This window comes from Sulfitobacter litoralis (genome assembly GCF_900103185.1).
Lineage (GTDB): Bacteria > Pseudomonadota > Alphaproteobacteria > Rhodobacterales > Rhodobacteraceae > Sulfitobacter > Sulfitobacter litoralis.
Window position 1 is genome coordinate 1 of sequence record NZ_FNJD01000008.1, and the last position, 113,777, is coordinate 113,777.

Annotated in this window: 109 protein-coding genes (1 of these 109 running past the window's edge); 68 read left to right on the forward strand and 41 right to left on the reverse strand. The window is 58.6% G+C overall.

Annotation, left to right across the window (positions count from 1 at the left end):
• The coding region (locus BLQ98_RS08090) for an IS30 family transposase (RefSeq protein ID WP_141135312.1) at nt 1–263 on the forward strand (263 nt) is incomplete at its 5' end.
• 64 nt (nt 264–327) lie between these two features.
• On the opposite strand, the gene BLQ98_RS08095 is transcribed toward BLQ98_RS08090, so the two are convergent.
• The 5 genes from BLQ98_RS08095 to BLQ98_RS08115 form a co-directional block, all read right to left on the reverse strand.
• Complete coding sequence (locus BLQ98_RS08095; RefSeq protein WP_093732843.1) at nt 328–1,590, reverse strand: glycerate kinase type-2 family protein; 1,263 nt, start codon at nt 1,588–1,590, stop codon at nt 328–330.
• Between the two features lie 58 nt (nt 1,591–1,648).
• On the reverse strand, nt 1,649–2,626 hold the full coding sequence (locus BLQ98_RS08100; protein ID WP_093732844.1) for an NAD(P)H-dependent flavin oxidoreductase: 978 nt from the start codon (nt 2,624–2,626) through the stop codon (nt 1,649–1,651).
• A 101-nt stretch (nt 2,627–2,727) separates the two neighbouring features.
• Nucleotides 2,728–3,888, reverse strand: a complete 1,161-nt coding sequence (locus tag BLQ98_RS08105) for an acetyl-CoA C-acetyltransferase (protein ID WP_093732845.1) — start codon at nt 3,886–3,888, stop codon at nt 2,728–2,730.
• Nucleotides 3,889–3,912: 24 nt separating this feature from the next.
• Nucleotides 3,913–4,674 carry an SDR family NAD(P)-dependent oxidoreductase gene (locus BLQ98_RS08110; protein ID WP_093732846.1) on the reverse strand — a complete coding sequence of 254 codons (762 nt, stop codon included), beginning with the start codon at nt 4,672–4,674 and terminating at the stop codon, nt 3,913–3,915.
• 102 nt (nt 4,675–4,776) lie between these two features.
• Nucleotides 4,777–5,457, reverse strand: a complete 681-nt coding sequence (locus BLQ98_RS08115; RefSeq protein WP_093732847.1) for a DnaA N-terminal domain-containing protein — start codon at nt 5,455–5,457, stop codon at nt 4,777–4,779.
• A 504-nt stretch (nt 5,458–5,961) separates the two neighbouring features.
• Between BLQ98_RS08115 and BLQ98_RS08120 the strand changes: the two genes are divergently transcribed.
• The 4 genes from BLQ98_RS08120 (at nt 5,962) to BLQ98_RS08135 (ending at nt 9,135) form a co-directional block, all read left to right on the forward strand.
• Nucleotides 5,962–7,260, forward strand: coding sequence for an AAA family ATPase (locus BLQ98_RS08120; RefSeq protein WP_093732848.1), 1,299 nt, complete (start codon nt 5,962–5,964; stop codon nt 7,258–7,260).
• The gene (locus tag BLQ98_RS08125; RefSeq protein WP_093732849.1) at nt 7,260–8,447 is read left to right on the forward strand and encodes a ParB/RepB/Spo0J family partition protein; all 1,188 of its coding nucleotides are present in this window, start codon (nt 7,260–7,262) and stop codon (nt 8,445–8,447) included. Before BLQ98_RS08120 ends, BLQ98_RS08125 begins: the two co-directional genes overlap by 1 nt.
• Before the next feature lie 164 nt (nt 8,448–8,611).
• Entirely contained in the window at nt 8,612–8,833 is a 222-nt protein-coding gene (locus BLQ98_RS08130) for a type II toxin-antitoxin system CcdA family antitoxin (protein WP_093732850.1), read from the forward strand.
• A gap of 8 nt (nt 8,834–8,841) precedes the next feature.
• The gene (locus tag BLQ98_RS08135; RefSeq protein WP_093732851.1) at nt 8,842–9,135 is read left to right on the forward strand and encodes a CcdB family protein; all 294 of its coding nucleotides are present in this window, start codon (nt 8,842–8,844) and stop codon (nt 9,133–9,135) included.
• A 13-nt stretch (nt 9,136–9,148) separates the two neighbouring features.
• Here BLQ98_RS08135 and BLQ98_RS08140 read toward each other — a convergent pair whose 3' ends face one another.
• Together BLQ98_RS08140 and BLQ98_RS08145 are read right to left on the reverse strand one after the other, a co-directional pair.
• The gene (locus BLQ98_RS08140) at nt 9,149–9,784 is read right to left on the reverse strand and encodes a glutathione S-transferase family protein (protein ID WP_093732852.1); all 636 of its coding nucleotides are present in this window, start codon (nt 9,782–9,784) and stop codon (nt 9,149–9,151) included.
• Between the two features lie 98 nt (nt 9,785–9,882).
• A complete protein-coding gene (locus BLQ98_RS08145; RefSeq protein ID WP_093732853.1) occupies nt 9,883–11,571 on the reverse strand; it encodes a thiamine pyrophosphate-binding protein in 1,689 nt (562 codons plus the stop codon).
• Nucleotides 11,572–11,736: 165 nt separating this feature from the next.
• On the opposite strand from BLQ98_RS08145, the gene BLQ98_RS08150 reads away from it, so the two are divergent.
• From BLQ98_RS08150 to BLQ98_RS08205, 12 genes are all read left to right on the forward strand, one after another.
• On the forward strand, nt 11,737–13,398 hold the full coding sequence (locus BLQ98_RS08150; protein ID WP_093732970.1) for a hypothetical protein: 1,662 nt from the start codon (nt 11,737–11,739) through the stop codon (nt 13,396–13,398).
• A gap of 47 nt (nt 13,399–13,445) precedes the next feature.
• The gene (locus BLQ98_RS08155) at nt 13,446–18,308 is read left to right on the forward strand and encodes a cytochrome (RefSeq protein WP_093732854.1); all 4,863 of its coding nucleotides are present in this window, start codon (nt 13,446–13,448) and stop codon (nt 18,306–18,308) included.
• A 183-nt stretch (nt 18,309–18,491) separates the two neighbouring features.
• Nucleotides 18,492–19,493 carry a transferrin-binding protein-like solute binding protein gene (locus tag BLQ98_RS08160; RefSeq protein ID WP_093732855.1) on the forward strand — a complete coding sequence of 334 codons (1,002 nt, stop codon included), beginning with the start codon at nt 18,492–18,494 and terminating at the stop codon, nt 19,491–19,493.
• A gap of 163 nt (nt 19,494–19,656) precedes the next feature.
• A complete protein-coding gene (locus BLQ98_RS08165) occupies nt 19,657–20,937 on the forward strand; it encodes a surface lipoprotein assembly modifier (protein ID WP_093732856.1) in 1,281 nt (426 codons plus the stop codon).
• Between the two features lie 211 nt (nt 20,938–21,148).
• On the forward strand, nt 21,149–22,636 hold the full coding sequence (locus BLQ98_RS08170) for an aldehyde dehydrogenase family protein (RefSeq protein ID WP_093732857.1): 1,488 nt from the start codon (nt 21,149–21,151) through the stop codon (nt 22,634–22,636).
• Between the two features lie 32 nt (nt 22,637–22,668).
• Nucleotides 22,669–23,550, forward strand: a complete 882-nt coding sequence (locus BLQ98_RS08175; RefSeq protein WP_093732858.1) for an NAD(P)-dependent oxidoreductase — start codon at nt 22,669–22,671, stop codon at nt 23,548–23,550.
• 88 nt (nt 23,551–23,638) lie between these two features.
• Entirely contained in the window at nt 23,639–24,619 is a 981-nt protein-coding gene (locus BLQ98_RS08180; RefSeq protein WP_093732859.1) for a TRAP transporter substrate-binding protein, read from the forward strand.
• 52 nt (nt 24,620–24,671) lie between these two features.
• On the forward strand, nt 24,672–25,193 hold the full coding sequence (locus BLQ98_RS08185) for a TRAP transporter small permease (RefSeq protein WP_093732860.1): 522 nt from the start codon (nt 24,672–24,674) through the stop codon (nt 25,191–25,193).
• The gene (locus BLQ98_RS08190; RefSeq protein WP_093732861.1) at nt 25,186–26,469 is read left to right on the forward strand and encodes a TRAP transporter large permease; all 1,284 of its coding nucleotides are present in this window, start codon (nt 25,186–25,188) and stop codon (nt 26,467–26,469) included. Before BLQ98_RS08185 ends, BLQ98_RS08190 begins: the two co-directional genes overlap by 8 nt.
• 126 nt (nt 26,470–26,595) lie before the next feature.
• Entirely contained in the window at nt 26,596–27,267 is a 672-nt protein-coding gene (locus BLQ98_RS08195; protein ID WP_093732862.1) for a sigma-70 family RNA polymerase sigma factor, read from the forward strand.
• Nucleotides 27,268–27,310: 43 nt separating this feature from the next.
• Nucleotides 27,311–28,714: a flagellar hook-length control protein FliK gene (locus BLQ98_RS08200; RefSeq protein ID WP_244148394.1), complete on the forward strand. Its 1,404-nt coding sequence runs from the start codon at nt 27,311–27,313 to the stop codon at nt 28,712–28,714.
• Between the two features lie 13 nt (nt 28,715–28,727).
• Entirely contained in the window at nt 28,728–29,399 is a 672-nt protein-coding gene (locus BLQ98_RS08205; RefSeq protein ID WP_093732864.1) for a flagellar hook assembly protein FlgD, read from the forward strand.
• Between the two features lie 11 nt (nt 29,400–29,410).
• Here the strand turns inward: BLQ98_RS08205 and BLQ98_RS08210 are convergent, their stop codons facing one another.
• From BLQ98_RS08210 to BLQ98_RS08230, 5 genes are read right to left on the reverse strand one after another with little or no spacing between them, the layout of a single operon-like run.
• Nucleotides 29,411–29,866, reverse strand: a complete 456-nt coding sequence (locus BLQ98_RS08210; RefSeq protein ID WP_093732865.1) for a flagellar biosynthesis protein FlgH — start codon at nt 29,864–29,866, stop codon at nt 29,411–29,413.
• Between the two features lie 14 nt (nt 29,867–29,880).
• On the reverse strand, nt 29,881–30,618 hold the full coding sequence (locus BLQ98_RS08215; RefSeq protein ID WP_093732866.1) for a flagellar basal body L-ring protein FlgH: 738 nt from the start codon (nt 30,616–30,618) through the stop codon (nt 29,881–29,883).
• Nucleotides 30,615–31,295 (reverse strand): flagellar basal body P-ring formation chaperone FlgA, encoded by a 681-nt coding sequence (gene flgA, locus BLQ98_RS08220; protein WP_093732867.1) that lies wholly within the window; start codon nt 31,293–31,295, stop codon nt 30,615–30,617. The genes BLQ98_RS08215 and flgA overlap by 4 nt, the downstream gene beginning before the upstream one ends.
• Nucleotides 31,296–31,307: 12 nt before the next feature.
• On the reverse strand, nt 31,308–32,093 hold the full coding sequence (gene flgG / locus BLQ98_RS08225) for a flagellar basal-body rod protein FlgG (protein ID WP_093732868.1): 786 nt from the start codon (nt 32,091–32,093) through the stop codon (nt 31,308–31,310).
• 21 nt (nt 32,094–32,114) lie between these two features.
• Entirely contained in the window at nt 32,115–32,846 is a 732-nt protein-coding gene (locus BLQ98_RS08230) for a flagellar hook basal-body protein (protein WP_093732869.1), read from the reverse strand.
• A gap of 117 nt (nt 32,847–32,963) precedes the next feature.
• Here BLQ98_RS08230 and BLQ98_RS08235 point away from each other — a divergent pair, with 117 nt between their 5' ends.
• The 4 genes from BLQ98_RS08235 to BLQ98_RS08250 all read left to right on the forward strand — a co-directional run bounded on the left by BLQ98_RS08235 (nt 32,964) and on the right by BLQ98_RS08250 (nt 38,748).
• Nucleotides 32,964–34,781 (forward strand): tetratricopeptide repeat protein, encoded by a 1,818-nt coding sequence (locus BLQ98_RS08235; RefSeq protein WP_244148395.1) that lies wholly within the window; start codon nt 32,964–32,966, stop codon nt 34,779–34,781.
• 130 nt (nt 34,782–34,911) lie between these two features.
• Complete coding sequence (locus BLQ98_RS08240; RefSeq protein ID WP_093732870.1) at nt 34,912–36,213, forward strand: flagellar hook protein FlgE; 1,302 nt, start codon at nt 34,912–34,914, stop codon at nt 36,211–36,213.
• A 26-nt stretch (nt 36,214–36,239) separates the two neighbouring features.
• On the forward strand, nt 36,240–37,658 hold the full coding sequence (gene flgK, locus BLQ98_RS08245; RefSeq protein WP_093732871.1) for a flagellar hook-associated protein FlgK: 1,419 nt from the start codon (nt 36,240–36,242) through the stop codon (nt 37,656–37,658).
• 10 nt (nt 37,659–37,668) lie between these two features.
• Nucleotides 37,669–38,748, forward strand: coding sequence for a flagellin (locus tag BLQ98_RS08250; RefSeq protein WP_093732872.1), 1,080 nt, complete (start codon nt 37,669–37,671; stop codon nt 38,746–38,748).
• On the opposite strand, the gene BLQ98_RS08255 is transcribed toward BLQ98_RS08250, so the two are convergent.
• Complete coding sequence (locus BLQ98_RS08255; RefSeq protein WP_093732873.1) at nt 38,749–39,453, reverse strand: response regulator transcription factor; 705 nt, start codon at nt 39,451–39,453, stop codon at nt 38,749–38,751.
• 150 nt (nt 39,454–39,603) lie between these two features.
• Here BLQ98_RS08255 and BLQ98_RS08260 point away from each other — a divergent pair, with 150 nt between their 5' ends.
• The 4 genes from BLQ98_RS08260 to BLQ98_RS08275 all read left to right on the forward strand — a co-directional run bounded on the left by BLQ98_RS08260 (nt 39,604) and on the right by BLQ98_RS08275 (nt 42,613).
• On the forward strand, nt 39,604–40,785 hold the full coding sequence (locus BLQ98_RS08260) for a flagellar basal body P-ring protein FlgI (protein ID WP_093732874.1): 1,182 nt from the start codon (nt 39,604–39,606) through the stop codon (nt 40,783–40,785).
• Nucleotides 40,785–41,087, forward strand: a complete 303-nt coding sequence (locus BLQ98_RS08265; protein ID WP_093732875.1) for a hypothetical protein — start codon at nt 40,785–40,787, stop codon at nt 41,085–41,087. The genes BLQ98_RS08260 and BLQ98_RS08265 overlap by 1 nt, the downstream gene beginning before the upstream one ends.
• On the forward strand, nt 41,084–41,575 hold the full coding sequence (locus tag BLQ98_RS08270; RefSeq protein WP_093732876.1) for a flagellar biosynthesis protein FlgI: 492 nt from the start codon (nt 41,084–41,086) through the stop codon (nt 41,573–41,575). The genes BLQ98_RS08265 and BLQ98_RS08270 overlap by 4 nt, the downstream gene beginning before the upstream one ends.
• Nucleotides 41,576–41,707: 132 nt before the next feature.
• Nucleotides 41,708–42,613 carry a flagellin N-terminal helical domain-containing protein gene (locus BLQ98_RS08275; protein WP_093732877.1) on the forward strand — a complete coding sequence of 302 codons (906 nt, stop codon included), beginning with the start codon at nt 41,708–41,710 and terminating at the stop codon, nt 42,611–42,613.
• 99 nt (nt 42,614–42,712) lie between these two features.
• On the opposite strand, the gene BLQ98_RS08280 is transcribed toward BLQ98_RS08275, so the two are convergent.
• Entirely contained in the window at nt 42,713–44,104 is a 1,392-nt protein-coding gene (locus tag BLQ98_RS08280) for a FliI/YscN family ATPase (RefSeq protein WP_093732878.1), read from the reverse strand.
• 62 nt (nt 44,105–44,166) lie between these two features.
• Here BLQ98_RS08280 and BLQ98_RS08285 point away from each other — a divergent pair, with 62 nt between their 5' ends.
• From BLQ98_RS08285 to BLQ98_RS08320, 8 genes are read left to right on the forward strand one after another with little or no spacing between them, the layout of a single operon-like run.
• On the forward strand, nt 44,167–44,520 hold the full coding sequence (locus BLQ98_RS08285) for a flagellar basal body protein (RefSeq protein WP_093732879.1): 354 nt from the start codon (nt 44,167–44,169) through the stop codon (nt 44,518–44,520).
• Between the two features lie 15 nt (nt 44,521–44,535).
• On the forward strand, nt 44,536–44,946 hold the full coding sequence (gene flgC, locus BLQ98_RS08290; RefSeq protein ID WP_093732880.1) for a flagellar basal body rod protein FlgC: 411 nt from the start codon (nt 44,536–44,538) through the stop codon (nt 44,944–44,946).
• A gap of 9 nt (nt 44,947–44,955) precedes the next feature.
• Nucleotides 44,956–45,273 (forward strand): flagellar hook-basal body complex protein FliE, encoded by a 318-nt coding sequence (gene fliE / locus BLQ98_RS08295; protein ID WP_093732881.1) that lies wholly within the window; start codon nt 44,956–44,958, stop codon nt 45,271–45,273.
• A gap of 39 nt (nt 45,274–45,312) precedes the next feature.
• The gene (locus tag BLQ98_RS08300; protein ID WP_093732882.1) at nt 45,313–45,582 is read left to right on the forward strand and encodes a flagellar biosynthetic protein FliQ; all 270 of its coding nucleotides are present in this window, start codon (nt 45,313–45,315) and stop codon (nt 45,580–45,582) included.
• A gap of 7 nt (nt 45,583–45,589) precedes the next feature.
• A complete protein-coding gene (locus tag BLQ98_RS08305; RefSeq protein WP_272903483.1) occupies nt 45,590–46,372 on the forward strand; it encodes a lytic transglycosylase domain-containing protein in 783 nt (260 codons plus the stop codon).
• 2 nt (nt 46,373–46,374) lie between these two features.
• Nucleotides 46,375–48,465, forward strand: a complete 2,091-nt coding sequence (gene flhA / locus BLQ98_RS08310) for a flagellar biosynthesis protein FlhA (protein WP_093732883.1) — start codon at nt 46,375–46,377, stop codon at nt 48,463–48,465.
• A 6-nt stretch (nt 48,466–48,471) separates the two neighbouring features.
• Nucleotides 48,472–49,227, forward strand: a complete 756-nt coding sequence (locus tag BLQ98_RS08315; protein WP_093732884.1) for a flagellar biosynthetic protein FliR — start codon at nt 48,472–48,474, stop codon at nt 49,225–49,227.
• A 2-nt stretch (nt 49,228–49,229) separates the two neighbouring features.
• A complete protein-coding gene (locus tag BLQ98_RS08320) occupies nt 49,230–50,357 on the forward strand; it encodes an EscU/YscU/HrcU family type III secretion system export apparatus switch protein (RefSeq protein WP_093732885.1) in 1,128 nt (375 codons plus the stop codon).
• On the opposite strand, the gene BLQ98_RS08325 is transcribed toward BLQ98_RS08320, so the two are convergent.
• From BLQ98_RS08325 to BLQ98_RS08340, 4 genes are read right to left on the reverse strand one after another with little or no spacing between them, the layout of a single operon-like run.
• Nucleotides 50,354–51,016: a MotE family protein gene (locus BLQ98_RS08325; protein WP_093732886.1), complete on the reverse strand. Its 663-nt coding sequence runs from the start codon at nt 51,014–51,016 to the stop codon at nt 50,354–50,356. The genes BLQ98_RS08320 and BLQ98_RS08325 overlap by 4 nt on opposite strands.
• A 3-nt stretch (nt 51,017–51,019) precedes the next feature.
• Nucleotides 51,020–51,394 (reverse strand): flagellar motor switch protein, encoded by a 375-nt coding sequence (locus BLQ98_RS08330; protein ID WP_093732887.1) that lies wholly within the window; start codon nt 51,392–51,394, stop codon nt 51,020–51,022.
• Nucleotides 51,375–52,328, reverse strand: coding sequence for a flagellar motor switch protein FliM (locus BLQ98_RS08335; RefSeq protein ID WP_093732888.1), 954 nt, complete (start codon nt 52,326–52,328; stop codon nt 51,375–51,377). The genes BLQ98_RS08330 and BLQ98_RS08335 overlap by 20 nt, the downstream gene beginning before the upstream one ends.
• A gap of 9 nt (nt 52,329–52,337) precedes the next feature.
• On the reverse strand, nt 52,338–52,979 hold the full coding sequence (locus tag BLQ98_RS08340) for a flagellar basal body-associated FliL family protein (protein WP_093732889.1): 642 nt from the start codon (nt 52,977–52,979) through the stop codon (nt 52,338–52,340).
• 134 nt (nt 52,980–53,113) lie between these two features.
• Between BLQ98_RS08340 and fliF the strand changes: the two genes are divergently transcribed.
• The 5 genes from fliF to BLQ98_RS08365 all read left to right on the forward strand — a co-directional run bounded on the left by fliF (nt 53,114) and on the right by BLQ98_RS08365 (nt 57,736).
• Nucleotides 53,114–54,808: a flagellar basal-body MS-ring/collar protein FliF gene (gene fliF, locus BLQ98_RS08345; RefSeq protein WP_093732890.1), complete on the forward strand. Its 1,695-nt coding sequence runs from the start codon at nt 53,114–53,116 to the stop codon at nt 54,806–54,808.
• Nucleotides 54,805–55,446 (forward strand): FliH/SctL family protein, encoded by a 642-nt coding sequence (locus BLQ98_RS08350; RefSeq protein WP_093732891.1) that lies wholly within the window; start codon nt 54,805–54,807, stop codon nt 55,444–55,446. Before fliF ends, BLQ98_RS08350 begins: the two co-directional genes overlap by 4 nt.
• Entirely contained in the window at nt 55,446–55,790 is a 345-nt protein-coding gene (gene fliN, locus BLQ98_RS08355) for a flagellar motor switch protein FliN (protein ID WP_093732892.1), read from the forward strand. Before BLQ98_RS08350 ends, fliN begins: the two co-directional genes overlap by 1 nt.
• The gene (fliP, locus tag BLQ98_RS08360; protein ID WP_093732893.1) at nt 55,790–56,614 is read left to right on the forward strand and encodes a flagellar type III secretion system pore protein FliP; all 825 of its coding nucleotides are present in this window, start codon (nt 55,790–55,792) and stop codon (nt 56,612–56,614) included. Before fliN ends, fliP begins: the two co-directional genes overlap by 1 nt.
• Nucleotides 56,615–56,704: 90 nt before the next feature.
• The gene (locus tag BLQ98_RS08365; protein WP_093732894.1) at nt 56,705–57,736 is read left to right on the forward strand and encodes a flagellar motor switch protein FliG; all 1,032 of its coding nucleotides are present in this window, start codon (nt 56,705–56,707) and stop codon (nt 57,734–57,736) included.
• Here the strand turns inward: BLQ98_RS08365 and BLQ98_RS08370 are convergent, their stop codons facing one another.
• From BLQ98_RS08370 to BLQ98_RS08390, 5 genes are all read right to left on the reverse strand, one after another.
• The gene (locus tag BLQ98_RS08370; RefSeq protein WP_093732895.1) at nt 57,737–58,561 is read right to left on the reverse strand and encodes a DUF1217 domain-containing protein; all 825 of its coding nucleotides are present in this window, start codon (nt 58,559–58,561) and stop codon (nt 57,737–57,739) included.
• A 9-nt stretch (nt 58,562–58,570) separates the two neighbouring features.
• Nucleotides 58,571–58,990 carry a flagellar biosynthesis repressor FlbT gene (locus BLQ98_RS08375; RefSeq protein WP_093732896.1) on the reverse strand — a complete coding sequence of 140 codons (420 nt, stop codon included), beginning with the start codon at nt 58,988–58,990 and terminating at the stop codon, nt 58,571–58,573.
• Nucleotides 58,991–58,996: 6 nt separating this feature from the next.
• Nucleotides 58,997–59,398: a flagellar biosynthesis regulator FlaF gene (gene flaF, locus BLQ98_RS08380; RefSeq protein ID WP_093732897.1), complete on the reverse strand. Its 402-nt coding sequence runs from the start codon at nt 59,396–59,398 to the stop codon at nt 58,997–58,999.
• A gap of 160 nt (nt 59,399–59,558) precedes the next feature.
• Nucleotides 59,559–60,017 (reverse strand): hypothetical protein, encoded by a 459-nt coding sequence (locus BLQ98_RS08385; RefSeq protein WP_093732898.1) that lies wholly within the window; start codon nt 60,015–60,017, stop codon nt 59,559–59,561.
• Nucleotides 60,018–60,369: 352 nt separating this feature from the next.
• Nucleotides 60,370–61,050: a winged helix-turn-helix domain-containing protein gene (locus BLQ98_RS08390; protein ID WP_093732899.1), complete on the reverse strand. Its 681-nt coding sequence runs from the start codon at nt 61,048–61,050 to the stop codon at nt 60,370–60,372.
• 295 nt (nt 61,051–61,345) lie between these two features.
• Between BLQ98_RS08390 and BLQ98_RS08395 the strand changes: the two genes are divergently transcribed.
• The 3 genes from BLQ98_RS08395 to BLQ98_RS08405 all read left to right on the forward strand — a co-directional run bounded on the left by BLQ98_RS08395 (nt 61,346) and on the right by BLQ98_RS08405 (nt 63,552).
• The gene (locus BLQ98_RS08395; RefSeq protein ID WP_093732900.1) at nt 61,346–61,588 is read left to right on the forward strand and encodes a hypothetical protein; all 243 of its coding nucleotides are present in this window, start codon (nt 61,346–61,348) and stop codon (nt 61,586–61,588) included.
• Nucleotides 61,589–61,681: 93 nt separating this feature from the next.
• Nucleotides 61,682–62,245 carry a Ros/MucR family transcriptional regulator gene (locus BLQ98_RS08400; protein ID WP_237273781.1) on the forward strand — a complete coding sequence of 188 codons (564 nt, stop codon included), beginning with the start codon at nt 61,682–61,684 and terminating at the stop codon, nt 62,243–62,245.
• A 137-nt stretch (nt 62,246–62,382) separates the two neighbouring features.
• A complete protein-coding gene (locus BLQ98_RS08405) occupies nt 62,383–63,552 on the forward strand; it encodes a flagellar motor protein MotB (protein WP_093732902.1) in 1,170 nt (389 codons plus the stop codon).
• On the opposite strand, the gene BLQ98_RS08410 is transcribed toward BLQ98_RS08405, so the two are convergent.
• Nucleotides 63,553–64,080: a flagellar motor protein gene (locus BLQ98_RS08410; protein ID WP_237273780.1), complete on the reverse strand. Its 528-nt coding sequence runs from the start codon at nt 64,078–64,080 to the stop codon at nt 63,553–63,555.
• 183 nt (nt 64,081–64,263) lie between these two features.
• Here BLQ98_RS08410 and motA point away from each other — a divergent pair, with 183 nt between their 5' ends.
• Together motA and BLQ98_RS08420 are read left to right on the forward strand one after the other, a co-directional pair.
• Nucleotides 64,264–65,133, forward strand: a complete 870-nt coding sequence (gene motA / locus BLQ98_RS08415; protein WP_093732904.1) for a flagellar motor stator protein MotA — start codon at nt 64,264–64,266, stop codon at nt 65,131–65,133.
• Between the two features lie 3 nt (nt 65,134–65,136).
• Nucleotides 65,137–65,571 carry a flagellar motor protein gene (locus BLQ98_RS08420; RefSeq protein ID WP_093732905.1) on the forward strand — a complete coding sequence of 145 codons (435 nt, stop codon included), beginning with the start codon at nt 65,137–65,139 and terminating at the stop codon, nt 65,569–65,571.
• 4 nt (nt 65,572–65,575) lie between these two features.
• Here the strand turns inward: BLQ98_RS08420 and BLQ98_RS08425 are convergent, their stop codons facing one another.
• Nucleotides 65,576–68,845 carry an ATP-binding protein gene (locus tag BLQ98_RS08425; RefSeq protein WP_093732906.1) on the reverse strand — a complete coding sequence of 1,090 codons (3,270 nt, stop codon included), beginning with the start codon at nt 68,843–68,845 and terminating at the stop codon, nt 65,576–65,578.
• A 457-nt stretch (nt 68,846–69,302) separates the two neighbouring features.
• On the opposite strand from BLQ98_RS08425, the gene BLQ98_RS08430 reads away from it, so the two are divergent.
• On the forward strand, nt 69,303–70,283 hold the full coding sequence (locus BLQ98_RS08430; protein WP_093732907.1) for a hypothetical protein: 981 nt from the start codon (nt 69,303–69,305) through the stop codon (nt 70,281–70,283).
• Between the two features lie 10 nt (nt 70,284–70,293).
• On the opposite strand, the gene BLQ98_RS08435 is transcribed toward BLQ98_RS08430, so the two are convergent.
• The 8 genes from BLQ98_RS08435 to BLQ98_RS08470 all read right to left on the reverse strand — a co-directional run bounded on the left by BLQ98_RS08435 (nt 70,294) and on the right by BLQ98_RS08470 (nt 79,231).
• A complete protein-coding gene (locus BLQ98_RS08435) occupies nt 70,294–71,343 on the reverse strand; it encodes a DUF1513 domain-containing protein (protein WP_093732908.1) in 1,050 nt (349 codons plus the stop codon).
• A gap of 4 nt (nt 71,344–71,347) precedes the next feature.
• Nucleotides 71,348–72,364 (reverse strand): imelysin family protein, encoded by a 1,017-nt coding sequence (locus tag BLQ98_RS08440; protein ID WP_093732909.1) that lies wholly within the window; start codon nt 72,362–72,364, stop codon nt 71,348–71,350.
• Nucleotide 72,365: 1 nt separating this feature from the next.
• Nucleotides 72,366–73,862 carry a di-heme oxidoreductase family protein gene (locus BLQ98_RS08445; protein ID WP_093732910.1) on the reverse strand — a complete coding sequence of 499 codons (1,497 nt, stop codon included), beginning with the start codon at nt 73,860–73,862 and terminating at the stop codon, nt 72,366–72,368.
• A gap of 58 nt (nt 73,863–73,920) precedes the next feature.
• Nucleotides 73,921–74,895 carry a hypothetical protein gene (locus tag BLQ98_RS08450; protein ID WP_244148396.1) on the reverse strand — a complete coding sequence of 325 codons (975 nt, stop codon included), beginning with the start codon at nt 74,893–74,895 and terminating at the stop codon, nt 73,921–73,923.
• A gap of 68 nt (nt 74,896–74,963) precedes the next feature.
• Nucleotides 74,964–76,223, reverse strand: a complete 1,260-nt coding sequence (locus BLQ98_RS08455; protein ID WP_093732912.1) for an imelysin family protein — start codon at nt 76,221–76,223, stop codon at nt 74,964–74,966.
• A 201-nt stretch (nt 76,224–76,424) separates the two neighbouring features.
• Entirely contained in the window at nt 76,425–77,705 is a 1,281-nt protein-coding gene (locus tag BLQ98_RS08460) for a flavin-dependent oxidoreductase (protein WP_093732913.1), read from the reverse strand.
• A gap of 171 nt (nt 77,706–77,876) precedes the next feature.
• The gene (locus tag BLQ98_RS08465; protein WP_093732914.1) at nt 77,877–78,248 is read right to left on the reverse strand and encodes an Hpt domain-containing protein; all 372 of its coding nucleotides are present in this window, start codon (nt 78,246–78,248) and stop codon (nt 77,877–77,879) included.
• On the reverse strand, nt 78,248–79,231 hold the full coding sequence (locus tag BLQ98_RS08470) for a response regulator (RefSeq protein ID WP_093732915.1): 984 nt from the start codon (nt 79,229–79,231) through the stop codon (nt 78,248–78,250). The genes BLQ98_RS08465 and BLQ98_RS08470 overlap by 1 nt, the downstream gene beginning before the upstream one ends.
• 411 nt (nt 79,232–79,642) lie before the next feature.
• On the opposite strand from BLQ98_RS08470, the gene BLQ98_RS08475 reads away from it, so the two are divergent.
• The 7 genes from BLQ98_RS08475 (at nt 79,643) to BLQ98_RS08505 (ending at nt 89,168) form a co-directional block, all read left to right on the forward strand.
• A complete protein-coding gene (locus tag BLQ98_RS08475) occupies nt 79,643–80,116 on the forward strand; it encodes a MarR family winged helix-turn-helix transcriptional regulator (protein WP_093732916.1) in 474 nt (157 codons plus the stop codon).
• Nucleotides 80,113–81,381 carry a multidrug effflux MFS transporter gene (locus BLQ98_RS08480; protein WP_093732917.1) on the forward strand — a complete coding sequence of 423 codons (1,269 nt, stop codon included), beginning with the start codon at nt 80,113–80,115 and terminating at the stop codon, nt 81,379–81,381. The genes BLQ98_RS08475 and BLQ98_RS08480 overlap by 4 nt, the downstream gene beginning before the upstream one ends.
• 73 nt (nt 81,382–81,454) lie before the next feature.
• On the forward strand, nt 81,455–82,621 hold the full coding sequence (locus tag BLQ98_RS08485; RefSeq protein WP_093732918.1) for an efflux RND transporter periplasmic adaptor subunit: 1,167 nt from the start codon (nt 81,455–81,457) through the stop codon (nt 82,619–82,621).
• 21 nt (nt 82,622–82,642) lie between these two features.
• Nucleotides 82,643–85,756 carry an efflux RND transporter permease subunit gene (locus tag BLQ98_RS08490; protein ID WP_093732919.1) on the forward strand — a complete coding sequence of 1,038 codons (3,114 nt, stop codon included), beginning with the start codon at nt 82,643–82,645 and terminating at the stop codon, nt 85,754–85,756.
• A gap of 163 nt (nt 85,757–85,919) precedes the next feature.
• The gene (locus tag BLQ98_RS08495; RefSeq protein ID WP_093732920.1) at nt 85,920–86,378 is read left to right on the forward strand and encodes a (2Fe-2S)-binding protein; all 459 of its coding nucleotides are present in this window, start codon (nt 85,920–85,922) and stop codon (nt 86,376–86,378) included.
• Nucleotides 86,379–86,381: 3 nt separating this feature from the next.
• Nucleotides 86,382–88,559 carry a xanthine dehydrogenase family protein molybdopterin-binding subunit gene (locus BLQ98_RS08500; RefSeq protein WP_093732921.1) on the forward strand — a complete coding sequence of 726 codons (2,178 nt, stop codon included), beginning with the start codon at nt 86,382–86,384 and terminating at the stop codon, nt 88,557–88,559.
• A gap of 3 nt (nt 88,560–88,562) precedes the next feature.
• The gene (locus tag BLQ98_RS08505) at nt 88,563–89,168 is read left to right on the forward strand and encodes an Isoquinoline 1-oxidoreductase subunit (RefSeq protein WP_093732922.1); all 606 of its coding nucleotides are present in this window, start codon (nt 88,563–88,565) and stop codon (nt 89,166–89,168) included.
• Nucleotides 89,169–89,236: 68 nt separating this feature from the next.
• Here BLQ98_RS08505 and BLQ98_RS08510 read toward each other — a convergent pair whose 3' ends face one another.
• The 3 genes from BLQ98_RS08510 to BLQ98_RS08520 are packed head-to-tail and all read right to left on the reverse strand — an operon-like array spanning nt 89,237 to nt 91,742.
• The gene (locus BLQ98_RS08510) at nt 89,237–89,707 is read right to left on the reverse strand and encodes a MaoC family dehydratase (RefSeq protein ID WP_093732923.1); all 471 of its coding nucleotides are present in this window, start codon (nt 89,705–89,707) and stop codon (nt 89,237–89,239) included.
• A gap of 13 nt (nt 89,708–89,720) precedes the next feature.
• A complete protein-coding gene (locus BLQ98_RS08515) occupies nt 89,721–90,725 on the reverse strand; it encodes an NADP-dependent oxidoreductase (RefSeq protein WP_093732924.1) in 1,005 nt (334 codons plus the stop codon).
• Between the two features lie 18 nt (nt 90,726–90,743).
• Nucleotides 90,744–91,742: an NADPH:quinone oxidoreductase family protein gene (locus tag BLQ98_RS08520; RefSeq protein ID WP_093732925.1), complete on the reverse strand. Its 999-nt coding sequence runs from the start codon at nt 91,740–91,742 to the stop codon at nt 90,744–90,746.
• A gap of 125 nt (nt 91,743–91,867) precedes the next feature.
• Here BLQ98_RS08520 and BLQ98_RS08525 point away from each other — a divergent pair, with 125 nt between their 5' ends.
• From BLQ98_RS08525 to BLQ98_RS08605, 17 genes are all read left to right on the forward strand, one after another.
• Nucleotides 91,868–93,043, forward strand: a complete 1,176-nt coding sequence (locus BLQ98_RS08525; protein ID WP_093732926.1) for an acyl-CoA dehydrogenase family protein — start codon at nt 91,868–91,870, stop codon at nt 93,041–93,043.
• A 4-nt stretch (nt 93,044–93,047) separates the two neighbouring features.
• Nucleotides 93,048–94,163, forward strand: coding sequence for an acyl-CoA dehydrogenase family protein (locus tag BLQ98_RS08530; protein ID WP_244148397.1), 1,116 nt, complete (start codon nt 93,048–93,050; stop codon nt 94,161–94,163).
• Nucleotides 94,164–94,166: 3 nt separating this feature from the next.
• On the forward strand, nt 94,167–94,988 hold the full coding sequence (locus tag BLQ98_RS08535) for an SDR family oxidoreductase (RefSeq protein ID WP_093732928.1): 822 nt from the start codon (nt 94,167–94,169) through the stop codon (nt 94,986–94,988).
• A 9-nt stretch (nt 94,989–94,997) separates the two neighbouring features.
• Nucleotides 94,998–95,924: an SDR family NAD(P)-dependent oxidoreductase gene (locus BLQ98_RS08540; RefSeq protein ID WP_093732929.1), complete on the forward strand. Its 927-nt coding sequence runs from the start codon at nt 94,998–95,000 to the stop codon at nt 95,922–95,924.
• A 27-nt stretch (nt 95,925–95,951) separates the two neighbouring features.
• Nucleotides 95,952–97,148, forward strand: a complete 1,197-nt coding sequence (locus BLQ98_RS08545) for an acetyl-CoA C-acyltransferase (RefSeq protein ID WP_093732930.1) — start codon at nt 95,952–95,954, stop codon at nt 97,146–97,148.
• A 6-nt stretch (nt 97,149–97,154) separates the two neighbouring features.
• Complete coding sequence (locus tag BLQ98_RS08550; protein WP_093732931.1) at nt 97,155–97,802, forward strand: histidine phosphatase family protein; 648 nt, start codon at nt 97,155–97,157, stop codon at nt 97,800–97,802.
• A gap of 12 nt (nt 97,803–97,814) precedes the next feature.
• A complete protein-coding gene (locus BLQ98_RS08555; RefSeq protein ID WP_093732932.1) occupies nt 97,815–98,846 on the forward strand; it encodes a phosphotransferase family protein in 1,032 nt (343 codons plus the stop codon).
• Between the two features lies 1 nt (nt 98,847).
• Nucleotides 98,848–99,645 carry an IclR family transcriptional regulator gene (locus tag BLQ98_RS08560; RefSeq protein WP_093732933.1) on the forward strand — a complete coding sequence of 266 codons (798 nt, stop codon included), beginning with the start codon at nt 98,848–98,850 and terminating at the stop codon, nt 99,643–99,645.
• A gap of 460 nt (nt 99,646–100,105) precedes the next feature.
• Complete coding sequence (locus BLQ98_RS08565) at nt 100,106–101,353, forward strand: branched-chain amino acid ABC transporter substrate-binding protein (protein WP_093732934.1); 1,248 nt, start codon at nt 100,106–100,108, stop codon at nt 101,351–101,353.
• A gap of 78 nt (nt 101,354–101,431) precedes the next feature.
• Nucleotides 101,432–102,388 (forward strand): branched-chain amino acid ABC transporter permease, encoded by a 957-nt coding sequence (locus BLQ98_RS08570; protein WP_093732935.1) that lies wholly within the window; start codon nt 101,432–101,434, stop codon nt 102,386–102,388.
• The gene (locus BLQ98_RS08575; protein ID WP_093732936.1) at nt 102,385–103,725 is read left to right on the forward strand and encodes a branched-chain amino acid ABC transporter permease; all 1,341 of its coding nucleotides are present in this window, start codon (nt 102,385–102,387) and stop codon (nt 103,723–103,725) included. Before BLQ98_RS08570 ends, BLQ98_RS08575 begins: the two co-directional genes overlap by 4 nt.
• Complete coding sequence (locus BLQ98_RS08580; RefSeq protein WP_093732937.1) at nt 103,722–104,483, forward strand: ABC transporter ATP-binding protein; 762 nt, start codon at nt 103,722–103,724, stop codon at nt 104,481–104,483. The genes BLQ98_RS08575 and BLQ98_RS08580 overlap by 4 nt, the downstream gene beginning before the upstream one ends.
• Nucleotides 104,483–105,187, forward strand: a complete 705-nt coding sequence (locus BLQ98_RS08585) for an ABC transporter ATP-binding protein (protein WP_093732938.1) — start codon at nt 104,483–104,485, stop codon at nt 105,185–105,187. The genes BLQ98_RS08580 and BLQ98_RS08585 overlap by 1 nt, the downstream gene beginning before the upstream one ends.
• A 101-nt stretch (nt 105,188–105,288) precedes the next feature.
• Nucleotides 105,289–106,491, forward strand: coding sequence for a serine hydrolase domain-containing protein (locus tag BLQ98_RS08590; protein ID WP_244148398.1), 1,203 nt, complete (start codon nt 105,289–105,291; stop codon nt 106,489–106,491).
• Nucleotides 106,488–108,446: an acetoacetate--CoA ligase gene (locus BLQ98_RS08595; RefSeq protein WP_093732939.1), complete on the forward strand. Its 1,959-nt coding sequence runs from the start codon at nt 106,488–106,490 to the stop codon at nt 108,444–108,446. The genes BLQ98_RS08590 and BLQ98_RS08595 overlap by 4 nt, the downstream gene beginning before the upstream one ends.
• Nucleotides 108,447–108,452: 6 nt before the next feature.
• Nucleotides 108,453–109,331 carry an acyl-CoA thioesterase gene (locus BLQ98_RS08600; protein WP_093732940.1) on the forward strand — a complete coding sequence of 293 codons (879 nt, stop codon included), beginning with the start codon at nt 108,453–108,455 and terminating at the stop codon, nt 109,329–109,331.
• Nucleotides 109,328–110,383 (forward strand): amidohydrolase family protein, encoded by a 1,056-nt coding sequence (locus BLQ98_RS08605; RefSeq protein WP_093732941.1) that lies wholly within the window; start codon nt 109,328–109,330, stop codon nt 110,381–110,383. Before BLQ98_RS08600 ends, BLQ98_RS08605 begins: the two co-directional genes overlap by 4 nt.
• A gap of 21 nt (nt 110,384–110,404) precedes the next feature.
• On the opposite strand, the gene BLQ98_RS08610 is transcribed toward BLQ98_RS08605, so the two are convergent.
• The 5 genes in view from BLQ98_RS08610 to BLQ98_RS08630 are tightly spaced (at most 57 nt apart) and all read right to left on the reverse strand, a layout consistent with a single transcriptional unit that may run on beyond the window.
• Nucleotides 110,405–110,776 (reverse strand): VOC family protein, encoded by a 372-nt coding sequence (locus BLQ98_RS08610; RefSeq protein ID WP_093732942.1) that lies wholly within the window; start codon nt 110,774–110,776, stop codon nt 110,405–110,407.
• Nucleotides 110,773–111,564, reverse strand: coding sequence for an SDR family oxidoreductase (locus tag BLQ98_RS08615; RefSeq protein ID WP_093732943.1), 792 nt, complete (start codon nt 111,562–111,564; stop codon nt 110,773–110,775). The genes BLQ98_RS08610 and BLQ98_RS08615 overlap by 4 nt, the downstream gene beginning before the upstream one ends.
• Nucleotides 111,565–111,573: 9 nt before the next feature.
• A complete protein-coding gene (locus BLQ98_RS08620; protein ID WP_093732944.1) occupies nt 111,574–112,341 on the reverse strand; it encodes an SDR family NAD(P)-dependent oxidoreductase in 768 nt (255 codons plus the stop codon).
• Nucleotides 112,338–113,624: an acyl-CoA dehydrogenase family protein gene (locus tag BLQ98_RS08625; protein ID WP_093732974.1), complete on the reverse strand. Its 1,287-nt coding sequence runs from the start codon at nt 113,622–113,624 to the stop codon at nt 112,338–112,340. The genes BLQ98_RS08620 and BLQ98_RS08625 overlap by 4 nt, the downstream gene beginning before the upstream one ends.
• A 57-nt stretch (nt 113,625–113,681) precedes the next feature.
• Nucleotides 113,682–113,777, reverse strand: partial view of an enoyl-CoA hydratase-related protein gene (locus BLQ98_RS08630; RefSeq protein ID WP_093732945.1) — the 3' end only. Its footprint extends 684 nt past the window's final position; only the last 96 of its 780 coding nucleotides appear in the window; its start codon lies off the right edge, out of view; it ends in the stop codon at nt 113,682–113,684.

Consider the following 113,777-nt stretch of genomic DNA (forward strand, 5'->3'; position numbering starts at 1 on the left):
AGTTTAGGAATTGGCGCAAGCTGGAACCTGGAATCGGAACCGAGGCATGGTTCTGTGATCCGCAAGCCCCGTGGCAAAAGGGTTCCGTCGAAAACCTGAACAAGCGTGCGCGGCGCTACCTACCAAGAGATGCGCCTGTGGCCGCGCTCTCAAATCGAGATATGAAGTCGATTTGCGACCGCTTGAACGGCACGCCCAGAAAGTGTCTGGGATGGCGCACACCAACGGAAGCATTCAGGGAAGAACTCATGAAACTAAGATAGCGGTAACCGTCGCAACGACCCTTGAGAATCCATTCTTAAACGCTATCCAATCCACAATTGAATTCTAACCTGGGAATACAACCAGTGCACGGAAGTCGTTGACGTTCGTAAGCGTCGGTCCTGTTATGACCTGACCGCCAATACAATCAAAGAAACCATGCGCGTCATTTGCGGCAAGCGCCGCCTTCGCATCAACTCCTGCCGCCTGTGCACGGTCCAAACTGTCGGGTCCGATGATGGCCCCTGCGACCTCGGCCGCGCCGTCGACGCCGTCGGTATCGCAGGCCAACCCCCAGACGCCCGCCGCCCCGTCTAATGCCAACATCAAGGCGAGCGCGTATTCCGCATTCGGTCCGCCAACGCCCTCCCCGCGCCGTGTGACCGTTAGCTCCCCACCCGACAGGATTATCACCGGCGCATCGCCATGACGCAGACGCGCCTGTTCTTGCAGGGCCAAGGCGGCATGGGCACGGGCGACCTCGCGGGCCTCGCCCTCAATATCATTGCCCAGACGGATCACGCGATACCCCTCCGCCTCGGCCAAAGCCTCTGCCGCATCCAGCGATTGCTTGGGGGCCGCATAAATCCGGTTCATCACCCGCGACAACCGCGGATCACCGGGCGGCACGACCTGTGACCCCGCAGCCAGGGCCCGCGTGACCGAGGCCGGAACCGCCACGCCCCACTGCGTCAAAATCGCCTGCGCGTCCTGCGATGTGGTGGCATCGCCCACCGTCGGGCCGGACCCGATCATCGCCATATCATCCCCCGGCACATCCGAGATCATCAATGTGTGCATCATCGCCGGATAAGCCGCCGCCGCCAGCTGACCGCCTTTGACCTGCGACAGATGCTTGCGCACCACATTCATCTGCGTGATCGGCGCACCAGAGGCCAGCAACCCCGCGTTCACCGCTTGTTTTTCGGCCAGCGTAATCTCCCCCAAGGGCGCGGTCAGCAGCGCCGACGCCCCGCCCGAGATCAGCGCCAGCACAAAGTCCCCCTCCCCCAAGCCGCTCAACAGCTCTAACATCCGCGCGGTTGCCGCCTGTCCGGCTGCATCGGGCACGGGATGCGCGGCCTCGACAATCTCGATCCCCTGACAGGGGCGCGCATATCCATAGCGGGTGATCACCAAACCGTCACAAGGACCCCACGCCGCCTCGACGGCCTCTGCCATGCGCGCGCTTGCCTTGCCCGCGCCGATCACCACGACGCGGCCCGCCGGTTTGGGCGGCAGATGCGTGGCCAGCGATTGCATCGGGTCCGCCACCGCGACGGCCCGGTCGAACAATCGGCGCAATGTCGTCTGCGGTGTGTCGTGCATCGCTATCTCTGTCCTCGCATCAAAAAAGCCGCCCCCGAAGGGACGGCCTGTTTTACACTCACGCGGTCTGATCGAACAGACGTTTGCGGGCGGCGGCGTATTCTGTTGCCAGACGCTCTACCACCTCGGCGGCGGGGCGCACATCCTTGACGGCGCCAATCCCCTGCCCGGCCCCCCAAATCTCTTTCCAGCTTTTGGGCTTTTCGCGGTCAGCCCCAAAGTTCATGTTCGACGGGTCGGACCGTTCAAGGTTGTTCGGGTCCATCCCCTGCGCCTCGATCGAGGACTTCAGATAGTTGCCCCAAACCCCGGTGAACAAATCGGAATAGACGATATCCGACGCGCCCGAATCCGCGATCATCTGTTTATAACGGTCGTCAGCATTGGCTTCTTGCGTGGCGATAAACGCCGACCCGGCATAGCCACCATCCGCACCCATAGCCTGCGCCGCCAGAATGCTGTCGCCCTTGGCAATCGCACCGGACAAGAATACCGGCCCGTTAAACCATTCGCGAATTTCCTGAATCAGCGCCAGTGGCGACAACGCCCCGGCGTGGCCCCCTGCACCAGCCGCCACAGCGATCAGACCATCGGCCCCTTTTTCAATCGCTTTATGTGCAAAGCGGTTGTTGATGATGTCATGCAAGACCACACCACCCGCACCATGCGCCGCGTCGTTCAGCCATTCCTGTGCGCCCAAGGACGTGATCCACAGTGGCACCTCGTGCTTGACGCAAATCTCTACGTCGCGCTCGAGACGGGTGTTGGATTTATGCACAATCTGGTTCACCGCATAAGGGGCGGCGGGATTGTCGGGGTTGGCTTGGTTGTGACGGTCCAGCTCTTCCTTGATGCGCGTCAGCCAGCGGTCCAGCTCGATCGGCTCCCCTTCTGCTTCGCGTGCATTCAGCGCAGGAAAGCTACCCACGATACCGGCCTTGCACTGTGCAATCACCAGATCAGGGTTCGAGATAATGAACAGCGGGCTGCCAATCAGCGGGATACGCAAATTGTCGAAAAGGGCGGGTAGCGTCATCTTGTTCCTCCGGGACGTATTATTTTCCTGCAACTTGTCAGGATGTGCGGCCTTTGGAAATGACGGACGTTACGTCCCTCATCTCCTTCTTATGGTTGCGACTACAGCGCCTCGATAATCGTGACGTTGGCAATGCCGCCGCCTTCGCACATGGTCTGCAAACCGTATTTCTTGCCGCGCGCATGCAGGCTGTGCACCAGCGTCGTCATCAGCCGCGCCCCGGATGCGCCCAGCGGATGCCCAAGCGCAATCGCGCCGCCGTTCACATTCAACTTGGCCGGATCGGCACCAGTGTGTTTCGCCCAGGCCATCGGGATCGGCGCAAAGGCTTCGTTGACCTCGAACAAATCAATATCATCGATCTTCATACCTGCCCGTTCCAACGCGCGGTCGGTGGCAGGCAAAGGTTCCTCAAGCATGATCACAGGGTCGCCCGCCGTCACGGTCAGATTCACGATCCGCGCCTTTGGGGTCAGGTTGTATTTCTTCAGCGCCGCCTCGGACACGACCAACACCCCCGCCGCACCGTCGCAAATCTGCGACGCATTCGCGGCAGAGATCATCCCGTTAGGGTCCAACAGCTTCACGCCAGCGATCGACGCAAGCGAGGCATCATCACGGATACCTTCGTCACGCGTGTGCATCCCGCCGTCGATGGCCAGCGGAATGATCTCGGCGTCAAAGGCCCCGCCGTCTCGCGCGGCCGTGGCGCGACGATGGCTCTCCAGCGCGTAGGCGTCCAGTTCTTCGCGGGTGAACCCGTGCTTTTGCGCGACCATCTCTGCGCCGATAAACTGGCTGAAATTCTTGGTGCCGTAGCGCGCCTCGATCCGGTCGCTGAACGGGCCCTCGCCCAATCCCGCCTTGGCATAAAGCGACACGTTCGATCCCATCGGCACACGCGTCATGCTTTCGACACCCATGGCGACAACCACATCCTGCGTGCCCGACATCACCGCCTGCGCCGCGAATTGCACCGCTTGTTGCGAGCTGCCGCATTGCCGGTCAATGGTCACTGCAGGCACGGATTGCGGCAGGGTCGACGCCAGCACACAGTTGCGCCCGAAGGCAAAGGATTGCTCTCCGCCCTGACTGACGCAGCCGACGATCACGTCATCAATGACCGCGCCGTCGATCCCCGCGCGTGCGACCAGCGCGTTCAGTACCTCGGCCCCCAGATTAGCAGGGTGCCAGTCGCGCAGCGCGCCGCCACGACGTCCCCCTGCGGTGCGGGCTGTTTCTACGATATAGGCATGTGCCAATGTGCTTTCCTCCCTAAGTAGTCTCTATTTCGGCGCCATCCGGATTGCGCCATCAAGGCGGATCGTTTCACCGTTCAACATCGGGTTATCGATGATCGCGCCGACCATTTTGGCGTATTCGGACGGATCGCCCAAGCGGCTGGGAAAGGGCACCTGCGCGCCGAGCGAATCCTGCGCCTCTTGCGGCAGACTGGCCAGAAGCGGAGTCAGAAACAGCCCCGGCGCAATCGTCATCACGCGGATGCCATAGCGCGCCAGCTCGCGGGCGACGGGCAAGGTCATGCCCACAATCCCGCCCTTAGACGCGGCATAGGCCGCCTGCCCGATCTGCCCGTCGAACGCCGCGACCGAGGCCGTGTTGATGATCACGCCCCGCTCCTCGCCCACAGGCTCTGCCTTGTGCAGCGCGGCCGCGAATTTCGACAGCACGTTGAATGACCCCAGCAAGTTTACATTCACCACGTTTGCAAAGCTCGCCAACGGCAGCGCCGCGCCATCCCGGTCCACCACCTTCGCGGGCGGCCCGATGCCTGCACAGTTCACCAGAATTCGCGCCTTACCGTGCAGCCCTTCGGCCTTGGCAATCGCCGCCTCGACGGCGCTCTCGTCAGTCACATCAACACGCAGGAATTTGCCACCAATGGCGGCGGCTTTATCTTCGCCCAATTCGGCGTTCATATCAAAGATGGTCACCTTGGCCCCGGCCTGTGCCAGAAATTCAGCCGTGGCCCCGCCCAATCCTGATGCACCACCTGTGACGATGGCCGCTTGTCCGTTCAAATGCATGATATGCTCCCCTTCCCCATTTGCGGCGAATGTCGCCCGCGTTTTGGCGGATTACAATGGTAAAGCGTGGTGCAACGGGTGAGGCAAATCTGGCAGCCTGGTTCAGGCGATGATCACGACGTCAGAGACATCACTATCGACAGCTTGCAGTGCAGCCAGCACGCGGGTGGTCAGGTGGGTCTGGACATAGGCACCGTGAAAACGGCTCGGGGCTTGAAGCGTCACACGCCCCCCTGCCCGATCGTGCCGCGTGAGGTTATGCAGCCAGCTGCCATAGACACCCGCGTCTTCGGCATGCAGCACGGTCTGTGCCAACGCCCATTCGCTCCCGCCCTCAACCGGCGGTGTCGGCGCGGTGCCGCGTACCGGCAATGGCACAACGCGTGTAGGTTCGGGTGCCCCTTGCATCCGTAGATCAAAGTCGGGGCCAACATGCGGCCACTGCGGCCGCGTCATTTCAAGGATCGCATCAAGGTCGAGCCCGTACTCCGTCACCCGTCCGCGCGCGCCCTGTCGTTTGACCACGAGCCAGCCACACCCGCGCAGCTTTGCCATCTCGCGTTTGACGGTGCGCTCATCAACGGACCACAGCTGGGCGATCTCGCGCTGACCGACGGCCAGTTCGTTGCGGGCCCAGTTGTAGCGCGCCGTCACTAGTGTAATGAAGCGCAACACCAAACGGTGATCGTGTTTACCACCGGCAAGGGCATAGGCCCCCAAGGCAGTGATGATGTCGTATTTGCGCGCGGCGGCGTCGCGCCCCACGGGTTTGGGTGAAAGCATAGCTGCTCCGATCTGGCACGGTGTGAATGTGCAGCCTCAGTTCGATCTCTTTGTGGATCCTCGGGGCGTGGACAACGTCCTTTCCGCCTCTTCCCTGATTTGCGTCCGGAAACCCGATTCTGTCAAGGATTGGTTTTGCCCCGACCCTCTTTCTTTCCCATTCAAAATTGAAAGTTAAGGTATCACTGGTATAGAGGGACAGACAGGGCGTCCCCTAATACAGCGATTTTGTCCCCCAATATCTCGCGGTGCCGATCCTGCTGTCCCCCTATATTTCCGTGCTTGAGCTATAAAGCGGGTGCTATGTGGCGAATCGCGTCGTGGCCGTGTGGTATAAGGGATATTGCGACCCCGTTCATAGAATAAATGTCTTTCCATAAGATGCAAATTCAGCGTAAATCCAAATTGAGTAGTAATTAGCGTTCTCTTACGGGTTTTCCGGTGTCGCCACAGCGCGCGGCGTTGTGGTTCCCCGCGGGGAACGGGTAGGGAAAAGGACAGCTTATGTTTACCTATGCGGACCTGGCAAAGCTTCAGGCGCAGTCGCTCAAGATGCAGGGGCACATCCGGCATCAGACGTATTCGCCTGAGATGGAAAAGACCCTGCGCCGGTTCTCAAGCTGGGAGGTGGCGGAGCTGATCTTTAAGACCAACCCATCGACCCTGCGCGGCAGGCTGGCGGCAGACCCGTCCCTGCCCGAGGGGCAAGTCGAGGAAGAAGGCCGCCAGCGCTGGTATTCGCTGGAGGAAATCAACGAGCTGCGTCGCAAGCTCAAAATCAAGAACCGTTCGCTGATGCCGCCGCGGCCTGCGGGCAAACGGGCGGTGCGCGCCGCGATCGCGAACTTCAAGGGTGGCGCGGGCAAGTCTACCGTCGCGCTGCATTTCGCCCATGCCGCCGCACTGGACGGCTACCGCGTACTGGCCGTGGATTTTGATCCGCAGGCCACGCTCAGCCATTCGATGGGGCTGTCGGATGTGTCGGAAGAGGTCACCGTCTGGGGCATCATGGCTCGCGATCTTATCCGCGAGACAGAGCGGATGAATGCGGTTCAGGGCGGTGCCGAAAGCGGGGCCACCCTGCCCCAACGCAAACTGCCTGCCTCTGTCACCGGCATGGGGCTTAGCGAGTTGCGGGCGACCGATTTCATCAAGCCAACCAGCTGGCCGACGATTGATCTTGTCCCGAGCTGCGCCAATGCGGCCTTTGTCGAATTTGCCAGCGCGCAGTACCGGCACCTGAACCCTGAATGGTCGTTCTTTGCCGCGGTGTCGCGCTACCTTGATACGATCCCGCCCGACGCCTACGACCTGATCATCTTCGACTGCCCCCCTGCCATTGGGTATCAATCTATGAACGCGGTTTTTGCGGCGGATGTTTTGTACATTCCGTCGGGCCCGGGCTATTGGGAATATGACAGCACCACCAGCTTTATCGGCCAGCTTTCCGAGGCGCTGGAGGATCTCGGTCGCTTCCGCGGTCGGTTGCCGACGGGCACGGATCCGGTGAAGGCGTTTGCCGACATCAAGTTTCTATTGACCCGTTTCGAGCCTAATAACGATCTACACCGTGCGATGCAGTCAGCCTTTCATCAGGTTTTCAAGCCACATGTAGCAGAGCACCCGATTGAAATGACCCGCGCGGTCGAGCAGTCTGGCCGGTTCCTGTCGTCGATCTACGAGATGGATTATCGTCAGATGACCCGCGAGACTTGGCGCCGCGCACGGGCTTCCTTTGATCGGGCCTATGATGAATTCCGTACCACGCTGGTGGACGCGTGGGATAAGCTGGAGGATGAATAATGGTTAAGAAGCGGTCTGTTTTTGACATCAACTTCGAACTGGATGACGAGGAAGAAGCGGCGGGGTTCCCCGCGGGGAACGATAAGCCTGCGCCGCCGGTCGTGAAAGAATACAACATCCAAGGACACCCGCTGCAGAACAGCGATCCGGTTGTTTCTCCAGCCCCGAGCGCTGCGCCCACGTCGACCCCTGCCCCTGCCCCCGCCCCTGCGCGCCGTGGTCCGATGGCCAGTGCGATCTCGGAAACGTTGGAGGCGACCTCTGAGCGCGCCACGGCAGAGGCCGCTATCCGGGCCGAAAACGATGCCTTGGCGCATGAGCATGTACGGTTAAAACGGTTAGGGTTGATCACCGATTTGATCCAGACGTCGGATGTGCACACCAACAAGCTGACCCGAGACCGGTCGGCGAATGTCGATCCCGAGCTGGCAGAGCTGAAGCAGTCGATTCAATCGGTCGGTCTGTCGAACCCCATTCGTGTAGAGCAGACGGACAACGGCTATGAGCTCATTCAGGGCTTCCGACGTCTGACCGCCTTTCGCGAGCTTGCTGCTGAAACAGGCGACCCGCGCTATTCCCGCATCCCCGCAGCGCTGGTTCCCCGCGGGGAACCCTTGGCAGATCTTTACCGCAAAATGGTCGATGAGAACCTCGTGCGCAAAGACCTGTCCTTTGGCGAAATGGCGCGGCTGGCCCTGTTATATGCGCAAGATTCCGGCATCGATGTCAGCGATGCGGTCGGCACGCTATATGCCTCTGCATTGAAGCAGAAGAAGACCTATATCCGCCAGTTCGCGCGGGTCTTGGCAGATCTGGACGGTGCGTTGCGACACCCCGAGGTGATCCCGCGCGTGCTTGGGTTGGATGTGTATCGCTATCTGGATGCGAACGCCGGGCACGCTATGGCGCTGAAAAAGGCATTGATCAGGCAACCCGACCGCGACGGTGATGCCGAACTGGCGATCTTGCGTGCGGGTATTACGGCCAAGAAAACCGCCCCAAAGCCCGCGGGCCGCAGTTCAGCCAAGACGTCTTTACGCCTTGGGCTGCCGCAGGGCGAGATGCGGGTGATCGCGTCGGATGGAAAGGTCGAGATGCGCTTGCCGCGGGATTTCTCGGCTGTGAGCAAGGCGCGATTGCAGCGCGGTATCGAAGCATTCCTAGCGGCGCTCGATAAGGAAGACTGAATGTTTAACGGGGCAGGGCGGATCGTCTTGCCCCTTCTAATTTGCGACAGGTCGGGACTGATTGGCGAGATAGGCCCATATATGCGCGCCAACCGACGCCGCCTTGCCCGAATCCTCATCCTCACCTATACTCCTGACTTGTACGCATAACTCGAGGTGGTGCCATGGGCCGTGTCAAAGTAAATCTTACATTAGATGCCAGCGTCGCCGAAACGGCGCGCGCGCTTGGGCTGAACATGTCGCGGCTTGCCGAGGCTGCGATTTCAGAGGCCGCCAAGGCAGAACACAACCGTCGCTGGCGGATCGAAAACCAGCAGGCACTGGATGCCTATGCGCAAGAGGTGGAGGCCGAGGGCCTGCCGCTTGAACGCTTCCGCAGTTTTTAGGGCGCGTTATGGCGCAGTTTGATGTGTACCGGCTTGCGGGCGGGCAGCTTGTGGTGGATCTGCAGACCGACTTGATCGGCATCGACGCCTCGCGCGTGGTGGCACCGCTGCGCGAGGCGGGGCGATATGCTGCCTTTCCTGGTCTGACCCCGCAGGTAGAGATCGACGGCACCGTATGGATCGTGCGGGTGCAAGAGCTTGCCGCCGTGCCCGGCACCGCGCTGCGCGACAAGGTGACCTCGCTTGAGGCAGAGCGCGATGCGTTGAAACGGGCGTTGGATATCCTGATCGACGGGCTGTGACGGTGCCCGCGGCTTATGGTTCCCCGCGGGGAACTTCGCCCACGTCTTTTGGCACTTGGTAGCCCTTGACCACAGCGTCGCGTGACCGCAGCGCCTTATACCAGCGCAGCACATTCGGGAACTGCGTTAAATCTACACGCTGCCATTCATACCGCGCAATCCACGGCCAACAGGCCATATCCGCGATTGAATAGTCACCGCAGATATAGTCCTGCCCCTCAAGCTGCTTATCCAGCACGCCATACAGCCGCTGCACTTCGGTCGCATAGCGCGCTTCAGCGTAGGGGGCCTTGCCCGGGTTGAATTGTGAGAAGTGATGCGCCTGTCCGGCCATCGGGCCCAGACCGCCCATCTGCCACATCAGCCATTCATGCACCTTGGTACGCCAAATCGCATCTGATGGCAGGAATTTTTCATATTTATCAGCAAGATACCACATGATTGCGCCAGATTCCATTAAGGTCAGGCCATTGTCATGGTCCTTGATCGCGGGAATCTTGTTGTTGGGGCTAATGGCTAGAAAATTGGGGGCGAACTGTGCGTCGGCGGTGATGTCGATCGTATGCGCAATATAGTCCACACCCAACTCTTCGAGCAGAATGGAGACCTTACGGCCATTCGGGGTGGTCCAAGTATAGAGATCAATCATTGCTGGATCCTTTGGTCTGCGTTCCGGGGAAGGGTGCCCCGCCCAAGTTCAAACTGCGGGCGAGGCGCTGTATCAGTCTCTAATATGGCGGTTAAAGACTATTCGCTTTTCGCCGCATCGCGCAGTTTCGTAATCGTGGTGCGGGTCGAGATCTGTTCGGGGTTGGTTACCAATTCGATCAGTGCGGGACGGCCACTGGCGCGGGCCCGTTCAAAGGCGGCCGCAAAGTCTGAGGTCTTCGTCACGCGTTCTGCATGGGCCCCATAGCCTTCGGCCATTTTGCAGAAGTCCTGATTGATCAGCGTGGTGCCTGAAATGCGTTCGGGGTGATCACGTTCCTGGTGCATGCGGATGGTGCCATAAATGCCGTTGTTGAACAGCAGCACGATCGGCGTCGCACCGTATTGTGCGGCGGTGGCGAGTTCCTGACCGCTCATCATGAAACCGCCATCGCCGACGAAAGACAGCACCAGTTGATCCTTATGCGCCAGCGCCGCTGAGACGCCCGCGGGAACGGAATACCCCATCGCGCCGCAGGTCGAGCCCACGATGCGGCCCGGGCGGCCAAAGCGCAGATAGCGTTGCGCCCAGCCGGTGTGGTTGCCAGCGTCCAGCGTCACGATTGTGTCCTGGGGCAGGCTGTCGCGGATCTGGCAAAGGGCGACGCCCATGTCGAGCTCCCATTCCTCGCCATTGGGGCTGTCGGTGTCGGTCAGGTAATCGCCATGCAGCTTTGCGCACCAATCCTGCCAATCGTCGGCGCGGCCCAGATCAAGGTCACCAAGCGCCGATGCCGCGGCGGCGGGGCAGGCGGCAAACCCGAGGTCGGGGGAATACACCCGCCCGATTTCATCAGCGTCGGGATGCAGATGCACCAGACGCGTGTCGGGGTTGGGCGACTGTAGCGTGGTGTAGGTCTTGGTGGTCATTTCGCCAAGGCGAGCCCCGATGACGATCAGCAGGTCCGCCTCTTTTTGACGGGCAAACAGCGTCGGCGCGGTGGAGGTGCCAAAATCGCCGGCAAAGACGGGGGATAGGTTGTGCACGATGTCCTGCCGCCGGAAGGACGTCGCGACGGGGATGTTGTTGGTCTCGGCAAAGTGGGTGATCGCGGCGGCGGCGTCCTCGGACCAGCCGGAACCGCCAAGCAGGATCAGCGGGCGTTTGGCCTGTGCGATCTCTGCCGTCAGCGCGTCGACATTTGCTGGCGAAAGCTGCGCTTGGGTCGCGGTATAGGGGCGGGCATCTGCGACTTCGACGATATCGGTCAGCATGTCTTCGGGCAGGGCGATGACAACCGGACCGGGCCGGCCAGAGGTGGCGACGCGGAAGGCGCGGGCCATATATTCGGGCACGCGGGATGCATCATCAATCTGGGTCGCCCATTTGGCGATGGGGCCAAACATGGCGCGGTAGTCGACCTCCTGAAAGGCCTCCCGGTCGGTGGTGTCACGGGCGATCTGGCCCACGAGCAGGATCATCGGCGTGCTGTCTTGTTGCGCGATATGCACGCCGATGGCGGCATGGCAGGCACCGGGGCCGCGGGTGACCATGCAGATGCCGGGGGTGCCATGCAGCTTGCCGTAGGTTTCGGCCATATTTGCGGCACCAGCCTCGTGGCGGGCGTTGATCAGGGTAAAGCGGTCCTGCACATCATGCAGCGCGTCCAGCACCTCGAGGTAGCTTTCACCGGGCACGCAATAGGCCGTGTCGGCCCCGTGGATCAAAAGCTGGTCTACTAGGACCTGTCCGCCGGTTCGGCGTTTAAGGGGGGCGATCTGGGTCATTGGTCGGGCTCCGTCCATGTCATCTGGTATTTTTCGGTTGGCAAAGATGCACCACGCCGGGGCGGGTTTTGCAATGCCGTTGGGGAAACATGTGCGCACAATTAGAATTTGACGGATCGCGGCGCATCCCGCACACTCAACCTATGCGGAAATGGTGTGGTTGTTGTGGCAGATGGATCTCATAAGACCTTAGGCTTAAAGCTGAATGTCATCGGGCCGTTCGATCTGCGGTTGAGCGATGGGGCGGGTATTACAATCACGTCGAAGAAAGCGCGCGCGCTGCTGGCGCTGCTGGCCGTCGCCCCCGGTGGCAGGCGCGAACGACGGTGGTTGCAATACAAATTATGGAGCGAACGCGGAGAGCGTGAGGGCGCGGCGAGCCTGCGCCAGACGCTGTCTGCCTTGCGCCGTGCCTTGGCCCCGATGGACGAGGTGTTGCAGGCGGATCGTACCACGGTCACGCTGTCGCTGGACCAAGTGGACGTTGATGCGCTGGATCTAGGCGGGCTTGCCGATCGCCTAACGGGGCAGGAAGAGTTCCTTGAGGGGCTCGATGTCAAAGATCCGGAGTTTGACAACTGGCTGCGCGAGCAGCGCGGTTTCTGGGCCCGCCAAATAGACGCACATCAGGGCGGCGGCGCGGGTGAGGTGGCCCCGGTTGCCTCCCCGCTTGATGTGCCCTGCGTGACGTTGATGCCCTTTGCCAGTGCCGATCATCCGGCCCCCCAAGCGCAGGAGCTGGGGGAACAGGTGCTGGACCAGTTGGCGCGGCATCGCTGGATTTCATTTATGGATTGGACGGTGCACACTGCCCGCAGTGCCGCAGGGGCGGCGCGGCCCGCGACGGCCAACTATGCGGTGACGGGACAGCTGCGCACCGACGGGACGCAGCTGATCCTGACGGCAGAGTTGATGCATCTCACGACCGGCCAGTCGGTCAAACGCGCCCAGTTCACTGCCCTTGCGGCGGATCCGGCCGATATGGGGGCTGATCTTGCCGCCGTGGCCCGCGAACTGGCGATCGACGTGGCGGGGAACTTTAGCTGCGCGCTGGCGCAAGCCTACGAAGAGCGGTCCCAGTCGCGGGCAGCCCAAAGCGACGCGGCGCTGGTCTGGCAGGGGCGGTGGCATATCAACCGGCTCACGCCGGAAGATTTCGAAAAGGCGCGGATGATCTTCGAGGATATCACCACCCGCAATCCCGGCCACGTAGAGGCGCATATCTATCTTGCGCTGACCACGCTGTGGCGGGTCTGGACCTGTCGCGCCGATCCGCGTGATATTAAATTGGCGCGGCGGCAGGCGCAGCGGGCGATCAAACTGGATGTATCGGACGGGCGCGGCTATTGGATCGCGGGCTGTGCGGAGTGTTGGCTGGGCAACAAGTCGGCCGCGGTGCACTACACGGACGAGGCCATTCGCCTGTGTCCGTCTCTCGCCTTTGCCCATGACCAGCGCGGCACCAATCTGGCCTATGACGGGGACCCACTGGCAGCGATCAACGCGCTAGAGCGCGCGATCCGTCTGGCACCGCACCACCCGCAGCGCTTTTGCTTTGAAGGGGAATATGCGCTGGCCGCCCTTTTGGCGGGCGATTTATCCGCAGCCTTGCAGCATGCAGATCACGCGTTGTTGCTGCGTCCGGCCTATTGGTATTCCCATATGGTCAAAGTGTTGGCGCTTCACCGTATGGGCCGCCCTGATGCGGTGGCGCGGGCAAAACGCGCGTTGTACGAGTTCGAACCCCGTTTCAACCGCAGCTACATTAACTGGCTTCCTTTCTCCGACCGGTCGCAGAACGCGCGTATGATTGATGAGATGTTTTAGGTAGGGCGCGTCGTCGCTTGGGGGCCCTTGCACAAGGCATCCGTTCCATGACGAAATATGCAGATAACTTTGCGGGTATCCGACAGGCGCAGGCTGATGAACGGGCGCATCCCTCTGATCTGGGGACGCGGCATTTTTCGCTGGATGCGCTGAATGGCAGCTGGTTTGCGCAGCTGCGCAGCCGGATCACCCAAGCTCTGCTGAAACACGGCGGGTTGCGGTTGATGCAGCGGATCGGGCCGGTGGTGCGGTTGGGCCCCTATTATTTCGTCACCCGCCATGCCGAGATCGTTGCCGCACTGCACCGGCCTGATGTGTTTGGTGTGCCCTTTGGCCCCGAAATGGAAGAAATGGCGGGGCCGCCCGTATTTGCCTTGGGCGATGACGGGGGCACCCATGCCGCGCAGATGGCGATTTTGCGCGGTCCTTGGGCGGCGATTGATCCTGTGACCCATGTACGCCCCGTGGTGCGCCGCGTGACCGAGGCGTTGTTGGAGGATAGCGGCGGGCAGATCGACATGGCGCGTGATGTCTTCATGCGCGTCACGGCGGAGGCCTGCCTGAAGACCTTTGGCATCGCGGCCCCGAGTGCTGAAAATTTCGCGGCGTTTTCGGCGGCCTGTTCGTCGCTGATCTTTGCCGATCCTACCGGCACGCCTGCGGTGCGACGCCAAGCGATGATCGGGGCGAAACGGATTTGCGATCTGTTGGACATCAGCATTAACGCCTATGCCAATTTATCGGCCAGAGAACGCAAGACATCCGCACAGGCGGGGTTCCTGCAAGGGTTGATGGACGAGGTGGCGCAGGCAGGACCGGACGGGGCGGTCTGGACGCAGTCGGACAAGGACACGGTGCGCGTGATCTTGTTCGGGGTGATCACCGGCTTTGTCCCCACGACGGCGCTGGCGGCGGGCAAGATACTTGATCAGATGCGCCGCAAACCTGACCAGTTTCACCACGCAATGCGCTGTGCCGCGCGGGCCGAAGCCGCACCCGATGATGCGCACGCCCGTACCGCGTTGCGCGACATGCTGTTCGAGATCGCGCGCTTTAATCCGTCGTTGTTTCCCGGTCAGTTTCGGTTGCGCAAAGACGGTGTGGACACGCAAGGTCTGCCCGACGCACTGCGCCGCATCAAGCCCGGTGCGCCTGTCATCCTTGCCACCGCCGTGGGGCTGCATGATCCGCGGGTGGTGAAACATCCCAACCGTTTTGCCCCGGGGGAGGGGTTCTTGGGCAAGGACGGACAGGTTTTGCCGGATTTGTCATTCGGCTTGGGGATGCATCATTGTCTGGGTCACGACATGGCGCATGAAATCATCACCGAGGCGTTTCAGGTCATTCTGTCGCGTCCGGGTATCGCCTTTCTGCCCGAAAGGCCAAAGTTCTATGGCCCGTATCTGGGGCGTTTGCGGATGCGGTTTGATATGGTCGAAGGGCATCAGGCCCAGTCCACGATCGTTTCACCCCTACCGTTGAAACAAGGCGTTGATATTGACGCGTTGCGGGCTGCTCTGAAGGGGCTGCTTGACGAAGGGTCGGACCTGAAGCAGGGGTTGGATACGACCGGGATCGTGCATTTTGCCAGCCTGAACCTCGTCAATCTGGGGGCCGAAACGCGGCTGGACGCACGGCCCACGCATCTGCTGGCAGAGTTCAATACCGACGGCACGCAACGCGATGCGCTGGCGCGGCTGGCTCAGATGATCGACACGCCCTGCACAGTGCTTTTGCCCTATCTTGAGGGGGCACGCGGCGGCTTTGTGGCGGCATTGCGTGCCCATTTGCTGCACCCCGATACCAAGCCTTGGGGCACCATCGGGGTGAGTTTCAACGGGACAGAGCATATGCCCGTCCGGCAGATTGAGGCTGAAAAGGAGCTGTATGAGTGGGCGGAGCCTCTTGTCCGGCAGCTGTCGCAGGAGGGGACCACGGACCCGGTTGCTGTGATGACCGAAATCCGACAGGAGATGCGGAAAGACTCCGCGCGCGCCGCGCTTCTGTATCGTCCGTCACATCGCTATCCGCGGTTCTCGCGGCATAAGGATTTCCCGTTCTCCGGCTTTATCGCGAAATATGCGGGGCTGGGGCTGAAACCCTTGGCAGCTTTCGCGGTAATGGCGCTGCTGTTGCCTGTGGGGTTGGTGGCTTTTGGCGTGGTCACCTTGCTGCAGGCGGCGGATGTCTATGTCTCGCTGTGGATGGTGCCGCTGCTGTTGGCATTGACCGCAACGGGCATTGCGTTGGCATGGCTGCGACGGGTGGAGACGGACGAGACGCCGGATAACCGCTATGCGCCCCATGATCACGTTGCCGCCGTGCAGCAGATGGAGGATCTGCCGGGCTATGCGCAGAACCACATCGCATCTGTCAGTGCACTCAAGCCCGGCATGCTGCGGCGGTTGACCACAGCGCTGGCCTTTCACATCATCAAATACATGAAAATCCTGTGGTTCCGCCCCGGCTTTGTCACGGATTTCGCCACCATCCATTATGCGCGCTGGTATTGTCCTAAAGGCAGTCAAAAGCTGATCTTTCAGGGCAATTATGACGGCAGTTGGGAAAGCTATCTTGAGGATTTCATCACCAAGGTGCACCGCGGGCAAACGATGGCGTGGAACAATTGTGCGGGCTTTCCGCGCAGCCGGTGGTTCTTTCTGGATGGCGCACAAGACGGGGACAAGTTCAAACGATGGGTGCGCCGCCAGCAGGTGCAAACGCAGTTCTGGTACAGCCGTTTTCCGCAGCTCACCACGGGGATGATCCGCACGAATGCGCTGGTGCGCGATGGGCTGGCGCGGGCGTTGACCCATGATGAATGTCGCGCATGGGCCAATCTGTTCTATACCGCCCCGCGGCCAGCGGATGCGATCGAGACGGATCAGGTGCAGACGCTGTTGTTCAACGGGCTGGGACGGCATCCGCTGATGACCGCGCGGGTGATCCGTTTCGACACGGCGCAGGGCGGCAAGCGTTTCATCGGGCAGCTGCTGCAAGACGCGCGCAACGCCGAAGTGCCCGGTGCGCCCTGGGATGCGCGGCTGAGCTTTGGCGATGCCTATCCTGACTATCCCGCGCATTTTATCGCGTTGTCTTCGGCGGGGCTGTCGCAGCTTGGCTTTCCCGACACACCCTATGAAGGGCGCGGCACGCTGCCCCATGCCTTTGCCAGCGGCATGACGGCGCGGGCGCGGGTGTTGGGCGATGCAGGCACGCCCGCCGATCCGGCCCGTTGGCGGTGGAGCGATGGATCCGCCCACGCCTTGCTACTGTCCTATGCCCGCGATGCAGACGAACAAAAAGAGACGGATGTCACCGTGACGGTTATGGCCGGTCATTTTGGCGTGACGGTCCAAAACACTGTGCGGGCGGATGTGCAGCGGCGCGGGCTAGCGCATAGCGACGGGTTTGGCACGCGCGACGGGATCTCGCAGCCGATCATGCGGCACACGCAGGCCTTTGCCAAAGGCAAGGCCGCGCGGGACGACGTGGTCGGGGCAGGAGAGTTCATTCTCGGCTATCCGGATTCGCGCGGCTATCTGCCTTTGGCGATCACCGTGCCCGCCGATACGCCCGCCGCGGCGGGGCTGTCCTCGATACAAAATCCGGTGACAGATCTGGTGCCACAGTTCGGACGGTCCGAACTCGGGGATCAGCGCGATTTCGGGCGGGGCGGCAGCTTTCTCGCTGTGCGCCAGATCTTGCATAACGACAAAGCCTTGCAGACGTTTGTGTCCGACAAGGCATCAGTGCTTGAGGCGCGGCACGTGCCGCAAAAAGGCGTTGCGGATGCGATCAGGGAAGATGTGTCCTTTGATATCAAGACCGGGGGCATCGGGCAGGGGCCCGACGACAAGGATATCGTGACAAGCGATAGACGGGACTCGGATGTGGATGGGGATATGGATCAGCGGCCTTATGGCGAGGTGCCAATGAATCCGCGTACGCGCCAGATCTGGATCGAACAATGGATTACCGCCAAGATCATTGGCCGGTGGGCCGATGGCAGTTCGCTGGCGCGCAACCCGTCGGTGTCGCGCAGCGTGCGCAATCGCGCGCGGTATCACAGTCTGGTGCGCCGGTATGTCGGGTTGCGGATCAAGGCAATAACGGCAGCCCAGGGCCGCCGCCCCAGCACCGACGCTGAACTGGACGCGCTGCACCGCTTCTTTGCGCTTACGCGGACGCGCAGTGGTACTGGACGGCTGGGAGTAGATGCACCGTTTGGAATGGATGACACGATCTGGACCGCGCAGGGGTGGACCCTTTTCAACGACGCCTTGTCGGAGCTGGAGCGCGAGGTCGGCCCCCTTGGCATACCGCAGGACCTGCTGAAACCGGTAAGGCCCGACAATGATTTCCGCCACGGCGAGGATGACCCCTTGGGTCTGTATTGCCCGATCGGATCCCATATCCGCCGCGCCAATCCGCGCGACAGTTTCCGCCCCGGTCACGAGATCACGCTTGAGATCAACAACCGCCATCGGCTGTTGCGGCGCGGGCGTACCTATAGCAGCACCTTTGAGGCACCGCAGGATAGCGGTCTGGTCGACGCCGGATGGATACGCCACGACAGCAAAGTCGAACCCGCTGTCTATTCAGAGGAAGGCACGTTTTTCATGTGCTTCAACGCCAACATAGAGCGGCAGTTCGAGTTTGTGCAGCAGACGTGGCTCAATGCTGACGGGTTTCATGGCGGGCGCCACGGGCCGGACCCGTTGATTACGCCAAAGCAGCAGGGAGATGAATTTGTCATTCCGGGGTCCGAGGAGTCGCTGGCGCTGGATATGTGCCCGATGACGGGCGGCGGCGACACAGATGCTCCGGTAGATTTCACGCGGACGGTAGCGGGGGGCTACTTCTTTATGCCAAGCAAACAGGCTCTGCGGTATCTCACGCAACTATAGGTAACGCTTCCTATTCTTTTGGGCGCACAAAACCTTCGGATACACCGTTTTTTCACGATTTTTTCACGGAAGGGGTGTTGGAAAATTACGGTACATTCACGGTCCAATCTTAACCTTTCTTAACCTGTCACGGATTTTTGGCAGGCACCCGCCCGCTTGGGGCTATTTAGAAAGGGCATTAAGATGAAACTTTATATGAAACTTATGACCACAACGGCACTGGCGCTCAGCGTCGCGGCCTGCGGATCGTCGAAAGGGATCGACAAGGTTATCGACGTCACCGATATCACGAAAGAGGCGCAGGCCAAACGGACGTTTGCGACTGATAAGGACGGCAATCCGGTCGATGCAGGCGGTGCCATCGCAGCAGGCAAGACGCTGACCGCGCGTGCCGTCGGGGTGAGCCTGAAAAACCTGAACTACGAAACTGGCAAAACCAGCCTGAAATCCGGGGGCACCGCGTCTATCAAACGCAATGACGCAGGCGCGCTGACGGTGACCATCAATGGCGTAGAGAAAGCCTTTAAGCCAAGTGATATAACGGCCGAGGGTGATGGCTACGAAGTAGATGGGGCGGACGGATATTTCGGCGTCTACAGCTACACGGACCAGATCGCGGACTTTCTGACTGCCGGCAACGGCTATTCGCAGGTGATTGAAATCCAGCGTGACCTGAATGATCCCGATAACCCCGGTTTGCATGAAAACGCGTTTGCGGTCATCGGCACCGAGACCGCGGACGCGGATCTAAAGGCCTTGCCCAAAGCGGTTTATTCGGGTCGATCACGGGTGAATGTGATCCCGAATTCCGGTTTCGAATCCAACCAAGAAAGCCGGTATAAAGTACGCAGCGAAGTGGCGATGACGGCCGATTTCGGTGCGGGCGAAGTCTGGGGGACCATTGGCAACACAACGGTCCAAGACCCCGGAAGCGACGTACGTGATGCCATTGGCGGCACGATCAAGATGAACAAGACTAGCTTTGACAACAATGGCTTTGCTGGAACATTGACCGCTGACCAAACCTTTATCAACGAGCTGGAAGTCGACAGTGGCTCGGGCACCTATTCCGGTGCCTTCTATGGTCCCGAAGCTGAAGAAGTTGCTGGCGTGCTGACATTAGGCCTGACCGATGGCGATGAAAGCATGAACGGTAGCGGCTTCTTCACCGCCGATAAACAATAACGTCGGTTCAACGAGATAGAGAAGCGCCAACCAAATTACGGGTCCAGCTTCTCTTGGCGTGGGCATGACCTCAAGCCATGCCTGCGTCTCCCCATTATTTCATGTGGGAGACGCAGAGCAGAGATCAGGGTTCACGCCGATTTAACTGCTTGAGGGTTAAACCATGAAACATCTAATTTATGCCGCCCTGATGGGCGTTCTATTCGCGTTCCAGTCGTCTGGATCGGCGCAGGCCGCGACACCGCAAGACTATCTGAAACGGGGGGAGTATGACGCGGCGCGGTCCAGTCTGGCCAAGCTGGTGGCGAATGACCCCAACGGGCCGGTGCATCAGGCCTATCTGGAGGGGCAGATTTTGCTGCGAAAGAACCAGCCTGCGGCGGCGATTGAGTTGTTCCGCGATCTGGTGCGCATCGCGCCCGCCTATGAACCGGCCCGAAGGGAGCTGACCTTGCTGCTGGCCCATCGTGGCGATGTGACCGCCGCGCGATATCATGCAGAGCGGCTGGTGGCGGAAACCGCCGACGAACAGCTGCGGGCCGGGTTGCAGACCTACATCTTGAACAACACCTCGCGCAAACCCAGCGGCTTTGCGCTGCGTTTTGCGTTGCTGCCATCGTCGAACCAGACACGCGGCAGTGCCGAGCAGGAGATTTTGGTTGGCGGGGTGCCGTTCACGTTGAACCCCAGTTCGCGGGCGTCTTCGGGTGTCGGGCTGTCGATCGGCGGCACCGCATGGCGGCGCTGGCAGTGGAGCGAGACATGGTCGGGCGTCGGCTCAGCCAGTCTGGATGCCAAGTTCTACGATTCAGCGTTGAACACCGAAACCACCGCCATCGTCCGTTTCGACGTTATTCGGGGCGGGCAGCGGGGGCGGTTCTCGTTCGGCCCGATTACCGAGCTGAGCTTTTCGGATTCTGACATCGTGCGCCGCCGCTGGGGGGCAGAGGTGCGAGGGGCCTACCAACTGCGCCCACGTGATGTGGTGTCGGGGGCGCTGCGGTTCGATCGTCAGACCTATGACCAAAGCCCGTTTCGCGACGGGCACCGGATGCGGGCGTCGGCGTCGTATCAGCATCGGGTGACGCCGACACTCGGGCTGTCGTTTGGCGTGTCGCACCTGCGCGAAACGACGCAGCGCGCGCATCTTGATCACCGTGAAACCGGCGTCTCGGTGGGCGTCGATAAGCAGTGGAAATCGGGCCTGTCTACCGGTGTGGTTCTTGCGTTTGAACACGACAGATACGACGGTATTTTCCCCGGTACGGTGACCCCACGCGAGGATGACACCACCAGCGTCACCTTTACCGTGCAGCACAACAAGGTGCAGATCGGGAAATACGTGCCGCGGATCACCTATACTTACACGCGGGCAAAATCGAATGTGGCCTTGTTCGATTATGACAGCCACGACATCGGGGCGAGCCTATCGATGAAGTTCTAAAAAAAAGGGAACGATAGGCCTTTCCTGCAATCACATGCTGTGTGCCCCGTTTAACCTGACAAAACACAGGTTTGCGGGACATTCGGGAAAGATATCCACGTAAAACTTTCAAAAAGTTGGATTAATTAGCTTCCCTTACCTTGCGGCGCCTCGATCCGAGGTGCAGAAAGACGCCGTATACGCGGTGGTCTGCAAAGCAAGGGAGACACGTATGAAAGACTGGAACGCTTTGGCGAGCGACCTTTATGATGGCAGCTTTCGCCCCATGTTCATCAATGGCAAATGGTGCCCGGCCCAATCGGGCGCAGAGATGGATGCGCGCAATCCGGCGAACGGGTCTTTACTGGCGACCGTACCGCAGGGGGGCGAGGCGGATATTGATGCCGCAGTGAAAGCCGCCCGCGCGGCGTTCGAGGGGCCTTGGGCCAAGTTCACCCCGTTCGAGCGTCAGGCGTTGCTGCTGCGCATCGCCGACAAGTTCGAGGCAGAATGGGAACGCCTGTGCCTGTCGGACACATTGGATATGGGGATGCCGATCCAGCGTACGCTGGCCAACAGCCGTCGCGTGTTAGGGATGTTGCGGTTCTATGCGGGGCAGGCGGTGATGATCCACGGCCAGACCATCCCGAATTCCTTCCCCGGCGAGATTTATGCATCCACCGTGCGTGAACCCGTGGGCGTGGTCGGGGCAATTATCCCGTGGAATGCGCCAATCGCCGGTTCCGTCTGGAAGATCGCGCCTGCGCTGGCGACCGGCTGCACCGTGGTGTTGAAACCGTCCGAGGAGGCGTCGCTGACCGTGCTGATGATCGCGCGGTTGATGCAAGAGGCGGGGCTGCCCGACGGGGTGCTGAATGTGGTGACCGGACTGGGGGCCGACGCCGGTGCGGCGCTGGCGGCGCATGCGGATGTGGACAAGATCGTGTTCACCGGTTCAACGGCCACCGGTCAGGCGATTGCCCGCGCGGCGACGGGTACGTTGAAACGCGTCTCGCTCGAGCTGGGGGGGAAATCACCCGTTATCGTGTGCAAGGACGCGGATATCGACAAGGCGGTGCCCGTGGCCGCGATGTCTGTCTTTGCAAACTCGGGTCAGATTTGCATCGCCGGATCGCGGCTGTTTGTGGCGCGCGAGATCCATGATGAATTCACCCGCCGCGTGGCGGAGTTTGCTGCAGGGTTGAAGATCGGGCAGGGGATCGACGAGGGCACGGATATCGGGCCCATCATCTCGGCCCGTCAGGCCGACCGGATTGCGGGCTTTTTGTCGGATGGTCCGGCGGAAGGCGCATCGGTTCTGACCGGCGGGCACCGCGCCGAAGGGGCTGCGCTGAAAGGCGGGCATTACATCCAGCCCACCGTTTTTAGCGGCGTCACCGACGACATGCGCATCGCCCGCGAAGAGATTTTCGGCCCCGTAATTTCCGCGCTGCCCTTTGATGATCTGGACGAGGTCGTGACCCGCGCCAATGACACGCCCTACGGGTTGGCTGCTGGTGTATTCTCGACCAATCTGGGCACGGCGCACAAGCTGGCGCATCGGCTCAAGGCTGGCTCTGTCTGGGTGAATATGTACCACGCGATTGATCCGGCGGTGCCGTTTGGCGGGGTCAAGATGTCGGGCTATGGCCGCGAAGGCGGGACCGAGCATCTGGAAGAATATCTGGACACCAAAGCGATCTGGATCAACGCGGACTAAGCTGCGCGTAAAGTCGAAGGGGGAGGAACGCGATGAAAGTTGGCATTATCGGTGTCGGTCTGATGGGCCACGGCATTGCGCGGAACGTATTGCGCAAGGGCAAGTTCGATTTGGGCTTTTTGGATCATCCGGGCAACCAGCCGGTGGATGAGATCACCGGCCTGGGCGCGGTCGCCTATGACACCCCTGCCGCGCTGGCGGCGGCCTGCGATGTGATTATTCTTTGCGTCACCGGATCGCCTCAGGTGGAGACGATTGTGACCGGCGATAACGGGCTGGTGTCGGCGTTGAAACCCGGCGCGGTGGTTGTCGATTGTTCGACCGCGCTGCCCGACAGCACCCTGCGCATGGGCGACGCGGTGCAGGCCGCGGGCGGGGCCTATCTGGATGCGCCGATGACGCGCACGGCGAAACATGCCCATGAAGGGGCGCTGAACCTATTGGTGGGGGGCGACGCCGCTGTGCTGGAAAAGGTCCGGCCCGTGCTGGCAAGCTTTACCGATACGGTCGACCACGTCGGTGCGCTTGGCCACGGGCACCGGTTAAAGCTGCTGCATAACTATGTGTCGGTGGGGTTCATGACCCTTTTGGCCGAAGCCGCGGCACAGGCAGCCGATGCGCAGATCGATCCGCAGGTGTTCGTGGACGTTTTGGCTGGCGGGGGCGGGGCGAGTGTCGCGCTGGACCGCCTTGCCCCCTACATCACGCAAGGCGACCGCGAAGGGCTGCCCTTTTTCGTCAGCAATGCACAAAAAGATATCGACTATTACCGTGCCATGTCGACCGCATCGGAGGCGCAACAGACCGTCGCCGATAACGTCTCTGTCGCGCTCGCCCGAACGGTCGAGGCGGGGCATGGTCAGGCCTATGTGCCCGAGCTGGTAAAGTTGTTCAGGAAATCCGCGCAGGGCTAAGCCAGCGTTGCGCGGTGCCACGAGGGCTGCATCTTGTCAGCTTTGGTGGGTTTAGATAGCACATCCAAAAGGTTACTGGGAGGTTACCATGAAATTCAATCTGACACATTTTGCGGCCGCAAGCGCCTTTGTTGCGCTGGCGGGTCCTGCCGCCGCGCAGACCGAGATCAAGATCGGCTATGCCCTGGCTCCCGACAGCCACTACGGCGTCGCGGCGCAGAAATTCGAAGAGGTCGTGCTGGCGGAAACCGGCGATCAATTCAGTTTCAAGCATTTCCCGTCTTCGGGTCTGGGCGGTGAACGCGAAGTGATCGAGGGGCTGCAACTGGGCACCATCGAGGCAACAATCGTATCCTCGGGCACATTGGCGAACTTCGTCCCCTCTACCGGTGTTTTTGACATTCCGTTCCTGTTCAGCGGGCTGGATCACGCCCGCGCCGTGCTGGACGGGCCCATCGGTCAGGAAATTCTGGGCGAGTTCGACAACGTCGGTCTGCACGGTCTGGCCTGGGGCGAACAGGGCTTTCGCCACATCACCAACAACCGCAATGCGATCCACACGCCTGCCGATGTCGAAGGGCTGAAGATCCGCACGATGGAAAACCCCGTGCACCTCGCGGCGTTTGACGCCATGGGCGCGGCCCCCACGCCGATGGCATGGCCCGAGGTGATTTCGTCGTTGCAGCAAGGTGTGATCGACGGTCAGGAAAACCCGCTTTCGGTGATCGTTTCGGTCAAGCTGAACGAAGTGCAAAAGTATCTGACCCTGTCGGGCCATGTCTATTCGCCCGCGATGCTGCTGGTGTCCAAACCTTTCTGGGAGGGGTTGGACGACGATCAGAAAGCCGCGTTGGAAAAAGCCGCGACTGAAGCGGCTGCCGCGATGCGGGGCTACGTTGACGATGTAGAAACCTCGGGCGTGGAAACGCTGAAAGAGCGTGGCATGGAAGTCAACGCCCTGTCCGGCGAAGAGAAAGCTGCGTTTCAGGCGTCGATCAAATCAGCCTATGAAGGCTACTATGACACCTATGGCCAAGAGCTGGTCGACTCGATCGTAAACTTCGAGTGAGCAATACCGCCGGCATCCAACGGGTGCCGGCGACATCGGGCGAGGGGAAGCCGTGAAAAGACTGGAAACCATTTTCGTGGCGTTGAACGGTTGGGCGCTGATCCTCATGCTTTCGGCAATGACGCTGGTCGTCGGTGCCAATATCACCCTGCGCTATGTGACCGCCCATTCGCTGCCTTGGGCGGATGAGGCGGCGCGCTACCTGATGATCTGGATGACCTTTAGCGGCGCGGGACTTGTGCTGCGCACTGGCGGGCATGTCGCGATCACCAATCTACAGGATGCGCTGCCCAGCATGGGGCAAAAGCTGCTGCGGGCGGGGATTGCCTTGGGGCTTTTGGTCTTTTTCGGATTCATGGTCTACGTCGGCATCCAATATGCGCAGCGCATGCAGTATCAGGTGACGCCCGCACTGCGGATGCCCTTCCTGTATGTCTACGCCGCGATGCCGGTCGGGTTTGCGCTGCTGATCGCCCACCTGCTGCTGATTGCGCGCCCCTTCATCATGGCGGGGGATTATAAACGTATGGATGGGGCCACCGCCGATCCGCTGCCCGGAGGCGCAAATGGCTGAGATCCTTTTTCCCGCGCTTTTCGTACTGCTCGCCCTTGGTCTGCCCGTGGCCTTTGCGATGGCGATATCCGTCTTTGTCGCGCTGAGCTTCGGGTCGTCCTACCCCAACCTCGTTGTGGTGAAAGAGATGTTCTCGGGCCTTGATAGTTTTCCGCTGCTGGCGGTGCCGTTCTTTATCCTCGCGGCGGAGATCATGACCGGCGGGGCGGTGACCCTTGCGATGCTGCGCTTGGCGCAGTCGTTGGTGGGGCATCTGAAAGGCGGGCTGGGGCATGCGAATGTCGTGAGCTCTGCCATGTTCGCGGGGATCTCCGGCTCGGCGCTGGCCGATGCTGCGGGGCCGGGGACGATGATGATCCGCATGATGGAGAAGGGCGGCTATGGCCGTGCCTATGCCGGAGCGCTCACCATCTCGAGCTCGGTCGTGGGGCCGATTATTCCGCCGTCGATCACGATGATTATCTACGCAATGCAGGACCAGCAGGTATCGGTCGGGTCGCTGTTCATGGCGGGTGTGCTGCCGGGTATCCTGATCACCGCAGCGGTGCTGCTGGCCAATGCGCGGGTCAGCCACAAACGCGGCTATGCCAGCGGCGCGCCGATGCCCCCCTTGGCCGAGATCGCGCGGATCGCGCTATACGCGCTGCCCGCGCTGATGCTGGTGGTGCTGATCGTCGGCGGTATCCGTTTTGGCGTGTTCACCCCGACCGAGGCGTCGGTGATCGCGGTTTTCTACGCGCTGTTCGTCGGCATGTTCATCTACCGGTCGCTGCGGGTCGCGGACCTGCCCGCGATCATCCTACGCGCGGCTTTGGTGTCAGGCGCAGTGCTGTTGATCCTTGGCGCTGCACGGGCCTTTGCCTGGGTGTTGATCATCGAAGGCGTGCCGCAGTTTCTCGCGGAAACCATCATCGCATGGGACCTGTCGCCAATTGTCTTTCTGCTTGCGGTGAATGCGCTGTTGCTGGTGTTTGGTCTGTTCATGGACCCGCTGCCCGGGGTGATGATCCTTGTACCGATCCTTGCACCGATCAGCTTTGCCCTTGGGATTGATCCGGATCATTTCGCGATAATCGTGATTGTGAACCTGACGTTGGGCCTGACAACGCCCCCTGTGGGGAGCCTGATTTTCGTGGTCTCGTCGGCAGTGAACATCAAGCCATCGGCCCTGATCAAAGAGATGCCGCCGTTCTTTATCGCTTTGATGGGGGCGCTGCTGTTGATCACCTTTATCCCTGCGCTGTCCACGTGGTTGCCAATGCTCAGCGGTTTCTGAGGGCAACTGTCCTTTGTTATCGGCCTGTTTGCCAAGGATAAATGCCAATTTAACCCTGCCTTAAGCATAATAAACTTTCCCAGATTCGTGAACTGTGGTCATGTTGGGGAAAAAGTTGGGCAGGCAATGACAATAACTTATGCAGCAGCGCGCAATGCGCCGATGTTGGCGTTGGAAGATGAACGTGTCCTGCTAAAGGATTGGCAGGACAGCAAAGATAAGTTCGCACTTGAATCCTTGGTGCTGTCTCATGCGCGTATCGTGTTCTACTGGGCGCGCAAGCTCAGCGATAATCAAGCCGAACGCGAAGACCTGATTTCAGAGGGTATATTGGGCCTGATCCACGCCGCCGATCTGTTTGATCTGGACCGTGATGTGCGCTTTTCGACCTATGCGAAATGGTGGGTCAAGAACGCGACAATGACGGCGCGCAATCACTTGCGTACAATCGTTGAGACACCGGCAGGCGTGCAACGCACTGTGCAGCATTCGATTGATGACGACGAAAGCTTTGCGCTTCTTGCGTCCGAAGACCCTAACCCCGAAGAAGCGGTGATCGCGCAATCGTCGCAAAGTCTGATCCGCGCCCGTCTGTTTGAAGCGATGGCCCTGCTGCCGCCAATGGACCGCGAGGTGTTGCAAGCACGCACGCTTCGGCAGCCACCTGAGAGCATCCAAGATTTGGCGACCCGAATGGCGGTCACGCCGGCCAAGCTGCGCCAGGTTGAACGCCGCGCAATGACACGGTTGAAGTACGAACTCGCTGCACGCGGCGTTCTGACCAGCAAGATGCATTGATATGAATGCTGCTCTCTCTGCCTTGATGACGGGACAGTCGGGTATGAAACCGGCCAAAGGTGCCAGCGCCGTGCCTGAAGGGTTCGCCGCGTTGATGGGAGCCGTGCCGATCGCCGAGACCGGCACAACGGTGCCGCCCTTTACCCTCGGCCCCGATGGTGAGCCTATTCTGCCGGGTAGTGACGATGCTACCGCCGAAGGGATGGCAGATATACTGGGCCTTTCCCTGACCGCAGAGGAAGCGGGCGATCCGACAGCCCTGTCGATGGAGGCGTCCTTCACCGGTCTGATGATCGCCGCGCCGCCGGCGTTCGCGGCTGCTACCCCACAGGAAACGGGGCCGGTGACCGTCGCGACCACGGTCAACGTCCCCGCTGTCACTGTGCCACAGGCCACTGTACAAGTTGTGGCTGGCGCACCTGACCCGCAGCTGCCGCTGACGGCTGCAGCTGCTGCGCCATTGGCCGCTGATGCGGTAGCAGCAAGTGCGACGCAAACACCTGTTAAGGTTGCGCTTGAAGCGAGTGCACCTGCGGCGACGCCACCAGTAGAGGCGAAAACCGATGCCAAAATCGCTGCGCCCGCACCGCAAACGGCCCTTATTCTACCGGCAGGGACCGCACCCACGATACCTGCGACGGATCAACAACCGATAAGTGCCACGACAAAGGTTCAGACCGTAGCACAAACGCAGGCGGTGACGGGGATGCAGCCCGTCCCTAAACCGGAGGGTAGTGGCAAGCTTTCCATTCCGTCGCGCGCGGTGCCGCAAGCCGCGACAGCTGTTGAAGGAGCCGCCGCGTCAGAATCAATGACCGACGCGGATGCGCCCGTTGCGCCGTTGCGACAGGCCGCCTTCGGGGCGGAGCAGCCAACCTTTCTCAATAACGCCGCCGCGCAGGGCAAAGCGCCCGTTGACGGCACCGCGACCTTCCGGCCCGCCGAGATGGCTCAACCGCAACCCGTCGAAAGCAACGCGCTACTCCTTGCTGATCAGGCGAGCGACCTGAAAGCTGCTGCGCCAAGCCCAGAGGTGCAAAGCAAGCCAGCGCCAAAACCCTTTGCCGATGCGCTGATCTCGCAGGTGAAGTCGGTCGAGGCGAAAGAGGGGCGTACGTCGGTCAGCCTGCATCCGCGTGGATTGGGGCAGATCGAGATTGATGTCGTGACGGACAAGGACCATGGTACCCGCGTCGTCGTGCGTGTTGAAAACCCCGCCGTGCTACAAACGCTGCGCGACGAACGGCAACTGCTGGCGCAAGGCTTGGGGTTCACCGATGCGGGTAGCTTTGAATTCCAGCAAGGTTTTTCGGAGGATCGTACACGCGACCAACAGCAGTCCCATGTGCCGTTTGGCGGGGCAAATGACGACACAGCGGGCACTGTGACCGCTGGCGTTCAGCACAAAAATGTGGTGGATGACGGACAACTTGATATTCTCACCTAAGGGGGTGTGATCCATGCTTACAAGCCAGACACTGTTGAACAACGTCACCAGCACGAGCCAGAGCTCGGCGCAGGATTCACTGGGCCAGCTGGGGGAAGACTATACCAAATTCCTGACCCTGTTGACGGCACAAATCCAGAACCAGGATCCGCTTGAACCGGTCGACAGCACACAGTTCGTGGCACAGTTGGCGCAGCTGTCCCAGGTCGAACAAGCGGTGCAGACAAATACCCAGCTTGAGACGCTGACCAGCCAGATCAGCGGCTTGCTGAACCTTGGTGGTACGGACCTTTTGGGGCGCGACGTAACGGTGCAATCTGACGTGGTGATGCTGGCGGACGGCAAGACAGCCTCGACCTATGAGGTTGGTGCCGGTGCGTCTAATGTGACTGCGAAAATCTTTGATCCGCTGGGGCGGAATGTTCGCACGATGACAGGCTTGACCGCGGTATCCGGCACATCGAACCCTCTTGGATGGGACGGTCTTGACGATTACGGTAATGCGCAGTTGGCGGGGAAATATACCGTCGTACTGACCGCAAAAGACGCGGCGGGCAACAATATTGCAATCCAGCCGTCCCGAAGTGCCCGCGTTGAAGACGTGCGCTTTCGCGAGGGAGAGATCATTTTTGGTCTGGATGGCGGTGAAACGGCATCGTCAATCACCGTGAAGTCAGCCAGCTAAATACGGATCTTTTAGTCGCGCAGGCTGATATTGCTGTAAAAGGTGTTCAGCCGCGCGGTACGTACCGCAGGAAAATTAACGTATAATTTGCGTACGATCTGTGCTGCAAGCTCCGCCTTGCGGGTTTCTTCGGCGATCGGTTGCGCAAGGCTTTGATCTGTTTCGGCCAGTTCGGCAATCGCTGACACGGTGGCGTCGCGCAAACGGGCACGCCCCACGGCACCGTTGATCTCGTGAAAAGACACTTCCCCCATGACAAAGACATCCATGTCGAACATCAGATGCAGGACCTTGCGACTTTGCATAATCTGCATGGTGAACTTGCCCAGAGGCATTTTGAACATCAGTTCTTGCGTCACCGCCTGACCGGAGGGAGCCGAAGGCGTCGGCCGCATAAAGCGTTCGCCGACATAGCCCATGGCCCCTGCGCCGATTACGCATGCGGCTATGATGATGTATTTAATCACAGCCGCGGCCCGCGTCAGTAGGGCAGGAACACTTCAAGCGCGTCCTGACCGTAGCGTGCAGTTTGTACCGTCGAAATCTGTCCGCGTCCGCCATAAGTAATCCGCGCTTCGGCGATCTTGTCATAGTCGATGGTGTTGCCGACGTTGATATCCGACTGGCGGATGATACCGGCGATGCGGAGCTCGCGCAGTTCGTTGTTCACCTTGACCTCCTGGCGCCCTGCGATCACGAAATTTCCGTTTGGCAGGGTCTGGATGACAAGCGCTGCGACGCGCAGACGAATGCTTTCGTTGCGGCGGATTGACCCTTCGCCCTCACTCGAAGAACTGCTGGAAAGCCCGATCAGTTTCCCGCTTTCGGTCGAGGTATCAAAGTTCAGGATATCGGGGTCATCAACGCCTGTCGACGACGAGCGGCTGCGCCCGGTGGCGTTTTGCAGCTGCGCACGGTCATCAATATCGATCAGGACAGTCACAAGGTCACCGATATCACCCGCGCGGCGGTCTTGAAACAGACGCGGTGTTTGTTTGCTCCAGAGGCTGGCCTGATCTGCACGTTTCGGCTGGTCGGCTGGCGTGGGCAGGGGCATCGGAATGCTGATGCGGTTGACCTCGCCCATATGGTCAGGGCTGAGCGTCAGATCGCTGACCGTGGGGTTGTGGGTTTCTTTGAAGTCGCCACAGGCCGAAAGCAAAAGCGCCGACGCCGCAAGGATACAGCCCAAGCGGGCGGATAAACGAAGGGATGTCATTGTACGACCTCGACGACGCCTGCTGCCATCGCGATGGTGGACAGGGCCTTGTTGCTGGAAAGATTGACGACGCGCAGTTCCTGACCCTTGTGGGCATCATCCAGGGCGCGTCCTTTTGCGGTCAGTTGCAGCCCGCCATGAGACAAGCGGATCTTAACTTTTTCGCCGCGGCTGATGATCCGGGGCGGCATGACTGAATTGCGGGGCACAGGGCGACCGGTCACCAACATGCGCCGGACCTGCTGCCCGACAAGTTGTTCATATTCATTGATCGCATAGCTGCCGACCCGCTGCATGGGCATCTCGACCAGCGACACGTCTTGTGCGCGCACGATTTCGTCAGGCACGATACGGCGGTTCGGGACTGGTATGGTCAGCGTGACCATCGCCAAGCCCCAGACCCGCTGCGGCACACCGCTGTCGGTCACGATATTCGCGATAAATTGGCCCGAGTCAGGGTCGATCCAGAACTCCTGGACAAAGTTCCCTTCCTGGATCAGCCCCTCGGCCATGCGGATCTCCAGCTTGGCTTTTGCGGGCAGGGTTGCGCCCAGTTCTCCCACAGCACGTTCTTCGATCAGGTCAGTCACAGGCACGGGTTGCGCGGCTGCAGGGCCCGGGACCATAAAGACCGCAAGCTGGAACAGGACGAACAGGGCTATGGCAACACGTTTCATCGGTCTAACCCGTTACTTGATCTGGTTGGTTGTGGTCATGATCTGATCGGCGGTTTCAATCGCTTTCGAGTTCATCTCGTAGGCGCGCTGAGCCGAGATCAGATCGGTGATTTGCTGGATGATGTTCACGTTCGACTGTTCAAGATAGCCTTGGCGCGTGATGCCGACGCCGGGGGTGCCTGGGACGTTTTGCACAGGCTCACCGGATGCGGCTGTCTGCTCCATCAAGTTGTCACCGACAGGTTTCAGGCCAGCCTCGTTCAGGAACGTCGCAAAGTTCAACTGGCCGAGTTCCACCGGTTCAGGCTGATTTTCGACATAGGCCATGACCACGCCTTCTTGGTTGATCTCGACCTGACGCGTGAGTTCGGGCACGATGATCGCGGGTTCGACCTCATAGCCGTTCAGCGTGACCAATTGACCTTCGGCGCTCAGCTGAAAGTTCCCGTCGCGGGTGAAGGCCTGTGTCCCGTCGGGGCGGTTAACGGTGAAATAGCCACGCCCTTCGATGGCGAGGTCCATCTGGTTTTCCGTCTGGATCAACCCGCCTTGCATGTTGTGGCGGATCACCCCTGCCGCTTGGACACCTAGGCCAATATCAGTGCCTACGGGCCGCGCAGTGCCTTCTTCCGAAGTCAACGAACCGGCGCTTGCAAAACTTTGATAAACCAAATCCTGAAATGCCGCCCGACCACTTTTAAAACCGGTGGTGTTTGCGTTGGCGATGTTGTTGGCGATGACATCAACGTTGGTTTGCTGTGCCAGCATCCCTGTGGCCGCGATCCCGAGTGCTTTCATCTTATACTCCTTTCGGGGGCGTTACACGCGCCCAAGTTTCTGGATGGCCGTGCGGGTCAGATCATCGTCGGACCCCATCAGCTTGACCGAGTTTTCATAGGCCCGCTGGATGTCGATAAGCCGGGTCATTTCTAGGACAGCGTTCACGTTGCTGCCTTCGACAAAGCCCTGTTTGACCTGCGGGCTTTCCATCTGCTGTGGCTGGCCTGCATTGGGGGGCAGTTGATACATGCCCGCGCCCATCGGCAGCATCTGGGCCGCTTGGTTAATCGCCACAACGCTGATCGCCCCCAGCACCGCGCCTTGTGGGTTGGTGACTGTGCCGCTGGTGGTGATCATCACCTCGTCACCGACGTCATCGGGCAAGACCACAGGGCCGCCGCCGACGCCCATCAACGGCATGCCTGCCGCGGTCTTCAACTGGCCGTCCACGTCGACCACAAGGCGCCCGTGGCGGCTATAGCCTGTCTCGCCGCCGGGCATTTGAAACTGGAACCAGCCGTCACCGGCAATAGCGATGTCCATCGGGTTGCCAGTCTGCGTGAGAGGGCCGTCGGAGAGTTCGAGGTAGGTCCCGCTTTCGCGCACATAATTGATGGCGTCTTGACCGCTGCCATCTGGGACAGATTGGGTCACAGGGTGGATCGCCTTGTAGCCCGATGTTGTGGCGTTGGCGAGGTTATGCGCCGCAGTATCCATGCTGCGCGTCAGTGCGGTTGCCTGAGAAAGCGACACGTAACTGATATTTGTCATCTCATCCCCCGACGATGCTAACGCAAAACAAAAACCGCATTCTACATGTTATTGCAAATATAAATTTTCATGAATACAAGGATAAGGCAAGCTGTAATTACTATATCAAGGATAGTTGTGCGCCGATATATTTGCCTTGCTGTGCTTAAAGGGGCGCTGGTTCTTGCTGTTCCGGCGGGTGTCCTTGTGGCAGCGCCGACGGATGTCGTGGATACTCTTGACCACAGCATTTTAGATTCAGGGCGGAGCTGGCGGCGCGATGTGGATTTGCGGCGCTGGTCTGCGGATGGCTTGCGCGCCGATATGCGGCACAACATCGATAAGCTGGGCAGCCAGCGGGGTCCCGACCAAATCCGTGTGATGCTGGATATCGCAGAGCTGTATCTGTCGCATATGCTGCTGTTCGAGGCAGGGGCCATACTGGCCGATGTGGTGCCCGAGACCCCTGGTCCCATACGACGTCATCGGGCGCTATCAGACGCGGTGCGGCTGCTTGCAGGAGAGGCTCCAACGGCGATGACGCCGCCTTTTTCGACCTCGCCGCTGGCGGGTAGTCGGCCGGATCGAGCCTTTTGGGCCAGCCTCGATGCCATCGCGACATCGGATGTTCGGCGGCTGTCACTTAATATCGAGGCCAGCTTTGGCGGGCTCAGCACGCAGCCTGAATCAGTTGTACGTGCAGTGTTGCCCGTGCTGCTAGAGGCGGCGATAGAGTTGGACAAGCGCGAATATGTCGATGCGACGCTGCGCTTGATGGATGAAATGCCGGACCTCGCGGGGGCTTCGTCCGGGACATTCCTGCGGGCACGGGCGGCGCAAAAGCGGGGCGATGAGGCCACCGCCCTTAGGACATATCTAGAGGCCGCCGAGGGCTGGGACCAATATGCCGTGCGCGCGCGGATGGCGGTGGCGGATATGGCGCTTGCCGAGGGCGGGAAGGGGGCGTTGCTTGCCGCACAATCGACCCTAAAGAGCGGATCAGAAGCGTGGCGCGGCGGTCGTTATGAGCTGGAAGTGCTGTATCGCCAAGAACGCGTTTATCATGCGCTTGGCAACGATCCCGAAGCGGTGCTGACCCTTGGTCGCATATTGCTGCGCTTTCCCGAGCGCGCCGAGGCGGCGTCGATCGAAGCACGTGCACAAGAATTGTTGGCGCGTATCTATGCTACGGGGGGCGAGGGGCAATATCCCTTGTCGGCGTGGATGGCGCTGCATCTGCGGCTGCTGCCACATTTCCGGTACACCGAAGGGTTCACGGCGCAGATCGAAACGTTGGGCGACTATGTCCTGAAGCTCGGGTCAACCGACCTTGCGGCCAAGGAATACCGTCGTGCGGTGCGCATCCTGCAAGAAAAGCAGGAAGAACAGGGCACCTCGCGTGAGGCGGATATTTTCCGCCTGCACCTGAAGCTCGCGCAGGCCCAGATGCGCGGCGGCCAGTTCGCCGAGGCTCGGCTGACGCTTGACCAGATGGACCCGAGCGTTGCGCCAGAGCTGATGCAAGCGCATCAGACTTTGTTGGCAGAAGCCCTATCAAAGCTGGGGGATAAGCCCGCATTATTGAAGGCGTCGGTCAATACCCCGACGGCACAACATCTGCGCGATGTGGCTTTGGCGCTGTCCGAAGAAGAGCGCTGGCCGCAGGCATCAGAGGCTTTATCGCAGCTTTGGCGGGACTACCCACAGGCCTTTTCCTTGCAGGATGCCACACGGTTGCTGATTGCGGCCTACCGGTCTGAAGATCAGGGCACACTAGAGAAGGTCACCCGATCCTTTCCTAGCCTTACGCCGTCTAAGGATCTGATATCGCTAGCGAATAGCATTTCTGAAGCACGGGATGGTGTGGATCCTCTAAGCGCCAGCAGCGCTGCAAAGCGGTTAGATCAGCTGGAAAACGCTTTTGAAAGTATCGCCAATTCAGGGATATCTCCATGAACTCGCATCCTGATGCGTCGAAATTGCAAGGTTAGGCAAAAATAAAACGCTACAATTTAACCTTCCTTAAACTAATCCGTCTATTTGTGCTATTAGGCAAGAATACCAAGAACGATAACGAGGTAGAAACATGAGCATTTCAAGTGCGCTTCAGACCGGTGTCAGCGGGTTGCGCGCCAACTCCAAAGCGGTTGGCAGCATCTCCGAGAACATCGCAAACTCGAACACGGTGGGGTACCGCCGCGGGTTCGCGCATATGGTCACGACCACGGCTTCGGGCGGAAATGGTGACGGGGTTTTGTCGGTTAATGCCGTCGAAGAGATAGACATCTCGACAGCGGGCGGCTTGATCTCGACCAACTCGCCTACCGATCTGGCGATCGGCGGGAATGGTTTTTTCTCGGTGTCGATGAACCCGAACGAAACAGTTCAGACCAACTATATGCTCACGCGTGCAGGATCTTTCCTGCCGGATGAAAAGGGCAATCTGCAAAATGCGGCGGGATATTACCTTGCCGGTTATCCCTATCAGCTGGATGGCGGCATCGGATCCGTCGACCGCACATCGTTTAGCGATATGGAAACCGTAAACATCGGTAACCTGAATATCTCTGCCGGGGTGACGACGACCATTTCTTCCTTTGGCAACCTGCCGTCGCAAGATACAGGTCAGGCCGAACCCGGTGCGCCTTTTGTGACCTCATCCGAAGTGTTTACCGCCTTGGGTGAAAGCCAGCGGGTAAGCTTTTCCTGGGCCCCCGGCGCGACGGCCAATACGTGGGATCTGGCGATCGCGGACCAGAAGGGTGATCCCTTGGGCAGCGTCACAATCGAATTCAACAACGCAGGTCCGGCCGCCGGTTCGCCCCTAGGGTATACAAACGCCACGTCGACAGCGACAGCACCGGCTGCGTTTTCAGTTGATCCAGAGACAGGTGTGGCAACCATCACGTTGAATAACGGTGTCGTCCCGCAAGAGATCGACATCACATTGGGCAAGCCGGGCAGCTTTGACGGGATCAGCCAGTTCGCCGGTGACTTCAGCCTCGCATTTGATCGCGACGGGTCCAGTGCAGGGGAGTTGGTGCGTACCGAGATCACCGAAGAGGGCACTTTGTTCGGCATTTTTGACAATGGTATGCGCCGCGCCCTTTACGATATTCCTGTCGCTGTTGTGGCCAACCCCAACGGGCTGGTCGAGGTGAAGGGCAACGCCTATCGCCTGTCTGGCGAGACCGGGTCGTTCTCTGCGTTGCAGGCCAATTCCTCTACCGTTGGGTCGATCAACGCCGGGGCGCTTGAAGGCTCTAACGTGGACATTGCGCAAGAGATGACCGACTTGATCAAAGCGCAGCGGGCGTTTTCTACCAACGCCAAAGTTATCACGACCGTCGACGATATGATGGATGAAACCACCCGTCTGAAGCGATAATCCAGACGGTCTGACCGGAGCATGACATGAGCCTTACGGGCGCGCTGAATTCGGCCACGGCCGGGTTATATACCACACAGGGTCAGTCGCGGGTCGCGGCGGATAACGTGTCGAATGCGATGAACCCGGGGTATGTCCGGCGCGAGGCGGTGCTTGTCACCGCCAGCGGCGGGCAAGGCGGCGCTGTGATCAGCGAGGTCCGCCGCGAAGTCGATGCGACGCTGCAGCGGATGTCGCGGCTCGAAAACGCCCGGATGACGCAGTACCAATCGATTCAGGAAGGGCTGACCAGCTATACTTCCTATCTGGGGCAGCCCGGCGATGGTACGTCGCCCGCGGACCGGTTCAACGATTTTCAGAACAGTCTGACAACACTGGTAAATATGCCATCGTCGAATGGTGCGCAGACCGCGGTTGCGTTGGCAGCAGAGGATTTGGCGCGATCGGTCAAAGGGGCGGCGACGACCTTGTCCACCACGCTGAGCGACGTGAACATGGAGATCCGCTATGAAGTCGCGGATTTGAACACCGCGCTCTATCAGCTGCGTGACCTGAATGCCTCGGGCAGCAGTTTTGCGCCAGGATCGCTAGAGGCTGCGCAATTTGATGAAAAAGTAGATACGATCCTTGATCAGATATCGGGCATTGTGGATACGCGGATGCACCGGTCGTCCAATGGGTCGATCAGCCTATATACCGTCAGCGGTGCGGCTTTGCTTGAAGGGCAAGTGGTTCAGGACGTGACCTTTAACCCCAGTGACGGGACGCTGATGGCGGGCAAACAAGACATCACCCCGTTCAAAGACGGCGTCCGCGGTGTGCAGCACGGCAGTCTTGCGGGGCTATCCGAACTGAAAAGAGAGACGATACCGCGGTTTAGTCAACAGTTGGATGAATTCGCCCGCGGGTTGATCCAGACCTTCGAAGGGGCCGACGCCAGCCTGGAACCGAACGAGGCAGGCTTGTTCACCGACAACGGCAGTGCTTTTGATCCCGATAACCTCACCGGACTGGCCAGCCGCTTGCAGGTGAACGACAAGATTTCCTCAACTGGCGATGCCGAGGTTTGGCGTATTCGGGACGGGTTAGAGGCGGTTTCCCCTGGTGCAGGGTCTGAAATGGGGCAAATCAACGCCTTTCTGACCGCACTTGATGACCCCATGAACGCCGCGAAAGGCACAGGCATTCCGAGCGAGGTCTCATTGCGTGATTTCTCAGCCGAGATGATCACCAGTCAGGCGGCAGAGCGTGCGCGGGCCGAGAATGATTTCAATGCAGCGGCCTCTGCGGCCGAGGTGGTGATGTCGGCGCGACGCAATTCCGAGGGCGTCAATATCGACGACGAGATGCAGCAATTGTTGTTGATCGAACAAAGTTACGCGGCAAATTCCAGAGTGCTCGCAGCAGTGTCAGAGATGATCGACACGCTGATCGCAGCGGTATGAGGCGGATAAAATGGTTCTAGGCATCAGCAGTTTTTCGTCGTTTCAGTTTAACCTTTTCAACCGGCAGAACGTACAGAGCAACACAATGGCGTTGCAGCGTGCGAGCGAGGAAGTCGCCACCGGAAAAAAGGCCGACATCTATGCCGATCTCGGCCCGCGCGCCGCGTCGGTCATGAAACTGCACGGCCGTGAGGCGAATACGCAAACCTTTATAACGTCGAACAAGGTCCTCGGCAGCAAGCTTGACGCGATGCTTGCCTCGGTCGACGCTGCGCGCACGCAGGTGCAATCGGTGCTGGAAAGCGCGTTGGTCAATGCAACGCGGGACAACAATGGGGCCGAAGTGCTCCAGATGCAGGCGCGGGCAGCCCTTGAAAGCCTCGTGTCGACGATGAACACCTCGTATAACGGGGAAAACCTGTTTTCAGGTCTGGAATCCAACAAGACCGCGCTGACACGTTGGCCGGAAAATAGTGCTGAAACCGGGCGGTCACCGCAATCTGTGATGGAAGAAATCTTTGGTTCCGGCCCGACGGATCCCGCAAGTGCCCAAGCGATTGCAGATCAGATTGACGCGGTTTTCCAGTCTCAAGACGCCGATGCCAGCCGAAATTTCCAAGGCACTTTTTATCAAGCGTCACCCGAAGCCGATGCAGCTGGCAACGAGACAAAGCAGCTTAGTGCTTGGGTGAATACCGGCCAAGAGGTGTCATATGGCGTGCGTGCGAATGAACAATCCTTCCGCGATGCCTATAAGGGCTTGGCAATGCTTGCTGTTTCGGATGTGAGCCAGATGGATGACGCGGCCTATAGCACTTGGATGTCAGAGGTCGTCGACAGCCTGTCAGCGTCGCAGGAAGGGATGTTGGATATCTCTGCACGGATCGGTTTCAACCAGCAGATCGTCGAGAAAACACAGATGCAGCTGAATGATCTATCGTTGGTCCAGCGCACGCAGATTTCCAACTACGAGAGCGTTGACCCCTATGAGGCAGCCACGCGGATGAACAGTCTGGAAACGCAGTTGCAAGCGAGCTATCAGGTGACATCGCGGCTCTCGAGCCTGTCGATCCTGAACTATCTGCGCTGATCAGCTTGCCTTGGAGGTCACCTCGGGCGAGCTGAGCTTATAGCCACGACCATGTACGGTTTCGATATACTGCCAGCCCGACTTTGACGCCGACGCGAGCTTTTTGCGCAGCTTGCAGATGTAGACGTCAATCACCTTGTCAAACGGCTGGTCGATGCTGCTGCCATAGATGGCGTCATAGATCGCGTTTTTCGAGATGACCTTGTTCGAGTTCAGCGCAAGATGCTGAAACACCGAGTATTCTCGTTTCGACAACTTAATCCGGCTGCCAGACACAATCGGGTCGCGCCCGTCGAAATAGGCCGTCAGCTCTCCGACAATCACGCTTTCAGAGGCGTGACCATAGTGCCGCCGGATAATCGAATTTGTCCGCGACAGCACCTCTGCACCGCGTATAGGGCTTACGATCACATCATCGGCCCCGAGGTTCAGCAGATCTGAGGTGTCTTTGGCGTTGCGGAAATCCTTGAGGACGATGACCGGATTGACGCAGCCTGCTGTACGCATCGCACGGATATACTCACGCGTGTCATCGCCTTCACCGATCAAAACCGCATTGGTTTGGTGGCCAGGTTGCAGCAAGGGGCCAAGCCCGGTGGTGAAAAACTCGGCTGTCACAAACTGAAGCTCGATACCTGCGCTGCGCAGTTCTGCGGTTAGGCCGGCGCATCGTTCTTTCCGCTGTTCGAAAATATACATGCGCATGTTTTTGTGCCCTAAACCCTGACTATTCCTATCGGTAGCAAGTATATTCTGCGGTAGCAACAATTAATAGATGATTTAACTTGTATAAAACGGTCTGCTACGTGATTATGGCAAGGATAGTTGAACTGTTCTTGTACCGGAGATTTCGCAATGGCGCACCGCCAGCGACCCCCTTTTTCAGCATGGCTGCGCGGCTTGCAGGTGATTGCGGCAGCCGCGCTGCTTGCGTTGCCGGCAGTCCCCGCGGGCGCGCAGGTTCGGATCAAGGACATCGCGCATTTCGAAGGGGTCCGGGAAAACCATTTGATCGGCTATGGCTTGGTTGTGGGCCTTTTGGGGACGGGGGATAAGCTGAACTCCAGCCCCTTCACCCGTGAATCCATTCGCGGCATGCTTGAACGTTTGGGCGTTGCCAATCTGGATGGCGAGACGCTGAAGACCAAAAATACCGCAGCTGTGATGGTTACGGCCAAGCTGCCGCCTTTTGCGCGGCGCGGATCGCCCATCGATATCACGGTGTCGTCCTTGGGCGATGCGACCAGCCTGCGCGGTGGCACCTTGTTGATCACACCGCTGACCGGTGCAGACGGTGAGGTCTATGCCGTCGGACAGGGTGCGGTCGCGGCCTCGGGGTATCGCGTAGACGGCAATGCCGCGAGCGTCGTGGACGGCGTTCCGACTATCGCACGGATCGAAAACGGTGCCATCGTTGAGCGCGAGATCGAATTTAGCCTCTTCCAGCTCGACAGCATCCGAATTGCGCTGAACAATCCGGATTTTACGACCGCTGACCGTGTGCGCGAGGCGATTGCCCGACACCTCGGGTCTAGTCAGGTCGAAGTGCTGGATTCCGGCACGATCGAGGTCTGGGTCGGTGACAAGCGCAACGCCCCAGAGACGATCATGGCAGTTGAAAATCTGCTGGTCACGCCGGATGCCGTTGCGCGGGTCGTGATCGACGAGAAATCCGGCACCATCGTCATGGGAGCTGATGTGCGGATCGCGCAGGTTGCCATCAGTCAAGGCGGATTGACCGTGCGCGTGCGCGAGAACTTTGGCGTTAGCCAGCCCGGTCCAATCAGTGTTGGTGGCAATACGGCTGTGATCAGCGAAAAACCCATCTCTATCGGGGGGACGACCGTGATCGTGCCCGAAACGGAAATCGATATCCAGGAAACTGACGGCAGCTTTAGCATTCTGAACGGTGACGTGAGCCTGCAGGAACTGGTTGATGGGTTGAACGCCATTGGCGTTGGCGCACGGCAGACAATCGCGATCCTGCAGGCGATCAAAGCCGCCGGTGCCCTACACGCCGATCTGGAGATTATCTGATGACGGGTCCAATTACTCCGGCGCTGCCTGCTTTCGACATCGCCAAGCCCGATCGCGCGGCACAGACGGGCAAGGAATTCGAAAAGGTGTTTCTGACCCAGTTTGTCGATGAGATGATGAAGACGGCCGGCTCATCTGCGTTCGGGGGCGAGCAGCAAGCCGATATGTGGCGGTCGTTCATGTCAGAAGCCGTTGCTGGCCAGCTTGTCGAACAGGGCGGTTTCGGGTTCTCGGGCAGCGTGTCGCAGATGCTGGATGCTTACGGTCAGGGCAAATCCACGGTCGGAGGGCAGGGCGAATGATGTCGCGCACCTTCCGCTTTGGTCAACGCGGCAGCACCCCAGAGGGGGAGGCGACGGACCAGCCTGCATTAACCCCGCAGGACGAAGAAAACATCCACGCCTATGTGGCGAAGATCCACGATACAATCAACGTGCTGAACCGCGAGATAGACGCGATCAAGGCCGGCGATCTGGACGTTGTCAGCGCGATCTTCGAGGAGAAATCCCGCGCGCTGAAATGGTTGGAACTGCAAACACCGCTTGTAGAGCCCTTTATCGATCACCCGATTATGACGGAGCTGGAGGTCAAGCGGCACCTCAAGCACCTCAAAAGCGCGATTGAAGAAGACAGCGCCATTTTGTCCCGCATGGCGGTGGCGGCGCGCACCATTCTGCGCGAGGTGAAAAAGATCAGCAATCGTAACGACCTAGATGGAAATTACGGGAAGATGGGGCAACGTGTCAGCGGTGTTGCCGACAAGAATATGCGCGTTGATCAGAAATTCTGATCCGCTTTCTAGCGATTTACCCATTTTGTTAACCCTGCTTTAACCTGAGCTGCTAAGTAGTTCAGGTTAGCCTTTCTACGGCTGACCTCAGTCAGAAGACTGGATCAATACGAGAAGCAAGGAGAACATTAAATGTCGTCCATTCTCACCAATAGCTCCGCAATGAACGCTCTGGCCACGTTGAAAGACGTGAACCGCGGGCTGAACCAAACACAGGACCGTGTTTCCACGGGTCTGAAAGTGGCATCTGGTAAAGACAACGCTGCCTATTTCGCCGTCTCCGAGACGATGAAGGGCGACAGCGGCATGTTCAAAGCCATCAACGAAGGCATGTCTGCGACCAAGAACTCCGTCGCGACAGCCCGTCTTGGTGCCGAAACTGTTGCCGACATTGCACAACAGATTGTTGAGCGTGTTGCCTTCGCCCAAACCGACGGCGTGGATCGTAATGATGTTCAGCTCGAAATTGCTGCGCTTGTTAAGAACATGGGAACTGCAATCGAGCAGGCCACCTTTAACGGCGATAATTTGGTAGACGGTACAAAGACAACCCTCGGGGTCGATGACGGCGCTGGCGGGCGTACGGCAGGTACACCTGTCACTCTGGTCAACGGCGTAAAGCGGGATTCGGCTGGTTTTGGGACAACGACTTTCTCCTTTGAAGGTGTTAACCTAAACGACATCAAAACAGCCTTCGAAGCGATCGATGTATCCGCCGCGGATACTGCAGAGACTTCAGCCGGTGCAAATGATGAAACTAACATACGGACTAAACTGGCGGCTGCTGAAAAGCAGCTAGCAGCATCGATCACTGCAGCCACATCCCTCGGCATCACCGAGAACGCTCTGGAAGGTCAGATGGAGTTCATCGACAGCCTGACGGACACGCTGGATTCCGGCGTGAGCTCGATGGTTGATGCGGATATGGAAGAAGAAGCGGCACGTTTGCAGGCCTATCAGGTTCAGCAGCAGCTGGCGACGCAGTCCTTGTCGATTGCCAACCAGGCCCCTCAGAACATCCTGAGCTTGTTCCGTTAATTCGCTTTCGGCGTTTTATGAAAACACCCTCTCCGCCTTTGGTGGGGAGGGGCCCTGAGGACACAAACCACCGGCCCGGACATGCGTCCCGCCGGTTTTTTATTGCGCCTGACCAGCCTCGGCGCGGGCGCGTTCCTCGAAAAAACTCCGCAGCGGGTCGTCGATGCCGGATTCAAGGATCATTCGGTAGGTGTCTGCAAACCCCTCGGCGGCGGGCGTTTTATCGCCACGGCTTTGTGACAGAAACGGGCTTGCTGCCTGAAAGAAGGTAATGGCCTGATCGGTTTCGGGGTCGGACCCTGATTTATAGGCCCCAAGGCGGATCAGATCCTCCATATCGGCATAGCGGCCCAAAGCCTTGCGCGCGACTTTGGTGATTTCATACTCCTCGGGGGAGTGGCACCCCGGCAGCATCCGCGACAGCGATTTCTGCAGGTCGATCGCAGGAAAGCGCCCCTGTTCCGCGATGCGCCGGTCGAGCACCAGATGCCCGTCCACGATGCCGCGCACGGCATCCGCGATCGGTTCGTTCATGTCATCCCCGTCCACCAACACCGTATAAAGCCCTGTTATGTCGCCCTCGGCCGCCATGCCGGGGCCTGCGCGCTCTAGTAAATGCGGAAGCTCGCTGAAGACCGACGGCGGATAGCCCCGTAGGGTCGGTGGCTCGCCACGGGCGAGGCCGATTTCGCGCTGCGCCATGGCAAAACGCGTAACACTGTCGAGCAGCAGCAGCACCTGTTTGCCCGTCGATTTGAAGTATTCGGCAATCGCAGTCGTGGTGAGCGCGGCCTGCTTGCGCAGCAGCGGCGCCTCATCCCCGGTGGAGACAACGACCACCGCGCGCGCCATGCCTTCTTCGCCCAAATCCTCTTGGATGAACTGTTGCACCTCGCGTCCGCGCTCTCCGATCAGCCCGATCACGATGACATCGGCATCCGTATTGCGGGCGAGCATGGCCATCATCGTCGATTTCCCAACGCCGGAGCCCGCGAAAACCCCCATCCGCTGTCCGCGGCAAATGGGCGTAAAGATGTCGATGCACTTGATTTGGGTCTCTAGCTTCTCGCCGACCTTTTTACGATCGAACGCACCGGGCGGATTGGCGCGAAAACGGGTTTTTCGTCGGGGGCGTCGCGCACGTGCATATTGAGTGAGCGGGCGGCCAAGCGCATCGACCACCGTGCCGATCCAGCTTTCGTCGGGGAAAACCATATCGTCATGTTCGATCAATTCGACCGCGTTTCCGACAGACACGCCTTCCCATGTGCCAAAGGGCAAAACGCAAAGGTCGCTGCCCTGCGCGCTCACGACCTCACCGTCAATATGCCCTGCGGGGGTGTGTACTCTGCATTGGCTGCCGATGGCCGCCATTGCTTCCAGCCCGCCGACCGTCAAGGTCATGCCGGTGATTGATTTGACGGTGCCCGAGATCTTTGCGCTGGCGCATGAATAGATGGACTTTTGCAGGTTTGCGAAGGCAGAAGTCAAAATATACTCTTTCGAAAATATTCTATCCTTGCTATATATCAAGGATAAATTATGAGTCTAGTATGAATACAGATCCTACATCCTTGTTCAGTCTTGCCCCCAAGCGTTTGCAGTGGCTTGCCACGCGGCAAAACGTCGTGTCCGAGAATATCGCCAACGCAAATATCTCGGGTTACCGGGCGCAGGACGTCCAAAGCTTCGCGAGCTATCTTGAGGATACCGGCAGGTCGCAGCAGTTGCAGGAGGCCGAAGTGGTTGAGGCAAAGGTTCTTTCTGGCGCGACCATGACCGGGAATAACGTGAATCTTGAAGAGCAGTTGGTCGAGGCGAATAGTGCTTCGGGACAGTTTCAGATGGCAGCCAGTTTGTACCGCAAGGCGCATGAGATGGTTTATGCCGTTGCAGGTCGACGGTAGTAGGAGGCGGGCGCGATGGATTCTCTTTCCAGAATTTCAACAACAGCAGCCAGTGGGATGCGCGCGCAGGGTGATCGGTTGCGCATTGTGTCTGAAAACCTTGCCAACGCGAGTTCAACCGCGCAGACGGCTGGGGGTGATCCCTATCAGCGCAAGGCCATTTCCTTCGAAAGCGGTACAGATCCGGCCACCGGCGCGGCGATTGTGCAGTCTGCGGGCGTAACGCGGGATGCTGCCGACTTTACCCTGCGGTACGAGCCATCGCACCCAGCGGCCGATCAGAATGGTTACATCAAGATGCCGAACGTTAACCCGTTGATCGAAATGAGCAACATGCGCGAAGCCGCGCGCAGCTATGAAGCAAACCTTTCGATGCTGGACAAGGCGCGCGATATGCGCCGTCAGCTGGTCGAGCTGTTGAAGTAAGGTGCCAGAATGACAGATTTTTCCGCCATCCGTTCCTCTTATGTTGAAGCCGCCTATTCCAAGACGGTTCAGGGAGAAACGCGCGGACCGAAGGCTGCAGGCCCCGCTCCCAAAGATTTCTCGCAAATGGTTGGCGATGCGGCGTCGCAGGCGGTGGAATCCGTACGCAGCGGCGACCAGATGGCGATCAAGGGGCTGACAGGGCAGGGCAGCCTTCAGGAAGTTGTTCAGGCCACCATGGCGATGGAGCAGACGGTTCAGGTGTCGGTGGCGTTGCGTGACAAATTGGTGGAAGCGTACCAAGAAGTTATGCGCATGCCGGTTTAACATCAGGTTAATGTACGCCATGTTTTTCGGAGGTCCACTGTGGATCCTGTCACTATCTACGAGATCATCCGGCAGACGTTGACCGTGACACTGATCGGATCAGCGCCGGTGCTGGTCGTGGCGCTTGGGGTCGGACTGGCCATCGCCTTTTTCCAGGCTTTGACCCAAATTCAAGAAATGACGCTGACTTTTGTGCCGAAAATTGCCGCAATCTTTGTAACGCTTGCGATCAGTATACCCTTTATCTTTTCGACACTCGTAGGCCTGTCTGACCGGGTTTTCGACCTTGTGGCCAATGGGGGGCTTTAGGGTGCGCTTGTCTGCATTTTTGCTGGCGGTATTGCTGCCGATATCTGCACAAGCGGACAAAGCTGGCTGGTCGGGGTTTTACACCGCGTCGGTATCGGCGGTAAAACCTGCGGCGCTAAGCACGAACCAAAATCCGATGCGGATTTGCATTGAGGAAATTCTCGCAGCTGAACAACGCTATGACATTCCGGGAAACCTGCTGCTGGCCATAGGTATTCAAGAAGCGGGTCGCGAAGTGAACAACAAGTTGGTGGTGTGGCCCTGGACCGCAAATACGAATGGCACCGGCACATTTTTCGGGAGCAAGCTGGCCCTCGAAGCGCATGTCCGCGAGACCCAGGCGCGTGGCGTTCGGTCGACAGATGTCGGTTGTATGCAGATCAATCAGCGTTGGCATGGTGACCAGTTTGCCTCGCTCGAGGAGGCGACGGCACCGGTGCATAACGTAGACTATGCCGCGCGCTTTCTCACATCGCTTTATCACGAGACGGGCGATTGGTGGCAGGCGGCTGGCCGGTACCATTCCTCAAACGCCAGCTATAAAGCGGTTTACCTAAAGAAGTTGAAGCAGAACCAGCGCATCGCCCAAGCATTCTTGACCCGCTTTGCGAGTGATGTCAGCGCTGGCGACAACGCACCGCAACAGGTTGCAGCTGCCCGCGACATGCCCGACTTTAATTGGAGCGCAGATCTAAGCGGCGCGAATTCCGGGAAAACGCGCGGTGCGTTATCCATTTATTCGACGCAGGTGTTGACCCCGGTCCTACCCCACTATGCGGAGGTCAACTGAACGTGGCGACACCCGACACAAATCCGGTGCCCTTCAGCTTTGCAAAGCTGAGTGGTGCCAATCGCGACATCGGGTTTGCCGTGGGGATGGTTCTCATTCTGGCAATGCTGTTTATTCCGTTGCCTCCTTTCTTTCTCGATCTTGGTCTTGCGATCTCGCTCGCGCTATCTGTACTGATTCTCATGGTGGCGTTGTGGATCGGTACACCTCTTGAATTTAACTCCTTTCCGACGCTGCTGCTGGTCGTCACGATGCTGCGTCTCGCCCTTAACGTATCCTCAACCAGATTAATATTAAGTGAAGGCCACAATGGCCCAGGTGCCGCAGGGAATGTCATCGAAGGTTTCTCGCAGTTCATTCTGGGCGGCGATTTCATCATCGGGATCATCGTTTTCACAATTCTGGTGATCATTAACTTTATCGTCATAACTAAGGGCTCTACTCGGATCGCAGAAGTCGCAGCGCGATTCTCGTTGGATGCGATGCCTGGCAAACAAATGGCGATCGACGCTGACCTAGGGGCGGGCGCGATTACAGAGGAGGAGGCGAAAACACGGCGTAAAACGGTGGAGGAAGAAAGCTCTTTCTTCGGGGCCATGGATGGTGCGTCGAAATTTGTCCGGGGCGATGCGGTCGCCGGGTTGATCATCACGCTGATTAATGTGTTCGGCGGCATTATGATTGGGATGATCAGCCACGGCCTAAGCGTCGGCGATGCCATGAGCCGATATACGGTGCTGACCATCGGGGACGGTCTGGTTACGCAAATCCCGGCTTTGGTGGTTTCTCTTGCCGCTGGTTTGCTCGTGACGAAGGGCGGGACGCTGGGTGCCGCGAATGAAGCAGTCTTGGGCCAGCTTAGCAACTTCCCCAAGGCGCTATATGTCGCAGGCGGCCTGACATTCTGCATCGGTTGGCTGCCCGGCTTTCCGCTGATGATCTTTCTTGCGTTGTCGACGGGCATGGTGGGGTTTGGCTATATCATGCAAAAGTCTTTTCTGGAGCGGGATAAAGCCGAAGAACGAGCGGCAGCGCGCCAGGCCGCCCCTGCTGAAAGTACCGAAGACAAGCTTTCGGATATGCTTCGGGTGGATGATGTGCGGCTTGACCTTGGTTCCGGGCTTGTCCCGATGATTACATCAGTGAATGCCGCCCTACCAGGCAAGGTAAAAAGCCTCAGGTCTCTGTTTATAAAGGACTTTGGCTTTGTCCTTCCTCTTGTCCGGATTAAGGACGATGCCGAACTGCCCGCCTATACCTACACCATCTCGCTGCAAGGCGTAGAGGCGGCGCGCGGTGAGGTTGATCCGATGATGATGATGGTCATTAACCCCTCCGGGCAGGAGATCAATTTGCCCGGCAAGCGCACACGCGAGCCCACCTTCGGGCTCGAGGCCATATGGGTCGACGAAACGCGTGCTTCCGAAGCAGAGCTAATGGGGATGACGGTTGTCGATCCTGAAAGTGTGATTACCACCCACCTGACCGAGGTGATCAAAGAGCACATGCCCGAGATACTCACCTACGCTGCGACGCAGGAACTGATTGAAGGGCAGGATAAGGAATACCAAAAACTGCTTTCAAATGGGTCGGACAGCAGCTCAGCCGTCATGTTGCAGCATGTTCTACAAGCGCTACTAGCTGAACGGGTATCGATCCGGAACCTTTCAATGATCATCGAGGCGGTCGCCGAGGCCAGTGCGACGTCCAAGAATATCCGGACCGTGATCGAACATGCGCGGAGCAAACTCGCCAAGCAAATCTGCCAGTCCTTAAAGGATTCTCAAGGGTACGTACCGGTGATTAACCTGGGCGGTGATTGGGAGCGCGAGTTAGCGACCTCTATTTCGAAGGCAAATGGAGAGGAGACGTTTTTGATGTCTCCATCGCGCGTGCAGGAGTTCGTTCTTGCTGTGCGGAAAGAAATCCAAAAATTTTCGAGCGCGGATGAATGGCCGGCCATTTTAGTGAGCCCCCAAGCGCGCCCATACGTACGGTCGATACTGGAACGGGTCAGCCCAATGACCCAGGTGATTTCGCATAACGAAGTCCACCGCAAAGCGTCGTTGCGTACCGTTGGCACCGTCGGGTAAGGGCCCGTGGCAATCGAACCTTTCATTTCGTCATTGTTTTTCTCATTCTTCGTTGTGTTTGCGCGCATTGGAACAGCGCTGATGTTCATGCCGGGTTTTGGCGAGGTTCAGATTCCGGTACGGCCGCGTCTATCGCTCGCGATGCTGATCAGCCTGTCGCTGCTGCCTCTGACCCCGATCGCAAGCTCGTTGCCCGACAGTATCGTGACCGCGGTATTCCTGTTCGGCGCTGAGGTGCTGATTGGGTTATGGATCGGGCTTTGCGCACGTATCCTCTTGTCAGCATTGCAGTTTGCCGGATTTCAGGTGGGGCAGGTATCCGGGTTGGCGAATGCCTTTGGACCGTCGTTCGGATCATTTGAAGGGGCCACAATGGTCGCCAGTCTTTTGCTTATGAGTGCGGTTACCATGATTTTTGTCACAGATACCCATCATCTGATCATCCGCGCGTTACTCGCCAGCTATCAAGTTTTTCCGCCCGGTCAGTTCGTCCTAGCAGATCTGGCGGATCAAATTCTGCGCGTGGCAAGTGCGAGCCTCTATATTGGCACGGCGATCGCGGCCCCATTTTTCGTGATGGGGGTAATTTTGAACCTAGGTATGGGGTTGGCAAACCGGATGATGCCGCAGCTGCCCGTGTTCTTTGTCGCGGCGTCGCTGCTGATTGGGGCAGGGCTACTGATCCTTGCCATCGCCCTGCCAACCATGCTTGATTACTTTTTGACGCGGTTCCAAGAATGGATCATGGGGTTTAGGATCTAATCATGGCCGAGAACAGCGATAGCACAGAAAAGACGCTAGATCCGACCGAGAAGAAGCTTAAGGACGCGCGCAAGAAAGGCGACGTCCCATCTTCGAAAGAGACGGGAAATATGGTGGTTGTCGTCGCGATGCTGGCGATCGCTGCCTTGATCTTGCCGTATCAAGCCCCGCAAATTGTGGTCGCGCTTTCGGTTCTCCTAGACCACGCTCCCACCCTGTTGGTCGCCACGGGGGAGCCGGGTGTCATTCGGTTGGGGCAGATCATGAGCGAGTTTTTCTTTATGATCGTCTGGGCGGTTCTTCCGATCTTTGGTGTGCTGTTCCTAGGGGGCGCGATTGGCGCGGTGATCCAAGGCGAAACTGTGGTTGCCGCCGAGCGTATCAAACCCAAACTTTCGAAATTATCCCCGTTCGAGGGATTTAAGCGTCTTTTTTCGGCCAATGCGCTGGTCGAATTCGTGAAAAGTATCGTCAAAGTGTTGGCGATTGGCGGGCTCGCCGTGTGGTTTACGAATGAAGCAGTGCGGCGCATCTGGACATCGGCTGGTTTCATCCCAGAGCACCTGCCCGGCTATCTGACCGCCGCCGCGGTGAAGCTGCTGATTGCAGCGGCAATTCTGCTGGTGCCCATTGCGATTGCCGACATCTTATGGCGGCGTTTTGACTGGCGGCGCAAGCAACGGATGAGCCAGAAGGACATCCAGGACGAGCATAAAGAATCCGAAGGCTCCCCCGAAATCCGCCAGAAACGGGCGCGCCGTCGCCGCGAGTTGTCGCAGCAGCGGACCATTACCGCCGTGCCTTTGGCGGATGTGATCCTGACCAACCCCACACATTATTCGATTGCGCTGAAGTATGACCCTGCGCAGGACATGGCCCCGGTCTGTATTGCCAAGGGCGCTGATCATCTGGCGCGGCGTATCCGCGAGGTGGCATCGGAACACAATATTCCAATGATCGAGAATAAGCCGTTAACGCGGATGCTGTATGACGAGATCGAAGTCGATCAGGTCATCCCCGTCGCCCATTGGGAAATCGTGGCGGAGATTATTAGCTTTGTCTTTGATCTGCGCAACAATAAGAAGCGCGCGGCACCGCAGGGATCAATCCTGCGGACCGACCCGAATTAGCGCAGTTTGATGCCCGTTAGGTCCTGGTCTGCGGGCAATTGAGAGCGTTCAAGAATAATCTTGGAAACCGCGCGGGCACGCACTGCGGGAATTTTCGCAAGGATTGGCGCGGCAGTTCTTGGCTTCATGGTTCCGAGGATCATGATGGTGGTTTCGATATCCAGATCATCCATAATACGCGCGGCATCCGTAGGCTTCATATTTGTATAAAGCTGGATCAATCGATCAAGGTCATCGGTCTGTGCGGCGTCAACGCGGCCCAACAGGCTCTCGATAGACGTCTTCAGTTCCGTTAGCGACGCCTTTTCGATGTTAAGCCGTTCACGTGCCAGGGCAAATTCAGCCCGCTGGTTTTCCAGCTCTACCTGTTGCAAACGCACCAGTTCACGTTCTTTGGTCAAAGAAATAAGCACGTCTTCCGGCGCTTCGCAGCCGTTTGACAGGTCGGGCAGATTAGCGACCAAGGGCGGCGCATCCTGAACCGGCTGCAGCTCCGTTTCTTCCTTGGTTTCCGCCGCAAGCACGACCATTGGCTGCGCGGGAAGGGGGCTATCTTTGAACATCGGCAGCTCTGGGAAGGACAGGGCCGCTTTGGCACAGAGCGTAAGCGCCAGCCCCCCAATGATAATCTTGCCGTTAAACATACCTGATCCAAACATCTATCAGCCCTTCGCCGCAGAGGAATTTTCGAAAAATGCGCGCACCATTTCCTTTTTATCCCGCACCACACGGACGCCATTGCGTTCGGCCGGAACGGGCTTGGTGGCGCGGCGGCTTGCGAAAGAGGCGGCGGCTTCTTCTACGGGGCGTGGTTCGTCGACGGGGTCAGGCACACGCTGCGCGGTTTCAATGCTTTCACGCATGTGATGCACCGATTGCTCGGATTTATCGACCGCCGATGAGAATTGTTCAACCAGCGGCTCAAGCTGCTTCAGCGTCGCGGTCAGCTTGCGTAACTTCATCGAGACCACATATCCATAGCCGATGCTGCCGATCAGCAATACGACGATCAGACTGTCAATTATCGTTGCTATCATCTTCGTGGTCCTCCAGAATTTCCAGCTTTTCGGTAATTTGCACAGCCACGTAGCCGTTATTGCGTTTCCCCAAAGATACGTTGAACATCGGGGTATCGGCGCAAGTCACTGTCGCGTCGCGCCCTTCTTCGATACCAAAATCAATCGTATCGCCTGGACGCCACGACATGATCTTCTGTAGGGGAAAGACGTTTTCGGACAGCACGACATCCAATTCTACATGGGCACGTTCGATCTGCGCTTCGATAAGGGACCGCCACTGGTCTTGCGACACCATGCGGTCACCGAAATAGACTTTGCCAAGATCAGGCAGAATCTGTTCTAGGGCGTCATAGGGAATGACCAGATCAAGGTTACCTGTGTTGCCTGCCAAGGTGAGAGACAAACGTAGCCGCGCACAAAGGCTGGTATTCTTGGCAATTGCAGCGCCTTCGACCTCTGTGTCGATGCGGTCCAGCTCTAGGTTCGCGGCCCCTACAACCGACAGTGATCGCTCCAGCTCGGCAAAGACAGCAGAGGCGAGCCGCTCTCCAAAGCCCAGTTCAATAGCTGTGAAGGGATCAGTGTTGTCGAAGTCGATATTCTTGGCATTGCCGCCCAGCATCAACTCTACCGCAGTCATCAGAACGGTCTGGTCCATCACCACAAGGATTTCGCCAACGAACGGATGGCCTGTTCCGATAGCGAGAAACGTGGGCTTGGGCAGCCCTTCGATCACTTTGCCCATTGGAATATAGTCGAGCGATGCCAGCGATGCTTCACACATGGCCCGCAATAAATCGGGCAGGGCGACTGAAAGGTTTTCAACCATGCGATCACCGATGATGTCCAGCATAGGAAGCCGGTCAAAGGTGAAATCCGACATGCGGATGATCTCGTCTATCAGGTTAGGGCCTGTTTCGTCGGGTCGTGTTGCTGTATCGCTCGCGCTCATCTCAGCCCCCTATTGCACGATCAGGTCTTTGATCAGGATTTCCTGCGGCAGATCATTGCCAACAGCCGCGCGGGCGCGTTTTAGCAGTTCGGCCTTGATATACAGAATGCCCGCCATGCCGCGCACGTCGTTTTCCGTCAGTCCACGCAGGTACCCGTTAAAGAGATCGCGCATGAAAGGCTGACGCTCTGCCATCAGCTTGTCCGCGCCGTCGTCGGGGCGGTAGGCGACCATCAGGTTAACCTTAAGATAAACCGACGTGGGGGATCCGTTCTGGTCGAACCCCTGAATGTTGGTCAGCATCTCGCCCAGATCAAGCAAGCCGGTGTCGGCTGCTTTAGCGTCTTTTTCGCCGTCTGCGTGATCGTCGGTTTCGGCTTCGCCGTGCGTTTCGTCGCTTGGTTTTTGCGGTGCAGCGTCGTTATCTTTGGCGTCAGCGTGTTCGGCTTCATCGCTCTTGTACTCGGGCTCGAAGGCTTCTGCGTCTTTGACATAGGCCGCGCGCGCAAGGAAGAAGCCACCACCGAGCGAGACCACACACATCAAGGCCGCTGCAATCAGCATTTTGCGCGATCCGCGCGGCCGGTCCGCTGCGTCAGCAGGGGTGCCCTGCTTTGCCGCGGCTGGCTTTTTTTTTGCTTTATCGGCCATGTGGAAACCTTAACTTGGTGTTAATGTACATTCGTCTCTCAGGGCCAAAAACACAAGGTTAAAAATTGTTTAATACTTGCCACGAGGCATGAATTGTTCAATATATCCATAACAAATCGCTGCTGAGGGGCATCATGCAAGGATTACTCGACAATCTTAAGTCGCTCGGTCGTAACAAGCTTATGGTGCTTGGCGGGGCGGGTATCGGCGTGATGCTGTTGATGATTCTCGGCATCGGTGCGGTGACTCGTCCGGACTACGCGCCGCTTTATTCGAATCTGTCGATCACCTCTGCGAATTCAATCGAAGCAACACTGGCGAATGCGGGCTTTGATGCCATGGTGTCGGAAGATGGTACGAGCATTTCTGTGCCGCGCGGTGATGCGGTGCGGGCACGGATGGTTTTGGCCGAAACCGGCATGCCGATCGACGGCGATCCCGGGTGGGAGCTGTTTGACGAAAACAGCGGGCTGGCGATGAATTCCTTCCTTCAGAAAATCAATAAGATGCGCGCGATGGAGGGGGAGCTGGCACGTTCAATCCAGACGCTCGATGGCATTTCGTCGGCGCGTGTGCATCTGGTGCTGCCGGACCGCGAGCCGTTTTCGCGTGATGCGCCTGCGCCGCGGGCGTCGATCATCTTGCGCCCCGAATCCGGCCGCGCCGTGACACGTAAGCAGGCCGTGGCGGTCAGCAATCTGGTCGCCTCTGCCGTTGCGAATCTGGACATTTCGCGCGTGACCGTCCTGTCCGCAAGCGGAGAGACTATCCTTGCTGAAGGGCCAGATGGCAGCAGTCAGGGCGGTGTGCAATCCGCCAAAGCCGGCATCGAAGATCGTCTGTCTCAGGAGTTGCAGAATATCCTAACCGCTCGGGTTGGGGCGGGGAACGCGCGCGTGCATGTGAACGTAGAGCTCACGACACAACGCGAGGTCATTGTAGAGCAGACCTATGATCCAGACCAGCAAGTCGTGCGATCAACCGAGACAAAATCCGAGGACCAGACCGGCACGAAAGCGGCTGGCAATGTGGGCGTCGAGAACAACATACCTGCGGCATTGGCCGACGGCACCGGCGAAGGGTCGTCGACCCGACGGTCCGAAGCCGATGAGATCGTACAGTATGAAATCGGTAACACGCGCCGCGAAATTATACGCGAAGCGGGCGATGTCCGTCGCCTATCTGTCGCGGTCTTGGTGAACGGCATCTACAATGTCGACGGCTCTGACGTGATCTATGCTGAACGCACCCCTGAAGAGCTCGCCCGCCTGAGCGAGCTGGTCCAGACGGCAGTCGGGTTCGACACCGCGCGCGGGGATAGTGTCTCTGTCGATAGCATGCGGTTTATGGACTACTCGATGGATCTGGGCGACCCGATCGATAAAACGATCGGGGATGAGCTCAGCGAAAATGTCGTCTCTATCGTGCGCGGCGTGCTTGCCCTGCTGGTGGTCGGCCTGATCCTCATCTTTGGTGTGCGTCCCTTGCTGCGCAAGTTCAATGAGGGCGATCAGCTTAACAGCTATGAAGACCCGGCCTTGACCGGTGACAAAGCGTCCGAACCCGCGGCTTTGGGCGTTGATGGCCAGCCCGCCAAGCTGCCCGCGGTGCCCTCTGCCGTTGCGGACCTGCAAGAAGACGAAGACCCGCTGAACGTAGATGAAGAAACTATCGACGCCGCCGAGGTGGCTGAATACGTGCGCAAAGAGGGCATCCGCGGCAATCTTCATAAAAAGAAAATCGAAACAATCCAGCAACTTGCTGATGAAAAACCGCAAGAGGTCTTGCGCGTAATCCGGTCATGGCTCCCAGCTGAGGCCGGCGCATGATCGACCTCTTCGCCCGAAACTTTGACAGTGATAACGCGCCCGCGGTCCCTGTCACGACGCTTGATGATGAAGAGCTTAACCTGCGACTGGCCGAGGCACGCAAACAGGGTTTTGATGCGGGGCGCGCTGTCGGCCGGCTGGATGCGCAGGCCGAATTTGACGCGCAAGAAGACGAACGGCTCGCGGCGGAAAGCGAGGCAATCCGAGGGCAATTGGACGTATTGATCGCGCAAGACACCCGTCAATGTCGCGCCACAGAGGCTGATATTGTCGAATTATTCCTTGGCATCGGCGACAGGCTTGTGCCCGAATTGCTGCAAACTTACGGGGTCGATCTGGCTGTGCGCCGCATCCGCGAAAGCGTCGCGTTGAGCCGCAGCACACCGGTTCTGTCGATCACTGCATGCCCCGATGTTGTTGCCCGGCTTGAGGCGCACCCGCCCGTTTGGTTGCCAACTTCGACCGATGACGCGTCGATCAAGATTAGCGCGGATAGTGACTTGCCCCGCGGTGCTGCGCAGGTTGTGTGGCAGGGCGGCAAGCTGGAATATGACATTGAACAGGCAACCACAGCGGTGCGCAGCGCTTTGCAAACCGCCACAGTTGAACTGACCGCAACCACAAGGATTGCTGAATAATGCTACATAATGATCAGGATAAGACACACGCCGACCTGACTGAGGGTTCCGGGCTTAATACGGAAACCAAAGTGCCAGCCGGCTTGGATAGCAAAAGCCTGGACGCGATATTTGGCGTCAAGCTAGACGTTCGCGTCGTGTTGGGGCGCAGCCGGATGCCGATCTCAGAGCTGCTTAATCTGACCAGAGGGTCGGTGATTGAATTGGACCGCCGGGTCGGTGAACCGGTCGACATCATGATTAACGATCGCATGGTGGCGCGTGGTGATCTGGTACGGGTCCAAGGCGACTCGCTCGGTGTCGCACTGCGTGAAATCGTCAAAGACTTCGTCTCAGATATCTGATGATCGCGCGCATTCTGTCCTCTGTTTCGCTGTCTTTGACAACGGGCACGGCCATACTTGTGGCCGCCCTGATCGTATTGGGGTCGGCCGGTTCGGCACAGGAAGCCGACCTGGGCAGTATGGTGCGCGACCTCTCTTCGGCCTTCGGAGACGTAACGCCGGGGACGGATGAAGGGGCCAGCCTTTCTGGCCGACTGATCCAGCTGTTTGCAATCATCACGGTGCTAAGCGTCGCGCCGGGATTGTTGGTCATGGTCACGAGTTTCACCAGATTCGTGATTGTTTTCTCGATGTTACGGCTTGCCCTTGGTTTGAACCAGACGCCGCCAAACATTGTGTTGAACGCAATGGCCTTGTTCATGACCTTCTTTGTCATGCAGCCGGTGTTCGAAGACGCGTGGGAGGCCGGACTTGTCCCGCTGATGGAAAATGCCATCATCGAAGAGCAGGCCGTTCGCAATATATCAGAGCCTTTTTACAATTTTATGCTGGTCAATACACGCGACAAGGACTTGCAGCTTTTCACCGATATCGCAGACGAGGCGTCCCCACCGTCCGACGGCCCGGCCGCGCTCCCAAGTTGGCGGGTATTAGTACCATCGTTCATGATCTCAGAGCTTAGGCGCGCGTTTACGATTGGCTTCCTGATCTACCTTCCCTTCATTGCCATTGACCTGATCGTCGCGTCGGTTTTGATGAGCGCGGGGATGATGATGTTGCCGCCAGTATTGGTATCGCTGCCTTTCAAAGTTATCTTTTTCGTCCTGATCGACGGGTGGTACATGCTGGCCGGATCGCTGATCCAATCCTACGTCTCCGGCTAGGCGCCGCGGCGTCGAAATAGTCATGTCAAACAAGTATAGTTTCCGCTATCCTTGTCCAATCATCCTCAGGCTGCAGGAATCGGCGCTCTCATGAACCAGTTTGTACCCCTTCGCAAACACCGTCATATGTCTGGCGCGCAAAAGTCGGCGATCCTGTTTTTGTGTCTGGGTGAAGAACGCGGGGGCGCCATCATGCAACAGCTTGATGTAGACGAGATCCGTCAGATCACCACCGCCATCAGCACTATGGGCGAAGTCGACGCGGGCATCGTCGAAGAAATCATCGCTGAATTCGATGAAAAAGTGAACCATAGCGGTAGTGTCGTTGGCTCGATCGACGCCGCACGCGGTCTGCTAAAAGAGTTTCTGCCCGAAGATCGTGTTGCAGAAATTTTGCAAGAAATTGACGGGAAAAAAATCGATAACGTCTGGAAGGACCTCTCGGACCTCGACGAGAAAGAGCTGGTTGCGTTCTTGCAGAAAGAACACAATCAGACCATCGCTGTGATCCTGACGCGTATACGTCCCGATGTTGCGGCCAAAGTCCTACCGCTCTTAGGGGCCGAACGTGCCTCGGATTTGATCGAGCGAATCATGGGGATGGATAAGCTGCCGATCGATACCATTCAGAACATCGAAAACACGCTGCGTGACGATGTACTTGCCAAGGCAGGAAACAGCGCCGAAGCCCGGATCGAGAGCCAGTTGGTTTCAATTTTCAACAAACTTGACGAAGATATGCTGGTGAACCTGACCCGCAACCTGGAAGAGCGCCAGCCAGCCAAGCTTTTGTCCATCAAGCAAAAAATGTTTGTTTTCGACGATTTGGTTAAATTCAACGAGATGATGTTGGGTAAAATTATGCGTGAAGTCAGCGGAAACACTCTGCCGATGGCTCTGCGTGGCGCTAGAAAAGAAGTGCGCGAACATTTCTTGGCATCTTTGCCGTCGCGGTCGCGGGGCATGCTTCAAGACGAGATGTCATCCATGGGTCCTGTACGGTCCAAAGATGTCAAAGGTGCCCAAGCTCAACTCGTCGAAGCAGCGTTGCGCTTGATGTCTGAGGGGGAGGTTGCTTTGCCTGAAAGTGACGAAGACATGATGTCGGATATGCCGAGCTGATCAGCGGTACAGCCGCGACGCCGAGAAGGTGATCGCGGCGACATCAATGGTAATCGGGACAAATTGACCGCCCAGATTGTAGGATTGCAGCAGGTCCAAAGCTATCGAATTTGCCTGAAATCCCTGCGGGTTAATTGCATCGGATATAGCGACATACTTCGAAATCAGCTTTTCACGCTCGGCAGGATCGGCAAGCTTTTCGATGTCAAACTTTTCTTGCAGAAGTGATTTTTGTCTGTCCAGATCAAACGCAGACATCTGCGTGGGAAGCGATAGAGCGACTTGAAAAAAATTAGTTAATTTTTCACTGGCGAGGACTTCAAACCAGTTGCTGATGTCACCCACCTTGTCGCGGAACTCCAAAACAGTGCCAACCGTCTCGTTCTGGGCGTCATTTTCGTTGATATACTGACGATTGTAAAACCGTGTTATCACATCGCTAAGGAAATCCGGGTCGGTCAAATCGGGTGTTTGAGGCCCTTCTTCTGTGGTGAAGCCAAGGGTCAGGTGCATTTCGCGGAACCGACTGTCCGTGAGGCGGTTCAGAAGAGAAGAGGGCTCGGTCGGATTTGATTCCAACATCTTCCTGATAAGGCCTTTGCCGAAAATTTGATCCTCAAGATCGAAAGCACGCATCACATAGCTGTAAACTTCGAAATCAGCGACCAGTTCTTCGGGGGTAGTGATATCGCCTATCCGGTCGCGGAACGCCTCTTCTGCCCTCTTATTCGCGGCAGAATTACGCATCAATTCAAGCTGTTTGTCGCGCGTTGCGTCAATGAGTTTGAGCGCGGTAGAGCTGCCTAGTCCCGAAATGCTTATCATAGGGTTACCCTATTCCGCCGCGGTAGCCGTGTTTTTTTCACGGATCATTTGAAACAGTTTTTCTTCATATTCAATCAGGGGCCGTAAGGTTCGCATCGCCTTGTAGAAGTCCGAGGCCGACACATGGGCCGCGGCGTCAAAGATATGGCCCGCCATTTCGTCGTGAAAGACCGGCGCAAGTGCACCAAGTTTACGTTGAATAATCTTCACGAGTTTTATACGCGTCGATGGCTCAAGTAATGCCGTTTGGATGAAGAAATACACTTCCTTTACGGGAGTACGCTCTTCATCTTCTTGCAGCAAATCGGCCTCACGAACGATATCAGCATGGTTCTCAATTACGATCTGTTGTCGACGGTCTGCATTGCGCACAACGCAGCCGTTGATCAAAATCCGCTCATTGGGTTTCAGGGTTAACCGCAACGCCATAGCTGGTTATTCCGCCGCGACTTTGGCAGCTCGCCCGCTCAGCCCATCAATAATACTGCGATTGATATCAATCAAAGGCTTCACATTTTTTGAACCTGACAGGACCGCTTTGGTGTGGCTCTCGACCCACAAAGAAAGAGAGATCAAAGCCGCGCGCAGATCGGCGGTCAGCCCGTTGTCCCTCTCGGCTAAGTCGGCTTTGAAAGCCAGCCAAACGCGCTGATTTTCCCAAAGGGTATCGCGCAAGCCGTCCGCAAGCGTCTGAAGTTTTTGGGATTTTTCCGAAGCACCATCAAATGCTTCGAATTGATTTTCTAATTTGGATGTCACGCTAGCCAAAATCCGGCGCTCTATCTGGCGCGGTTCTTCGGTGTGCGAGATGGTCCGCTTATACGCGGTTACACTCATTTCACTGCCTCTTATTCTGCCTCATACCATCTATAGGGCGGCAGGGTTAAAGGAGTATTAAAGAATCCTTAATTCGCGAAAAAAAAGGAGAATTCTTAGAATTTGGATTCAAATTATGCTTTGCGTGTCACACCTTAGCGCGTCTATCGACGTAAACGCGTTAATGGATATGTTCGCCGGGGGTCGCTGTATGCAGCATTTGGTGGTGAATACTATGTGCGATATTACCAGCGCTTAACAGGCTCTCAGATGTCGTGAACCCATCGCGTTCTATCTGCGCGAGCGAGACGATAATATGCCCGATCTGATGGCCGAGTGCCACAGGGCAGGAGGGCGTAGAAGCAATGGGAGCGCAAGGCTCAATTAGCACGATCGCGTCCTCTTCCAGATCCAGCCCGAACTCCTGCTCAAGTACATCGGCCAGGGATGCGCCTGAAATAACTTCTTCTCCAGCGTAAATCGCGACAGGTGTCAGATCCGCGTCTTCTACCTCAACGGTAAATCGCGTGATCGGTGACGCGAGCAGCGATGACAGGATGCGGCCTAAAGGGGTGCTGCATGGGTCGGTGCAAAATTCCAACCGCTTACCCCAGATGTGCCCCATCAATTCAGAACGCATAAAACAAACTTCCCCGAGTGCTCCCGTTGCAACCTCAAGATAGCTGTTCGAGACCTCAACATAAATTGAGGATTTGTTAAACTTCGGTGGATCAAGGTCACGGTGAAGTCTGTGACAACGCGCCGTTCGCCAGTCGAAACGTGATAGCCTTAATAGAAACCTTGCGGAACACCCATGTTTTCCGGAACTAAATGTGGCTCGGGGCGCTGGTGGCAACACAAGCTTTGGTGGCCGAGGCGAAATATGGCGCTACACCGAGGGTCTGACGAATTTACACTAATTGTGTTGAAAAGCATCCGAGACTGTGGGCGTTCCATCTAGCGATTCTGCGAGCCAGTGCAGTATTTCAATATCAAATCTCGTTGAAGGTACCGAGCGCCTCTGTCGTGAGCATATAGCCACTGGACCTGATTGTTTTGACCGATATGCCAGAGGCAAAAGTCTGAGCAAACTTCTTACGGATTTTGGCAACATGCACATCGAATTTGCGATCGCCGTATCTCCATGGTCGACATTCCACAGCGAGGCTTAGAGCGTCACGTGTCACGATCTTCCCGTCGTGCGCGAACAGAACGCGCATAATCTGCGCCTCCGAGGTCGTTAATCCGGCTCTCAGCGCGATATACGCCTCGACGTCCCAGCTTTCCTCTGTTGCGGGCAGTGCGCGCATCTGCCCCTCTGGTAGTCGTATCGTTAACCGGGCTGAAAGCTCTCGTAGGTTGGTTGGCCATGTGACCACATCGACGGCGCCAGCATGGAAGGCTTCCGCCCCCCAACGCCCTTTCGGTTCTTGAAGTGCGATGAGGATGGCGTCAGTCGCGCGGTCGCAAAGTTGCTCTATCCACGCAGTTGGTCGGCCTTCAAGCTCTGTCATATCAAAGAAGATAGCATTAACGCTATGGCCCTTCTGGCCCCATGCGGCGCAAGCTTCGAAATCGATACAATCAAAATCACATTTTAGAATAACCGAGAACAGATAGTTTAACCCGTTCCGCACAGACGCTGACTTAGAGACCAGAAGAACTTTTGTCATCCCAAGCGTTCCCTTCGGGGGTCTGCTGCCAAGCATTTTAATGTAATTGGCGCGAAGGCGCAGAGCTGGAAAAACACTTTTATCAGGGCCGTATGCTAGGAAAGAGACAGTGGGATTAACATAAGCATTGTTGCACACCCATACTGAGGAAGGCAAAGTCAGACTTGTACGGTGAAATCTGACGGGCTCGCCATGAAAAAGCCATGCGTTCACTTTTCTTTAACCTTCGGACTTATGTATATCCTTGCAGACTGCAGAACGCGTCTGAGTTACCCTCAAGAATAGGCGCTAGAAAATGGCAGACATACTTGAAATTGCTGCGCCCAAGCGGTGCGCGCTTGCGGCGGCCAAGCGGTTGATTGAGCTGCGCGAAGAGGCGGTGAGCGATGATCTCATGCGTGTTGTGACCTTACATGCGGCCGAGGTCGTGGCCAGATCGGGCATATTGTCCGAGACCCCGAACGAAGGACAAAAACGGCAAGGTTTTGCCACATCTGACCAGCCACCCTCGCATCCCGAGCGTCTGCGGTTGAATTAATCCTTCGCGGTTTATCTTAAGTACAGCTGATGTTGTCCCCTCGCTATTCTTTGGGGTGGGCTGAAATATACTTAAGGGAAATTGACAATTTTTGTGAAGTCGTCGGATAATCATAGTATTCTTGCAGAGTTTCTAGGGTTTGTTCGCGAGGCTTCATCCCGCACCGATTTAGTAAAGGCGCATCCGACAGTGACAGAGTTTACAGATCCCCCCGTTTCCGAGGCCGCAGTTCGCGTGATTGCAGCGTTCGCCAGCCGTGAATCCGCAACCGTTAAGGATATTCTCGCGTTAACCCAAGCGCTTCCCGCCGCCCTTACTGGGCTGCAATCGGCGCCTGAAAAGCCCGGGATGAGCAAGTTTTCCGTGCAAACGGCCACTGAAACCGCGATCCCTGCCGTCCCCGTGGCCGAGTCCGTCACCGATGATTCTGTAACGTGTCTGTGTTGCGGCCGATCGTTCACCATGTTGAAGCGTCACCTACGAGCCGAGCATGGATTGAGCGAAGGTGATTACCGAATTAAATTCAATCTTGATGATGATCACCCCCTTGTCGCGCCAAACTATTCTTTGCGCAAAGCGGATTACGCAAAGAAAGCTGGTCTGGGCCGCTATGCTCGTGATGAAGCTGTGCAGGAAAATCTAGGGACCCAGCTCTAACCTCAAATGCCTTGCTCCTGCCACTGTTTTGTCCAGCCGAGCACCTAATCGACTGCGATACATGTCTCTGAGGCAGTGGGTGCAGAAGCGCGCCTGCCGAACCGGCCCAAGTGGTCGCGAGACAAGAGGCAGGTTACATGGCAGCGACAACACAGCCGCGCATATTTAAGAAAATTGAAGTCATTGAAGGTGGCGGGCATCACGGCGGAGGCTGGAAGGTCGCCTATGCTGATTTCATGACCGCGATGATGGCATTCTTTCTGCTAATGTGGATTCTCTCGAGCGCCGACGAGCAAAAGCTGCGCGGGATCGCCGAGTATTTTACCAACGCGACACTGCCAGGCGGTAGCGGTGTGCTTGACGGAGCCACCCTCGGCCCGCCTGGCACTTTGACTGCGTCCAATGGCGCGATTGTGGCCCAGGGCCGTGATCGCGGCAAAATTGACGACCCTGTATCAGCCAAATGGGAAATCCGGGACGAGACAGCGATGTCGGTGCCTGATGAAGAGCGGTTGGGGACAGAAGATGGCATTCACGAAAATCCTGCCGCGGCGGATATTGCACGAGCCTCTCGGACGTCGTCGGACGGGTCCGCGGAGGCCGGCGGCGCTGCGCTTGAAAACTTGCATGCGCTCGACAACGAGAAGTTTAAGAAACTTGAGCAGGAAATCTTGCAGGCCATGCAGGAAAACCCCGACCTCGACCCGCTGCAACAGAATTTGATTTTTGAACAAACACCCGAAGGTCTACAGATCCAGATTATCGATCAAGAGGGCCAGCCAATGTTCCACAGCGGGCGCGCAGAAATGGCGGGCGCGACGGATATGTTGCTGAAAAACCTAGGTAAATCTTTGTCGAGCTTGCCCAACAAAATTACCTTGTCTGGCCATACCGACGCAGTACGCTTTGCCGACAGTCGCAAATATGACAATTGGGATCTGTCCTCGGACCGCGCGAATGCAACGCGCCGCGTCTTCGAAGCGTCAGGCGTCGCACGTGACCGTATTATTGGTGTATCCGGATTGGCCGATACCGTGCCATTGGTGCCGGAAAATCCCAAAGATGCGTCAAACCGCAGGATCACGGTTTCGGTTCAATATCAAAAGATTGATGCGCCGGTACCGGCCCGAACAGAGCCAACCTTGCCAGCCATGCAGGCGGACGAAAAGCTGTATAAGGCGTCAATTGATCCGCCAGCGACGTCAGCAGATGACGTAATCGTGCAGCGTGTCGCACAGAATATTGAACCTACGGCAGCGCCGCTGAAGGATGATGTATTTCTGAACCTGCGCAATGCGCTGCGCTAATCAGGCTCTGATCAGCTCGCCCAAAGAAGGTACCCGTCGGCTGGAAAAAATCGGTCGGCGGGACCTCTCGACCGAGCGGCGCAGGAATTCTGGCAGCATGGCATGAGCTTCTTCATTCACCATCGTGTCGCGCTGCGTAGTAGGTGCGGGGTCGCTGGCGGGAAGGTCAAAGCCTAACATCGTGGCCGGATCCAGCCCTTCTTCTAGCGCGTAGTTATAATTTACAGCGTAATCTATGGCTTCTTCCAGAACGACAGAGTCGGACGCGACAAGCGCCATCAGCCGTCGTTCGTCGGAATACAGGAATTGTTTCGTTTGATAGCCATCTACCTTGGGCACAAAACAAGTGTTTTCGCGGCGCAGCTTAAGCATCTTGATAAGACGGTCAGGCATCAGATGCCGTTCGTCACGACGGAACACGATCATACTACAGGTGCCAAAGCTTGAAAGACATGCAGCGAGGCAAATGTGGTCGGGCCAACCCGAAAATGCAAATTTCACATCGTCCGCATCGATAAGGACAATCATTGTGGTTTCAACATCCGAGATCACGGCACTCTCCAGCTTATTGTGACTTTTATCTTAGTCACCCCAAGAAAAGATAGCAATTGGTCTTGAGAAACAAATGATTAAACTTGCCGAAGCAGCAACTGTTCTTGAGATTCCGAAGAAAATGCCTAAAGTGCTTGAAAACTTGCAAGTGGAAAACAAATGACGATTATTCTGGGCTTCGTGGTCGTGATGGGCATGGTCTTCGGGGGATACATGCTCTCCGGCGGGGATATGGGCATTATTACCCATGCGCTGCCGTTCGAAGGCATGATGATCGGTGGTGCCGCGCTCGGTTCGTTTATCGCGGCCAATTCCTTTGCCAATATTGCCGGTGCAGGGCGGGCATTGGTCAAGGCCTTTAAAGGGCCCAAGTGGAATTCAAGCGACTATGTTGATCTGCTTAACCTCATGTATACTCTGGCGCGTAAGTACCAGCAAAATGGCATGCTCGCGCTGGATGATCACATTGAAAATCCTCAGGAAAGTGCGATTTTTTCGCAGTACCCAAAGCTGCAGAAAGATCACTTTGCCATCGATCTGATCACGGACAGTTTCCGCATGTTGGCGATGCAATTTGATGATCCATATCAGGCCGAAGACGTCATCAACCGCAAGTTGAAAAAACATCACCATGAGGCACTTGTAGCACCGCATGGGCTGACCACCGTTTCCGACGCGCTGCCCGCGATCGGGATCGTTGCGGCGGTTCTGGGCGTGATCAAGACGATGTCCTCGATCGACAAGCCGCCGGCAGTTTTGGGCGCGATGATTGGCGGGGCTTTGGTCGGGACTTTCCTTGGGGTTTTCCTTGCCTATCTTTTCGTCTCGCCGGTGGCCAACCGTCTTCAAGCCATCGAAGATCAGGACGGTATTTACTATGCGGTGATCCGCGACATCTTTATCGCCATCCTGCATGGCCACTCTCCGGCGATCTGTACCGAAATCGGACGTGGTAACATCCCGACAAGCCTGCAGCCCAGCTTTTACGAGATGGAAGAGGCCCGCAAACAGATGCCAGAGGCAGCTTGACCTATGGCTGGACGCCGCCAGATTGCAGCGCTTAGGCTGATCAACAGCATCAGGCAGCATGAGCTGGACGCGATCGGAGCAGAGCTTGCGGGCCTGCGCGCCCAACAGTCTGCCCTAACAGATCAAAGCGCGGCGTTGACCCAGCGGGCGATTGACGAACAGGCGGGCAGCACACTGGAAACGCAGCCCTATTTGCCCGGATATCTGTCGTCGGTAGACAGGCAGCAACGCGGGCTGGCGGCCGAAGGCGACGCATTGAACGGTCAAATCGGAACCTTGGAAGACGCGTTGTTTGAACAGTTCCGCGCCTTGAAAACCACACAGACAGTGCTGTCAAAGGCGCAAAGCGGTGCCAAGGCAGATGCCGACCGCGCGGAACAGGCGGCGCTGGATGACGCGTCGCGCGCGCTTTTTGCGTTGCAGCGGCGGTCTCTGTGACGTTTTAACGGCTGCCGCTACTGAACTTTGACACGACACCCAGCGAATTCTTTTTTTCGACATTGCGGATCACCAACACGCAAACCGGCCAGCCGGCAGGCATCAACCCCTGCGCCGTGGGCACTGCCATGACGCTGGCCGACCCGTCGTTGATCGCAAAGGTCAGCACCACATCTGCCTGCGACGTGGCGACGGATTTAACCAGATCGACGGAATCGTCAAAGGTCACGATGCTCTCCGTCTCGAGCCAGCTTGCTACGTCTGGATGATCCACTGCGGCGATGGTTAACGGCTGCGCCGGATTGCCGATGGGTTCAGCGCAAGCGCCGAACCAGGCGCGCAGCTGTACGACGGCGGTTGATGCGCTGCCCGACGCGCTGTTGTCGGTGTTTGACGCAGCTTCGATCACGCAGATGGCCGCATCCGCTACCGCGCCCGCGCCGATCAGCTGCGAAAGCGTGTCGCGTTCGCTTTGTGTGATCCATTTATTCAACAGGGGGGCGCCGACGATTTCAACGCCTGCGGCGAGACGACCAACATCTGCCTTGCCCAGTTCGAATTCTGGCCCATAACCAGCCTGTGTGATCTGCTGCACCAGATGTTCCGCGGCGTTCTTTCTGACGACCGATGGAGTCCTGCGCGCCTGTTTTTCCAGCTCGGCGGAAAAGGCAGTTGGCGGCACGACCTGCACTGGGGTATCGGGCACCGGCGCGTCCTCTTGGGCCAAGCGGGGCAGGGTGATGATAATTTCTGTGCCCACGTCCTCGCGGCTAAAGAACGTGATTTTCCCCTTATGATGGTCAACGATGACCTTGGCGATTGTAAGCCCCAAACCCGTGCCGCCCTTGGACCGGCTGTCAGAACTGTCGCCTTGGGTAAATTTCTCGAACACCGACGCTTGCGCCGCCGTTTGGATACCTGTGCCGAAATCCCGGATAGAGATGCGCAGCTGATCCCCGACGGCGTGCAGCGCGATCAGGATCTCTCCGCCGTGGTCTGAAAACTTAACAGCGTTTGACAGCAAGTTATCCAACACCTGCACCAAACGTTTGGGGTCGCCATAGGTTAGCATGCCGTCAGCGTCGGATGTTTCCACCCGGCGTAGCGACACGCCGGCGCGTTCAGCATAAAGCTGGTTCGGTACCAAGGCCGTGTTCAGCGTGTCAGACAGGTTCATCGCTTTCATCCGGAAATCCAGCGTGCCGGTCTCGATCTTTTCCATGTCGAGAATGCTGTTGATCAACAAGATCAGCCGGTCACAGCTAGAGGCGGCGATGGTGACCAGCCCTTTCATCTTGTCAGGCAGCTGTCCCGTCGCACCTGACAGCACCAGCCCCAACGCCCCTTTGATAGAGGTCAGCGGCGTGCGCAATTCATGGCTGACCGTCGACAGGAATTCGGTCTTGGCCTTTTCAGCCACCTTGCGCTGCGAGACATCGCGGTAGATTGCGATAAAGCGCGGCTCATCCTGCGCGGGGCTGACGTACTCGAGGCTGATATCATAGGTAACACCCGACCTTGCTTCGACTTCCCACGAGACACGGCGTTCCGGGCCTTTGATCAAAGCCGCACAGCGCTCTCTGAGGCTGGCGTAATCGCGTTTGCCGATAAGGTCGGACAGGCTTCGGCCGCGCCAGTCGTTGCTGTCGTCGTGGCGCATCAGGTGTTTCGCAACGGATGCGTTGGCATACATCACAGCATAGGTTTGCGGTTGGAAGACGACCACGTGATCCTGCAGCAGTTCCAATGTGTTGTTGAACCGCGCTTCTGACACGCCCTCGCGGGTCTTAGTCATATCAGAGGCGACAATCGCAATCTCGCGCAGCTGCTTATCGTCGTCGGTGATCGGGATAAAGCTACACTGAAGCCAGACCGCTTTTCCGTCGGTCTTGTGCAGCACCACTGTGCCTTTCCACGGGGTGCCCGCCGTCATGGCCGGCAACACCTCGGACCCAAGAACACCACGGTTGCCGGCATCCATAATATCAACGAGCGGCGTGCTGATCAGCCCCTCGCGGGACCGTCCGCAGGCTTGCACAAACTGGTCGTTCACATGGGTGATCGCACCATTCTGGTTCAACATGCAAAATACGGTGTGGGCCTCTACCGCGTTGCGATAGAACTGTTTCGACCGCAGTTCAGATTTCAGCACATCTTTGCGGGCGTGGGCAAGACGTGCATTTTCGCGCAGCTGAAAGATCAGGAACAACAGCGAAAACACGATCAGCACTAGGACGCCCAACACCAGCCATTTATAGGTGGACGCAATGCGCAGCGCCGAACGCTGCAGGTAGTTCTCGTAGGGGCGGGCTCGAAGCGAGATCAGAAGTTCATGCACGGACTGGTAGTTTTGCGGCGGCAGCCAAACGGTTCCGCCAGAGGCGATCGCCTCGGGGCTGCCTGTGTCCTGACCCAGCAACGTGTCCACAAGAACTGTTAACGCCCCCTGAGGCACGCCGGGTATCGTGCCCAATACCCAATCGGGATACAGCATGGTGCTGGCCCAGAACGGGTAGCCCGGATGATCAACGGGGGACACAGGGCGGAAATCGTCAAGATTGATGACACCGTCACGGGCCAGCCCTTCAAGTACACCGGCGCGCACGACACCCACGTCTACCAGTCCGGCTTGTACGGCATAGACGACCTCGCGCTGGTTCCCGCCCGAGAAAAGCGCGCGGGCCGCGATATCGTCAATATCCAGCCGGTATTTGCGAAACTCGTGCAAGGCCAGCTTCCAACCGGTCATTTCATCAGCGGACACCCCCATGATGCTGCGCCCTGCAATGTCGGGGATGCCGCGAATGTTGCTTTCGGCGGTGGTAAAGACCAAGACGCTGGTTTTGTCATAGACCTGCCCCTCCCACATCTGGGCGACGGACAGCAGCGGGCGGGCATTGCTTTCGACCTCGGCCACAACAAAGGCCGCCGGGTCAACGAGGAAGAAATCCAGCGCGCCCTGCGCAATCTTGTTGATCATCGTGGCGTCGGTATAGGGCGCGATCTTGAACCGATAGTTCTGCCGCGCATCCTGCGCTGCCGTATTCAGCGCTGCTGCCATGGGCAGCCAGCTGTCCAGCGCGCGTGTAATCCCTTCGGAGGCGAGGATGCCGATGGTGATGTCGCGGGGCGCGTTTGTATCTACGGTCTGTTGTGCGACGGCCGGTTGCATCGCAACGCCCGCAACCACAGCAGCGCCCCAAAGCGCCTGACGCAATCTGCCCCATACCTGTTTCACAATTCTAGCGCCCGCCATATCTTCTTTCTGGGTCATCTCGTCGCTTTGCGGACACCGGAAAGCATAGTCAAAGCCAGCCTCTTGGTACCAAACATCACGGCGTCAAACCACTTGTAAAAGCATCCAAATAGAACGATTCCCCCGCGTTCCCGCAGCATCTGATGCAGAACATGGCATCATCTGCCTCGCTTGAAACTTTTCCTTCACTACTGCTTTAACTGCATTTTTTGCTGTGCCTCGTTGATTGGGCGCTGTTTTGCAATTTCCAAAAGGCTAGGCGGGGCGGGCTGCGTTGGCAATGGTAAACTCCGGTGCCCTGTACAACGCAGGATGGATCTTGCGGTGCAAACGCCTGAACCTATCCCTTTGCATAGTGACATAACCGCAAGCGAGCTTGGTCTACCCACCTAGGCCCGCGACGCCCCTCACATTTAAAGTTAATTTGATCTTAACGGCTACAACCGGTGGCTGAGGCAAACCCAAGGTGAAGACGATGGCAAATGCAACATTTCTAGAACGGGCTCCACGTGCCAACACGGCCTCCCTGCGCGATGCGGTACTGGGCACCTTACTTGGCATCCATGTTTCTGGAAACGCATCAGCCTCGGTTCTGGACATCACCGCCGATAACACCGCGCTTAAACTCGCGGCAGACCGGATGCGTTGCGCCCGTTATGTCATGCCAACGGACGCAGATCCGACGCAGACAATCCAGATCAACTCCGGCTGCTCTCATGTGGGCGATATCTGGGCCAGGCCCCGTGCCGCACACCCCGAATTGACCCAGGAGGAAGTGACCGCCCCCGTGCCAGACTTTATCGTGATACCCTCCGACACGCATATCGTCGTCAGCGACCTTGACCTCGCGCGCGGGGATGCGATCACCTTCCTGGGTCAGTTTCCCTCCCGCGCCGATCTGCGCGCTGCCATGAGCCTCGCGGGGGCTTGTGGTCTGCGCGACGGGGATGTCATCATCACGATGGAGAACGGCGCCCGCGCAGTATTCGTCGGTGCCGCCGCCGTCTCGGAGCAGCTGATTGATGCGGTGTTCGATTTTTCTGCCCCAGGGCAGACGGCCTTCAAACTCGCCGATGCGCTCAACAACGCGACTTCAGCCGAGATCGAGGCCTTCGTGACTGCGCTTGGCACCGATGAATTTGACCGCGCTTTTGGTGTCGGCAGCGCTGCGGTGTTGCTGGCCAACCTCAACACCCCCGCCGCGACGCGCTTGCTTAATGTGCTCGAACCCGAAGAACTGGACGAGGTGTTGTGCAATGTCGGTGCAGGTACCCTCAAGCTGCTGCTTGAGGAATTGACCCTGAACGAGCTTGTGACTTTTCTTGCTGGCGTAAGCTCTGGCGTCGTGAGCGCAATGGCGGAGCAGATGGGGCCCGCAACATTGGACGCGCTGCTATGGGGCGCGACCTCTAGCTCTGTGGTTCCCCATGGGGAATCCCGCCGCCGATACATCTAGGACCCGTGGGCTAGAGCCGCACCAGATGATTGTCCCACATCAACGGTCGTTCCGGCGTCCGACGGCCCGACAGACGTTGCAAGATACCGGTGCCGCTGGTCACGATGAAATCATCAGAGGCCGCCGCCACGCCACATACATCGGTCAACGCAATGCTCCGGCCATAGGTCGCGCGGGTTGCATCAAACATCTGGACCAATCCCGCCCGCGGGGAGGTCACTGCGATTTCGGCGCCGTCGTCAGACAGCGCGATGCTGCCTATATAGCCGTGCATGTCCTCGGCCGCCTCCAGCAGCAGCGGTGCAGACCCTTGCCGGTGCAAAGCCACAAGCGCGGGCGCATCGCCGTCCCCCTGCCACTGCATGCCAAACGCGACCTGCCCATCGGATCCGACAGCCAGATGCCGGATCGAATTACGGTGCATCTCTGGGGGCAGTTCGACCTGCTCTGATATGCGCCGGCCGTTGATATAGGTGAGGTTTGGCCGCATCGTGGGGATGTTCAGCTTGGCCCGACCTGAATCGGGGTGCGTATCAATCCCGCCGTTCGCTACGACCAGCGTGTCGCCCCCGGGCAGACGTTTAATGTCGTGGGGACCAACCCCGCCACTGGCGAATTCATCCACCCGCACATAGTCAAGTGCGGCGTCCCAGACGCCAATGCGCCCAATGCCGTTGGCATAGTCGTTTTCTGTTGTGTACAGCAGGCTCCCGTCGGCAGAAAAGACACCGTGACCGTAGAAATGCCGGCCTTGCGGTGCGTGCAGTGTGGCCGTGACACGCCCCGTGATGCAGTCGATCACCAGCGCGAAATTCCCGGGGCGCCGTGCAAAGGCAACGGCTTGGGGTTTGGAAGGATGTGCCGCAGCCGCGTGGCCGCGACCAGGCAAGGGAAGCTGGAACAACACCTCAAGAGCGGCATCGATCCCACACAGCACAAAGCTGCCATCGCTCAGGCCTGCAGCCGCGAGATAGGCGGGTCCCCCCGCATCGGCCCAAGTGGGCGCGGGGACCAGCCCCGTTGCCAGCATCCCTGCGATAAAATGGCGGCGGTTGGTCACGGTATCAGTCTCCGTCCAATGCGTTAAAACCCGATGCGACCCCTAGTTGCGGGCCCAGATCGTCGCGTGCCACCTCGCGGATCGCCGCAACGGACTGTTGCAGCACCTCTACCCTAAGGCGCGATTGCGGTGTGGCGGTGCCCGCAAATACCGGGTCGTCCAAGTCGCCTGCAACTTTCAGCGCGTCGTCAAACCGATCGTCAAAGCTGGCAACAACGGCGTCGCTTCCGGCCGCCAACCGCCGCGCCAGATCCTGCAACGACACCAGCGCGACCTCGACATTGCGTAAGGACCGGCCTGACCGCCACGCCTCTGCGCGTTTTGGGCGGGGGCGGTCAAAGCTTCCCATCGGGCGCCCGATGCGCGTGTCTGCGGTAAACTCCAGCCCGAGGTTCAGCGCTTTATAAAGCTCTTGCGCGGCTTCTTCGGTGCTACGGTAGGGACCGCCCTCGGACGGGGCGGCGACGGCGTCGGCATAGCCTGTCGTCCATCCGTCCAGAATGGCATGGGACTGCGTGGCGATATCGGCGGTCACCGTTTGCACCAAGTCACAGCGATAGGTCGCATCGCCCGAGGTGCTGATCTGTTCGTCAAAAAGTAGAAATTCGAGCGCATAGAACCCGCGCCCCGCAATGGAGACATCGGCATAGGCTTGCGGATTGGTGCCCACGGGATCGGCATCTGCGATCAAGGCGGCCAGTGTTTTCGGTGTCGCACCGCGGCTATCGGGCCAAAACGCCAGCGCAAAGGCGCGGTTGTCGACCTCGGAGGGACCAAAGCGCAGGTGGCTCACAGCAATCCACGCGTCAAAGGCGCTGTGGTAGGTATCGCGCAACGCCGCAGCATCGGGCGCGCAGTTCTGTTCGGCGGCGTCCGCCAGCGCATCTGCGCGTTCAGCCAAGGTGCTATAGCGCGGCAGGATGTGGTGATCGACCACATCGCGCAACATCGCGGTAGCTACATCGGCCGCAGCGCCCAATGGTGCGCAGATAAAACCAAGAGCGAGGACCAGATTTTTCATTTTACAGACTTTCCAGATAGTGGATCAAAGCTTCTCGATCGGCGGGAGGCATGTCAATGACGCGATCCTTTGCGGGCTCTGCCTCTCCGCCATGCCAAAGCACAGCCTCAAGCAGCGACCGCGCGCGCCCGTCATGCAGAAATTGGGTATGGCCTGACACAGTTTCGGTCATGCCGATCCCCCAAAGCGGGGCGGTGCGCCATTCGGTGCCGGTGGCGCGAGCCTCTGGGCGGTGATCGGCCAGACCTTCGCCCATGTCGTGCAGCAGCATGTCAGTATAGGGCCAGATCAGCTGAAAGCTTTGTTCCGGCTGGTCGTTCAGACGGTGGGTGACAAAACTGGGCTGGTGACACGCGGCGCACCCCGTCTCATAAAACACCTGTTTGCCGCGCAGCACCTCGGGGGCGTCCGCGTCGCGGCGGGCGGGCACGGCAAGGTTCCGGCTGTAGAAGGTGACCAGGTCCAGGCCTTTGGCATCAATCTCGAACCCGCGCACATCGCCAGCACCATGGGGTGCATTCACGCAGGCATCCTGAATGGTCGAACAATCGCCGAACGGGTCGCCGAAGATCGGGTTAGAGATTCCGATATCGCCGGCAAAGGCGCCTGCCGATTGCTCGCGGATCGTGGGCATGCCCGCCTTTAAGCCAAAGCGACCCAACATTGGCATGTTGTATTCCTGCGACCAGACGATGTTGGCGCGGCCCGAAATTCCATCCCTATCCGCATCATTCGGGTCTGCCAGTGCTAAAATATCCGCCGCAGGGATCGCTTCCAGAAGGCCAAGCCCGATCATCTGCGGTGTCACGCGGGGCGACAGCATCGCGTCGGGATGCAGCGGCCCATAGCCCAGATCCGCCGCGGTATAGGTCGGGTGCCGCAGCGATACCGTCTGACCGCCCGACAGCGTCACGGGAAACTCGGTATACTCAACCTGCAAACGGTATTCGGCGTTGTGCCCCGATACGGCGAAATCCTGCATCTGGGTGCCGTAGGTCGGTTCGGCAAGGGTGGCCAGATAGCCTTCGATCTCTTTGATATTACCGGCGTCTTCGGTGCCCGGAATGGATACGCGCAGAAACATTGAAATGGCGCTGTCGTCGGGGCCTTCGGGCGGGTGGCCGCGCCCGTCCTTGATGTGGCAGCTTTGGCAGGATCGCGCATTGAATAACGGCCCCAGCCCGTCAGAGGCCAGTGTCGACGATGGCGAAGATACCCAGAGCTTGCGAAACAGCCCGTTGCCCAGCTTGAAGGTCAGCTCGTCCTCGAACGACATATTCCCTGACGCTTGCGAGAACGCATCAGCGTTCATGCGCGGACGCACGGTGGCGGCACCGGCGCTGTTCACCTCGAACGGGCTGGGGGCGTCAAAACTGTCGGGAAGGGCGGTTACATCGGAGATACGTGCCGTTTCATCAGCGGTACGCGGGATGATATCTAGATGGGGTTCATCAAGCGGCCCGGCGTAGACCGGACCGCTCAATAGGGGCAGGGACATAACCAAGGCCTGAGGGATAAAAGACCGGAGGAAATGCATAATCTGCCCTATCTCTTAATTAGAATGGGATCACCAAGGATGCACCGACAGTGGTAAAGTCATCGCCGCCTACATCGTAGAAACCGACGCCACCACCGAGCGACATATCATTCTCGAACGTATAGTCTACGCCCACCGTGATCAAATCGTCGTAACCGTTCGCGGTGTTGTCGATGCCGGTATAGCTGGCTGAATAGGCCCACGGCCCCTGAACGTAAGACCCGCCCAAAGTCGCATAGGTGGAATCCTCGCCCGTGCCGGCAAACCCGCCGAAATAGGCAACTTCGGCGATCAGGTCGAACCCGTTGCCAAAGTCATGCGCCATACCGATCACGGCCCCTTTTTCGTCGGACAGATCGCTTTCGCCTGCGGTCAGGAAGCGTGCGCCAACCCAATAGGTCGTGTCGCCCATCTCTTGCGTGTATTGCAGTGCGACGTTATTCAGCTTGCCGGTGTTGCCCGCGCCGCCGTCGGCGGTGGTGTTGCGGCCGCGTTTGGTCCCCAGCGAGTCGCTAAAGGCAGTGTCGTCAGCATAGAATAGGGCAAAGGACAAAAGCCCGCCCGATGCGGCGACAGGCATGTCAAAGGTCGCACCGATGACTTCGGACAGTTCATAGTCTTCGGCCAGCGATGTGCCGTAGAACCCAGGGGCTGCATCCCATGCAGCGGCAAAGGTCGGGCTGACTTTACCGACGCTCAATTCGCCTGCGGCCAGATCAAAGCGCAGCCCCAGTTCGTTCACATAGAGACCCAGATCGTCGAGATGGCGGGTGTCTGCGGCGTCTGTGACGCTTTCCAGGCTCACTTCACCAAACAGCGTGATGCTGTTTGCAACGCCCGCTTCGAACGCCAGCGAAAGGCTTGCGTAGTTATCGGTCAGTTCGGCTGCGGGATCATCGGATTTAACCGTGCTGTCGACGCCGATTTCGAATTCACCGCCCCAGACAAAAGCCTGTTCTTGTGCCAAAAGGGGAGTGGCACCGGTCAGCGCCAAAGCGCAACCGGTAGTTTCTTCATTGTCGTTTACTTTCAGTGGGAGGAGGAGCTCATGAAAATCGTGTATTATTCGAAAACCGCACCGGGGCTGTCGAGGCTGTCGGAGCCTTCAATCGCCACGTCATCCACGCCCAGGGTGGCGACGACGCGTTCGATGGTCTTGGTCTGGGCGATCAGGGCGTTCACCCCACCCATAACCAAAGCTTCGCCGCCCTTGTTGCCGCGGGCCATCATCTGGTCATAGGACATGCCTGCTTCGGCGGCGGTCTTCATCTGGCCAAGCTTGCGCATGGTGGTCGACAGGTTCAGCTGCATTTCCGCATCAAGATCGGCGTTCTCGGCGGCGACCAGATCGGACAGTGACGGGCCGGTGACCAACGTGCCATCGGTGCGTGCATAGGCACCAAGGTACACGTTTTGAATGCCCAAACCGTCGTAATAGTGGCTGTTGTGAGTGTTGTCCGAAAAGCAGTCTTGCTCTTCTTCGGGGTCGTTCAGCATCAGACCAAGGCGCATCCGTTCGCCCGCAAGTTCGCCGTAAGACAGCGACCCCATACCGGTCAGCATCGCCGAGATCGCGCCGTCTTCGTTTCCGGTCAGGGTGCTGCGTGCGGCACCGCCTTCGGCCCATTGTGCGACCATATACTCCAGATCTGACACGATCAGATCGGCTGCCGCCTTCAGGTATTGACCGCGGCGGTCGCAGTTGTCGTTGGTGCAATCATCGCCCGAGGCATAATCGGTCCAGTCCCGCGCACCGGCACCATGTTTCGTGCCGTTCAGATCCTGCCCCCACAGCAAGAATTCAACCGCGTGATAGCCCGAAGCAACGTTAGCCTCGTTGCCGTCGGCTTCGTGCAATGTCTCAGCGAGGAATTCAGGTGTGATTGTGCTGGCGTCTACCTCTGTTCCCGACAGCGTGAAGGTGGGGTTCGCGATGACGTTCAGCGCCGCGGCGGCGTTTTCGTCAGTGGCCCCGCCATAGGATGCGTCAACATAGTCGATCAGACCTTCGTCCAGCGGCCAGGCGTTCAGCTTGCCTTCCCAATCGTCCACGATGGGGTTGCCGAAACGGTAGGCTTCGGTCTGCTGGTAGGGCACCCGCGCCGCCAGCCAAGCTGTGCGGGCGGCTTGCATTGTGTCGGCGGACGGCTCTGCAATCAGGGCATCCACGGCGTCGACCAGCGCTTGGGCGGTGATCAGACTGTCGCCGTACGCGGCTTCGGCGATGTCGGCGTATGTGTCGATCACGTCGGCTTTCTCTACCGCGAGGGCGGGGGAGGCCAAGGTCAATGCAAGCACAGAGGTCATCAGACTGCGGGTCATACGGTCGGTTCCTTTTGACGGATCGCGCCTGCGGATGCTGCCGACGAAAGCGGGTCGACGGGCACTGCCGGAGGCATGGAAATCATGCGCAGCACCTGAAGAATATCGCGTGAAAGGTCAACCCGACAATTTTAGTAAGTTAAAATTTTTCCCGCTCACGTTTTCGGCATCGCACAAAAAATATGCGATGGTCCCAGAGCCTTAGACCACCAACCGTGCGCCTTGCGGCAGCGTCGGGTCAGCGGCGTTCAGGGCGTCAACTGCAAAGCCGGCAGCGGTTTTGTACTGTGCCATATACGCGGACCGCTCCGCGGCAGGTATGACATCGTCGATGCGGTCGAACGTCCCGCCGCAGCGGTCATTTACCATGTTCAACAACCCGAACGGGCCCGCCCCCCTGTTGCGTAGGATGAGGTCGGAAATAGGCCCGCAATAGGTGTCATCAAAGCTGCGCAGCGCGGCGGGTGTGACGCCTTGCTTTACCATAAGTGCACATAGGTTTCGGGCGTCCATGATCGCTTGGCTCGCGCCGTTTGATCCTGTGGGATACATCGCATGAGCGGCGTCCCCGATCAGGGCGACCGGACCGTCAACCCAAGTCGACACGGGATCACGGTCGATCATCGGGTTCTCGTATATCTCGGATGCGCCGCGCAGCAGGGCAGGCACGTCAAGCCAATCGTAGGTCCAGCCGTCGAAATGATGCGCAAAATCGGACAGCTGCGCGGGCTTGTACCAACCGCTTTTGCGCGCCTCGGTTTCATCCAGCGTTACCTCGGCGATCCAGTTGATCGTGGCAAAGCCGTCAGCGTCGGGTGCTGAAATCGGATAGATCACCATGCGCTGACGGTGATCGCCAAGCCCGACAAACGAAGACCCCGTACGCACCGGTTTCGCCCGCGACGTGCCGCGCCACATCAACGCGCCGCCCCAGTGGATCGGCGGCTGGTGCGGATGCATCTGCGCGCGCACGGCAGAGTGGATTCCGTCCGCGCCAATCAGCAACGTGCCCTCGGCAATGGAGTGTGATCCGTCGGTATGGTCGATGGTCGCGGTCACGCCGCCCTCTGGCAGGATGCTGTATCCGCTGATCTTGGCTCCCAGTTGCACCGCCTCTGGGCCGGCGCGGTCCACCAGCGTTTGATACAGCAGCATATGCAGCTGGCCCCGATGTGCGGCATATTGCGGCCAGCGGTACCCCGCGTCAGTGCCGCGCGGTTCGGCGTAAATCTCTTGCCCCTTTTGTCCGACCAGCGCCCATTCGCGTGCCGGCACACCGATCTTGTCCAGCTGGGCGGGGGTGAGCCCTAGATCAAAAAGTTCGCGCACGGCATTGGGTTGGATGTTGATCCCCACACCCAGAGGTTTCAGGGCGCGGACCTGTTCATATACCGTGCAGCGCACGCCAAGTTGATGCAGCGAGAGGGCCAGTGCAAGGCCGCCGATTCCGCCGCCTGCGATCAGGATATGGGGTTGGGTCATAGGACAGGTCCACTTTCGACTGAGGGGCGTTTCGTACTGCGACGAACGTCCTTTATCGACTGCTGAAAATCAATGGAATGTCGCAAGAAACTGAGGGCTGACCCCCGTCAGGCCGGAGTGCGAGACACTGCAACGGCGCATGGCCCTAGGCGTCGGTGGCCAAAGACCGCGCTAGGCGGATTCGAGCGTGGCCTGTTCAGCAATCAACGCTTCCGAGCTTTTGAGGAAATCATCCAGCCCAAAGATAATCTCGGTCGGGCAGCTGGCGATCTTGCCGCTGGGGCCATCAAGATGCGTGTCAATCGCGACCTCGTTGTCGCGCGCGATGGTGCCCAGATCGTCGAACCCCAAAGAACCGGCGGTGCCGGCGATCTGGTGCAGGATTCGGCGGGCTTCGGTCAGGTTGTCATTGATATCCTGCAAGGAGGTCCCCTCCCATGCGGCCAGCGCGTGTTCGGCCAGTGCACGTTGCCGCTGCTCTAGCATTTCGAGGAACCGCGCGCGGATACGCTCGATTCCCGGTAGCTCCAATTTCTGGTGCATCACGCCGTCCTCCCTACATTCCAAAAGTCGTTCTGGACCTTTTGGTAGTTGGCTGTGGCTTCTTCTGCAGAGACATGTGCCTCTGACAGCGCATCCATAACCGACGAATTCGTCTTCCACATCAAACGCACAGCCTTACCGGCACAGATACGCGGGTTGATATGCTCTCCACGGTTATCGAACAATTCGGTTTTTGCCAGCGAAATGTTGATATCATTTGCCAAAAGTCTGGGATCGGGGCGCCATCCGCTTTCGGTGATGCACACAAAAGTGCCACCGCCGGCATAGGACATCAGGAACTGGCACCCGTCGAGCGTGTCGGAAATAATCTCTCCGACATCGCTGAGCATGCTACAGAATTCGAAGTTCGACATGCTGCCGTGGAAATGTTCGACATCGCGGATATTAAAGGCAAAGCAGATCGACCCGAACAGATCGCTGCGCGACAGCTGCTGCACGTAGTTTTCAAGCGCCATGAATTCGATGAGGTTATTCACATCGTGGATCGCCATCGGTTCGTGCAGCTGCACCGCACGCTCAGGCTTGCCGTTGTGATGGGTGACCGCTTTGGCGGCGAAAATCTTGCTGGTGCGCGTGGCCAATCCTTCGACCGCACGTTCAACCAGTGACAGGCGCGCCTTAAGCTCGGTCATCTCGAATGGTTTGGTCACATAGTCCGTTGCACCCGCAGAGAAGGCAGCGTCGATGTAAGACTTTTCGGACATCGCGGTCAGCATCAAGATCGGCGCTTCGATGTATTGCTTCATTGAACGGATCTGGCTGGCCAGCTCGATGCCGTCGGTGACAGGCATCTGGATATCAAGTAGGAAGCTGTCAAACGGCGCGCGGGCGTTATCCTTGATCACCTGCAGGGCATCGGCTGCGCATTCGGCCGTGACCAGCGTGTGATCGGTCATGCCTTCAATGAAATGCGACAAAAGCTCTAGGATGATTGGGTCGTCATCTACCGCCAGAATTTTCATTTGTTTGCCTAACTACTTTTCCGCAACAGCTCGGTATGGCTGTTTCTGTTGCATTCAATCTGATGGCGAAACTTGTCATAATTGGGGCGATCTCGGTTTAATACTTAGGCATTTAATCCAATTCAAATTTCCTTTTACCTATTTAATAAGGGCGATGCAGCATTGGACGGAAACGCAGATGCGCGTGGAAGTCACATAGATGGCCAAGCGCCGGCCTGGGTTAAAAGGGGAATCGGCAACACGGAATCGCGCACGTAAAGCGTGCATCATTATCATCGACAACTCTGCCGGAAAGACGGGCATCAGGCTGGCGGGCTCACGTTTTTTTGTAGAGATAGTCGAATTGACACTTGGAGCGATATGCATCAGTGCGCTATATAATAAGGTAAACATATTATAAGCGGACACAACATGCGTACCACCATCAACCCCGATAGCTTTGGTTTCCTTATCAGCGACCTTGGTCGTCTTACCAGGGGTGTGTTCGAGCGCGAGATTGACGCAGCTGAACTGGCGGTTACGGCGGCAGAGGCCCGTGTGCTGGCGCATATGGCGCGGTGTGGTGCTACGCGACAGCATATGCTGGCAGAAAGTCTGGGGATGACCCCGATGAGCCTCACAGGGTTTCTGGATCGCCTCGAGGCAGCAGAGCTGATTGCCCGCACCGCTGATCCAAACGACCGCCGTGCCAAGATCGCGTCGCTCACCCCGCAGGCCAATGACGTTCTGTCGCAAATCGCACAGATTGGCGAGCGCGTAGAGGCCATCATCTCGGACGGGCTGACCCAAGAGCAATGGCAGACCTTTCATCAAACCGCGCTGACCCTGCGGCAAAATCTGGCCGCCTTGCGCGGGGTTTCTTGCAAGACCGAGGGCGCAAAATGACATCCCCTATTATGTCGGAACGACGGGTCAGCATGATTGGCGCCTTGCTGGTGGCAATCGGGCCTGTGTCGATGGCGCTATATACGCCAGCGATGACAGAGCTGGTGCGCGTGTTCGAGACGACGGAATCCGCAATCAAGCTGACGTTGACCCTGTATTTCGGTGGTTTCGCCTGTGCGCAATTGATTGCAGGGCCGCTGTCAGATGCGCTTGGTCGACGCCCAATTACGATTGCATTTATGGCACTATATTGTGTGGCCAGTGTCGCGGCGACCCTGTCGCCCACGGTCGAAGTCCTGATGGGCGCGCGCTTCTTGCAAGGGATAGGAGCCTCGGCGGGGATCGCGATTTCACGAGCATTGGTGCGTGATCTATTCACCGACGACCAATCCTCGCGGATCATGAACCTGATCGGCATTATTCTAGCGCTCGGGCCGGCGCTGGCACCTACGATCGGTGGTCTGATGTTGCCCCTCTTCGGGTGGCAGTCGATTTTCCTGCTTATGACCCTGATCGGTTTTCTTGTGATTTGGGTGGCGTTGTTCTCGATGAAGGAGACCGTGACCGCTGACCCGTCACGGTTGAATTTCAAAGCGCTCGGACGGACCTACAAGTCCTTGCTTGGCAATCCCCAGTTTATGACGGCCGCCTTAGTCATGGGCGGGGCCCTTGGCGCGCTGTATGCGCAGGCGACATTCCTGCCGTTCATCCTGATGGACGAGGTCGGGCTGACACCGGCGCAGTTCGGCGCCTCTATGCTGGCGCAATCGGGCAGCTTTTTTGCGGCGTCGCTTTTGGTGCGCCAGTTGATGGGCCGTTTTTCGGCAAACCGGCTTGTCGGGCCGGGGCTTGTGTTCGTGGCCTTGGGCAGTCTTGGGACTTTGACGCTGCTGCTATGGCCGCCCAGTTTCTTGCATGTGATGGTGCCCGTGGCGACCTATTCTTTTGGGATCGCCTTTGTGATGCCGGCGATGTCCACCGCAGCGCTGGCCCCGTTTGGGCGGTCGGCGGGGGCAGCTGCGTCGATGCTGGGCTTTATCCAGATGGGCTCGGGCCTGCTTGTTGGGTCAATCGGGGCGATGATGGGCAATGCCCTTTTGGCGATGGCGATACTAATCCCGATGATGGGGGCTATGGCCTGCATATCCTTTCTGATGTATCGCAAGCTACAGCCGCCGGCGTCACCGACGGGACCAGCGGCGACACGCGCGACCTGCGGGCCCAAGGTCGCCGCCCAAGCGCCGGTAACTGCGCCAGAAAAATAGGGCACGTCGCCTCCCAGAGACCGGCACCTCTGGTGCGATTTAAGATATGAATTGAAAAGACAGGATCGTCAGAATGAATTCCTTGATTTCCGGGCTGCGCCACGCAGTTCTTGCAACGGCTATTTGTGCGGTGTCTGTCCCCGCAGTGGCACAGCAGGCAGAGCGTCCACCCGCCGCTGTCACCGTTATGACCATGCAACCGCAGGACGTGCAGCTGGCCACCACTTTACCGGGACGCGTTGTGGCCTCTGCCGAGGCCGAGGTGCGGCCGCAAGTGGCTGGGATCGTCACCAAACGTCTATTTACCGAAGGCGAGCCTGTGGCAGAAGGCGATGTCCTTTTCACCATTGACCCAATCGCTTATGAGGCAGCGGTGGCACAGGCGCAGGCCTCGGTCGCGCAGGCTCAGGCGCAAGCCCGGTCAGCAGATCGAGAGGCCAAGCGCTTCGAGGAACTGTCGTCGCGCAATGTGGCCAGCGATCAGGCGCTTGATGCGGCGGTCGCAGCACGGGACGGCGCGGCGGCGTCGCTGCAGGCGGCGCAAGCTGGGTTGCAATCGGCCCAGATCGAACTGGACCACACGCAGGTCCGTGCCCGCCTGTCAGGCGAGATCGGGCGGTCGCTGACCAGCCCCGGTGCGCTGGTGACCAACAGCCAAGCCAGCCCTCTCGCTATCATTCGCAACATTGACCCCGTTTATGTCGATGTGACGCAATCGGCTGCAGAACTGCTTGATTGGCGGCGCGGCAATGCGGAAAAACGGCTGGGCGACACCCCGCGCGAGGTCAAGCTAACGCTGGCGGATGGCAGTATCTACGACCAGACCGGCACGTTGAACGCGGCCGAGCCGGACGTCGACCAGCAAACCGGCGTGGTCGTTCTACGAATGGGGTTTGCCAACCCTGACCGCCTGCTGCTGCCCGGGATGTATGTTCGCGTTGAAATGCCGACAGGGATCGCCAAGGGTGCGTTTCTTGTCCCGCAAGAGGCCGTGAGCCGCGACCGTCGTGGGCAGCCGCTGGCGATGGTGGTCAACGCCGACAATGTGGTCGAACAGCGCCTGCTGACGGTGCTACAGGACCGTGGATCGGACTGGATCGTGAGCGAGGGCCTATCGGCGGGGGACCGTGTAATCGTGATGGGCCTGCAAAAGGCTGCCCCTGGTGCCACTGTCACGCCCCAAGAACAAACCGCCCCCGACACCACGTCCAGGGACACCGCACCGGCACCCGCCGAATAACCAAAAGCCGGAGCGTTTTGCATGGCCCGTTTCTTTATTGACCGCCCTATCTTTGCGTGGGTCATTTCAATTTTCATCATGGGTATCGGCGTTTTGTCGATCCTCACCCTCCCCGTGGCGCAATATCCGCAGATCGCGCCGCCCTCCGTGGCCGTGCGTGCGTCCTATCCCGGGGCCTCGGCGCAGACGGTGGCCAATACGGTGACGCAGGTGATTGAACAGCAGATGACCGGTCTGGACGGGCTGCGCTATATCTCGTCGTCATCCACCAGCGCCGGCGGTGCCAGCATCACGCTGACCTTCGAGACCGGCACCGATGTCGATATCGCGCAGGTACAGGTGCAAAACAAACTGTCGCAAGCCTCTGCGTTGTTGCCAGAACCGGTGCAGCGTCAGGGCATCACGGTGCAAAAATCCTCTGCCGGATTCTTGATGGTGATCGGGCTGATTGGCGAGAACGGCCAATATGATGCCACCGATCTTGGCGACTACATGCAATCCAATCTGGTGAACGAGATCAGCCGCGTCGAAGGCGTGGGCAGCGTGCAGGTGTTCGGGGCGCAATACGCCATGCGCATCTGGCTTGACCCTGTAAAGCTCGCCGCGTTCGAGCTGACCCCATCCGACATCGTCGCCGCCGTTTCGGCCGAGAACGCGCAGATTTCGGCGGGGTCTTTTGGCAGCCGCCCCGCGGTCGAAGGGCAGGCGCTGAACGCGACGATCACGGCACAATCCCTGCTGACCAGTCCCGAGGATTTCCGCCAAATCGTGCTGCGTGCGGAAACCGACGGCGGGCTGGTGCTGCTGAATGATGTTGCGCGGGTAGAGATCGGTGCGGAAAGCTATGCCACAATCTCGCGCTATAACCGCAATGCCGCGACCGGCATGGCGGTCAGCCTCGCCCCCGGTGCCAACGCACTGGATACGGCTGCTGCCGTCGAACAGCGGATCGAGGAACTGTCGGCGTTCTTCCCCGACGGGGTCAGCTATGTTGTTCCCTTCGATACAACGCCTTTCGTCAAAATCTCTATCGAAGAGGTGATCAAGACCCTGATCGAGGCGATCGTGTTGGTGTTCATCGTTATGTATCTGTTCTTGCAGAACATTCGCGCCACGCTGATTCCGACGCTTGCTGTGCCGGTCGTGTTGCTGGGGACATTCGGCGTGCTGGCGGCCTTTGGGTTTTCGATCAACACGCTGACGATGTTGGGCATGGTGCTGGCGATTGGTCTGTTGGTGGATGACGCGATTGTTGTCGTCGAAAATGTCGAACGCATCATGGAACAGGAACACATCGGTCCGCTGGAAGCGACGCGCAAATCGATGGACCAGATCACCGGTGCCTTGATCGGCATCGCTGTGGTTTTGTCTGCGGTTTTCGTGCCGATGGCGTTTTTCCCCGGCTCGACGGGGGTGATCTACAAGCAGTTCTCGATCACCATCATCTCGGCCATGACATTGTCGGTGGTGGTGGCCCTGACGCTAACGCCGGCGCTCTGTGCGTCACTGCTTAGGCAGGGCAGCCACGAGAAGCGGCGCGGGTTCTTCGGCCTGTTCAACCGCGGTTTTGACAAGACGCTTGGTGGGTACACTGGCACGGTGGGCTGGCTGGTGCGCCGTCCGCTGCGGGTCGGGCTGGTCTATCTGGCGATCATCGCGGCGATGGTGTTCTTGTTCATGCGCACGCCCGCAGGGTTTCTGCCCGCCGAGGATCAGGGCACGCTGTTCACGCTGGTGCAGGCGCCCACGGGGGCGACGGCGGAACGCACGCTCGAGGTCATCAAGCAGGTCGAAAACTACTATCTGGAAAACGAGAGTGACGTCGTTGAATCCGTGTTCGGCGTGGTTGGCTTCAGCTTTGCGGGCCAAGGGCAAAACCTTGGTCTGGTCTTTGTACGGCTAAAAGACTGGGAGGAACGCACCGCAGCCGCGCAAAGCGTGCAGGCGGTGGCCGGTCGGGCGTTTGGTGCATTCAGCCAAATTCAGGACGCAATGGTGTTTCCCATTGTGCCACCCTCGGTCAGCCAGCTTGGCAATGTATCCGGCTTTGATTTCTATCTGCAAGGGCGCGGCGGGCAAAGCCACGAGCAATTGCTAGAGGCGCGTAACCAGCTGTTGGGAATGGCGGCGCAAAGCCCGCTCATCGCCTCCGCCCGCCCCAGCGGGCTAGAGGATGCGGCGCAGTTCAATCTGGATATCGACTGGCGCCGTGCCGGGGCGATGGGGGTCAGCGCCACGGATGTGGGCACGCTACTGACCATCGCTTGGGCGGGTCGCTATGTGAATGACTTTGTCGATGAAGGGCGGATCAAGCGGGTCTATGTGCAGGGCGAGGCCGCGGCGCGGGCGGTGCCTTCGGATCTTGAGAAATGGCGCGTGCGCAATGACAGCGGCGGGTTGGTGCCCTTCTCGAACTTTGCCGAAGGAAGCTGGGCTTACGGGCCGCAGGGGGTGAACCGCTATAACGGCATCCCCGCGATGCAAATTCAGGGGTCCCCCGCGCCGGGGGTCAGCACGGGCGAAGCCATCGCAGAGCTGGAACGTCTGGTGACGCAGTTGCCCCCAGGTTTCCAGATCGCGTGGACGGGTCTGTCGTTGGAAGAACAAGAAAGCGGCAATCAGGCACCGCTGCTGTATGGTCTGTCGCTGGCAGCGATTTTCCTTGCGCTGGCCGCGCTATATGAAAGCTGGTCGATCCCCTTTGCGGTGATGCTCGCGATGCCGATCGGTATCCTTGGGACGTTGACCGGTGCGTATCTGGGCGGGTTCGAAAATGGCGTCTTCTTTCAGGTGGGGCTGTTGACCGTCGTGGGTCTGACGGGCAAAAACGCGATCCTGATCGTCGAGTTTGCCCGTGACAGACGCCGAGAAGGCGAGAGCGTTTTTGACGCCGCCATTGATGCAGCACGGCAGCGGTTCCGCCCGATCATCATGACCTCTATGGCGTTTTCATTGGGGGTCTTGCCGCTGGTTCTTAGCACGGGTGCCGGGTCTGGCGGGCGTACGGCGATTGGGGCCGGTGTGCTGGCCGGTACGATTGCCGCGACCGTTCTGGGTGTGCTGTTCGTGCCCTATTTCTTTGCCATGGTGGCGCGTTTCACCGGCAAGGATCCGGCCAAGACCACCAACGATTAAGCCCGCATCACCAGTGATGAAAATCTGGCGGAGGTAGCTTTACATTATCTCCGCCTTTGGCATGTCGGGTCATTGACCCCGCGGTTTCGCGGGCTAGCTCGCCTCTCCAAGGGAAGCATCAGAATTCCACGCCATTCGCCAACAGTTTGAAGGAATAGCCAGCATGATCAACTTTACCCTGAACGGCAAAGAGGTAAGCGTTGACGCGCCCGACGACACGCCCCTTTTGTGGGTGCTGCGCGATGAGATGCGGCTGACTGGGACGAAATTTGGCTGTGGCATCGCCCAATGCGGTGCCTGCACCGTCGAGCTGAACGGTATGACACGTCGCAGCTGTGTCACCCCAATCTCGATGGTCGAGGGGTCTTATGTGACCACCATCGAAGCGGTCGAAGGTCGCGAAGCGCGCGCCGTACAGGCCGCATGGGAAGCGATTGACGTACCCCAGTGCGGTTGGTGTCAATCCGGACAGGTCATGAGCGCCACGGCCCTGCTGCGCGAGATCCCCAACCCCACGGACGAGGAGATCGACAATGCGATGGCCGGCAATATCTGCCGCTGCGCCACCTATGTCCGTATCCGCGCCGCGATCAAGAACGCCGCCAAAGAGCTGGAGGGTTAAGCCATGAACACTTCAAAGCTTTCCCGTCGCGGCTTTCTGTCAACCGCTTCTGCCGGTCTGGTGATCGGTGTTGTTCTGCCGGAAAAATCACGCGCCCAATCCGGTGCCGCGACCGCTTTTGATCCGTCGGCTGATCCGGCTACCTTCGCACCAAACGCATTTGTCCGCGTCGCGCCGGATGACACGGTGACGGTGCTGATCAAGCATATCGAATTCGGTCAGGGGCCAAACACCGGTCTCGCGACCTTGGTGGCCGAAGAGTTGGACGCCGACTGGTCGCAGATGCGCGCCGAAAGTGCACCGGCCAATGATGAACTTTATGCCAATTCCTTGTTCGGATTGCAGGGGACAGGCGGATCCACCGCGATGGCGAACAGCTATATGCAGATGCGCAAAGCCGGCGCGGCTGCGCGCGCGATGCTGGTGGATGCTGCCGCCGCCGAATGGGGCGTGCCCGCGTCTGAAATTACTGTGTCAAAGGGGCGCATTTCTCACGCCAAGGGCACCGAAGCGGGCTTTGGTGCCTTCGCTGAGAAAGCCGCGACTATGACGGCACCTGCGGAGCCCAAGTTGAAGCAGGCCAAGGATTTTATCCTGATCGGGACCGATGTGCCCAAGCTGGATACCCACGCCAAGACGACCGGCAAAGCGGAATACACGATGGATGTGTACCGCGACGGAATGGAGACCGTCGTCGTCGCCCACCCCGACAAGATGGGCGCTGTCGTGGCCAGCTTTGACGATACCGACGCACTGAAGGTCGCGGGCGTGATCGCGGTGCGTGAAATCCCGCATGGGGTCGCGGTCTATGCCAAGAACACCGGTGCCGCGCTCAAGGGGCGCGAGGCGTTGCGCGTGACGTGGGATGACAGCAAGGCCGAAACGCGGTCGAGCGAGCAAATCTATGCGGATTTCTCGCGTGCCGCTGCCGAAGGCGGCCGTGCCGCGGAAGAGGTTGGCGATGCTATGGCGGGGATCGACGGGGCCGTGCAGGTGATCGAGGCAGAATTCCACTTCCCCTATCTTGCCCATGCCGCGCTCGAGCCGCTGGATGCTGTTCTTGAAATGACCGATGGCAAGGCCGAACTCTGGATGGGCTCGCAGTTCCCGTCGCTCGATAAGCCGACGCTGGCAGCCACCTTGGGGATCAATCCGTCAGATGTGCAGATCAACGTAATGTTCGCGGGCGGCAGCTTTGGTCGCCGTGCGCAGCCTACGGCCCATGTCGCCGCTGAAGTCGCCGAGATCGCGAAAGCCGCAGGCGGCAACGGCGCGTGGAAGCTACTTTGGACGCGCGAAGATGACATGACCGGCGGCTATTATCGTCCGCTGACCGTGCACAAGATGAAGGGCGGCTTGGACGCAGACGGCAATATCGTCGGGTGGCATGACGTGGTGGTGAACCAGTCCATCATGGCCGGTGGTCCGATGGAAGCGATGATGAAAGACGGCATGGACCCGACCTCTTATGAGGGCGCGACGAAAATGCCATATGATCTGCCTGCGCTCAAGGTGGATTGGGTCCGGCAAGACAGCCCCGTGTCGGTGCTTTGGTGGCGTTCTGTCGGGCATTCGCACACCGGCTATGCGACCGAAGTTTTCCTCGATCAACTGCTTGAAGCAGGGGGCAAAGACCCCGTTCAGGGGCGTCTGGACCTGATGAAAGGCGACGCCGGTCGCGACCGTGGCGTATTGGAAAAAGTGGCCGAGCTTGCGGGCTGGGACGGTACCAAGGTCAAGGGGGATCGTGCCTACGGCGTCGCCGTGCACGAAAGCTTTAATACCTATGTGGCCCAGATCGTCGAAGTGTCGGATCAAGGCGGTTTCCCCAAGGTGCATAAGATCTGGTGCGCCGTCGACTGTGGTGTCGCCGTGAACCCCAATGTCATCCGTGCGCAGATCGAAGGTGGGGCCGGCTATGGTCTGGGCTCGGTGCTGTTCGACGAGGTCACCCTTGGCGAGGGCGGCACCATCGTTGAACGCAACTTTGACACCTACCGCATGCTGCGCATCAACGAGATGCCCGAGGTAGAAGTCGCCATCATCCAAAGCGACAATGACCCCACCGGCATCGGCGAACCCGGTCTGCCGCCCGTAGGACCAGCCGTCGCAAATGCATGGCGCGCCCTGACGGGGCAGGCTGTCACCAAACTGCCCTTTAGCAAATCCGTAGGAGTGTAAGTCATGAAAAATACGCTGAACATCATGGCCATCACTGCGCTGATGGCGGGCCCTGTTATGGCGGAAACCGTCAACGGTTTGCGCACCGTCAACGAGTTTGATGCCATCGAAGGGGAGGCCGAACGCTCCACCGCGCTGTTCGAGGAAATGATGGTGGTGATCGGACATCCGCGCTGCCTGAACTGTCACCCCGTCGATAACTCCCCCCGCCAAGGGATGGATATGCAGATGCACGAGCCCCCCGTTGTGCGCGGAGAGGCGGACTTTGGTGCGCCGGGCATGCGCTGCACCACCTGCCACGGTGAACAAAACTTTACCTTTGCCGCAGGGGGCGGGTCTATTCCCGGCCATACGCCTTGGCAGTTAGCGCCTATCGAAATGGGTTGGGTTGGTAAATCCGCCGCCGAGATTTGTGCCCAGATCAAGGACGAGGAACGCAATGGTGGCAAGACGCTGGAAGAGCTGCACGAGCATAACGCCGAAGACGGTCTGGTCGGTTGGGGATGGCATCCGGGCGAGGGACGCGAGCCCGCACCGGGCAGTCAGGAGATATTTGGCGAGCTGACCAAAGCCTGGATCGAGACGGGTGCAGCCTGCCCCGCGGGGTAATCCGCGCTCCACGAAAGCAAAGGGCCGCGCAGGGATGCGCGGCCCTTTGTCGTTCTGGTTGTGAACAATTAGTCTTTAAAAACAGCCAGCCCAAGCCATTCGGCCACCATCGCGGGTGTCTCAACGCCTTCGATCTCGATCGTTAGCAGGTTCTCGCGCAGCATATCGGTGGCGTTGCGCGCCGTGACCTTTTGCAGCGTAAACCGCCCCCGCAGGCGAGAGCCCGCTTTGACCGGTGTCAGAAACCGCAGCTTGTTCATGCCATAGTTGATGCCCATCACCTGTCCGGGCATCATATTAAAGCAATCATAGGCAAAGCGGCTGGCGAGCGACAGGGTCAGGAACCCGTGCGCGATGGTCCCGCCAAAGGGTGTTTCCGCCGCCGCGCGTTCAGGGTCGATGTGGATCCACTGCATATCATGGGTGGTTTTGGCGAATTGGTCGATCATCTCTTGATCCACCGTGATCCAATCAGAGACACCGACCTCGGTCCCGATCAGCGTTTCACTATGGGCAAACGCCTCTTTCAGTGCAGACATTGGTAATGCTCCTTCAGGATGGGTCAGCGGCAACACGCACCATGCGCTTACCTTTGTTTTCACCGGCCAGCAGACCGATCAACGCCTGTGGCGCGTTTTCCAGTCCGTCGATGATATCTTCGGTTACCTTGATCTGCCCCGCATCGACCCAGGTCTGCAACGCGCGCAGCGCCTTGGCGTCGTTCTGGGTCCAGTCCATCACGATGAACCCCTCCATCCGCAGACGTTTGACCACGACCAAACCGGGCAGGTTGCGCGGGCCGGTGGGGGTTTCCGTGTCATACTGGCTGACAGCACCACAGCAGACGATGCGGCCCTTTTCGTTCATCGCAAACAACGCCGCCTCGAGCACGGTGCCACCGACGTTGTCGAAATAGACATCCACGCCGTCGGGGCAGGCAGCGCGCAGGGCTTTGGACATGCCGGGGGCACGGTAGTCGATGCAGGCGTCAAAGCCCAATTCTTCCGTCACCCATTTGCATTTTTCCGCCCCACCGGCGATGCCCACGACCCGACAGCCAAGCGCCTTGGCGATCTGGCCGACATAGCCACCGACCGACCCTGCGGCTGCCGACACCAGCACGGTTTCACCCGCGACCGGTTGCCCGACCGAGATCAGCCCGTGATAGGCGGTTTTGCCCGCGATGCCGTAGACGGACATCAGGTTCGACAACTGCGGCACCTTTGGCAGCTTCTCGCATTTGCGCGCATCGGCGACGACAAAGTTCGACCAAGTCGCCTCGGACGCGACGATATCGCCCACGGCCAGACGGTCGCTGTTGCTTTCGACGACTTCGCAGATGGCATAGGTCGGCATGGCGTCGCCCGCATTTACAGCGGCGCGGTAGGTGGCCCCCTTCATCCACGACCGGTTGGCCGCGTCGATGGACATCAGGATCACCTTGAGCAGCACCTGACCGTCGCCCGCTACGGGCATATCAGCTGTGGTCTGCCTGAAGTGCTCAGCTGTCAGCGAATCGCTGGGCAGCTCTGCGATAACAATTTGTGTGTTGGTCATTTTGGTTGTCCTTCCTGATTATTGAACATCCAAAACGACTTTGCCCTGCACCTTGCGGTCTTGCATCAGGTTCAGCGCGTCGGCGGCTTTCTCCAGCGGGAAGCGGGCCGAGATGCGCGGTTTGATCTGACCGTCAGCATACATGCGGAACAGATCGGCCATGTTTTCGGCATGTACCTTGGGTTCACGTGCCGTATGCGCGCCCCAGAAAACACCCATGATCTGCGAGCCTTTCAGCAACGTCAGGTTCAGTGGGATTTTGGGGATGCCAGCGGGGAAGCCTACGACCAGATAGCGGCCTTTCCAGGCCAGCGCGCGCACAGCGGGTTCTGCATAGGCACCGCCGACGGCGTCATAGACCACATCGACGCCTTCGCCGCCCGACAGCTTCTTGATCTCGTCCGAGAAGGCTTTTTGCGTGGCGCGGTCATCCATGTCGCGGCTATAGATGATCGTTTCATCGGCGCCTAAATCACGACAGAACTGCGCTTTTTCTTCCGACGATACCGCGGCGATGACCCGCACGCCCGAAGCTTTGGCCAGTTCGATCGCGGCGGCACCGACACCACCCGCAGCGCCCATGATCAGCAAAGATTCGCCGGGCTGGATTTCGGCCCGGTTTTTTAGGGCGTGATGTGAGGTCCCATAGGTCAGAACCAGACATGACGCTTCGTCATATGGCATCGCGTCGGGGATCTTCATGACCCTTTCCGCGTCAACAATGATGTCTGTCGCAAAGCCGCCAAAGCCGGTCATTGCCAGCACGCGGTCGCCGACTGTAACGTTGGAAACGCCCTCTCCCACGGCGTCCACATCGCCGGCAACTTCACCACCTGGGGCAAAGGGGCGTTGCGGCTTCATCTGGTAAAGATCCTTGATAATCAAGGTGTCAGGGAAGTTCAGCCCCGCCGCACGCACACGGATTCGGACCTGACCTTTCTTGGGTTCGGGCTGTGGTAGCTCGGTCAGTTCCAGTGTTTCGGGGCCGCCGGGGGCAGTGCTAAGCATGGCTTTCATCGGGTCTTTCCTCCTCTAGAATTTGCAAAGCAATAGGCGCGTTCAGAAACTGTCTTGTCAATCGAATTTCGAAATGCAATTTTGCAGTGCGGAATTGGAGTTCGCAAAACGAGGGGGGAGATAAGATGCAGTCCGAACAGGAACTGGAGGGTTTCCGCGCGGAGTTGCGCGATTGGCTTGAGGCAAACTGCCCAGCCGAAATGCGCGGCGGTGAGCCGAGTGAAGCATCGATATGCTGGGGTGGCAAGAATTTTGAGTTCGAATCCGACGCGCAACGCGTCTGGTTAGAGCGCGCCGCGTCCAAGGGCTATACCGTGCCCACATGGCCCGTCGAATACGGCGGGGCAGGGATGAACCGCGCGCAAGAAAAGATTTTCAAAGAAGAGATGGACCGGATCGAGGCGCGCAACCCGTTGCAAAGCTTTGGTATCTGGATGCTTGGGCCCGCCTTGCTGCACTTTGGCACGCATGAGCAGAAACTGCATTATTTGCCCCCGATCGCACGTGGTGAAGTCCGCTGGTGTCAGGGCTATTCCGAGCCAGGGGCAGGGTCGGATCTGGCCAGTGTCCAGACCAAGGGCGAAGACAAGGGCGACCATTGGCTGGTGAACGGCCAGAAAATATGGACCTCTTATGCCGACAAAGCCGACTGGATTTTTGCGCTGATCCGCACGGATCGTGATGCATCCAAGCATAACGGCATTTCCTTTCTGCTGATCGACATGGAAGACGACGGCGTCGAAACCCGCCCGATCAAACTGATTTCCGGTGCGTCCGTGTTCTGCGAAACGTTCTTTACCAATGTGAAGGTGCCCAAGGACCGCATCGTTGGCGAAGAGAACCGCGGTTGGGATGTTGCAAAATATCTGCTGACCCACGAGCGCGAGATGATCTCGGGCGGGGGGCAGGGCCTTTCGGGCGGTCGCGCACTTGGTGCGGTGCTGAACGAATCTTTGGCCGAAGGGCAAGAGATGGACACCGTGCTGCGCGCTGACGCGATGCGCTGCGAGGTTGACGCGCTTGCCATTGGGCTCACGCTTGAACGCTACAAAGACCAAGCCGAAGCAGGCACTGGCGCAGGCAATGCGTCCGCGATGCTGAAATACATGGGCACAGAGCTGAACATGCAGCGCCATGAATTGCTGATGGCCGCTGGCGGCAGCGATGCGCTGGAATGGGACGGGCCGTTGGGCAACCGCCCGGCGGACTGGCTGCGCACTAAGGCCAATTCAATCGAAGGCGGCACAAGCGAGGTGATGCTGAGCATTATCTCCCGCCGCGTGCTTGGGCTTCCGGGGTAAGATCATGGTAAAATTAGTATTGACAGAAGACGAAACCATGCTGGTCGACGCAGCGCGCGGTTTCCTTGATAAATCCGCCCCCGTCAAAGCATTCCGCGACCTGCGCGATGCGGGCAAAACGTATGACGCCAAGATGTGGAAAGAGATGGCCGCGATGGGATGGGCCGGTGTGCTGGTTCCTGAAAGCGCAGGTGGTGTCGATATGGGCCATGCTGCTGCGGGAATTCTGGCGCAAGAAATGGGCAAGACGCTGGCCGTGAGCCCCTTTCTTTCGACAGCGGTGATCGCCGCAACAGCCCTGCGCAACGTCAGCGACGCGCGCGCCGAAGCTGCACTCGCCAAGATTGCCAGCGGTGACGCGACTTATGCGCTGGCGGTGGATGAGACATCGAAGTTTGACCCAAACGCCACCGCGATGGTTGCCACATCCGAAGGCAACGGTTTCCGCCTGACGGGCAAGAAGACCTTTGTCGTCGATGGTGCCTTGGCAGACCGGTTGCTGGTGCTGGCCAAGACCGACAATGGGTTGACCCTGTTCGACATTCCCGCAGACCGTGCAGGCATCACGCGCAATGCGCAGAACATGATCGACGCACGCGATTCTGCGCGGATCGACTTCGACAATGTCGAAGCGACGGGCGATGATGTGCTGGGTCAGGTCGATGACGCCATGACCGTGCTCAAACCCGCGATAGAGGCAGGACAGGCCGCACTGGCCGCTGAAATGGCCGGCGTCGCTGCGGGGGCGTTCGGGATGACCGTTGGGTATCTGAAAGAGCGCAAACAATTCGGCACGTTGATCGGCACTTTCCAAGCCTTGCAACACCGCGCCGCCCACTTGTGGTGCGAGATCGAAGTCACCGCCTCTGCCGTGTTGCACGCGGGGCGCAAGCTCGACGAAGATCCCGATAATGTCACCATGGCTGTATCGCTCGCCAAGGCCCGCGCGACATCGACGGCCAAGCTGGCGGTGATCGAAGGGGTACAGATGCACGGCGGGATCGGCATGACCGATGCTTTCGACATCGGATTTTACATGAAGCGCGCCCGCGTTGGCGCCGAATGGCTGGGGGACTACGGCTATCACGCCGCCCAAGTTGCCAAGCACAGAGGATTCTAAGTCATGGATATTCAGACACTTTTCGGGCTCGAGGGCAAAACCGCGCTGGTCACAGGCGGGGCGACCGGGATTGGCCGGATGGCGGCCGAGGCGCTGGTGCGCGCCGGTGCCCGCGTGTTGATCGCCAGCCGTAAGGGCGAGGCCTGCGAAGCCGTAGCGAAAGAGCTGAACGCGCTCGGGGCCTCTGGCTCAGCCGAGGGGTTCGCGGGCGATGTAGGCACCGAAGAAGGTGTCGACGCGATGGTTGCAGCCGTGAAGGAACGCACCCAGAGCCTCGATATTTTGATGAACAACGCGGGTATCACTTGGGGCGCACCTTTGGGTGACTTTCCGTTCAAGGCCTGGGGCAAGGTCATGGACGTGAATGTCGCGGGTCTGTTCGATCTGACGCAAAAGCTGCTGCCGCTGCTTAAGGTAAACGCGACGATCGAAGATCCGGCGCGGGTGGTGAATGTCGGGTCGGTGATGGGTGAACGCGAGATGGGCGACGGTGCCTACAGCTATTCTGCCTCGAAGGCCGCGGTGATCCACCTGAGCAAGATCCTTGCCAAGGAACTGGCGGGCGATGCAATCACGGTGAATGCATTGGCCCCCGGACCTTTCGTATCGCGCATGACCGCTTTTGCGACCCATGACGAAGGCATGCGCAGCAAGGTGGGCGACGACGTGCCCTTGCGCCGCGTCGGGACCGATACGGATATCGCGGGCTGCATGCTGTTTCTATGCGGCAAGGGCGGGGCCTATATCACAGGTGCCGTGGTGCCTGTCAGCGGCGGTATCAATGTGATGAGCGGGCCTAACATCTTTGAACAAGCACTGCACTAAGGGGCGATGATGGAAATTCGTTTTGACAATCGCGTGGCCATTGTTACCGGCGCAGGCACGGGACTGGGGCGCAGCCATGCGCTTGGTCTCGCGGCACGCGGTGCCAAGGTTATGGTCAATGATCTAGGGGTGACAACCGACGGGCAGGGGGCATCCTCGGCTGCTGCCGAAGCGGTCGCGCAAGAAATCCGCGACGCGGGCGGCGAGGCGATGGCGCATGGCTGCGATGTGTCGGACGAGGCAGGCGTCAAGGATATGGTCGCACAGGTCATGGACGCCTGGGGCCGCATCGACATTGTGGTGAACAACGCAGGCATCTTACGGGACAAAACGTTCTCGAAAATGGAGATGTCGGATTTCCGCAAGGTCGTCGACGTGCATCTGATCGGGTCTGCGAATGTGACCCATGCCTGCTGGCCGATCATGCGCCAACAAAAATACGGGCGCATTGTGCTGACATCCTCGGCGTCGGGGCTGTATGGCAACTTTGGCCAGTCCAACTATGGCGCGGCCAAAGCGGCGATGATGGGGCTGATGAACGTGCTGCATCTGGAAGGCGCGCGCGACAATATCCGCGTCAACACGCTTGCCCCCACAGCGGCCACACGGATGACCGCCGACCTGCTGCCCGAACAGGCGCAGGCGTTGCTGGCGCCTGAAACCATCACCCCCGGCCTGCTGTACCTCGTCAGCGAGGACGGCCCCAGCCGCGTGATCCTTGGGGCAGGGGCAGGCGGGTTCGCTCAAACCCGTATTTACGAAACGGAAGGCGTGACCTTGACCGGCGACGAGAATACCCCTGAAGGTGTCGCATCCGCTTTCGACAAAATCACCGACGAGACAGGCCAGCAAGAGCTGACCGATGCCTTTAGTCAAACGAAGAAATACGCTCTCAATTCAGCCAAGGCCCAAGGTCTTGATCTGGATTGGGGCTAACAGACGAAATTTCAAAGGGAGATCACCATGCGTGACGCAGTAATCGTATCCACAGCCCGTACCCCGATCGGCAAAGCCTATCGCGGTGCGTTCAACGCAACCACACCACAAGCGCTTGCCGCGCACGCCATCGAGCACGCCGTGAAGCGCGCCGGGCTTGACGGGTCGGAAATCTCTGACTGCGTTATCGGGTCGGCATTGCAACAGGGCCATCAGGCGGGCAACATTGCACGTCAAGCCGCCATTCGCGCGGGTCTGCCGGTGACCGTTGCAGGCATGTCGCTGGACCGTCAGTGTGCCTCGGGCATGATGGCAATTGCCACCGCGGCCAAGCAGGTTATCACCGACGGCATGGATATTGTCATCGGCGGCGGCGTCGACAGCATTTCCATGGTGCAAACACCAGAGATGCGCGTCAGCGCCGACCCTTGGCTCAAGCAGAACAAGCCCGAAATCTATATGACCATGCTGGAAACAGCTGAAAACGTGGCCGAGCGCTATAACGTCAGCCGCGAAGCGCAAGACGAATACGCAGCACGCAGCCAAGAGCTGACGCACCAAGCGCAGCAGGCGGGCCGTTTTGACGACGAGATCGTCGGAATGACCACCACAATGATGGTTCAGGACAAAGCCACCAAAGAGATTTCCAAGCACGAAGTTACGTTGGAAAAAGATGAGGGCAACCGTCCTGGCACCACGGCCGAAAGCCTTGCAGGTCTGAAGCCTGTGTTCAAAGACGGTATCCACCTGCCCGAAGGCAAGTTCATCACCGCGGGTAACGCCTCGCAGCTCTCCGATGGCGCATCTGCCGCCGTGGTCATGGAAGCCAAGGAAGCCGAACGCCGCGGTCTTCAGCCACTGGGCCGCTACGTTGGTGTGATGGCCGCAGGCTGCGAGCCTGACGAGATGGGTATCGGTCCGATCTATGCCGTGCCAAAGCTGCTGGAAGCGCATGGGCTGAAGATCGAGGACATCGGTCTGTGGGAATTGAACGAAGCCTTCGCCTGCCAGGTTATCGCCTCGCGCGACAAGCTGGGCATCCCGGACGAGCTGTTGAACGTGGACGGCGGCGCGATTTCGATCGGTCACCCCTACGGCATGTCGGGCGCGCGCATGGTTGGCCACGCGCTGATCGAAGGCAAGCGTCGCGGTGCCAAATATGTTGTCTGCACCATGTGTGTCGGTGGCGGCATGGGCGCTGCTGGCCTCTTCGAGGTTCTGTAAACCGCTATGGGAGAGCTACTGGTCATACGTCACGGTCAGGCGTCCTTTGGGGCTGACAACTACGACAAGCTGTCGGACCTTGGGCACCGGCAATCCGAGGCCGTTGGCCAGTTGCTTCGCGATACAGGTTGGGTGCCGGACCGTACGATCACCGGCACCCTGACCCGCCAGAAAGAAACGCTTGCCTCGATGGGATTCGAGGCAGGCGATACACACCCCGGGCTGAATGAATATGATTTCCAGGACTTGCTGAACGCGCGCTATAAAGGGGCCGTTCCGGATCTGGTAAAAGGCGACCGCAAGGTACATTTTCGTACCCTGCGCGAGACCGTTTTTCAGTGGCAGGCCGACGAAATCGAAGGCCCAGCCGAAACTTGGGGCAGTTTTACCAACCGCGTAGAAGCCGCCCGCCTGATCGCCTGTGCCGAAGGGGCCGAGCGTGTGCTGGCCGTGAGCTCGGGCGGCGTGATCGGACAGCTTACAGCTGCATCCCTCGGGGCACCGCACAAAATGATGATGACCTTGAACCTGCAAATCAAGAACACATCAATTACCAAATTCGTCTTCACCAAGTCCGCGTTTTTCTTGCATGAATTCAACGCGACCCCGCATCTGATGTCAGCCCAGACCGCTGGCATGCTGACCTATAGTTAAGGAACGGTAGCCATGAGCACAGACACCCAGACACTCGATATTCCAAAGGTCAGCGCCTATCTGGAAAAACACCTTGAGGGCTTTGAAGGCCCGCTTGAGGTCTCTAAGTTTCAGGCGGGGCAATCGAACCCGACCTTCTTGTTGAAAACCCCGTCGCGCAACTATGTGCTACGCCGCAAGCCGCCGGGGGTTCTGTTGAAATCCGCCCATGCGGTTGATCGTGAGTTCCGCGTGCAAAAAGCGTTGCAGGATACCGATGTGCCGGTGTCGAAAATGCACCTGCTGTGCGAAGATGACGATGTCATCGGGTCGGCCTTCTATATCATGGACCACATCGACGGGCGCAACTTTATGGACCCGCGCATGCCCGAGATGGACAAGGCAGGCCGCGCCGGTGTCATCGACGAGATGAACCGCGTGTTGGCGGCTTTGCACGATGTGGATATCGATGCAGTTGGCCTGTCGGACTATGGCCCTCCCGGCAACTACTATGAACGTCAGGTCGCGCGCTGGACCAAACAGTACCGCGCCTCCGAGACCGAAGACCTGCCGGCGATGAATCAGCTGATCGAAAAGCTGACCGCGAGCATCCCAGAAGACGACGGGCAGCGCACGCTGGTGCATGGCGACTATCGCATCGACAATATGATGTTCGAAAAAGACGGCACCAATTGCTTGGCCATTCTGGACTGGGAACTGTCGACCATTGGCCATCCTTACGCCGACCTTGCCGCCGTAATCATGCAATGGCAGATGCCCGCGGGCACCGAAGGGCGCGGCTTTGGCGGAGAGGACCGCGCAGCGCTTGGCGTGCCGACCGATGCTGAATTCATCGCGAAATACTGCGAACGCCGCGGGTTGGAAGGGATCGACAACTTTGGCTTCTACCTTGCGTTCTGCTTCTTCCGCATGGCGGGGATCATTCAGGGCGTGCTGAAACGTGCGCTGGACGGCAATGCCTCCAACCCCGAACGCGCGATGAAGGTCGGTGCCTATGTGCCGGTATTTGCGGAAAACGGGCTTAAAGCGTTGGAAGGCAAATAAGATGGCCCCCAACGAGTTCGCAACAGATCCGGCAGAGACGAAGGACAGAAACTTTGTCACGGCGCTTGCCCGCGGGCTGGATGTGTTGCGCTGCTTTCGGGAAAATGAAACGGCCCTGACCAACACGGATTTCTCCGAACGGACAGGGCTGCCCAAGGCGACAGTATCGCGTCTGACCCATACGCTGGTCGAGCTGGACTACCTCGTCGCCGAAGCCCGCACAGGCACATATCGGCTGGGTGCCGGTGTGCTCCAGCTTGGCTTTGGTGTGCTGTCCAGCATGGAGATCGGCGACCGTGCGCAGGATGAGATGCGCAAGCTGCGCGACGGGCCCAATTCCTATGTCACGATCGCCATTGGCGAAGTGCACCGGCTGGATGTCGTCTATATCGCGACCAAACGCTCGCGCGAGGATGTGGCGCTGCAAATTCGCGTCGGGTCGCGTCTGCCGTTGTTTGATTCAGCCATCGGTCGGGCGATTCTTATGGGCATGAAAGACGACTCCCGCGACCGCGCCTTTCGCTGGGCTGCCGCGGAAGGTCCAGAATTCGAGGCCCGCGCGCGTGACAGCTATGACAACGCAGTAGCAGAGTTTGCGGACAAAGGGTTCTGCTCCAGCTATGGTGACTGGCGCCCCGATGTGAACGGCATAGCGGTGCCTGTGTTTTCGCCGAACGGTTCGCAGGTTTACGGGCTGAACGTCGGCGGTCCGGCATTTCACGTCAAAAAGCGACAGCTAGAGACGACCTATGCACAGCTTTTGGCGGATGCCGCACAGGCAATCAGCATCCGGTTCTAGGCCACCCCCCGTACGCGGGGGAATCAACTTGTCCAAACGTATAGATTGCGGTGTGAGCTAATTTACCCGCATGCCGTCCGCTGCATTTTTACAGCGTGCGCAGGCCATGACATTTGTCAGGATTAGATCGTTTTGTCGAAAAAAAGTTGCGCGAGCTTTTGGCGGACACTTGTCAGGCAGCCTTACAATTCGGCGTGTGCTGCCAAGAAATGCACGATTAATTTATCTATTTAGTATCAACACGTTATTTGCACGCCTGTTGAGAAAATTCCCGTCGCAACCTCAGCTGCGTTGGACTTCAAACGCCTTCTGTCACGCAAGATATGGCATGAAGAACGGTATCGCCTCGCAACTTATGAATAGAGGCGCTTGACAATAAACCGCATTATGCAAGGCTCTTTCCAAGGTCTGGCATTCTAAAAAACGCAAAAAGCGCCGGGCCGTCCTTGGGAGGATTGAAATGAAAAATATCGCTAAGTACGGCGCGGTTTCCGCGCTTTCTTTGGTCATTGGCGCGAGCGCAGCCTTTGCCGAAAATATCAAAATCGCGTTCATTGATCCGCTGTCCGGTCCATTCGCAAGCACCGGTACAAACGGTTTGCATCAGTTCGAATTCGCGGCTGACTACATGGTGAACGACAAAGGTGGTTTGCTGGATGGCCAGCAAATGGAAGTGCTGGCCTTCGATAACAAGATCAGCCCCAAAGAATCCCTTATTCAGCTGCAGGTCGCGATTGACCAAGGCGCTCGTTATGTCGTTCAGGGCAACTCCTCTGGCGTTGCGAACGCCTTGACCGAAGCCATCGACAAGCACAACCGCCGCAACCCCGACAGCCGTGTTCTGTTCCTGAACTACGCCGCTGTTGACCCTGCGCTGACCAATGACAAATGCAACTTCTGGCATTTCCGTTTCGACGCCAATTCCGACATCAAGATGGATGCGTTGACGGATGTGATCGTTCAGGACGACAGCATCAAGAAGGTCTACATCATCGGGCAGGACTATTCCTTTGGTAAAGCTGTGTCTGCAGCCGCCAATGAAATGCTGGGCGCGAAAGGTGACGGCATCGAAGTCGTCGGTGACGAACTGCACCCCATTGGCAAGGTAAAAGACTTTACGCCTTATGCGCGCAAAGTCGTTTCCTCTGGCGCGGATGCTGTGATCACCGGTAACTGGGGCGCAGACATGCTGGGCATTGGTAAGGCGATCATCGACAACGGTTTCGAAGGTCCGATCTATACCTACTACGCTGCGGGTTCCGGCATCACCGCCGCCTTTGGTGAAAGCGGTAAAGACAAGATCCGCCTGATCTCTCAGGGCAGCATCAACCCGATCGCCACGGAAGAAGCACGCGAAACCTACAACGCGTTCCTCGAGAAATATCCGGACGGCAACATTGACCAAAGCCGTATCTTCAATACCATCGGCATGCTGGCCCAAGCCATCACCGAAGCGGGCTCCGCCACAGATGTGGTCGCCGTGGCAAGCAAGCTGGAAGGCATGGAATACGACAGCATGTGGGGTGGCAAACTGTTCATGCGTCCCCAAGATCACCAGATCATTCAGGACATGCATGTCGGCGTCCACACGAACGACAATCTGGACTTTGACTATGATCAGTCCGGGTTTGGTGTCGTGACTGAATCGACCGTCGAAATGGCGTCGATGGACAGCCCGACAACCTGCGAGATGAAACGCCCCGAATAAGGCGATTTTTCTCGGGTCCGTCTGCGTGTGCAGGCGGACCCCTTTTGCACCTTGCCACCACACTACTGGAGGGGCCTCATGGACCTCATTCTCGTCAACCTCATCGACGGGCTGGTTACTGGATTGCTGTTGTTCATGCTTTCCGCCGGTCTGACCCTTATCTTTTCGATGATGGGCGTTTTGAACTTCGCTCACGCCAGCTTTTATATGCTAGGCGCCTATTTCGCTTACCAGATCAGCATCGCGCTTGGGTTCTGGATGGGGCTTCTGATCGCGCCGCTTGTTGTAGGGGTGCTGGGGGCCGGTGTTGAACGCTACGGCCTGCGCCGCGTTCACCAATACGGGCACGTGCCCGAGCTAATCTTTACCTTTGGTCTGGCGCTGTTGATCGAAGAACTGGTGCAATTTATCTGGGGCAAGAACCAACTGCCCTATTCTGTTCCTGACGCGTTGAACTTTACCGCGTTTGCGATCTCGGGGAACTCTATCCCCGCTTATAAAATTTTCATGATCTTCATCTCGATCAGCATCTTCATCGGGCTGCTTTACGTGCTGACCAAAACCCGCGTCGGCATGATTATTCAGGCGGCACTGAGCTATCCGCGCACGGTCGAAGCCTTGGGCCACAATGTGCCTCTGATCTTTATGGGCGTGTTCGGGGTTGGCACAGCGCTGGCCGGTGTGGCCGGTGTAATTGCTGGACCCGTGCTTGGGACCTTCCCAGGGATGGCGTTTGTGCTTGGGTCGATCGTGTTTGTGACCATCGTGATCGGCGGCCTCGGGTCGCTGTGGGGGGCGTTGATCGCGTCGCTGTTGATCGGCTGGATCACCACTTTCGCCAAATCCTACAACATCGAGATGGAGAATATCCTGACCGGCCTTGGCATCTCTAAACCCGAGAGCCTGGATGACAGCATATTCCGCGACTTCTGGAGCCTCACCAGCCCGCAGATCGCCGACATCTTGCCCTATATCCTGATGGTGCTGATCCTCATCTTCCGCCCGGCAGGTCTTTTCGGAAAGCGCAGCTCATGACAGTTTCAGATCCAAGAACCGATATTCCCAAAGGCGCCCGCCCCGAAGAGCAGATCACCACGGACCCGTCCAAACCCGCGCAGCGTATGCGGTCAGGTTCGCTGGTGCTGACACTGGCCCCTTGGGTCATCGCCTCTGTTGTGCTGGCCATTTTGCCGATGGTGTTTACCAACAATTCGGCACTGACGATCATGAACCAGATGTCGATCACAATCGTCTTTGCGCTGGCCTATAACATGCTGCTCGGGCAGGGGGGCATGCTGTCCTTCGGTCATGCGGTCTATGCTGGTGTGGGAGGCTTTGCCTGTATGCACATCATGAACATGTCTGATTTCTTCTCGACCATCCCGCTGGTGATCCTGCCGGTGTTTGGCGGGTTGTTCGGCATGGGGCTGGCAATGATTGTCGGTGCGTTTTCGACCCGCAACGCGGGCACAGTATTCGCCATGATCTCGCTGGGTGTGGGCGAATTGATCGCCGCCTGTTCCGTCATCATCGTCGCGTTCTTTGGTGGCGAAGAGGGCGTCAGCGGCGACCGTACCTATGCGCAACCCTTCTTTGGCGTCGAATTCCTGCAGCAGATCGAGGTTTACTACCTGACTGCGGGATGGGTCGTGGTCTCTGCCGCGCTGATGTACCTCTGGAGCCGCACACCCGTGGGTCGCATGGCAAACGCAGTGCGTGACAACCCCGAACGGGCAGAGTTTCTGGGCTATTCCTCTCGGTGGGTCCGGTTCTATAGCTTTGTCGCTTCGGGCTTCTTTGCTGGCGTGTCGGGTGGTCTGTTTGCCATCAACTACGAAATCCTGACCGAGGAGAACCTGAACACGGCCTCTTCGGGGATTATCCTGCTGGTGACCTTCCTGGGCGGCGTCGGGTTCTTCTTCGGCCCGATCATCGGAGCCATCGCCTTTACCCTGCTGCAAACCGTTCTCAGCCTGTCGACCGAGCTGTGGGCCTTTTACGCAGGCATTCTGTTCCTATCCACGGTGATGTTCTTCCCCGGTGGTCTGGCAGGTCTTCTGATGATGCATGTGCCTGTGTTCAAGCTGGGCAAGGCATCATCGTTGATTAAACCTTATCTCATGACGCTACTTCCCGCTGCGATTGGTTTGATGGGGCTAGCCGCCTTGGTCGAGATGACGTTCCACTATCGTCATGGCGCTACGGGTGACAACGAAATGACCGTCTTCTGGACCACCTTCGACAGCCACACCCTGATGCCGTGGCTGGTGGCGGGTGCGATAACGCTGATCGGGCTTGGCATCGCCAAAGTCACAGCACCCGCACTGAGAGAAGCATGGAGTGAAGCAACCACAGCAGGAGGCGCGTCATGAGCACACCCGCACTTGAACTGACTGGCCTCAAGAAAAGCTTTGGCAAGGCCGAGATCATCCGAGGCATCGATCTAAGCATCGGCAAGGCAGAACGCCACGCCGTGATCGGGCCGAACGGCGCGGGTAAATCGACGCTGTTCAACCTGATCACCGCACGGTTTGCGCCCTCGGCTGGAACGGTAAAGCTGCACGGCGAGGATCTGGCCGGGCTCGAACCCTTCCAGATCAACCGCAAGGGGCTAAGCCGCTCGTTCCAGATCACCAACATCTTTCCGGCAATGACCGTGTTTGAAAACGTGCGCTGCGCGCTCTTGTGGTCGCAGGGCTATAAATACAGCTTCTGGAATCTGGTGAACCGGTCCCGCGAACTGACCGAGGGCGCGGACCGCATCCTTGACCAGATCAACCTGCTGGAACGGCGCAACCTGCCCGCGGGCACCCTGTCTTACGCCGAACAGCGTGCGCTTGAGATCGGGATCACCATCGCGGGCGGGGCTGATGTCATCATGCTGGATGAACCAACAGCGGGGATGAGCAACACGGAAACCGACTATATTACCGACCTGATCCTCAAGGTCACCGCAGGCAAGACGCTGATCATGGTGGAACATGACATGAGCGTGGTCTTTGGTCTGGCCGACCGGATTTCGGTGCTGGTCTATGGCGAAATCATCGCCACCGGAAAACCCGCAGACGTGCGTGCAGACGCCCGCGTACAAGAAGCCTATCTGGGCGCCGCATTGGAGGCAGAACACTAATGATGCTCGAAGTCACGGATATGCACGCCTTCTACGGCAAATCTCACATCCTTCAGGGGGTGAACCTGAAGGTAAACGAGGGCGAGATCGTCGCGCTTTTGGGGCGCAACGGGGTCGGCAGATCGACCACCTGCAAGGCCATCATGGGCGAGGTCGAACCAAAAGGATCGGTCAAGTTTCAGGGGCAGGAAATCAGCGGCAAGAAAGCGTTCCAGATCGCTAATATGGGGATCGGCTATGTGCCCGAAAACCGCGACATCTTCCCCGGCCTCACCACGCGACAAAACCTGACGCTGGGTCTGAAGCCCGGTCAAAAGGATGGTGCGGGGCGTTGGTCCATGCAGGCGATGTTCGACATGTTCGAAAACCTTGATCGCCGCGCCGACGTCGAAGCGTCGGTGCTGTCGGGCGGGGAGCAGCAGATGTTGACCATGTGCCGGACATTGATGGGCGACCCCGATCTTGTCATGATCGACGAACCCACCGAAGGCCTGTCACCGCAGATGGTGCAGAAGGTCGCCGAGGTGCTCAAAGAGATCGCCAACCGCGGGATCTCTACCCTGCTGGTGGAACAGAAACTGTCGATCGCGATGGACATCGCGGATCGGGTCTATGTCATGGGGCATGGTCAGGTGGTCTATGAGGGCACGCCGGCTGAATTGCGCCAGCGTGATGACGTGCGCAAGGAATGGCTTGAGGTCTGATCACGTACGTCAGACCCTAACCTATACATCATCTATTGAAATCGTCGCGGGCCGCGGCCTCATCCTCCTGAGGCGCGGTCGCGGCTTGGGAGGAAAGTTTTTTGGCGTTCGACACAAATAAGTTGGGCCGCATCGGGGACTGGATGCAGACCTATGTGGACCGCAAACGGTTTGCCGGTTGTTCGGTGCTGGTGGCGCAGGGCGGGCAAGAGGTTTATTTTGATGCCAAAGGCACACGTGACATAGAGACAGGGCAGCCGTTTACCCGCGACACCATCGCCCGCATCTATTCGATGACCAAACCCGTCACCTCGGTCGGCATCATGATGTTGGCGGAACGCGGGCTGTTCCACCTTGATGCGCCGGTGTCGGATTTTATCCCTGCCTTTGCCAATATGCGCTGCCTGATCGACGGCGCGACCGCGGCGGACCAAACCGAACCCTGCCAGACGCCGACGCTGCACCAGCTGCTGACCCATACCTCGGGGCTGAGCTATCCGTTCAACCCCGGCATCACCGCCAAAGCCATGGACGAAGCCGATATCCTGTTCCGCGCCGATCAGGGCTCGCTGGCAGAGATGACAGACCGCGTGGCCGCATTGCCGCTGGCGTTTCACCCCGGCACACGCTGGGAATATTCCGTGGGCATCGACGTGCTTGGCCGCGTGATAGAGGTCGTCTCGGGCAAGTCGCTAGAGGCGTTTCTAGTCGATGAAATCCTCGGCCCCCTTGGCATGGATGAGACGCGGTTTTCTGTGCCCACCGGCGGACAGGACCGTTTCGCCTCGCTTTACACTCCGCTGGCAGGCAGCGCCTACGGGATGAACGCGGCCAAGCCAGATACCCCCGTTCTGCGCTGTGTCGACAAGCCTGAAAACTCCCCCTTTCTGAACGCCGAAATGCACTCTGGCGGCGGCGGGCTGGTGGGCACCATCGATGATTACCTCAAGTTCACAGAAATGCTGCGCACAGGCGGGGCGGGACTGCTGTCGCCCAAGACGCTCGACTTTATGATGCGCAACCATCTGCCCGGCGACATCGCGTCGATGGGTCCCGCCAGCTTCGCCGAACAACCGATGGAGGGCATGGGCTTTGGCCTCGGCGGTGCCGTCGTGCTGAACCCCGGCCGCGTGCGCGTTCCCAGCAGCCAAGGCGATTTCAGCTGGGGCGGCATGGCCTCTACCTTCTTCTGGATTGATCCGGTGCTGGATCTGTCTGTCGTGTTCTTCACGCAGCTTGCACCCTCCAGCTCGTACCCCGCGCGTCCCCAACTCAAGGCCCTCATCCACGGAGCGATGACATGAACGATATCCTTTGGACCCCGACAAAAGAGCGCGCCGATGCCTCAACCATGGCGGAATTTGAACGGTTCCTGAACGAAAAACGCGGCCTGACGTTCGACGACTATAACGCCATGTGGGATTGGAGCGTGACCGACCTGGACGGGTTCTGGTCCGCGATCTGGGAATATTTCGACGTAAAAGCCAGCGCGCCTTACACAAGTGTGATGGCGAAGCGTCAGATGCCCGGTGCCGAATGGTGCCCGGGAGCGATGCTGAACTTTACCGATCAGATCATGAAGCACGTGGACAGCCAGCCCGAGGGTGATGCGCTGATCGTGCAGTCCGAAACCTTTAGCCGCAAACGGCTGTCGTGGACCGAACTGCGCGACCAGGTGGCAAGTGTTGCGGCGCATCTGCGCGATATGGGCGTAACCAAAGGCGACCGCGTTGTCGCGGTACTGCCCAATACCGAAACCGCGATGATCGCCTTTTTCGCCACCGCCAGCATCGGCGCGATCTGGTCGCTCTGCGCACCCGACATGGGGCATGTCGCCATTCTGGACCGCTTCAAGCAGATCGAACCCAAGGTGCTGATCGCGCAAGATGGCTACGTGCACGCAGGCAAAACCGTGGACCGTCGCGAGATACTTGCGGGACTAGAGGCTGCTTTGCCTAGTTTGGTGCAATGCGTCACGGTGCCGTTCGTGGGCGATCTGCCCGATGGGCATACGGCGTGGGACAGCCTGCTGGACCGCGACGCGCCCTATGAAAGCACCCAAGTCCCCTTCGATCATCCGCTGTGGATCGTCTATTCGTCCGGTACCACCGGCAATCCCAAGCCGATTGTGCACGGGCATGGCGGGATCATTCTGGAATCCGCGAAACAATCCCTGCACCATGATTTCCGGCGCGGCGGGCGGTATTGCTGGCTGACGTCTTCCGGCTGGATCATGTGGAACTCGCAATTCACAGCACTGGGTCAGGGCACCACAGTTGCGATGTTCGACGGGGCACCGAATTACCCTGACATGGGCGTGATCTGGCGCTTTGTCGCGGATGAAAAGCTTGATTTCTTCGGCGCAGGGGCGGCCTTCTTTAGCGGCTGCATGAAGGCGGGGCTGACGCCGCGCGACGAGGTCGACCTATCGGCGCTGCGCTCGCTCGGCTCCACCGGATCACCGCTCAGCTCGGACGCCTATGACTGGATATATTCCAATGTGAAAGAGGACGTCTGGCTTGCGCCGATCTCGGGCGGGACCGATCTGGCAGGGGCCTTTGTGTTGGGCCACCCCGGCATGCCGGTGCGCGCAGGCGAAATGCAGTGTCGCGCGCTTGGCAACGCGGTGCGCGCCTTTGATGAGGACGGCAACGATCTGACCGGCGTAGTGGGCGAATTGGTCTGCACCGAACCGCTCCCGTCGATGCCGCTGTACTTTTGGGGCGACGACGATGGCAGCCGTCTGCACGACAGCTATTTCGACACCTATGCCGGCATCTGGCGCCACGGCGACTGGATCGAGATCAACGCACACGGCGGGTCGGTGATCTATGGCCGCTCTGACGCCACGATCAACCGCAAGGGTCTGCGTCTTGGCAGTGCCGAGATTTATCAGGCGGTCGAAGGGCTGGACGAGGTGATGGACAGCCTTGTTGTCGACCTCGAATTTCTGGGGCGCGAAAGCTTTATGCCGCTGTTTGTGGTGCCGGCCCAAGGCGTCGCCTTTGACGACGCGTTCAAGGACAAGATCAACGCCGCGATCCGCAAAAATGTATCAGCGCGGTTCATCCCGAACGAGATCATCGAGGTGGCCGAAGTCCCGCGCACATTGTCCGGCAAAAAGCTTGAGGTTCCTGTGAAAAAGCTGTTGCTTGGGCAGGATCCGGAAAAGGTGGTGAACAAAGATTCAATGGCCAATCCGGACAGCTTTGATTTTTATGTCGCCTACGCCAAGACCCGTGCGACCCAGAAGGACTAAACCCAGATGACTGACGTGGCCCGCCAACTCCTTGAATTGCTGGATATAGAACAGCTTGAGGTCGATTTGTTCCGGGGGATCGGATCGGGCGGGGAAACCACCACGCGCATCTTTGGCGGCCATGTTATCGCGCAGGCTTTGATGGCCGCCTATCGCACGGTGCCGGACCGGATGTGCCATTCGCTGCATGCCTATTTCATCCGTCCGGGCGATCCGTCGATCCCGGTGATCTATCAGGTGGACCGCGCCCGTGACGGGGGCAGCTTTACCACACGGCGAGTCGTTGCGATCCAGCACGGCAAACAGATTTTTAACCTTTCGGCATCGTTCCACGTGCAGGAAGAGGGCTGGGATTACCAACACAAGATGCCCGACGTCAAAGGGCCTGAACACTGGCTTGACCGCCCGGACCTGCGCGAACCCTATATCGAAAAAATCCCGCCCAAACACCGCGACGATTTCCTGCGCGAACGCCCTATTGAGATCCGCGAGGTTGATCCACGCGATCTGTTCGAACCTGAAAAGACTTCGGACAAGAACTATCTTTGGTTCCGGATGGAGGCCGCCAAGGGGCAGTCGCCGATCATGCAGCACTGCTTGCTGGCCTATGCGTCGGATATGAACCTGCTCGGATCGTCGCTGCGGCCGCACGGGCTGACGTGGTTTCAGGGCGAGGTCATGACCGCAAGTCTGGATCACGCCATGTGGTTTCACGCGCCGATCGATTTCTCGGACTGGCATTTATACGAGCTCGACGCGCCCTTTACTGGCGGCGCGCGCGGGTTCAATCGCGGGCTGATCTATAACCAAAACGGACAACTGGCCGCCACCACTGCCCAAGAAGGGTTGATGCGGCCCTACAAAAAGAAAGAAGTTGCTTCATGACAGAGACAGGGGGCCGCTATCCGGGCTGGCGACCGGGCATTGAACTGCGTGACGACTGGCTCGGGCTGGTCCCCGAGACGGCAATCGACCCGCAGCGCGAGATCGTGGACCCCCACCATCACCTTTGGCGTCACGGCACGCCCGAGGCCCCCGCCGTCTACGAGATGGACGCGCTGTGGCGCGACACAGGGGCGGGGCACAACGTGGTGCAGACTGTCTATATCGAATGCCGCTCTTACTGGGATCGAGACGCGCCCGCGCATCTGCAATCCGTAGGCGAAACCCGTACCGTGGCGCAGATGGCGGTACAGACTCCGCGCGGTCAGGCGCAAATCGCTGGGATTATCGCGCAGACCGAACTGGTGCTGCCCCCCGACCAGCTGCATGCCGCGCTCGACGCGCATGAGGCCGCAGGAAACGGGCTGTTCAAAGGTATCCGCAATTCTGGCGCGCGCGACGCCGAACCGCAGCATCTCGCCATTCCCGGACGTGGCGTTGAAAATCAGTATGGCGACCCCGAGTTTGTGCGCGGTGTCACGATTTTGGGCGATCGCGGACTGACGCTGGACAGCTGGCATTATCATCACCAGCACCAAGAGTTTCTCGATCTTGCCTGCGCTGCCCCACAGACGACGCTCGTCCTTGATCACTTTGGCACGCCTTTGGGTGTTGGCCGGTTCGAGGGCAAACGGGACGACATCTTTGCCGCGTGGAAGGACCATATGTCAGAGCTCGCAGAGTGCCCCAATGTGATGGCCAAACTGGGCGGGCTTTGTATGCCCGACAACGGCTACGGCTATATGCACCGTGACCTGCCACCATCCTCGGATGAAATCATCGAGACGCAAGGCAAATGGTACGCGCATATGCTGGACGTTTTCGGCCCCGAGCGTTGCATGTTCGAAAGCAACTTTCCCGTGGACCGTACGGCGGTCAGCTATGTGGTGATCTGGAATGCATTTAAAAAGATGTCAGCGCATCTAGATGACGCAGCGCGACAGGCGCTGTTTTCCGGCACAGCGCGGCGTGTCTATGGGTTGCCGCCCGCGTGATGCGGACGGCAGGTTTTCAGGTTAACCGAATTTGAAAAAGCACAGTTTGTTGCCATCAAAGTCCCGGACATAGGCCCCGTAAAAACGGTCCGGGATCCGTTGCCCCGGCGCGCCTTCGTCCGCCGCGCCAAGCTCAATCGCCTTGGCGTAGAACGCGTCGACTTCTTCTTTGCTGTCCGCCGTAAACGCCACCATCACCCCGTTGCCGGGGGTAGGGGCCTCTTTGTTATAGGGCTCGCAGACCGAAATCATGGGTGTGCCGCCGCCGGTGCCAATCATGGCAATCCGGCCGCTGTCGATCAGTAGCTTGGCTCCCTTGCTTTCGAACAGGTCGCAATAGAACTGTTTTGCGCGTGCGATGTCGCTGGTGCCGACGGTGGTATAGCCGATCATGATGCATTTCCTTGCGGGTTTCTGCGGTCGCCATACATCCGGTGCAGCTTGCGCATGCCCCCGATCCAGCGGTCGTAGTTTTCGGTCTTCTTGCGCATGTATTCCAACACCTGAGGGTGGGGCAGCACAAGGAATGTCTCGTTGCGGATGGTCTCCAGACAGGCTTCGGCCACCGGTTCGGCTTCCAGCAGCCCGTCGAGCGCGGCCACAGAATCCTCGTGACCGCGGGTCATCTCGCTGCGAACCGCTTGTGGACACAACACCGATACCTTGATCCCATCATCACCATGAGACATCGCCAGCCATTCAGCCACGGCAACAGCCGCATGCTTTGTCACGCCATAAGGCGCGCAGCCGACCTGGTTCAGCAAACCCGCCGCCGAGGCAGTGTTCAACAAATAGCCGCCCCCACGTTCGGTCATGCGCGGCACCAGATGACGGGCCGCCCAGATGTGGGCCATCACGTTGATGTCCCAGATGCGCTGCCAGTCCTCGTTCGGCACTTCCATGCCGCCCGCGATCAGGATGCCCGCGTTCGAGCAGAACAGATCAATCGGACCGATGTCGTTTTCAACAGCATTGATCATATCCGCGATCTCTTGCTCTACGCCAACATTCACACCGAATGCGACGCCACCGATTTCATCGGCAACCGCCTGCGCGCCTTCTCTGTTGAGATCGACACAGACGACTTTCTTGGCCCCTTCCGCCGCAAAGCGGACGGCCATCGCCTTGCCGATGCCGCTGGCGGCACCGGTGATGACGATGATTTTATCCTTAAGTTCCATAGCTGCCCCTCACGTCCACATGTTCGACCCGCCACAAACGGTCAGCGCCTGACCGGTCATGTAGCGGCTTGCATCGGAAGCAAGGAACACGGCGAGCCCCGCGAAATCCTCTGCCTCGCCAAGACGGCGCAGGGGGATTTCATTCTTGATGCGGTTCTCGACTTCGGGATTGTCCCACAGCTCGCGCGCGAATTCGGTTTTCACCAGACCCGGACAGATCGCATTAAACCGCAGACCTTTGGGCCCGAATTCAGCCGCAAGGTTGCGTACAAGGCCGATCAGCGCCAGCTTGGACATGCCATAGGTGCCCAGCATGACGGACGGTTTGAACGCCCCGATGGACGAGGTGAACGCCATCGAGCCAGACCCTTTTTCGATCATGTCGGGTGCCACCATCTGTGCCAGCCAAAGATTGGACAGCACATTGGCGTTCATCGTCTTTTCATAGGCATCATCGGGGATCTCGGACGTGGGCCCATAATAGGGGTTCACGCCGGCATTGCCGATCACGATGTCGATTTTGCCCGCCAGCTTGTGGGTCTCGTCCACCAGCGCCTGCAACTGCTCTTTGTAGCCGACATTACACGCGACGCCGAACGCCTTGCCCTTGCCAAGCGCGTTGATCTCGGCGGCGGCGGCATCCAGTTGGTCTTGCTTGCGCGCCGAGATGACGACCGTCGCGCCATGCTCGGCCAGGGCCTTGGCCATCGCCAGCCCCATGCCCTTGGAGGCGCCGGTTAACAGCGCCACCTTTCCGGTCAGATCGAATAGGGTCATACGCCACCCCGCGTGCGACCTGTCGCGATCTCGTCGCGGGCGCGCGACGTGCGCAGGTTCGATTCCTGATAATCCTTGACCTCGGCGCGGGCGATCACGTGATGGTGGACTTCATCAGGGCCATCCGCAAAGCGCAGCGTACGCTGGGACGTGTACATGCCCGACAGCGGCGACCACTGCGAGATACCCGTGGCACCATGCACCTGCATCGCTTGGTCGATGATGTTACAGACTTTTTCTGGCACCATCGCCTTGATCATGCTGACCCAGATGCGCGCTTCTTTGTTGCCCAGCACATCCATCGCCTTGGCGGCTTTCAGAACCATCAGGCGCATCGCCTCGATCTCGATCTTGGCACGAGAGATGGTTTCCATGTTCTTGCCCAGATCAATGATCTTCTTCCCAAAGGCTTCACGGCTCAGCCCGCGTTCGATCATCAGGTCCAACGCTTTTTCCGCCGACCCGATAGAGCGCATGCAGTGGTGGATACGGCCTGGCCCAAGACGAACCTGGGAAATTTCAAAGCCGCGGCCTTCGCCCCACAGAATGTTTTCCTCGGGCACGCGGACGTTGGTGAACTTGATGTGCATGTGACCGTGTGGCGCGTCGTCGTGACCAAAGACATGCATCGGGCCGACAATTTCGACACCGGGGGTGTCGATCGGCACAAGGATCTGGGACTGCTGGCGGAAGGGGTCGGCGTCGGGGGACGTTTTGACCATCGTGATCATGATCTTACAGCGTGGATCACCTGCGCCCGAAATGTAGTATTTCTCGCCGTTGATCACCCACTCGCCGTTTTCTAGCACAGCAGAAGTAGAGATGTTCTTGGCATCCGAGGACGCCATATCAGGTTCGGTCATCGCAAAGGCTGACCGGATTTCACCGGCAAGCAGGGGCTTGAGCCACTGTTCTTTTTGCTCGGGCGTGCCGATGCGTTCCAACACTTCCATGTTGCCAGTGTCAGGTGCGTTACAGTTCAGTGTTTCAGGGGCCAGCGGGCTCTTGCCCAACTCGGCTGCGATATAAGCGTAGTCGAGGTTGCTAAGGCCTTCGCCGGTTTCGGCGTTAGGCAGAAAGAAGTTCCACAGACCGGCATCACGCGCCTTTTGCTTGGCTTCTTCCAGCAGTTCCAATTGGCCCGGTGCATAGGACCAGCGGTCGGCGCGGCCTTCGCCAAGACGGAAGAATTCGTCGGTCATCGGGTCGACGTTTTCGCGGATGTGCTTGATCACGGCGGCCAATAGGGGCTTGGCTTTTTCCGACATATCAAGGTTGTTCATTCCGGCCATAGCTTCGTTATGTGACATAGAGTGCCTCCTGGCAGTTAATTTCGGATATTATTTGTTGACCCAGTTGGGTTTGCGTTTTTCGACAAAGGCGTTCACGCCTTCCTTGAAGTCTTCGGTTTTGCTAAGATCCGCGATCACTTCGCG

What these genes read in the sequence shown, in the direction of transcription:
- BLQ98_RS08095 (WP_093732843.1), bottom strand. Translation starts at nt 1,590, where the DNA reads ATGCACGACACACCGCAGACGACATTGCGCCGATTGTTCGACCGGGCC.
- BLQ98_RS08100 (WP_093732844.1), bottom strand. Translation starts at nt 2,626, where the DNA reads ATGACGCTACCCGCCCTTTTCGACAATTTGCGTATCCCGCTGATTGGC.
- BLQ98_RS08110 (WP_093732846.1), bottom strand. Translation starts at nt 4,674, where the DNA reads ATGCATTTGAACGGACAAGCGGCCATCGTCACAGGTGGTGCATCAGGA.
- BLQ98_RS08115 (WP_093732847.1), bottom strand. Translation starts at nt 5,457, where the DNA reads ATGCTTTCACCCAAACCCGTGGGGCGCGACGCCGCCGCGCGCAAATAC.
- BLQ98_RS08120 (WP_093732848.1), top strand. Translation starts at nt 5,962, where the DNA reads ATGTTTACCTATGCGGACCTGGCAAAGCTTCAGGCGCAGTCGCTCAAG.
- BLQ98_RS08125 (WP_093732849.1), top strand. Translation starts at nt 7,260, where the DNA reads ATGGTTAAGAAGCGGTCTGTTTTTGACATCAACTTCGAACTGGATGAC.
- BLQ98_RS08130 (WP_093732850.1), top strand. Translation starts at nt 8,612, where the DNA reads ATGGGCCGTGTCAAAGTAAATCTTACATTAGATGCCAGCGTCGCCGAA.
- BLQ98_RS08135 (WP_093732851.1), top strand. Translation starts at nt 8,842, where the DNA reads ATGGCGCAGTTTGATGTGTACCGGCTTGCGGGCGGGCAGCTTGTGGTG.
- BLQ98_RS08140 (WP_093732852.1), bottom strand. Translation starts at nt 9,784, where the DNA reads ATGATTGATCTCTATACTTGGACCACCCCGAATGGCCGTAAGGTCTCC.
- BLQ98_RS08145 (WP_093732853.1), bottom strand. Translation starts at nt 11,571, where the DNA reads ATGACCCAGATCGCCCCCCTTAAACGCCGAACCGGCGGACAGGTCCTA.
- BLQ98_RS08155 (WP_093732854.1), top strand. Translation starts at nt 13,446, where the DNA reads ATGACGAAATATGCAGATAACTTTGCGGGTATCCGACAGGCGCAGGCT.
- BLQ98_RS08160 (WP_093732855.1), top strand. Translation starts at nt 18,492, where the DNA reads ATGAAACTTTATATGAAACTTATGACCACAACGGCACTGGCGCTCAGC.
- BLQ98_RS08165 (WP_093732856.1), top strand. Translation starts at nt 19,657, where the DNA reads ATGAAACATCTAATTTATGCCGCCCTGATGGGCGTTCTATTCGCGTTC.
- BLQ98_RS08170 (WP_093732857.1), top strand. Translation starts at nt 21,149, where the DNA reads ATGAAAGACTGGAACGCTTTGGCGAGCGACCTTTATGATGGCAGCTTT.
- BLQ98_RS08175 (WP_093732858.1), top strand. Translation starts at nt 22,669, where the DNA reads ATGAAAGTTGGCATTATCGGTGTCGGTCTGATGGGCCACGGCATTGCG.
- BLQ98_RS08180 (WP_093732859.1), top strand. Translation starts at nt 23,639, where the DNA reads ATGAAATTCAATCTGACACATTTTGCGGCCGCAAGCGCCTTTGTTGCG.
- BLQ98_RS08190 (WP_093732861.1), top strand. Translation starts at nt 25,186, where the DNA reads ATGGCTGAGATCCTTTTTCCCGCGCTTTTCGTACTGCTCGCCCTTGGT.
- BLQ98_RS08195 (WP_093732862.1), top strand. Translation starts at nt 26,596, where the DNA reads ATGACAATAACTTATGCAGCAGCGCGCAATGCGCCGATGTTGGCGTTG.
- BLQ98_RS08200 (WP_244148394.1), top strand. Translation starts at nt 27,311, where the DNA reads ATGAAACCGGCCAAAGGTGCCAGCGCCGTGCCTGAAGGGTTCGCCGCG.
- BLQ98_RS08205 (WP_093732864.1), top strand. Translation starts at nt 28,728, where the DNA reads ATGCTTACAAGCCAGACACTGTTGAACAACGTCACCAGCACGAGCCAG.
- BLQ98_RS08215 (WP_093732866.1), bottom strand. Translation starts at nt 30,618, where the DNA reads ATGACATCCCTTCGTTTATCCGCCCGCTTGGGCTGTATCCTTGCGGCG.
- flgA (WP_093732867.1), bottom strand. Translation starts at nt 31,295, where the DNA reads ATGAAACGTGTTGCCATAGCCCTGTTCGTCCTGTTCCAGCTTGCGGTC.
- flgG (WP_093732868.1), bottom strand. Translation starts at nt 32,093, where the DNA reads ATGAAAGCACTCGGGATCGCGGCCACAGGGATGCTGGCACAGCAAACC.
- BLQ98_RS08230 (WP_093732869.1), bottom strand. Translation starts at nt 32,846, where the DNA reads ATGACAAATATCAGTTACGTGTCGCTTTCTCAGGCAACCGCACTGACG.
- BLQ98_RS08240 (WP_093732870.1), top strand. Translation starts at nt 34,912, where the DNA reads ATGAGCATTTCAAGTGCGCTTCAGACCGGTGTCAGCGGGTTGCGCGCC.
- flgK (WP_093732871.1), top strand. Translation starts at nt 36,240, where the DNA reads ATGAGCCTTACGGGCGCGCTGAATTCGGCCACGGCCGGGTTATATACC.
- BLQ98_RS08250 (WP_093732872.1), top strand. Translation starts at nt 37,669, where the DNA reads ATGGTTCTAGGCATCAGCAGTTTTTCGTCGTTTCAGTTTAACCTTTTC.
- BLQ98_RS08255 (WP_093732873.1), bottom strand. Translation starts at nt 39,453, where the DNA reads ATGCGCATGTATATTTTCGAACAGCGGAAAGAACGATGCGCCGGCCTA.
- BLQ98_RS08260 (WP_093732874.1), top strand. Translation starts at nt 39,604, where the DNA reads ATGGCGCACCGCCAGCGACCCCCTTTTTCAGCATGGCTGCGCGGCTTG.
- BLQ98_RS08265 (WP_093732875.1), top strand. Translation starts at nt 40,785, where the DNA reads ATGACGGGTCCAATTACTCCGGCGCTGCCTGCTTTCGACATCGCCAAG.
- BLQ98_RS08270 (WP_093732876.1), top strand. Translation starts at nt 41,084, where the DNA reads ATGATGTCGCGCACCTTCCGCTTTGGTCAACGCGGCAGCACCCCAGAG.
- BLQ98_RS08275 (WP_093732877.1), top strand. Translation starts at nt 41,708, where the DNA reads ATGTCGTCCATTCTCACCAATAGCTCCGCAATGAACGCTCTGGCCACG.
- BLQ98_RS08285 (WP_093732879.1), top strand. Translation starts at nt 44,167, where the DNA reads ATGAATACAGATCCTACATCCTTGTTCAGTCTTGCCCCCAAGCGTTTG.
- flgC (WP_093732880.1), top strand. Translation starts at nt 44,536, where the DNA reads ATGGATTCTCTTTCCAGAATTTCAACAACAGCAGCCAGTGGGATGCGC.
- fliE (WP_093732881.1), top strand. Translation starts at nt 44,956, where the DNA reads ATGACAGATTTTTCCGCCATCCGTTCCTCTTATGTTGAAGCCGCCTAT.
- BLQ98_RS08320 (WP_093732885.1), top strand. Translation starts at nt 49,230, where the DNA reads ATGGCCGAGAACAGCGATAGCACAGAAAAGACGCTAGATCCGACCGAG.
- BLQ98_RS08325 (WP_093732886.1), bottom strand. Translation starts at nt 51,016, where the DNA reads ATGTTTGGATCAGGTATGTTTAACGGCAAGATTATCATTGGGGGGCTG.
- BLQ98_RS08330 (WP_093732887.1), bottom strand. Translation starts at nt 51,394, where the DNA reads ATGATAGCAACGATAATTGACAGTCTGATCGTCGTATTGCTGATCGGC.
- BLQ98_RS08335 (WP_093732888.1), bottom strand. Translation starts at nt 52,328, where the DNA reads ATGAGCGCGAGCGATACAGCAACACGACCCGACGAAACAGGCCCTAAC.
- BLQ98_RS08340 (WP_093732889.1), bottom strand. Translation starts at nt 52,979, where the DNA reads ATGGCCGATAAAGCAAAAAAAAAGCCAGCCGCGGCAAAGCAGGGCACC.
- fliF (WP_093732890.1), top strand. Translation starts at nt 53,114, where the DNA reads ATGCAAGGATTACTCGACAATCTTAAGTCGCTCGGTCGTAACAAGCTT.
- BLQ98_RS08350 (WP_093732891.1), top strand. Translation starts at nt 54,805, where the DNA reads ATGATCGACCTCTTCGCCCGAAACTTTGACAGTGATAACGCGCCCGCG.
- fliN (WP_093732892.1), top strand. Translation starts at nt 55,446, where the DNA reads ATGCTACATAATGATCAGGATAAGACACACGCCGACCTGACTGAGGGT.
- fliP (WP_093732893.1), top strand. Translation starts at nt 55,790, where the DNA reads ATGATCGCGCGCATTCTGTCCTCTGTTTCGCTGTCTTTGACAACGGGC.
- BLQ98_RS08365 (WP_093732894.1), top strand. Translation starts at nt 56,705, where the DNA reads ATGAACCAGTTTGTACCCCTTCGCAAACACCGTCATATGTCTGGCGCG.
- BLQ98_RS08370 (WP_093732895.1), bottom strand. Translation starts at nt 58,561, where the DNA reads ATGATAAGCATTTCGGGACTAGGCAGCTCTACCGCGCTCAAACTCATT.
- BLQ98_RS08375 (WP_093732896.1), bottom strand. Translation starts at nt 58,990, where the DNA reads ATGGCGTTGCGGTTAACCCTGAAACCCAATGAGCGGATTTTGATCAAC.
- flaF (WP_093732897.1), bottom strand. Translation starts at nt 59,398, where the DNA reads ATGAGTGTAACCGCGTATAAGCGGACCATCTCGCACACCGAAGAACCG.
- BLQ98_RS08385 (WP_093732898.1), bottom strand. Translation starts at nt 60,017, where the DNA reads ATGCGTTCTGAATTGATGGGGCACATCTGGGGTAAGCGGTTGGAATTT.
- BLQ98_RS08390 (WP_093732899.1), bottom strand. Translation starts at nt 61,050, where the DNA reads ATGACAAAAGTTCTTCTGGTCTCTAAGTCAGCGTCTGTGCGGAACGGG.
- BLQ98_RS08395 (WP_093732900.1), top strand. Translation starts at nt 61,346, where the DNA reads ATGGCAGACATACTTGAAATTGCTGCGCCCAAGCGGTGCGCGCTTGCG.
- BLQ98_RS08405 (WP_093732902.1), top strand. Translation starts at nt 62,383, where the DNA reads ATGGCAGCGACAACACAGCCGCGCATATTTAAGAAAATTGAAGTCATT.
- BLQ98_RS08410 (WP_237273780.1), bottom strand. Translation starts at nt 64,080, where the DNA reads ATGATTGTCCTTATCGATGCGGACGATGTGAAATTTGCATTTTCGGGT.
- motA (WP_093732904.1), top strand. Translation starts at nt 64,264, where the DNA reads ATGACGATTATTCTGGGCTTCGTGGTCGTGATGGGCATGGTCTTCGGG.
- BLQ98_RS08420 (WP_093732905.1), top strand. Translation starts at nt 65,137, where the DNA reads ATGGCTGGACGCCGCCAGATTGCAGCGCTTAGGCTGATCAACAGCATC.
- BLQ98_RS08425 (WP_093732906.1), bottom strand. Translation starts at nt 68,845, where the DNA reads ATGACCCAGAAAGAAGATATGGCGGGCGCTAGAATTGTGAAACAGGTA.
- BLQ98_RS08430 (WP_093732907.1), top strand. Translation starts at nt 69,303, where the DNA reads ATGGCAAATGCAACATTTCTAGAACGGGCTCCACGTGCCAACACGGCC.
- BLQ98_RS08440 (WP_093732909.1), bottom strand. Translation starts at nt 72,364, where the DNA reads ATGAAAAATCTGGTCCTCGCTCTTGGTTTTATCTGCGCACCATTGGGC.
- BLQ98_RS08445 (WP_093732910.1), bottom strand. Translation starts at nt 73,862, where the DNA reads ATGTCCCTGCCCCTATTGAGCGGTCCGGTCTACGCCGGGCCGCTTGAT.
- BLQ98_RS08455 (WP_093732912.1), bottom strand. Translation starts at nt 76,223, where the DNA reads ATGACCCGCAGTCTGATGACCTCTGTGCTTGCATTGACCTTGGCCTCC.
- BLQ98_RS08460 (WP_093732913.1), bottom strand. Translation starts at nt 77,705, where the DNA reads ATGACCCAACCCCATATCCTGATCGCAGGCGGCGGAATCGGCGGCCTT.
- BLQ98_RS08465 (WP_093732914.1), bottom strand. Translation starts at nt 78,248, where the DNA reads ATGCACCAGAAATTGGAGCTACCGGGAATCGAGCGTATCCGCGCGCGG.
- BLQ98_RS08470 (WP_093732915.1), bottom strand. Translation starts at nt 79,231, where the DNA reads ATGAAAATTCTGGCGGTAGATGACGACCCAATCATCCTAGAGCTTTTG.
- BLQ98_RS08475 (WP_093732916.1), top strand. Translation starts at nt 79,643, where the DNA reads ATGCGTACCACCATCAACCCCGATAGCTTTGGTTTCCTTATCAGCGAC.
- BLQ98_RS08480 (WP_093732917.1), top strand. Translation starts at nt 80,113, where the DNA reads ATGACATCCCCTATTATGTCGGAACGACGGGTCAGCATGATTGGCGCC.
- BLQ98_RS08485 (WP_093732918.1), top strand. Translation starts at nt 81,455, where the DNA reads ATGAATTCCTTGATTTCCGGGCTGCGCCACGCAGTTCTTGCAACGGCT.
- BLQ98_RS08490 (WP_093732919.1), top strand. Translation starts at nt 82,643, where the DNA reads ATGGCCCGTTTCTTTATTGACCGCCCTATCTTTGCGTGGGTCATTTCA.
- BLQ98_RS08495 (WP_093732920.1), top strand. Translation starts at nt 85,920, where the DNA reads ATGATCAACTTTACCCTGAACGGCAAAGAGGTAAGCGTTGACGCGCCC.
- BLQ98_RS08500 (WP_093732921.1), top strand. Translation starts at nt 86,382, where the DNA reads ATGAACACTTCAAAGCTTTCCCGTCGCGGCTTTCTGTCAACCGCTTCT.
- BLQ98_RS08505 (WP_093732922.1), top strand. Translation starts at nt 88,563, where the DNA reads ATGAAAAATACGCTGAACATCATGGCCATCACTGCGCTGATGGCGGGC.
- BLQ98_RS08510 (WP_093732923.1), bottom strand. Translation starts at nt 89,707, where the DNA reads ATGTCTGCACTGAAAGAGGCGTTTGCCCATAGTGAAACGCTGATCGGG.
- BLQ98_RS08515 (WP_093732924.1), bottom strand. Translation starts at nt 90,725, where the DNA reads ATGACCAACACACAAATTGTTATCGCAGAGCTGCCCAGCGATTCGCTG.
- BLQ98_RS08520 (WP_093732925.1), bottom strand. Translation starts at nt 91,742, where the DNA reads ATGAAAGCCATGCTTAGCACTGCCCCCGGCGGCCCCGAAACACTGGAA.
- BLQ98_RS08525 (WP_093732926.1), top strand. Translation starts at nt 91,868, where the DNA reads ATGCAGTCCGAACAGGAACTGGAGGGTTTCCGCGCGGAGTTGCGCGAT.
- BLQ98_RS08530 (WP_244148397.1), top strand. Translation starts at nt 93,048, where the DNA reads ATGGTAAAATTAGTATTGACAGAAGACGAAACCATGCTGGTCGACGCA.
- BLQ98_RS08535 (WP_093732928.1), top strand. Translation starts at nt 94,167, where the DNA reads ATGGATATTCAGACACTTTTCGGGCTCGAGGGCAAAACCGCGCTGGTC.
- BLQ98_RS08540 (WP_093732929.1), top strand. Translation starts at nt 94,998, where the DNA reads ATGGAAATTCGTTTTGACAATCGCGTGGCCATTGTTACCGGCGCAGGC.
- BLQ98_RS08545 (WP_093732930.1), top strand. Translation starts at nt 95,952, where the DNA reads ATGCGTGACGCAGTAATCGTATCCACAGCCCGTACCCCGATCGGCAAA.
- BLQ98_RS08550 (WP_093732931.1), top strand. Translation starts at nt 97,155, where the DNA reads ATGGGAGAGCTACTGGTCATACGTCACGGTCAGGCGTCCTTTGGGGCT.
- BLQ98_RS08555 (WP_093732932.1), top strand. Translation starts at nt 97,815, where the DNA reads ATGAGCACAGACACCCAGACACTCGATATTCCAAAGGTCAGCGCCTAT.
- BLQ98_RS08560 (WP_093732933.1), top strand. Translation starts at nt 98,848, where the DNA reads ATGGCCCCCAACGAGTTCGCAACAGATCCGGCAGAGACGAAGGACAGA.
- BLQ98_RS08565 (WP_093732934.1), top strand. Translation starts at nt 100,106, where the DNA reads ATGAAAAATATCGCTAAGTACGGCGCGGTTTCCGCGCTTTCTTTGGTC.
- BLQ98_RS08570 (WP_093732935.1), top strand. Translation starts at nt 101,432, where the DNA reads ATGGACCTCATTCTCGTCAACCTCATCGACGGGCTGGTTACTGGATTG.
- BLQ98_RS08575 (WP_093732936.1), top strand. Translation starts at nt 102,385, where the DNA reads ATGACAGTTTCAGATCCAAGAACCGATATTCCCAAAGGCGCCCGCCCC.
- BLQ98_RS08580 (WP_093732937.1), top strand. Translation starts at nt 103,722, where the DNA reads ATGAGCACACCCGCACTTGAACTGACTGGCCTCAAGAAAAGCTTTGGC.
- BLQ98_RS08585 (WP_093732938.1), top strand. Translation starts at nt 104,483, where the DNA reads ATGATGCTCGAAGTCACGGATATGCACGCCTTCTACGGCAAATCTCAC.
- BLQ98_RS08595 (WP_093732939.1), top strand. Translation starts at nt 106,488, where the DNA reads ATGAACGATATCCTTTGGACCCCGACAAAAGAGCGCGCCGATGCCTCA.
- BLQ98_RS08600 (WP_093732940.1), top strand. Translation starts at nt 108,453, where the DNA reads ATGACTGACGTGGCCCGCCAACTCCTTGAATTGCTGGATATAGAACAG.
- BLQ98_RS08605 (WP_093732941.1), top strand. Translation starts at nt 109,328, where the DNA reads ATGACAGAGACAGGGGGCCGCTATCCGGGCTGGCGACCGGGCATTGAA.
- BLQ98_RS08610 (WP_093732942.1), bottom strand. Translation starts at nt 110,776, where the DNA reads ATGATCGGCTATACCACCGTCGGCACCAGCGACATCGCACGCGCAAAA.
- BLQ98_RS08615 (WP_093732943.1), bottom strand. Translation starts at nt 111,564, where the DNA reads ATGGAACTTAAGGATAAAATCATCGTCATCACCGGTGCCGCCAGCGGC.
- BLQ98_RS08620 (WP_093732944.1), bottom strand. Translation starts at nt 112,341, where the DNA reads ATGACCCTATTCGATCTGACCGGAAAGGTGGCGCTGTTAACCGGCGCC.
- BLQ98_RS08625 (WP_093732974.1), bottom strand. Translation starts at nt 113,624, where the DNA reads ATGAACAACCTTGATATGTCGGAAAAAGCCAAGCCCCTATTGGCCGCC.